General features: G+C 39.9%; 76 protein-coding genes, 1 tRNA gene and 2 pseudogenes. 39 read left to right on the top strand and 40 right to left on the bottom strand.

Annotated features, from left to right (window positions below; translation table 11 throughout):
• The 4 genes from V7K56_RS30700 to V7K56_RS30715 form a co-directional block, all read right to left on the bottom strand.
• Positions 1 to 575 (bottom strand): calcium-binding protein (locus V7K56_RS30700; protein ID WP_442940277.1); only part of this gene is annotated, 575 nt, incomplete at its 3' end.
• Between the two features lie 582 nt (positions 576 to 1,157).
• Positions 1,158 to 3,065 (bottom strand): 1-deoxy-D-xylulose-5-phosphate synthase, encoded by a 1,908-nt coding sequence (gene dxs / locus V7K56_RS30705; RefSeq protein WP_334916857.1) that lies wholly within the window; start codon positions 3,063 to 3,065, stop codon positions 1,158 to 1,160.
• Between the two features lie 756 nt (positions 3,066 to 3,821).
• Positions 3,822 to 4,265, bottom strand: coding sequence for a hypothetical protein (locus V7K56_RS30710; RefSeq protein WP_334916859.1), 444 nt, complete (start codon positions 4,263 to 4,265; stop codon positions 3,822 to 3,824).
• Positions 4,266 to 4,523: 258 nt separating this feature from the next.
• Complete coding sequence (locus V7K56_RS30715) at positions 4,524 to 4,898, bottom strand: hypothetical protein (RefSeq protein ID WP_334916861.1); 375 nt, start codon at positions 4,896 to 4,898, stop codon at positions 4,524 to 4,526.
• A gap of 110 nt (positions 4,899 to 5,008) precedes the next feature.
• On the opposite strand from V7K56_RS30715, the gene V7K56_RS30720 reads away from it, so the two are divergent.
• On the top strand, positions 5,009 to 5,236 hold the full coding sequence (locus V7K56_RS30720; protein ID WP_334916863.1) for a hypothetical protein: 228 nt from the start codon (positions 5,009 to 5,011) through the stop codon (positions 5,234 to 5,236).
• A 7-nt stretch (positions 5,237 to 5,243) separates the two neighbouring features.
• On the opposite strand, the pseudogene V7K56_RS30725 reads toward V7K56_RS30720, so the two are convergent.
• From V7K56_RS30725 to V7K56_RS30750, 6 genes and pseudogenes are all read right to left on the bottom strand, one after another.
• Positions 5,244 to 5,543, bottom strand: a pseudogene (locus tag V7K56_RS30725) (aldo/keto reductase); the annotation flags it as partial.
• A 320-nt stretch (positions 5,544 to 5,863) separates the two neighbouring features.
• A complete protein-coding gene (locus tag V7K56_RS30730) occupies positions 5,864 to 6,169 on the bottom strand; it encodes a small RNA NsiR4-regulated ssr1528 family protein (protein WP_334916865.1) in 306 nt (101 codons plus the stop codon).
• A gap of 345 nt (positions 6,170 to 6,514) precedes the next feature.
• A complete protein-coding gene (locus V7K56_RS30735; protein WP_442940292.1) occupies positions 6,515 to 6,934 on the bottom strand; it encodes an aspartyl protease in 420 nt (139 codons plus the stop codon).
• A gap of 135 nt (positions 6,935 to 7,069) precedes the next feature.
• Positions 7,070 to 7,324, bottom strand: a complete 255-nt coding sequence (locus V7K56_RS30740; RefSeq protein ID WP_334916991.1) for a hypothetical protein — start codon at positions 7,322 to 7,324, stop codon at positions 7,070 to 7,072.
• Between the two features lie 179 nt (positions 7,325 to 7,503).
• Positions 7,504 to 10,590: a phosphoenolpyruvate carboxylase gene (locus tag V7K56_RS30745; protein WP_334916869.1), complete on the bottom strand. Its 3,087-nt coding sequence runs from the start codon at positions 10,588 to 10,590 to the stop codon at positions 7,504 to 7,506.
• Positions 10,591 to 10,674: 84 nt separating this feature from the next.
• Complete coding sequence (locus V7K56_RS30750) at positions 10,675 to 10,929, bottom strand: hypothetical protein (protein ID WP_334916871.1); 255 nt, start codon at positions 10,927 to 10,929, stop codon at positions 10,675 to 10,677.
• A 617-nt stretch (positions 10,930 to 11,546) separates the two neighbouring features.
• Between V7K56_RS30750 and V7K56_RS30755 the strand changes: the two genes are divergently transcribed.
• The 3 genes from V7K56_RS30755 (at position 11,547) to psbA (ending at position 17,616) form a co-directional block, all read left to right on the top strand.
• The gene (locus V7K56_RS30755; RefSeq protein ID WP_334916873.1) at positions 11,547 to 14,564 is read left to right on the top strand and encodes a DUF1574 family protein; all 3,018 of its coding nucleotides are present in this window, start codon (positions 11,547 to 11,549) and stop codon (positions 14,562 to 14,564) included.
• A gap of 128 nt (positions 14,565 to 14,692) precedes the next feature.
• Positions 14,693 to 16,192 carry an MBOAT family O-acyltransferase gene (locus V7K56_RS30760; protein ID WP_334916875.1) on the top strand — a complete coding sequence of 500 codons (1,500 nt, stop codon included), beginning with the start codon at positions 14,693 to 14,695 and terminating at the stop codon, positions 16,190 to 16,192.
• A gap of 341 nt (positions 16,193 to 16,533) precedes the next feature.
• Positions 16,534 to 17,616 (top strand): photosystem II q(b) protein, encoded by a 1,083-nt coding sequence (gene psbA / locus V7K56_RS30765; protein ID WP_334916877.1) that lies wholly within the window; start codon positions 16,534 to 16,536, stop codon positions 17,614 to 17,616.
• Positions 17,617 to 18,012: 396 nt separating this feature from the next.
• Here psbA and V7K56_RS30775 read toward each other — a convergent pair whose 3' ends face one another.
• The 3 genes from V7K56_RS30775 to V7K56_RS37310 form a co-directional block, all read right to left on the bottom strand.
• Complete coding sequence (locus V7K56_RS30775; RefSeq protein ID WP_334916879.1) at positions 18,013 to 18,585, bottom strand: TonB-dependent siderophore receptor; 573 nt, start codon at positions 18,583 to 18,585, stop codon at positions 18,013 to 18,015.
• Positions 18,537 to 19,976 (bottom strand): TonB-dependent receptor plug domain-containing protein, encoded by a 1,440-nt coding sequence (locus V7K56_RS30780; RefSeq protein WP_334916881.1) that lies wholly within the window; start codon positions 19,974 to 19,976, stop codon positions 18,537 to 18,539. The genes V7K56_RS30775 and V7K56_RS30780 overlap by 49 nt, the downstream gene beginning before the upstream one ends.
• Positions 19,977 to 20,132: 156 nt before the next feature.
• Positions 20,133 to 20,330: a helix-turn-helix domain-containing protein gene (locus V7K56_RS37310; protein ID WP_442940280.1), complete on the bottom strand. Its 198-nt coding sequence runs from the start codon at positions 20,328 to 20,330 to the stop codon at positions 20,133 to 20,135.
• 445 nt (positions 20,331 to 20,775) lie between these two features.
• Here V7K56_RS37310 and V7K56_RS30790 point away from each other — a divergent pair, with 445 nt between their 5' ends.
• The 4 genes from V7K56_RS30790 (at position 20,776) to V7K56_RS30805 (ending at position 25,893) form a co-directional block, all read left to right on the top strand.
• Positions 20,776 to 22,167, top strand: a complete 1,392-nt coding sequence (locus tag V7K56_RS30790; protein ID WP_334916883.1) for a malic enzyme-like NAD(P)-binding protein — start codon at positions 20,776 to 20,778, stop codon at positions 22,165 to 22,167.
• 197 nt (positions 22,168 to 22,364) lie between these two features.
• Positions 22,365 to 24,653 carry a PhoD-like phosphatase gene (locus V7K56_RS30795; RefSeq protein WP_334916885.1) on the top strand — a complete coding sequence of 763 codons (2,289 nt, stop codon included), beginning with the start codon at positions 22,365 to 22,367 and terminating at the stop codon, positions 24,651 to 24,653.
• 81 nt (positions 24,654 to 24,734) lie between these two features.
• On the top strand, positions 24,735 to 25,208 hold the full coding sequence (locus V7K56_RS30800; protein ID WP_334916887.1) for a hypothetical protein: 474 nt from the start codon (positions 24,735 to 24,737) through the stop codon (positions 25,206 to 25,208).
• A gap of 304 nt (positions 25,209 to 25,512) precedes the next feature.
• The gene (locus V7K56_RS30805; RefSeq protein WP_334916889.1) at positions 25,513 to 25,893 is read left to right on the top strand and encodes a hypothetical protein; all 381 of its coding nucleotides are present in this window, start codon (positions 25,513 to 25,515) and stop codon (positions 25,891 to 25,893) included.
• Here V7K56_RS30805 and V7K56_RS30810 read toward each other — a convergent pair.
• The 3 genes from V7K56_RS30810 to V7K56_RS30820 form a co-directional block, all read right to left on the bottom strand.
• On the bottom strand, positions 25,794 to 26,480 hold the full coding sequence (locus V7K56_RS30810) for a hypothetical protein (protein ID WP_334916891.1): 687 nt from the start codon (positions 26,478 to 26,480) through the stop codon (positions 25,794 to 25,796). The genes V7K56_RS30805 and V7K56_RS30810 overlap by 100 nt on opposite strands.
• A gap of 276 nt (positions 26,481 to 26,756) precedes the next feature.
• Positions 26,757 to 28,139 carry a DUF2079 domain-containing protein gene (locus V7K56_RS30815; RefSeq protein WP_334916893.1) on the bottom strand — a complete coding sequence of 461 codons (1,383 nt, stop codon included), beginning with the start codon at positions 28,137 to 28,139 and terminating at the stop codon, positions 26,757 to 26,759.
• Between the two features lie 41 nt (positions 28,140 to 28,180).
• Positions 28,181 to 29,389 carry a hypothetical protein gene (locus tag V7K56_RS30820; RefSeq protein ID WP_334916895.1) on the bottom strand — a complete coding sequence of 403 codons (1,209 nt, stop codon included), beginning with the start codon at positions 29,387 to 29,389 and terminating at the stop codon, positions 28,181 to 28,183.
• 183 nt (positions 29,390 to 29,572) lie between these two features.
• On the opposite strand from V7K56_RS30820, the gene V7K56_RS30825 reads away from it, so the two are divergent.
• Entirely contained in the window at positions 29,573 to 31,111 is a 1,539-nt protein-coding gene (locus V7K56_RS30825; RefSeq protein WP_334916995.1) for an ArnT family glycosyltransferase, read from the top strand.
• A 41-nt stretch (positions 31,112 to 31,152) separates the two neighbouring features.
• On the opposite strand, the gene V7K56_RS30830 is transcribed toward V7K56_RS30825, so the two are convergent.
• The 3 genes from V7K56_RS30830 to V7K56_RS30840 all read right to left on the bottom strand — a co-directional run bounded on the left by V7K56_RS30830 (position 31,153) and on the right by V7K56_RS30840 (position 35,904).
• Positions 31,153 to 32,352 carry a hypothetical protein gene (locus tag V7K56_RS30830; protein WP_334916898.1) on the bottom strand — a complete coding sequence of 400 codons (1,200 nt, stop codon included), beginning with the start codon at positions 32,350 to 32,352 and terminating at the stop codon, positions 31,153 to 31,155.
• 189 nt (positions 32,353 to 32,541) lie between these two features.
• Complete coding sequence (locus V7K56_RS30835; protein ID WP_334916900.1) at positions 32,542 to 34,524, bottom strand: DMT family transporter; 1,983 nt, start codon at positions 34,522 to 34,524, stop codon at positions 32,542 to 32,544.
• Positions 34,525 to 34,569: 45 nt separating this feature from the next.
• Positions 34,570 to 35,904, bottom strand: a complete 1,335-nt coding sequence (locus tag V7K56_RS30840; RefSeq protein WP_334916902.1) for a mannosyltransferase family protein — start codon at positions 35,902 to 35,904, stop codon at positions 34,570 to 34,572.
• Positions 35,905 to 36,562: 658 nt separating this feature from the next.
• Here V7K56_RS30840 and dxr point away from each other — a divergent pair.
• Positions 36,563 to 37,759: a 1-deoxy-D-xylulose-5-phosphate reductoisomerase gene (dxr, locus tag V7K56_RS30845; RefSeq protein WP_334916904.1), complete on the top strand. Its 1,197-nt coding sequence runs from the start codon at positions 36,563 to 36,565 to the stop codon at positions 37,757 to 37,759.
• Between the two features lie 121 nt (positions 37,760 to 37,880).
• Here dxr and V7K56_RS30850 read toward each other — a convergent pair whose 3' ends face one another.
• Both V7K56_RS30850 and V7K56_RS30855 read right to left on the bottom strand, forming a co-directional pair.
• Complete coding sequence (locus V7K56_RS30850) at positions 37,881 to 39,206, bottom strand: TIGR03279 family radical SAM protein (RefSeq protein ID WP_334916997.1); 1,326 nt, start codon at positions 39,204 to 39,206, stop codon at positions 37,881 to 37,883.
• 200 nt (positions 39,207 to 39,406) lie between these two features.
• Positions 39,407 to 40,231, bottom strand: coding sequence for an undecaprenyl-diphosphate phosphatase (locus tag V7K56_RS30855; protein ID WP_334916906.1), 825 nt, complete (start codon positions 40,229 to 40,231; stop codon positions 39,407 to 39,409).
• A 447-nt stretch (positions 40,232 to 40,678) separates the two neighbouring features.
• Between V7K56_RS30855 and V7K56_RS30860 the strand changes: the two genes are divergently transcribed.
• The 3 genes from V7K56_RS30860 (at position 40,679) to nadB (ending at position 44,282) form a co-directional block, all read left to right on the top strand.
• The gene (locus V7K56_RS30860; protein ID WP_334916908.1) at positions 40,679 to 41,458 is read left to right on the top strand and encodes a DUF3120 domain-containing protein; all 780 of its coding nucleotides are present in this window, start codon (positions 40,679 to 40,681) and stop codon (positions 41,456 to 41,458) included.
• A 581-nt stretch (positions 41,459 to 42,039) separates the two neighbouring features.
• Positions 42,040 to 42,468, top strand: a complete 429-nt coding sequence (psbU, locus tag V7K56_RS30865; protein WP_334916910.1) for a photosystem II complex extrinsic protein PsbU — start codon at positions 42,040 to 42,042, stop codon at positions 42,466 to 42,468.
• A 137-nt stretch (positions 42,469 to 42,605) separates the two neighbouring features.
• Entirely contained in the window at positions 42,606 to 44,282 is a 1,677-nt protein-coding gene (nadB, locus tag V7K56_RS30870; protein WP_334916912.1) for an L-aspartate oxidase, read from the top strand.
• Positions 44,283 to 45,414: 1,132 nt separating this feature from the next.
• Here nadB and V7K56_RS30875 read toward each other — a convergent pair.
• The 3 genes from V7K56_RS30875 to btpA form a co-directional block, all read right to left on the bottom strand.
• Positions 45,415 to 47,619 (bottom strand): CHASE2 domain-containing protein, encoded by a 2,205-nt coding sequence (locus V7K56_RS30875; protein WP_334916914.1) that lies wholly within the window; start codon positions 47,617 to 47,619, stop codon positions 45,415 to 45,417.
• A 745-nt stretch (positions 47,620 to 48,364) separates the two neighbouring features.
• Positions 48,365 to 49,351 (bottom strand): vitamin K epoxide reductase family protein, encoded by a 987-nt coding sequence (locus tag V7K56_RS30880; protein WP_334916916.1) that lies wholly within the window; start codon positions 49,349 to 49,351, stop codon positions 48,365 to 48,367.
• Positions 49,352 to 49,544: 193 nt separating this feature from the next.
• Entirely contained in the window at positions 49,545 to 50,393 is an 849-nt protein-coding gene (gene btpA / locus V7K56_RS30885; protein ID WP_334916999.1) for a photosystem I biogenesis protein BtpA, read from the bottom strand.
• A gap of 762 nt (positions 50,394 to 51,155) precedes the next feature.
• Between btpA and rimO the strand changes: the two genes are divergently transcribed.
• Together rimO and V7K56_RS30895 are read left to right on the top strand one after the other, a co-directional pair.
• Positions 51,156 to 52,475: a 30S ribosomal protein S12 methylthiotransferase RimO gene (rimO, locus tag V7K56_RS30890; protein WP_334916918.1), complete on the top strand. Its 1,320-nt coding sequence runs from the start codon at positions 51,156 to 51,158 to the stop codon at positions 52,473 to 52,475.
• A gap of 299 nt (positions 52,476 to 52,774) precedes the next feature.
• Entirely contained in the window at positions 52,775 to 54,304 is a 1,530-nt protein-coding gene (locus tag V7K56_RS30895) for a DEAD/DEAH box helicase (protein WP_334916920.1), read from the top strand.
• A gap of 242 nt (positions 54,305 to 54,546) precedes the next feature.
• Here the strand turns inward: V7K56_RS30895 and V7K56_RS30900 are convergent, their stop codons facing one another.
• The 4 genes from V7K56_RS30900 to V7K56_RS30915 all read right to left on the bottom strand — a co-directional run bounded on the left by V7K56_RS30900 (position 54,547) and on the right by V7K56_RS30915 (position 61,834).
• The gene (locus tag V7K56_RS30900) at positions 54,547 to 55,494 is read right to left on the bottom strand and encodes an aldo/keto reductase (protein WP_334916922.1); all 948 of its coding nucleotides are present in this window, start codon (positions 55,492 to 55,494) and stop codon (positions 54,547 to 54,549) included.
• A gap of 229 nt (positions 55,495 to 55,723) precedes the next feature.
• Positions 55,724 to 55,948 carry a hypothetical protein gene (locus V7K56_RS30905; protein WP_334916924.1) on the bottom strand — a complete coding sequence of 75 codons (225 nt, stop codon included), beginning with the start codon at positions 55,946 to 55,948 and terminating at the stop codon, positions 55,724 to 55,726.
• 289 nt (positions 55,949 to 56,237) lie between these two features.
• Entirely contained in the window at positions 56,238 to 58,391 is a 2,154-nt protein-coding gene (locus tag V7K56_RS30910; protein ID WP_334916926.1) for a hypothetical protein, read from the bottom strand.
• Complete coding sequence (locus V7K56_RS30915; RefSeq protein WP_334916928.1) at positions 58,388 to 61,834, bottom strand: hypothetical protein; 3,447 nt, start codon at positions 61,832 to 61,834, stop codon at positions 58,388 to 58,390. The genes V7K56_RS30910 and V7K56_RS30915 overlap by 4 nt, the downstream gene beginning before the upstream one ends.
• A gap of 332 nt (positions 61,835 to 62,166) precedes the next feature.
• Between V7K56_RS30915 and V7K56_RS30920 the strand changes: the two genes are divergently transcribed.
• From V7K56_RS30920 to V7K56_RS30935, 4 genes are all read left to right on the top strand, one after another.
• The gene (locus V7K56_RS30920; RefSeq protein ID WP_334916930.1) at positions 62,167 to 63,600 is read left to right on the top strand and encodes a BCD family MFS transporter; all 1,434 of its coding nucleotides are present in this window, start codon (positions 62,167 to 62,169) and stop codon (positions 63,598 to 63,600) included.
• A 56-nt stretch (positions 63,601 to 63,656) separates the two neighbouring features.
• Positions 63,657 to 64,463, top strand: coding sequence for an inositol monophosphatase family protein (locus V7K56_RS30925; protein WP_334916932.1), 807 nt, complete (start codon positions 63,657 to 63,659; stop codon positions 64,461 to 64,463).
• A gap of 216 nt (positions 64,464 to 64,679) precedes the next feature.
• Positions 64,680 to 65,252 carry a hypothetical protein gene (locus V7K56_RS30930; RefSeq protein WP_334916934.1) on the top strand — a complete coding sequence of 191 codons (573 nt, stop codon included), beginning with the start codon at positions 64,680 to 64,682 and terminating at the stop codon, positions 65,250 to 65,252.
• A 264-nt stretch (positions 65,253 to 65,516) separates the two neighbouring features.
• A complete protein-coding gene (locus V7K56_RS30935) occupies positions 65,517 to 66,470 on the top strand; it encodes an MDR/zinc-dependent alcohol dehydrogenase-like family protein (RefSeq protein WP_334916936.1) in 954 nt (317 codons plus the stop codon).
• A 129-nt stretch (positions 66,471 to 66,599) separates the two neighbouring features.
• On the opposite strand, the gene V7K56_RS30940 is transcribed toward V7K56_RS30935, so the two are convergent.
• The 4 genes from V7K56_RS30940 to petP all read right to left on the bottom strand — a co-directional run bounded on the left by V7K56_RS30940 (position 66,600) and on the right by petP (position 69,634).
• On the bottom strand, positions 66,600 to 66,887 hold the full coding sequence (locus V7K56_RS30940; protein WP_334916938.1) for a hypothetical protein: 288 nt from the start codon (positions 66,885 to 66,887) through the stop codon (positions 66,600 to 66,602).
• A 110-nt stretch (positions 66,888 to 66,997) separates the two neighbouring features.
• Positions 66,998 to 68,044: a chlorophyll synthase ChlG gene (gene chlG / locus V7K56_RS30945; protein WP_334916940.1), complete on the bottom strand. Its 1,047-nt coding sequence runs from the start codon at positions 68,042 to 68,044 to the stop codon at positions 66,998 to 67,000.
• A 177-nt stretch (positions 68,045 to 68,221) separates the two neighbouring features.
• Positions 68,222 to 69,322: a Get3/ArsA fold putative tail anchor-mediating ATPase NosAFP gene (locus tag V7K56_RS30950; protein WP_334916942.1), complete on the bottom strand. Its 1,101-nt coding sequence runs from the start codon at positions 69,320 to 69,322 to the stop codon at positions 68,222 to 68,224.
• Between the two features lie 120 nt (positions 69,323 to 69,442).
• The gene (gene petP, locus V7K56_RS30955; RefSeq protein ID WP_334916944.1) at positions 69,443 to 69,634 is read right to left on the bottom strand and encodes a cytochrome b6f subunit PetP; all 192 of its coding nucleotides are present in this window, start codon (positions 69,632 to 69,634) and stop codon (positions 69,443 to 69,445) included.
• A gap of 292 nt (positions 69,635 to 69,926) precedes the next feature.
• On the opposite strand from petP, the gene V7K56_RS30960 reads away from it, so the two are divergent.
• The 16 genes from V7K56_RS30960 (at position 69,927) to rfbD (ending at position 88,842) form a co-directional block, all read left to right on the top strand.
• Positions 69,927 to 70,064 (top strand): hypothetical protein, encoded by a 138-nt coding sequence (locus tag V7K56_RS30960; protein ID WP_334916946.1) that lies wholly within the window; start codon positions 69,927 to 69,929, stop codon positions 70,062 to 70,064.
• Between the two features lie 277 nt (positions 70,065 to 70,341).
• Positions 70,342 to 71,178, top strand: coding sequence for an ABC transporter permease (locus V7K56_RS30965; protein ID WP_334917001.1), 837 nt, complete (start codon positions 70,342 to 70,344; stop codon positions 71,176 to 71,178).
• Positions 71,179 to 71,444: 266 nt separating this feature from the next.
• Positions 71,445 to 72,902: a PPC domain-containing protein gene (locus V7K56_RS30970; protein WP_334916948.1), complete on the top strand. Its 1,458-nt coding sequence runs from the start codon at positions 71,445 to 71,447 to the stop codon at positions 72,900 to 72,902.
• A 365-nt stretch (positions 72,903 to 73,267) separates the two neighbouring features.
• Positions 73,268 to 74,596 carry an ABC transporter ATP-binding protein gene (locus tag V7K56_RS30975; protein WP_334916950.1) on the top strand — a complete coding sequence of 443 codons (1,329 nt, stop codon included), beginning with the start codon at positions 73,268 to 73,270 and terminating at the stop codon, positions 74,594 to 74,596.
• Positions 74,597 to 74,873: 277 nt separating this feature from the next.
• On the top strand, positions 74,874 to 75,629 hold the full coding sequence (locus tag V7K56_RS30980) for a dTDP-4-amino-4,6-dideoxyglucose formyltransferase (RefSeq protein ID WP_334916952.1): 756 nt from the start codon (positions 74,874 to 74,876) through the stop codon (positions 75,627 to 75,629).
• Positions 75,626 to 76,753: a DegT/DnrJ/EryC1/StrS family aminotransferase gene (locus tag V7K56_RS30985; protein WP_334916954.1), complete on the top strand. Its 1,128-nt coding sequence runs from the start codon at positions 75,626 to 75,628 to the stop codon at positions 76,751 to 76,753. The genes V7K56_RS30980 and V7K56_RS30985 overlap by 4 nt, the downstream gene beginning before the upstream one ends.
• 6 nt (positions 76,754 to 76,759) lie before the next feature.
• A complete protein-coding gene (locus V7K56_RS30990) occupies positions 76,760 to 78,292 on the top strand; it encodes a glycosyltransferase family 2 protein (RefSeq protein ID WP_334916956.1) in 1,533 nt (510 codons plus the stop codon).
• A gap of 471 nt (positions 78,293 to 78,763) precedes the next feature.
• Positions 78,764 to 80,758: a glycosyltransferase gene (locus V7K56_RS30995; RefSeq protein WP_334916958.1), complete on the top strand. Its 1,995-nt coding sequence runs from the start codon at positions 78,764 to 78,766 to the stop codon at positions 80,756 to 80,758.
• Between the two features lie 8 nt (positions 80,759 to 80,766).
• The gene (locus V7K56_RS31000; protein WP_334916960.1) at positions 80,767 to 81,684 is read left to right on the top strand and encodes a glycosyltransferase family 2 protein; all 918 of its coding nucleotides are present in this window, start codon (positions 80,767 to 80,769) and stop codon (positions 81,682 to 81,684) included.
• 190 nt (positions 81,685 to 81,874) lie between these two features.
• Entirely contained in the window at positions 81,875 to 82,846 is a 972-nt protein-coding gene (locus V7K56_RS31005; protein ID WP_334916962.1) for a GDP-mannose 4,6-dehydratase, read from the top strand.
• An 87-nt stretch (positions 82,847 to 82,933) separates the two neighbouring features.
• Positions 82,934 to 83,956 (top strand): glycosyltransferase, encoded by a 1,023-nt coding sequence (locus tag V7K56_RS31010; RefSeq protein ID WP_334916964.1) that lies wholly within the window; start codon positions 82,934 to 82,936, stop codon positions 83,954 to 83,956.
• Positions 83,953 to 84,870 carry a glycosyltransferase family 2 protein gene (locus V7K56_RS31015; protein WP_334916966.1) on the top strand — a complete coding sequence of 306 codons (918 nt, stop codon included), beginning with the start codon at positions 83,953 to 83,955 and terminating at the stop codon, positions 84,868 to 84,870. Before V7K56_RS31010 ends, V7K56_RS31015 begins: the two co-directional genes overlap by 4 nt.
• Before the next feature lie 18 nt (positions 84,871 to 84,888).
• Complete coding sequence (locus V7K56_RS31020; RefSeq protein WP_334916968.1) at positions 84,889 to 85,959, top strand: glycosyltransferase family 4 protein; 1,071 nt, start codon at positions 84,889 to 84,891, stop codon at positions 85,957 to 85,959.
• A 77-nt stretch (positions 85,960 to 86,036) separates the two neighbouring features.
• Entirely contained in the window at positions 86,037 to 87,113 is a 1,077-nt protein-coding gene (locus V7K56_RS31025; RefSeq protein WP_334916970.1) for a glucose-1-phosphate thymidylyltransferase, read from the top strand.
• Positions 87,114 to 87,229: 116 nt separating this feature from the next.
• The gene (gene rfbC, locus V7K56_RS31030; protein WP_334916972.1) at positions 87,230 to 87,775 is read left to right on the top strand and encodes a dTDP-4-dehydrorhamnose 3,5-epimerase; all 546 of its coding nucleotides are present in this window, start codon (positions 87,230 to 87,232) and stop codon (positions 87,773 to 87,775) included.
• A gap of 176 nt (positions 87,776 to 87,951) precedes the next feature.
• On the top strand, positions 87,952 to 88,842 hold the full coding sequence (rfbD, locus tag V7K56_RS31035) for a dTDP-4-dehydrorhamnose reductase (RefSeq protein WP_334916974.1): 891 nt from the start codon (positions 87,952 to 87,954) through the stop codon (positions 88,840 to 88,842).
• 203 nt (positions 88,843 to 89,045) lie between these two features.
• Here rfbD and V7K56_RS31040 read toward each other — a convergent pair whose 3' ends face one another.
• Positions 89,046 to 89,780, bottom strand: a complete 735-nt coding sequence (locus tag V7K56_RS31040) for a 2-phosphosulfolactate phosphatase family protein (protein WP_334916976.1) — start codon at positions 89,778 to 89,780, stop codon at positions 89,046 to 89,048.
• A gap of 473 nt (positions 89,781 to 90,253) precedes the next feature.
• Between V7K56_RS31040 and V7K56_RS31045 the strand changes: the two genes are divergently transcribed.
• Complete coding sequence (locus V7K56_RS31045) at positions 90,254 to 90,673, top strand: BlaI/MecI/CopY family transcriptional regulator (RefSeq protein WP_334916978.1); 420 nt, start codon at positions 90,254 to 90,256, stop codon at positions 90,671 to 90,673.
• On the top strand, positions 90,673 to 91,512 hold the full coding sequence (locus V7K56_RS31050; protein WP_334917003.1) for a M56 family metallopeptidase: 840 nt from the start codon (positions 90,673 to 90,675) through the stop codon (positions 91,510 to 91,512). Before V7K56_RS31045 ends, V7K56_RS31050 begins: the two co-directional genes overlap by 1 nt.
• A 301-nt stretch (positions 91,513 to 91,813) precedes the next feature.
• Here V7K56_RS31050 and V7K56_RS31055 read toward each other — a convergent pair whose 3' ends face one another.
• Positions 91,814 to 92,872, bottom strand: a complete 1,059-nt coding sequence (locus V7K56_RS31055; protein WP_334917005.1) for an ATP-binding protein — start codon at positions 92,870 to 92,872, stop codon at positions 91,814 to 91,816.
• 232 nt (positions 92,873 to 93,104) lie between these two features.
• A complete protein-coding gene (locus V7K56_RS31060; protein ID WP_334916981.1) occupies positions 93,105 to 93,398 on the bottom strand; it encodes a hypothetical protein in 294 nt (97 codons plus the stop codon).
• Positions 93,399 to 93,626: 228 nt separating this feature from the next.
• Here V7K56_RS31060 and V7K56_RS31065 point away from each other — a divergent pair, with 228 nt between their 5' ends.
• A complete protein-coding gene (locus tag V7K56_RS31065) occupies positions 93,627 to 94,415 on the top strand; it encodes a hypothetical protein (protein ID WP_334916983.1) in 789 nt (262 codons plus the stop codon).
• Here the strand turns inward: V7K56_RS31065 and V7K56_RS31070 are convergent.
• The 5 genes from V7K56_RS31070 to V7K56_RS31090 all read right to left on the bottom strand — a co-directional run bounded on the left by V7K56_RS31070 (position 94,412) and on the right by V7K56_RS31090 (position 97,586).
• Positions 94,412 to 95,590, bottom strand: a complete 1,179-nt coding sequence (locus tag V7K56_RS31070; protein WP_442940290.1) for an aminotransferase class V-fold PLP-dependent enzyme — start codon at positions 95,588 to 95,590, stop codon at positions 94,412 to 94,414. The genes V7K56_RS31065 and V7K56_RS31070 overlap by 4 nt on opposite strands.
• Positions 95,591 to 95,614: 24 nt before the next feature.
• A tRNA-Asn gene (locus V7K56_RS31075) sits at positions 95,615 to 95,686 on the bottom strand.
• Between the two features lie 145 nt (positions 95,687 to 95,831).
• Positions 95,832 to 96,380, bottom strand: a complete 549-nt coding sequence (locus V7K56_RS31080) for an NYN domain-containing protein (RefSeq protein WP_334916985.1) — start codon at positions 96,378 to 96,380, stop codon at positions 95,832 to 95,834.
• A 242-nt stretch (positions 96,381 to 96,622) separates the two neighbouring features.
• Positions 96,623 to 97,300, bottom strand: a complete 678-nt coding sequence (locus V7K56_RS31085) for an ABC transporter ATP-binding protein (protein ID WP_334916987.1) — start codon at positions 97,298 to 97,300, stop codon at positions 96,623 to 96,625.
• Positions 97,301 to 97,313: 13 nt separating this feature from the next.
• Complete coding sequence (locus V7K56_RS31090; protein WP_334916989.1) at positions 97,314 to 97,586, bottom strand: hypothetical protein; 273 nt, start codon at positions 97,584 to 97,586, stop codon at positions 97,314 to 97,316.
• Between the two features lie 596 nt (positions 97,587 to 98,182).
• Here V7K56_RS31090 and V7K56_RS31095 point away from each other — a divergent pair.
• A pseudogene (locus V7K56_RS31095) lies at positions 98,183 to 98,346 on the top strand (photosystem II D2 protein (photosystem q(a) protein)); the annotation flags it as partial.

Consider the following 98,346-nt stretch of genomic DNA (forward strand, 5'->3'; position numbering starts at 1 on the left):
TATTTAAAGTTGAAGACATCATTCCCTACACCACCATAGAAGGTATCATTACCCAAACCACCTTCCAAACGGTCATTTCCTTGTTCCCCAAACAGGACATCATTACCACTCAATCCTCTGAGGTTATCATTACCTAAACCGCCAAATAATTGATCTCCATAATAGTCATCACCATCAAGAGTTTGAGCCAAATTAACAGTATTCAAAATAAAATCACTAGCTTGCAGTTGGCTAGGATTGATGCCATTGAGTTTCAGTTGCGACGAATAACCATCAAAATAAGTTTTAATCAAAGCATTGTTTTGCCCATCATTACTAATTAGTTTTTGCAGGGTAGTCCAATCACTAATATTTAGGTTTCTCACATCAACTTTATCTTGTCCTCGGACAAAATCGATCACGACATCGTTTTGTTGATAGTATTTAAAGTTGAAGACATCATTCCCTACACCACCATAGAAGGTATCATTACCCAAACCACCTTCCAAACGGTCATTTCCTTGTTCCCCAAACAGAACATCATTTCCATAAGTGCCAATTAAATTATCATTATTGTTTGTTCCTTGAATAGCCATAGTTTTACCGTCCTTTTTCGGTTTTAAAGCAGAATGTAATATATTACATCATGTTTGTTAGCTCAATATTTGATATCAAATATTAATTATTATATTTAAAAATACTGGATAATTTTTGATACAAGTACCATTAAAGTGACCACTTTTTCAAATGACCGAAACAGAATAAGGATACAGCACAACTAAATTTATTTAACGATCAGCTGCTAATACATTGATACTGTTACTAAACCGATGGTATATAAATTCTGCTCATTAACTAGATTTGGTGGTATACAGACAATCGAGCTACCAAAGTTAATTGGAGTAATCATTTAACACTTGATGATTTTAGATAATTGACTAAAATCACTTGCTTGTAGCGACAGTACGATTGGCTCTTAGCGACAAATTTTAAATAGCTTAAATAGTTAAGATTTTTCTGTTACAGTATCAAATAAAACTTTAATCCAGAAACACTAGAATTGTAGATATGTAGGCGATCGCATAACTTGAATATACTAATACTAGACTTGCCGTTTTCATAAGCGATCGCCCACACCTAAGTCATAAGTGTGGGCGATTCATTCTACAAAGAATTAGCTAAACAACAGTAGATAATTGCCGTTTAAAGAAAGCTTGCAAAACTCTCTCTGCTATTTGATGACTAGTTAAACCTAATTCTGTTTTAGATTCATTTGGTTCAGCATGATCTACTAACACATCTGGTACACCGAATCGCTTGACAGGAACGAGAATATCTGCATCTAGTAAAGCTTCCGCGATCGCACTACCAAAGCCACCCATCACACAGCCTTCTTCTAAGGTGACAACACGTCCGATTTTCTTTGCTAAAGGCAAAATTAACTCGGTATCCAAAGGCTTAACAAAACGCGCATTAATTACAGTTGCTTCAATGCCATGTTCACTGAGAATTTCCGCGGCTTGCATTCCTGGATAGACCATCGTGCCATAAGCGACGATTAACACGTCATCGCCTGTACGCAAAATCTCGCCTTTGCCGATTTCCAAAGGTTCCCAGCCTTCCTCCATCAAGGGAACGCCGTAGCCATTGCCACGAGGATAGCGCATTGCGATCGGCCCACTGGTATGATTAACACCAGTTACTACCATGCGTTGCAGTTCTGCTTCGTCTTTCGGTGCCATTATTGCCATGTTGGGAATGCAACGCAGATAGGCAATATCATACATACCTTGGTGAGTGGGGCCATCAGATCCGACGATTCCCGCCCGATCTAAGCAGAAGAATACTGGCAGGTTTTGGATGCAGACATCATGAATTATCTGGTCGTAGGCGCGTTGCAAGAAGGTGGAATAAATAGCTGCAACCGGGCGCATACCTTCGCTTGCAAGTCCTGCTGCTAAAGTAATTGCGTGTTGTTCCGCAATGCCGACATCAACATATTGATTAGGCAGTTTTGCTTGAAGTTTATCTAAACCTGTCCCCGTTGCCATAGCCGCAGTAATGCCGATAATTTTCGGGTTTTGTTCGGCAAGTTTCACCAGAGTGTGAGAAAAGACTTTGGCGTAAGCCGGAGGTTTGGGTTTATTAGAAGGAATGGATTTACCAGTTGCTACGTTGAAAGGGTTTTGGGCGTGGTAGCCAACTTGATCTAGTTCGGCAATTTCATAACCTTTGCCTTTGACTGTTGCCACATGTACTAAAACTGGGCCTGGTATTTGATGTGCTTGTTGAAAGGTGGCAATCAATTCTTCGAGATTATGTCCATCCACTGGCCCAATGTATGTAAAGCCGAGTTCTTCAAAAACTGCACCTACCTTTGGAACAGCCAAACGCTTCATACCTTCTTTGATGCGTCCGAGTTCGGGTGAGAGGGATTCGCCAACGAAAGGAATTTGCTTCAACTGTTCCTCAAGATTATCTTTAATAAATTGCACCGGTTGGCTGAGGCGCATTTTGTTGAGATAGCGGGGGATCGCACCGACGTTGCGAGATATGGACATATCGTTGTCATTGAGAACAACCAAGAGGTTGGTTTTCGGCATGTGTCCAGCGTGGTTGATCGCTTCTAAAGCCATGCCACCAGTTAGTGCCCCATCCCCAATCACAGCAACGGCTTTAAATTTTTCTCCTTTCAAGTCTCGCGCTAAAGCCATGCCCAATGCTGCTGAAATACTTGTAGAAGCGTGTCCAGCCCCAAAGTGGTCAAACTTGTTTTCACCCCGTTTGAGATAACCCGCTATTCCGTCTTTTTGTCTAAGGGTGTGGAAGCGATCGTAACGTCCTGTAAGCAGTTTGTGGGGATAAGCCTGGTGTCCTACATCCCAAATCACTTTATCCCGATCTAAGTCCAGTGTTTGGTAAAGTCCTAGTGTTAATTCGACAACACCCAACCCTGGCCCCAAATGTCCACCATTAACTGCTACTGTTTGAAGATGCTTATCTCGAATCTGACGGGCAATCTGTTGCAGTTGGCGAACAGATAAACCGTGCAACTGATTAGGATGGGTGATTTCGCTCAGATGCATATTATAAGGTTTTCCTCTCTAACTTCGAGTCTCGGTATTTTGATTTTCCCACGGTCGGGTTGTACACAGAATTAAACTCTTAGATTGTTACTAAGTTGTAGTGGAAAGTATAACTTCTTAATTGATAATGGTGAAAAATCTGTTAACCATTAACAATTCGTCAAAGAAGATTGCAATCAGTTAAAGTTATAACACATTTTTTCGTGGGTAATGCTACTTAAAAAATGCTTATTATGCGTATAGAAAAACAAGTTTTTTAAGAGTAATTTGCGGAATTTCCCTAAGCAGATTACTCAATTTTGCCATCTTAAGTTAGTACAAAAGAAAATCAAATATTTTATTTATAGCTATATATCTAGCATAATTGCTAGTAAATATTTAACTAGAGTTTCTACTATTCTTCGGTGACATCAGCTAACTTTATCAGCGATCGCTAGTTACGATAACTGTGAAAAATATGTATCTAAAGCTACTTGATTACTTTATCTAACTTGATTTAGGAAATTTTTTCTATATCTGGTTAAAAGTCTCCAACTGGAAAAGAGGCTTTAACTACAATTCCCTGTAGGGATGCACAGCTAGCTCTGCATCCCTACCATAATGTTTAACTACCTGTAAATTGCTGTAATAATATTGATTTAACTTAAGACTTTCCAAAATTACTCGTAAACAACAATATTTCCGACTTCTTAAAGAAGTCGGAAATTTAAAGCTTTCGATTTTCACGAATCCAATAGGATTTCTATATCTATATCTCTATTGACCAAAAGCATCCTTAATGTTTTCAACAGTACGTTCAACAACATTCTTTGTGTTGTCTACTGCTTCTTTAGTCCGAGATGCATCTTCATTTGCTCTTCTCTGAATTGTAGCGGAATCATTCTTAGCTTTACGCCCAATAAAACTACCATTGTCTGTTGATTGGTCAACTTTACTGGCATTGCTCCTGGCAGCGTCCTTAACTTTATCTGCCGTATCATCAATGAAATTTTTGGTTCGTCCAGCATCTCTACTAGCTTTGTCTTGAGCACGATCTGCATCATCATATGCAATCAAGGTTCCAGCAGGAGCAGCCATTGCTGAGGTGTTGGAGAAAAATGCACCTTGCCAAACAAAAGCGATCGCTAACATACAAAGCAATGTTGTAGCCATCCAGCGTTTTACTGTGGAAAGTTGTTTTGCAACATAATTGAATTTCATACAATACAATCTCATGTGATTTAGCATACTATTTCTACTTCATTTAGCTTGTTAACTATATCACTCCCTAGATAGAAGTTCTCGCATCAATAGTTATGAAATTAATTCACTATTTTGATAGATTGAATTTTGAGTAAAGATTATTTTTTAGTAATCAAAGGTCGGTTTAAACGAATTACAATTTTTCGACATGGGCAATACCTACGGTGAGCTACGCTAACCCACTGAGAGAAAAGTTAGCGATCGCCTTTCAGTTAATTAACTTGCAATCGCAACTGACTTTTGACGATTAGGACGCTTGCGTTCTGATTTGTTCTTCAGTCCAACGGCTTGAGCTTGATCGCTATCTGAACCATATTGTCCGCGGATTACTTCTTTCATCGCTAATACAGCATTATGAAATTCCCATTCTGCTAATCGCGCAGCATCGGTCGCAGCACGATATAAAGTTAGTTTTTCAGTTTCGGATTGTTGCTGCGCTAACATAGTTTGATAAGATTGCTGTAAATTTGCTACAGAGGCATCAGTACGGGTTGTGTTGTATGTGCTGATGGTTTGCAAACCGTGAAATGAGTTTATATCTTGACTAATTGATTGAGAAGGCAAACAACGGGTTTTATCTTGGGCGGGCATATAAGTATATTGGTATAGTGTATACGTTCAATGTGCCCATTACAACAAAAAATCTAACAGTAAAATGAGATTTTTAGATAGAACAAGGTTAAAAAAGCGTGAGTTAATTTTTGCAGGTCGAAACAATGGCATTGTCAGCCGAAACAATCGCATTGTTTGGCGAAACAATGGCATTGTCAGCCGAAATAATCGCATTGTCAATCAAAACAATGGCATTGTTAGACAAAACAATCGCATTGCAGGGGGTTGCATTAGATAAGGTGGCGATCGCAATTACTAAACTGGAAGATACTTTATTGTTGTATTATCTTGTGAACTTCCCCCACAGACAACACTAAGAGAGCATCACGCTGACATCAATTGCTGAATACGCTGTGGTTCCTCTCCCAGCCAATCTGGATTTTGGGCAGTGCTATCAAAGATTGATGAGGTTTTAAACGGCTCAAACTCGCCGCTTAAAGCTGCTTGTGCCGTTTTTGCTAAGAGCGATGTCTACGACGGGCTTTGCCTACGCACTTGCTCGTCGTTCATTGGCTGTAACGTCCGCACTGCTTCAAAAGCTTGCTCTAGAATTTCCATGCTGTCAATTCCGGTAATCACAACCGATGTTGGCAGATTCAACGCATAGTGTAAACACTCAATTGGCGGAAACTTTCTCCCCTGTGCTACCGATAACTCGATATTGCATTTCTGAATTTGACGTAGTTCCTGACATGTATTCTCCAAGTCTTTCAGCTATTACTCAAGTACATATAACCATCTGCCAATTCAAACACAAGGCAAAGCTGACAATATCTTGCTGAAGATACACTTTTCGACGAGATTAGGAAAGTACTCAAGAAGCCAAAATACCGATGGCAATTTAGGATGTGTGAGGTAAAAAATTGATTTCAATCCCACGTTTTTCAGCGTGGGAACATAGCTGCCTTATGACTTCTGAATTCTGCTGTAACTCCTAACTTTATTTATTTACCACTATAGAAAAAGGCAATTTCTTTCTCTTTTAGCGGTGCGAAACCAGCATCTACGAGTAATTGGTCGAGTTCTGCTTGGGGAATGTGTTTTGCACCAATTCGCACAATGCGCGATCGCATCGTATTAGATACACCACTGCGCTGTCTATTGCTTTCTAGCGCCATAACTTTACCATAAAGTTCTAGCTTGGCAGGCGGAATAGGAGAACCATCAAAATCAATTCCCTGTGCGATCGCTTCATCAATTGCATCAGCCCCTGTAGTAGTTTGATTCCCTGGGTTAGTTTCGGTAGGCATGGTGATTTACTCTTCTTCGCTATGGGTAGATTTTACCAGCCTTGCTGACACCAAAGCTGCTTAGGGACTTTTTTTGTTGCTAGAAAAGCATAGCATTTTGGATTTTGCGAAAAGTTTGAGCGCCGGCTTGCGCTGATCAAAGGTTTTCAAGACGGATTTTAGATTGTCAAAGAGTGATGAGATAACTTTTTGGGTACTTGATCTTAATTAAATGCAATTCTTTGCTTCTTGGCGTCTTGGCGTGAGAAATTTATCCATTAGCTAATTCCGAGTTTCGCGCGTCACTAAACCAAGAGTATTCACCAATTCTGAATCTGAATTGTTGAATTCTGTTTTGTGGGGATTTCAAAGTACCGTCAGATAAGTATCTTTTCCCTCTAATGGTAAAACTCTAAGACGTTGATTTTTTAAATCTGGTTCTAACCCTAAGTCTTCTAGAGTAATTAGTCCTAACAATGGGTCTGAACCTGCTGGTAATTCAATACAATTAAATGTTCCTTCCCGACCTTGAACTAATAGGTTTAACTCTCTAAATATACGAACTTTTTGTATCCCTACAGCAATTTTGACATCAACCTCACCTTGGAATACTAGTCCTAATTCACTGATAATGTTCTCTGGCAAGCATAATCGAGTTGCACCAGTATCAACTAAAACATTATTCAATGTAACCGAACGAATTTGCTCTGAGGAAATAAATCCTCGTTCGGCTAAAATTTGGTCAATACGGTTTGCAACTGTAATTTTAGTTGTGACTTTGCCCATTGTCTGTGTTGGATTTGTTGCCACAATATTATTCTCCTTGAAGTTAGATTATGGCAATTTGATTGATATCTCTTTGATTTCGCATGGAAAGTTCTATGCTGAAGCGATCGCGCAAACGAGAGATAGCTTGAATTGCTAGTAACGAGTTTCCCGCGTCACCAAACCACCAACAAAAGCCCCTAAGATAGTACCTGTCCAAAGTCCTGTTGTGCTACCTTGCCACATTGCTCCTGGTGTAATCCAAGCGTTGCACATCTCCTTTAAACCCCAAGGTTGGTTTTGGCACTTTTGGCTATGGAGCATAATGGTGATTTGCCCACTAGTGTAAGCACCAAAAAAACCTGATAACAGCGCCAATAAAGTGCAAATTAAAATTTTATTTTTTGTCATTGGTTCTCTCTTACAAAGTTGAGGCAGTCCGTTGGCGGGGTTCCCCCGCTTAAAGGAACTGCCGTCTGAGCGGAGGTTTCCTCCGCTCAGACTTTGCGCTTTGTCATTTGTCATTGGTCATTTCTCCCTCATCCCTATACCCCATGCCCAATGCCCTATGCCCTATGCCCCATTCCCGATCAACCTGTATTTCTCATTCCAGCAGCAATACCATTAATAGTTAACAATGCTCCTCGCAGTAACTCGCCTTTGCTATAACGAGAATGAATTACTCCAGAAGTAGCAGTATTTTGGGACTGCCGTAGGCGCTTGAGTAGTGAAACTTGGATAAATCCCAAGGGGACAATTGTGCCATTGCGTAACTGCACAGATCGTTGCAATACAGGATCGCCATCTAACAGTCGATTGTGATCGGTGATTTTTAACACCAAATCCCTTGTCAGATAGAACTCGCTGGCAATTTGGTCAAAAACTTTAGCAAAACGAAGTTGATCTTCTGGTTTTGAGAGTTCTTGGACATAGTGGTGTGCCATTTGTATATCTACTTTTGCCAAAGTCATCTCGGCTTTAGAAATCACCATCTTGAAGAATGGCCACTTAACGTAAAAGTAGCGTAGCAATTTCAAGTGTTCTTCTGGTTCTGCGTTCAGGAATTCTTGTAATGCTGTGCCAACACCATACCAGGAAGGAAGTAAAAAGCGAGTTTGTGTCCAGCTAAATACCCAAGGAATGGCTCGCAGACTACTTAAATCTTTTTTACCAGATGGACGGCGTGCGGGACGGGAACTAATTTGCAGTTGGCTAATTTCTTCAATGGGAGTTACTTCGTGGAAGAAATCAACAAAATCAGGCTGTTCGTAGATTAGGGCGCGATAATGTTGACGCGATCGCGCTGCTAATTCTTCCATAATCTCATTCCAGGGTTCAATATCATCAAACCCTGTCCGCAACAGACTAGCTTGAATCACAGCCGTAGTAATGGTTTCCATGTGATACAAAGCCAAGTCCAACAAGGAATATTTGGAAGCTAAAACTTCTCCTTGTTCGGTAATCTTGATTCGCCCGTTGATACTATGACCTGGTTGAGCCAAAATCGCTTCGTAAGCAGGGCCCCCACCTCGTCCCACAGAACCGCCGCGTCCGTGAAAAATCCGCAAATTCAAATCGTAGTTTTCTGCTATTTCTTGCAGTGATTTTTGAGCTTTATGAATTTCCCAGTTGCTACTTAAAAAACCAGAGTCTTTGTTGCTGTCAGAATACCCCAGCATTACTTCTTGTAAGTTGGGGGTGATGGAGGAGGAGGCAGGGAGGGAAGGGAGCAGGGGAGGAGGAGAGGATGAATTTTCATCTACACCTTCTGCTTTTGTCTGTTCGTAACCACCTGCTAATAAAGCGCGATATAACGGCAGTTCAAACAGTTTTCGCATGACGCTTCTGGAGCGTTGTAAATCTTCTACTGTCTCAAATAGGGGGATAACTTGAATAGTTCCGACGGCAATGGCGGGGTCAAAAAGTCTGGCTTCTTTGGCTAAAAGCAATACTTCCAGCACGTCGCTCACCTCGCGGCACATACTGATAATGTAAGTTTGGCAGATGTTAAGACCAAATTCTTGTTGCAGCGATCGCACGACGCGAAAGGTTTCAATTACATCGTTGGTTTTTTCGGAAAATGGCAATTCTGCCGGAATTAATGGTCTGCGGGTTTGCAGTTCGCCTGTAAGCCAAGCAACTCTTTGCTCCTCGGATAGTTCGTTGTAAGGTTGGGGTAATATTTGCAGGTATTCCAGGATTTCATTGAGTGCATCGGCGTGACGAGATGATTCTTGACGGATATCTAACTGTGTCAAGTTAAAGCCAAAAATTTCTACCTGACAGATCAGATTTTCTAGTTCTCGACAACTTAAACCTGTTTCTGTCAAGTTGCGCTGAATCATTCGCAGTTCTGCTAAAAAATCGGCTCCCGAACGATATAGGGGGCTGTCTTGATTTGTTGGCGTTTCCCGATTGTACAAAGCTAGATTGCGATCGCGAGTATTTTCCAACCGTTTCAGCACGTAAGCCAATTTCAGCCGATAGGGTTCTTGTCGATAACGCAGTGCCAGTGCGTCATACACCTCGCTTAACTGAGACTGATCCAATTCTAGAGATTCCAGTAAGTCTGGTAAAACATCACTCCAGTGCATCGACACACTCAATAATTCAATCAGATTTTTCACTGACTGAATATATCTCCCAATGACCATTTTGCGCTGATAGCAAGCCGTTTTCCAGGTGATTTCGGGTGTGACTGATGGGTTCCCGTCTCTGTCTGCACCTACCCAAGAGCCGAAAGAGCAAAAGTTTTTACTCGGTGGTTCTAGCCAAGGAAAAGTATTGGATAGAGTGTGTTTAAAACGTTTATACAGTTGGGGAATGCCATCAAATAAAACTTCTTGAAAGTAGTGCAGGGCATAATCTACTTCATCTAGCACTGTCGGTTTGAACTGGTGAAGTTCGTCTGTACGCCACCACAGGCGAATCTCTTCGAGCAAATGTTCGCGGACATCTGCTGCTTCCCAAGGATATGCTCCTGGGGTAGTTCCAGAATGGTTTTCTAAAGTATCCAGTTTTTGCAAAAGTTGTACCACTTGTCGCTGCTTATCCCGGATGGTATGACGAACAATTTCCGTCGGGTGCGCTGTAAAAACTAAGCGCACATCCAGATGTGCAATTAGACGTTGAATTTGCTGTGGTGGGACATTCAGTTTGAATAAATAGGGAAACAAGGCAGCAAAAGTACCTTTTGGTTTGACTTGCCCCTTTTCAAGATAATTCTTTCTGAGGAAGGCTGCTGCTATTCCCTTGCTAACAGGCGCATCATCTTCTCTTTGATTGGAGGAATAATTAACATTGGCTGGTGTTTCTGGCTCTGTAGCTTCTGTTTCTGCCTCATACCGACTCAATTGCTGCCGTTGTTCGTATTCCTGCTCGATGATGTTAATCAACTGAAAATACAGAGCGAAAGCACGAGCCGCGCGAATTGCTTCGTTGATATTTAGTTGTTCAATTAGTTTGACGGCCGAGGATGCTTGGTCATTTGTTGCTTGTCCTTCTGGCGAACATAAATCGCGCAATTCACGCAACAGGTCTACCATATTTTGACCGCATTCTTGCCGGAGAACTGACTCCCACAATTCTTCCACTACCTGGAGACGATGACGCAAAAATAATTCCGACACCGGGTATATATCCGCAGTTTGAGACGAAGAGTATAAAAGGGAACCCATATTCTCTATTGTTGTAAAGCTAATTACTGTTTACGGTTCTAGGTTTTGTACTTAGTGCTTACCGGGTTGTTCCTGAGCAAATAATTATTTGGTGTATATCTTCTCATCTTGATTGATTTCGTGTTCATCTGGGAAGTCTAGATTGGGTAGGCGATCGCCTCGAAATAATTCTTCACTAGCTTCTCCTATGGCTTCCAGTGCTCTTACTGTAGTTTTTCCAGTAAGCAACAGCAGTAATATAGACGCTGTACCTATTTGTAAAAATAACGATTGAGAAATGGGAAACAAATCCAGATTGGATGCGGGTTTAGGTGAAGACTGTTGGTTGGTAGGAGGCATTGCTAATTTTTGGTTATAGGAATTTATGAGTAGAGACGCGATTAATCGCGTTTGTTAGGAGAGACACGACGCCAGTCGCTACAACGGGAGGAACCCCCCTTCGGGTTCGGGGGTGACGCTCCTTCGTCGCTAACGCAATCGACGGGAACCGCCAAGACTGCGACCCCCTCACCGCAACGCGCTGGCTTATTAATCGCGTCTTTACAGGAGTTAAAATGACTCCAACAATTGAGGGACGGAGCTTAAATGAGATCAGCTTGTTGTTTGTTTTGCCTATCAGGGGCGTTAGCACATTGGGAAATGAGTCCGGTTTTAAAGGACAAGTTATCAGCCAGTCATATAGAATTATTCTGACTCATGCCTCCTGTACAGACGCGATTAATCTCGTCTCTTTTAACTTCCAACTTCTGATTTTTGACTCCCTATTAGTAAAATAAACGCAAAACTCAACATTAGTCAGACTTGCAACCTATACAAGACTATCTTGTCCGATTTTGTTAGCTACGAAGGTAACAAAATTGTTAAAAAAAAACGTCAGAGTGTGATAAACCTATGGTTCTAGTTTACAAGTGTAGCCACTATCCCCCAACCATCGCTGACTGTAAAGTTAACTGAGCATGAAAACAGTAGTACCAGATCGCCAGCAATCCTTAGTGCAATGGGTAAGCCAAGCAACAGGGATCAACACTTTCGGAGTGAAAGTCCGGTTGCGGGGAAATGACCTTCATATTCTTTGTGAAGGTACAGAATGTCCGCAGCGTTGGCGTACTTTGTCTGATTTGCTGCAAGCACTACAGCAAACAAACTTAGATATCCTCACAAACAGCGAACAAACCTCAATATATCAAGTATTTGTCTATGGCCGCAGAAAAGGGGAACACCGCCCCTCATGGTGCCATCGGGTTCACTTAAATCAAATAGATAAGCATCTCGATCAGGTGCAACAAGCGCTGCTAGCAGACTCAGAAAAATCAAAACAATCGGGTGGGGCGCTAATAGTCTCTAACGAAAGTTTGGCACGCCAAGGTAATCCAGAGGCGATCGCTCGATATCTCAGCGAAACTCTGAGTACGCTAGGCGTATCAATACAGGCAAAGATTAAGCTATATAAGCCAAAGAATTCTCAGCCAGAAGAAAATCGTCTGTGGATATTTTGCCAGTCAAGCTATAGCCCTGATGCATCGTTGCTTGCTGAACCAATAGCACAAAAGTTGCGTTATCTCAAGCTTTCCGGCTACCAAGATGCTGTAATTGTTTCTCAGGTAAGCGGCGAAACTGCCCCTGATTGGCTGCTACGGGTGGATTTGACACCACCAGAAGTGATGCTTAAAGAGTGGGCGCGTTGGGGGGATGTCCAAGCGATCGCTCGATTATTAGCTGAAGTACTATCAGGGTTAAAAGTTGGTGTCCAAGTTTCTCTAAAAGAATCAACGCTACATATATTTTGTATTCCAGCTTTCGATCCTTTAGGAACTGCCCCGATTCCAGACAAGGTAGTGTGTTTAGAGGCGATTTTACCGCAGCTAGAAGCGATCGCTCCTCAAGCCATTTTCGCCGCCACCGTATACGGACAAAAAGCAGGTGACAAGGAACCCACTTGGATTGATTGGCTGACTTTACCCGCAGCCAACCATCCCGCCTTTGCCATATCACCAGTTGATTTGGCAAATACTGGCGATGAACCAGCGATCGTTTTTTTACTAGAGCGCTTACTCAATCCTGATTTGGATTGGCGACTATTAACAGGCGGAATTCGCGTACTTCTACTGAATAGACATGGTTTATTGCACATTATGTGTGATGCACCTATTTGTCCACTGCGGCAACAAGTAGTAAGTAAAATTACGCAGTTTATCCGCCATTTAAAAATTCCCGGTATTATGGGAGTACGTGTCTACGGTCGCCGTGCTGGGAATAAAGAACCTTTTTGGCATTATGGCGTCGATCTTGAACATCGCCAACGTTTAGTTCCAGAAGCAACCCCAGAATTTGCTGCTACTTCTATATACATAGGCGACTTAGTAACACCTGATACTAGTGAGCCAATTTTGCGCCCAGACTTAACGACAAAAGAAGTTCAAAATTTTGTAACAGAAGTAGCGCGAGATTGGATAGCAACGGCAACTTCAACTGCAAGAAAATTCTTGTTGAAAAGCCAGCTATTTACCGAAAGCAACGAGTCAGCCGAACATAACCATAATGTTCAAGGAATTAAAACTGCTCTGGTTTGGGGAACGCTGGGATTATTACTCACCGTCCAAACTGATTGGGTATTGGGTCAAATTATTGCACGTAATACGCCCAGTTCGCCAAAAGTCGCTAGTGCCACCCTCGCATCTTCATCTTCCGAGCAAAAGGCATCTTTGACATCTGGAAAAAATCAGAGTCAGAAAACGACATTTTTTAGCAGCACTTCCAAGACAAAATCTCCTCCAAATCAGAGTTCTGTATTTAATGCTTCGGAATTTACCCAGAGTGATGATACCCCAAAAAATAATTTGCCAGCCGCACCACTGAAGGAAAAAGCAACCGCAACAGCTATTCTTTTAGCAGCGCGATCGCAGATGCCAAGTTTTAATGTCAGGCAGTTAGACGAGCAACTAGCACTGTATAAACAGCGTTTAGCTAGAACTGGTAGTCCGCCAGATATATTGATTATTGGCTCTTCCCGCGCCCTCAGAGGAGTAGATCCCGCAGCACTTTCTAAAGCTCTAGCAACTCAAGGCTATCCAAATCTTGATGTGTTTAACTTTGGGATTAACGGTGCTACGGCACAAGTTGTAGACTTTGTGATTCGTCACGTCTTAGAACCATCAGAACTACCCAAAATAATTATCTGGGCAGATGGTGCACGTGCTTTCAACGGTGGGCGCGAGGATATTACCTTCAAATCGCTTGCTGCATCAGCTGGTTATAAACAAGCATTTGAAAAAACACTAACAACGGCAAGTAGCAATGATTTACCAGAAAATACGGTAAATTCGGGAGAACAAAAAACAAACGAAGAAAAACAGGAGATTAGTACTTATGAAGCTGTAAATCAATCGTTAAATCAGGCTCTAGCATCTATTTCTGCTAGCTATCAAAACCGCGACCAAATTAAAAGCTTACTACAAAAACAATTGCTCATATTTGGTAATAATCAGACAGTTACATCACAAAAACAGTTGACAGACGGTACTTTAGATGAAAGTATTTCCCAGCAAGCGGTTGACTTTGATGGCTTTCTACCCTTATCTATTCGCTTTAATCCTGCAAGATACTATCAAAAACATTCTAGAGTTACCGGAAATTATGACAACGACTATAAATCTTTCCAAGTAGAAGGACAGCAAGATACTGCTTTTCAAGAAGTGCTTCAGTTTACCCAGTCTAAGAAAATCTCTTTAGTGTTTGTGAATATGCCTCTGACAGGAGATTATTTAGATCCAGTGCGTAAACAATATGAGCAACAATTTCAGCAATATATGTTACGTTTGGCTACTAATCCCAACTTTATTTATCGTGATTTGAGCCAACAGTGGACAAAAGTAAATGATTTCTTTTCCGATCCTAGCCACCTCAACCGCTTTGGTGCATACGAAGTCTCGAAAAAGCTAGCTAACGATCCGATGATTCCTTGGCCAGTGAAATAGAGAGTAAGAGTGGGGAATTGGATGAGAGAAAAGGGGAAGAATAATTATTGATTAATAACCAATGCCCCATGCCCCATGCCCAATGCCCCATGCCCAATGCCCCATTCCCAATGACAAATAAGTAAAAAATGAACTTTATATCAATTTTCTATGGGCTGTTCCTGTTGAGTGTGTTAGGAATTTACTGGTCTTTAGCACAACATAAATTGCGATTGTGGACTCTGCTAATTGCTAGTTTGGTTTTCTATGCATCTTTGCACATTCAATACATACCATTACTATTAGCATTAACGTTTATTAATTTTCGTATAGGGCTGGAAATTGGTAACAACACATTACCAGGAAAACATTCTCTTGACTGGCAGATTTCTAATGAAGAGTGGCAATTTGCTCAAGTTGATTGGAATCGTCGCCGTCTAAAGGTTTTGTGGGTGGGTATAATTCTAAATGTTTTACTGTTATTAGCTTTTAAGTATTTTACCCCTTTATTCAAATTTGTTTTTCATGTCCAAACAACCTCACCAGATAGCTCTTTTAAATTAATTGCACCCTTGGGAATTTCATTTTTCACCTTTGAATGTATTGCTTATTTAATAGATGTGTATCGAGGTGCCCCTGCTACTAATAATTTTCTCAAATTTGCTACATACAAATTATTCTTCGCAAAACTGATATCAGGGCCGATTACGCGCTACCACAACTTAGCAAATCAATTTAATACACTAGAATTACCCAGTACCAATAGAGTAGCCCAAGCGCTGTGGTTGATTGCTAGGGGTGCAGTCAAAAAAGGTATTTTTGCAGACCACTTGGGAATTTTCGTCGATTTATGTTTTGGTAATTTGCAACGTGCGGGTAGTACCGATTTGTGGTTAGCTACATTCGCTTATGGCTTGCAGTTATATCTAGATTTCAACGGTTACGTAGACATTGCCCGTGGTAGTGCTATGCTTTTCGGTTTAGTTCTACCTGAAAATTTCGACTTTCCTTATTTCAGTACCAATATTTCGGAATTTTGGCGACGCTGGCATATCACTCTAGGAGACTGGCTACGTAACTATGTCTACTTTCCTTTGGGTGGTTCCCGTCGGGGTTTAGTCCGTACCTGCTGGAATTTATTTATTGTGATGCTAATTGCTGGTATCTGGCATGGTGCCGCTTTGGGTTATGTCGTTTGGGGGATATTCCACGGATTAGCTTTGGTGGTTCATCGACTTACAGATTCTATAAGCGATCGCTTTGAAAATCTAGAACAATTCTGGCAAAATCCTCTGGGTATCTTTGTCGCTTGGTTTTTAACTCAACTGATGGTTTTTACCTCTTGGATTTGGTTCCGTCTACCTAATCTCCAAGACTCTTCTTTGGTAATTCGGCATCTTTGGGGTTATCCGGCTGACGCCCAGTTTGCTGAAAAAGTCTATGTGGAAGCCTTAAATATGAGCCAATCCCAACTCGCTTGGGTACTTCTAGGTTTAGCTGCTCTTATGTCTATAGTCTATGCCTTCAATCGAATGCTGAAGTTAGAGTTTAACTGGCCTCTGAAGCTTGTATTCGTCCCCCTATGTTTCTACGCTGTTTGGTTATTAGCTCCTGAAGGCAGTTTGCCCTACATTTACTTTGATTTTTAACCGAACCATTAGACAACATAGAACTTATTATCTTGTTACAAATCAGCAAGACTTAAAATTTGTCCCATTAGCTAATTGTAAAGAAGTGTAAAGGAAAGTAACTAAGCGATCGCATCATTAAAAAAGTGATAGCTAGTTTATTGTTGAAATGGCTTAAAAGCCTTAATCCATTACTTTTATGACCATTGAAAAACTTTACAGTTCGATGAGCTTGTTAAAGAATTATGTTACAGAATATTAAGTCAAAGGTCGCATCCAAGTAAATTCATGTAGACTGTACTTAACAGGCGAAAATAAAACCGCTTGTTTCATTTTTAACAACCCATAGCACTCATAAAACAATGACCACAACCTTACAACGGCGCTCCGGCGCTAACGTATGGGATCGCTTCTGCGAGTGGATCACCAGCACCGACAACCGCATATACATCGGTTGGTTTGGTGTACTCATGATCCCAACCCTACTAGCTGCTACAACCTGCTTCGTAATTGCTTTCATCGCTGCTCCTCCTGTGGACATTGATGGCATCCGCGAACCAGTTGCAGGTTCTTTGATCTACGGAAACAACATCATCTCTGGTGCAGTTGTTCCTTCTTCAAACGCTATAGGCTTGCACTTCTACCCAATCTGGGAAGCTGCTTCCTTAGATGAGTGGTTGTACAACGGCGGTCCTTACCAATTGGTAATCTTGCACTTCTTGCTAGGTTGCGCTGCCTACCTGGGTCGTCAGTGGGAACTTTCTTTCCGCTTAGGTATGCGTCCTTGGATCTGCGTAGCTTACAGCGCACCTTTGGCTTCTGCTACCGCAGTATTCTTGATCTACCCAATCGGTCAAGGTTCATTCTCTGATGGTATGCCTTTGGGTATCTCTGGAACATTCAACTTCATGATTGTGTTCCAAGCAGAACACAACATCTTGATGCACCCCTTCCACATGTTAGGTGTGGCAGGTGTATTCGGTGGAAGTTTGTTCTCAGCAATGCACGGTTCTCTAGTAACTTCTTCCTTGGTTCGTGAAACCACCGAAACCGAATCCCTTAACTACGGTTACAAATTCGGTCAAGAAGAAGAAACCTACAACATTGTTGCAGCCCACGGCTACTTCGGTCGTTTAATCTTCCAATACGCTTCCTTCAACAACAGCCGTTCACTGCACTTCTTCCTAGCAGCTTGGCCTGTCGTCGGTATCTGGTTCACCGCTTTAGGTATCAGCACGATGGCGTTCAACCTGAACGGTTTCAACTTCAACCAATCAATCATTGACTCCCAAGGTCGCGTCATCAGCACCTGGGCAGATGTAATCAACCGCGCTAACTTGGGTATGGAAGTAATGCACGAGCGTAACGCTCACAACTTCCCTCTAGATTTAGCGGCTGGTGAAGTTGCTCCTGTAGCTCTAACTGCTCCTGCTATCAACGGTTAATACTGAAGATTAGCTAAATAAGAAGCGCCCCCCAGTAATGGGGGGTGCTTTTTAGTTGTAACTACCTTAAATCAGATCGTTTAATAAATTCTGTAGGAGATTTTGCCCGATAACAATGCTTCCACATCAAAAAACTAGTAATAAGTAAATGCCATAGTGCAAATCGTTAAAGGAATTGAGGATGCATAGCCGCTTTGCAGCTTGTCGCTAAATGTGTTCCATTTGATTTTGAAGCCAGCAATCAACTTACGCCAACCAGGCCATAAGATGATGCCTGTAATGCTTAAGATTGTGAACAGTAATCCCACAATGCCCACAAACTTAAGACCAATTTTTAGAATTAAAAGTAGATGTTCCTTTGCATAATGTCACTAGATACGAGATTAGTTTTCTCAATTAAAACCGCACGGTTAGTGACCCGATAATCGTAAAAGGGGCACCTGGAGAATTTGCAGCAGAATAGCGCGAATTTGTATAGTATTCTACATCAAACAAGTTCTCAGCATTAATTGCTACCTCCCAGTTGTTGTGTCGATAGAATAGAGCCGCATCGAATCGTGTGTAGGCAGGTAGCTTTAAGTTGGGCGGATCAAATTGATCGCCGAGGCGATCGCTAACAAAATATGCGCCAAACCCAAAGCCCAAGCCTTGCAAATCGCCGCTTTGAATTTTATAGGTTGTCCACAAAGAAGCAGAATTAGTTGGCGTAATTCTCAGCCGACTGCCCACCTCATAAGTATTATCTTTAGTGATGATCGCATCAATGTAAGAATATCCTGCTGTCAAATTCCAACCTGGCAAGATTTCACCCGTGACGCTCAAGTCAATACCGCGACTGCGCTGTTCTCCTACCTGAATCGAATAGTTAGGATCGACCGGATCGGTTGTCAATACGTTGGATTTTGTGATGTTGTAAGCGGCTAAAAGTGCTGAGAGTTTCCCATCGAGAAAATCGCCCTTGATGCCCACCTCATACTGAGTACCGCGTGTCGGTTAATGTCATTTGCACTAGGATAGCCAAAATAACGATTAATCGGCAGCACAAACGAGCCATTACTCAACGCTGGGACTCCAGCATCAAATCCTGTTTCTTGATTCAGGTATTCAAAATTTAGGGTAAGCTTTGTATCATCGCTAATATCCCAAGCGATGGTAGGTGCAACAAAGAATCGCTTTGTCCCTAAAAAGTCTCGAAAACTATCAGAATCCTGAAGCGCAATGTTCAGGCGATAGCGCAGACTTCGATCTGAATTGAGTGGAGCGGAAAGATCAGCCGTTCCTCGGTAGTAATTATAGCTGCCAGCATTGAAGCCAAACTCGTAGAATGGTTCTGATAGCGGTTGTTTGGTGGTAACGTTAATTATACCTCCGGGTTCGCCCGCTCCGAATAATACAGATGCTGGACCGCGCACCACTTCAACCTGTTCCACGTTAGAAAAATCTCCTGATGAGGCTGTACCTGTAAAACCATTGAGTGTGTTTTGTGCCGAGAAGCCCCGAATTGAATAGTCACCAACGCCAAACCCTTCGCCACCATAGTCTCCACTGTTCAGTGCAACACCACTGACATTATTTAACACATCTCGCAACCGAGTAACATTACGATCTTTGATTACTTGTTGCGGTACAATTTGAATGGTTTGGGGAATATCTCGCAAGGGCGTATCAGTGCGGGTTCCGACACTCGTTCGTGAGGGGTTATAGCCGTCGTCTCGTTCACCCGTCACTACAAGTTCAATCGGTTCATTACTTTCTGGTGATGCTTGACTAGGTTGCTCTTGTTCAGGAGTTGGTTGCGTTTGAGGTTGTTGTGCTCTGGATGCAGTAGTTGCCACAGAGAAGATGATACCTTCATCCGGACTGTCAAACAACTCAACAGTTGGTACATCTGCTTCCCTCGTCACACTCACCCGGATAGTCTGAGCATCAAAATTTGTTACCGTTATTTCACTAACACCTGCAATTGGTTTTTCTGAGCGGAATCTGAATACATCACCGTTGGGTAAACGCAGTTGAGCATTGGGAATATCAGCAACAAAGTTATTACCCGAACTGCGATTCACTACTTGCAATTGTTGCCCTTTTAAGGTCTGTAAAATCACCTCCACGCCATTAGAGGTGGGATTTGCTTTCACTGAAGTCACTTGTACAATTTCAACCTCTTGGCTTTGGGCTTTTGGGTTCTGCTGTTCTATCTGAGCAAACCATTGTTTGACTGTTCTTGCGGAACGGTTAAGTTCCTGTACACTATGAATTTTAGTTACTTCCTTTGCCTGAATTGGTTGTATGACAACAGCAACAAAAAAACAGGAAATAAACAGCAATGTCTTCGACGGGCTACGCCTACGCACCAGTTTCATCACTCCACACACCTAATCGTATTTTTCAAAACAGAACAGAGTCTATTTTTGAGAATAATTTTTATCTAAACCCTATTTATGAGAATAAGGGAAATTGAGTGCTCACATATATACTGAAACCGGATTTTTTGAAGCGGAATCGGGATGTCCTTTTTGCTACAAGCCTTTGTGATGACGATACTCTCTAGGAGTCATGCCAAATTGCCGCTTAAATAGACACCTAAAATGAGTTATGCTTTCGTAACCTACTTGAGAAGCAATTTCCGCAACTGTGAGATTAGTGTCTTTGAGTAGCTGTTGTGCTTGCTCTAGCCGTAAGAATTGCACATATCCCAACACCGTAGTTCCAAACACTTCTCGAAATCCCCGTTTGAGCTTAAAGTCATTAAGTCCGATTTGTTTGGCTAAATTTAGTAGAGAAGGTGGATTTGGCAGCGTTTGATTTAAAATAGCTTTGGCGTGATGTAAACATTCAATGTAAGTTAAAATTCACTGCGCCCTTAAGACAGAGAGCGTTTTTTCATGCATGAAGCTATAGTTATACAAATATTTATACAGATAAAATATAAAAAAATATCTGGTGTATTTGGGTACAATTACTAAATTGTTACTCATTTATATTAGTAAATGCATTGGTATAAATAAAAATAATTATCAAAACTGGGAGCAGTGGATAAACTAACTACTGATGATTATCCTAAGAGTTTACATACATTGTGTTTCCACAGATTACAAATCTCAGATTTTAGTTTTTGTCTCAATTCAATATAAAATCTAAAACTTAAAATCCAAAATCAACATGGCAGACCTAACTCCCAATTCTAGTTTTAGTTTGACACTGCGCTTGCAGATTCCCAATCGTGTCGGGATGTTGGCGTCGGTAACACAGGCGATCGCAACTACTGGTGGTAATCTCGGTCAAATTGATTTGATCGAGCAAACCCGCAAAGAATCCACCCGCGATCTGACTGTGGATGCTGCCAGTACTGAACACGCTGAAACCATTGTGCAAGCAATCAAGGCATTGCCAGATATCAAGTTACTCAGTGTCTACGATCGCACCTTTAATTTGCATCGTGGGGGCAAAATCAGCATTAGCAGTAGAATTCCCTTAAGAAGTGTGTCTGATTTAGCAATGGCTTACACGCCTGGAGTCGGTCGAATTTGTACAGCGATCGCTCAAGACCCAGAAGAAGTTTACAACTTAACCATCAAACAAAACACCGTTGCTATTGTTACTGATGGTAGTGCCGTTTTGGGTTTGGGAAATCTCGGCCCAGCAGCAGCCCTACCTGTCATGGAAGGCAAAGCAATGCTATTTAAGGAATTTGCGGGGCTGGATGCTTTTCCCGTTTGTCTCGCCACCCAAGATACAGAAGAAATTATCCAAGCAGTTAAGAATATCGCTCCGGTATTTGGGGGCGTGAATTTAGAGGATATTGCTGCACCTCGCTGCTTTGAAATTGAAAAGAGACTACGCCAAGAATTAGATATTCCCGTTTTTCATGACGACCAGCACGGTACAGCAATTGTCACCTTGGCAGCATTATTTAATTCTTTGAAACTGGTACATAAATCAATAGCGGAAATCCGCATTGTGATTAACGGTGCTGGGGCTGCGGGAGTGGCGATCGCTCGGTTACTCCGAAAAGCTGGTGCAGAAAAAATCTGGATGTGCGACTCTAAAGGGATTATCTCTATCAGTCGCACCGATTTGACAGAGGAAAAACTTGAATTTGCTGTGAAAGCTCAGGGTACGTTAGCGGGTGCAATGCAAGGAGCAGATGTGTTTATTGGTGTCAGCGCACCAGGAGTTTTGACACCAGAAATGGTGCAATCGATGGCGAAAGACCCAATTGTGTTTGCAATGGCAAATCCGATTCCAGAGATTCAGCCAGAATTAATTAGTAAAGATGTTGCTGTGATTGCGACCGGTCGCAGTGATTACCCAAATCAAATCAATAACGTCCTTGCTTTTCCTGGGGTATTTCGTGGTGCTTTAGATTGTCGGGCCCAGACAATTACCATCAAAATGTACCTGGAAGCTGCAAGTGCGATCGCCTCTTTAGTTAAGCCTTCAGACTTGGATCGGGAACATATTATTCCTTCAGTCTTTGATGAGCGCGTTGTCACTGCTGTTGCTGCTGCTGTGCAACGTGCTGCGCGTGAAGAAGGTATCGCTCGAAATTAATTAACTAATAAGAATCACTTTTATGGGATGGGCATCTCACCTGTCCCTGAGCTTTTAGGCTGCAATCAATTTGCGCTATGAACTGATGTTAAACAGATGAGAATTGATGCATGATTGGTGATTAGATGAGTTGGGGCTACTAAATTTAGGAGCAAAGTAACACATCTAAAACGCCACCACTTTGTCAACTGTTTGCAATGAAGTATCAAGTTGGGGACGAGTTTTTACAAGAACTACCACTGATTTTAGGGGGGCCAATCCTCAAACATACTGAATCAGAGTCTGTGACAGTATGGGTTGCACTGAAACAGTCTTGTCAAATAGAACTTAAGGTTTATGACACAACAAATGATGGTGAAGCATTAGAAAATTGCTTATTGGAGGGAGAACACTCTACCGTTGCTCTGGGTAAGTATCTTCATGTAGTTGCCATCACGGCTCAGTCTACAGTTGGACATCGCCTAACTGGAGGTCGCATCTATGCATACGACCTCCAGTTTACTGTTGCTGACCAAACCACGCAAACTCTGCAACAAGCATTGTGTTCAAACTCCTCTCCTACAGTCAGCATCAGCTACTTCGATCATCAAAAACCAACTTTCACTCTACCGCCAAAGCATCTTCAAGATTTGCAAATTGTCCATGCTTCCTGCCGTAAACCTCATGGGCATGGGTTTGATGCACTGCCAATTCTCGACAGTATGATTCAGGCGTCAGCAAATCAACCCCAACACCGTCCTCACCAGCTATTCCTCACCGGAGATCAAATTTACGGCGACGATGTAGCAAAACCATCTCTGTGGGTTGCCACTACTCTTGGTGATGCCCTCTTGGATTGGGAAGAACAACTGCTGGTGAATGGAGTGTACTGCACTCCCCAAGAACTACCCCCTGGAGAACGAGCTGATGTGGCGACAAATCAAGCTGGCTTGACCGCAGGATTACATAATAAAGCTGAGAAAGTCAACAGTCATATTTTCAGTCTGGGTGAATATTACGCTACTTATTTACTAGCTTGGTCGCCAGTGTGTTGGCCGACTGCATTTCCCAAAGGAGAGCAAGTAACGCGCGATCGCCATGCTATCAAAAAGTGGAACCGAGAAGTCGAGCATTTGCGCCAATTCATCTACACGCTTTGGAAAGTGCGCCGCGCCCTTGCGAATATCCCCATGTACAGCATCTTTGATGACCATGATGTTACTGACGACTGGAATTTAAACCAAGCTTGGTGTTTGCGAGTACTGGGGCATCCCTTAGGGCGAAGAATAGTCCAAAATGCATTGTTAGCTTATACGGTATTTCAGGGTTGGGGCAATACACCAGGGCAATTTACAAAAGGAAAATCAGGTGAAAAGCTCTTGGCGGCTGCACAAGTTTGGTCTGCTTCCCAAGGAACGGATGTAAAGGCTGATGAAGCGATCGCTCGTTATGTAGGAATGCCAGCCAACGATCCCCACACAGGCTTACCTATTTTAGTCCGAGACGGTTCAGTATTCATTCTGGATCGACATCCTGAAGCACTGACCTGGAACTACATAGTCCGCAGCGATTGCCATGAAGTAATTGTGCTGGATACGCGGACTTGGCGAGGTTATCCAGCCGATCAAAAACCAATTGCACCACCAATGCTGTTGTGTCCCAAAGCCTTTAAGCAACAACTACTTTTACCTTTACAACAAGTAACTGAAGAAACTCAGATTCAAACTACATTTGTGATTGCGCCGACGAATGTATTTGGATTACAAGTGATTGATTGGATTCATCATTGGCACTTACAACAGGAAAAAGTTTTTTCAACCGATGTTGGAGATGCCTGGAACATTAATGTTGAAGCCCTGGCGAAATTTCTAACCACCTTGTTTGAGGAACGCCAACAAGTCGTTATTCTTTCTGGAGATATCCATTACAGTTCTGTTGCTCACTTATCTTATGCACGCACCCATTCCAAATTACAGTCCGTCTTGGTACAGTTAACTGCTAGTGCATTGAAAAATGAAGAAATTTTGACGCGGCTAATTCATACACGATTGAAAGATTGGCTGCTACCAGAAAAGCTGCGTCATTGGATAGGCTGGATCGATCCACCCAATATGGTAAAAATTTCCGAGAAACAATTACACCATAATCGCCAGTTGCTGACTAACTCTGAATGGCATTGTGTACTGGAGTGGATACCTCGAAACAGTGTTCAGACTTCTACCTACACAGCAGATATATTATCATTGATAGCTCCCTGGAAACGAACCGAAAATACTAAATGGAAATGGCTGCAACCCCTGATATTTTGGAAATCTCGTTGGTTTCAGGACGGGCGAGAAGTAGTGGGATTGAATAATTTAGCTCTGGTTCACTTTGAATTTGCCGATGAGAGTAGTTCTTGCAAAGTTATGCAAGATTTGTACTGGTTTTCTTCTTGGTATCCAACTCAAATTGTTTACAGCCGTTTTGAGAGCCAGTTAACGCCCAATCAGTCTTTATTACGATGATCGGCTTTGCTCTGTAAATAGAAATTTTTGTTGTATATGTGGGCACTCTAGATTTAAGAAACATACTGGAGAGTGATTTCTATGTCTACGACCCCAATTAGTGCAACACTGGCACAAACAGAGAGAGATGCTGTGTTGCAAGCGATTAGCACGATTAAAGAAAAGTTACCATTTTTAGTTGATTTGAGTTCCGACGATCGCAAGACTTTACCGAAGATGGGGGATAAAAGTCGCGCCTTTGTCAGCAAAGCATTAGAGGTGGCGGCACAGAATCCAGAGTTTTTACCGCGATCCTTCAATTTGGATGAAATGCGAAAGGACGTGCAATTATTTGAAGCATTGTATCCCGTGTTGTTATCCTTGACACAATTGCAAGAACTCGTGGATGATACTTCTTTGGCAGTAGGCAGTGAAGCTTATGCAGCCGCGTTGCAGGTGTATAGCTACGCCAAAGCCAGTGGACAAGGGGCGGGTTTAGATACAGTGGTTGCGGAAATGGGAAAACGATTTACTCGTAGATCTGTAAAGTTGGAGCCCAAAGAACCAATGTTGTAGAAAATAAGTTGGTAGTTGCACGTCAAAAGTAAAACGTTAGAGCTTCAGAACTTGAATGTTGGAGTTAAAAGCACGACATTTCAAGTTCAAAGGCTCAACGTTCCAGCAAAAAGGTGCAACTTCCGAGTTCAAAGGCTCAACGTTCGAGTAAAAAGGTGCAACTTCCGAGTTCAGAGGTTGAAAATTGAGATTTTGAAGGCGATCGCAGAAATATTTATCTGGAAAACTCGTCTCTTAAAAAGGCATCATTAAGGGTTAGTGAGGTTAACATAGTAAAAATGTTTTCAGCCTCTTGTTGGTGAAAATGCCAAGTCCAGATTACAAATGGAAGCGGTTCTGGTGTCCTCGGTCAGGTCACATTAATCTAGCTGATGGCGGTTATCTATGCGACCCAGAAGAAAAGTGGGGCAAAATATACAATCCAGATTTAGTAACCTTCGATGCTATCTCCCACTTCTCATGTTTAGCACTCTTGGGTGAGCCAGGAATTGGTAAAAGTTGTGCTTTAGAAGTAGAGAAAAAACAAATTATCAGTAAAATTCAACAGCAAGGTGGTGAGGTACATTCGTTAGATGATATCCGTTCCTATGGAAGTGAAGACAGATTAGTTCGCAGATTATTTGACAGCCCAGAATTTTCTTCACTATTTCTGGATGTAAAGTCTACATCTTCTTCAGAAGCATAAGTCAGTGTTGGGTCAGTATTAGGTGTGTTTTCTACGGTTGTTAGCTTTAATTTATCTTTCTTTGCCTCCTTTTTTGCTCCTTTTTTTAGGTGTGCGTGTGGTAAATCTAACCATGTAACAGATTGCTTGGTTTGAGTATCAGTACTTTTACCTCCAGAGTCTCCTGGCGATCGTGATATTCGTAAATTTTGCTCTTTCGTCTGCGAAAACTGTGATAATCTGTGTACTGGCTGTGCGCTAGGAGGGTTCCACATCACCTGATTTGCCATCGAATCGGCTTGTTGCTCGTACTGGTGGTTTGGCTCTCCCACTGCCAGCTTTGCTTGGGGATCGCGCAATGATATGCGACTAATGTCATGACCAAAAGACCGTTGTTGAATGGCTTTTGATAACAAGGATTGCTCATCAGCAGCCTGTGCTTCTTGAAGGTTGGTTGATTCTGAAGTTTCTGTTTCGATGTCATTATTTGTTGGTAAACCAAAGCCGCGTACTGGGTTCGCCAGCGTTGAAGTAGTTAGTGAGACAAGTGATGGATTTGAAAAAGTTGATTTACCTGCTTTTTTGTGCCCAAATGTGCGATCGTTCATCTCACCCTTTCTCCATTGGTGGGTAAAGCCCTAATTTCTACTTCAGGCATTTTTTATTAAAAATTTTACAATTTGTAGAAATCCGATTGCTATCGACTTTAGTCTAGTGATGCATATCGTCTATTAAAGCCTTTGCTCCTTGATTTGAAAGGCGGCGATGTCTACGACGGGCTACGCCTACGCAATTTTAGAGGAAGCCCTACACTGTAGGCGTAAGATGAATCAATTTGAAGTTGGAGATTGTTTATTGAGCCAGTTTTAGCAAAAGGAGTATTGTTAACTAATAGTTTTTTCAAAAAGATATACATGATCTTGTTGATATTCCAAGTTAAATTTAGACTGATTTTTCAAGATATTTACTAAGTTAGAAAGAGATTCTGAAGTTGCAGCCCAACCTGGGTGGCGAACATTGAGCAAGACATAATAAAACTGATTCAATTCAGCAATATTTTGAGAAGGATTATATTTAAAACTAATTAACTGTCTGTGGGTTAAATGGGGAGTAATTATATCTGTAGTAAAAACGCTATCTTTAGTCTTCACTAAAGCGATCGCCTCTTTTGTGGCTGCCCAATTATCTATATTGTGAAGATATTTTGAGCTAAAGAAACCATATTTACCGAAAACCAAAAACCAAACTAAAGACCACAAAATAATTGCTCGTCTTTGTTTTAGCCATGCTTTACCTGCTGTTAAGTTGGCAATTACAACTAAAATCAGAAATGGAATTGCTGGTAAAGAGTAATGTAAAACTAGGTTTTTTTGCGAAGGATGATCAGCAAGTAAATTTAGTGCTATACAAGGAATTATACTTATCAAGGGTGTGAGGTATTGTGGTCTAAAACCCCAAATAACAGGTAAGAATAAAAAACATAAATATTCTAAGTTTATAGTTGAGAAAAGGTTGTTAAAAATGATTTTAGGTTGAAACAGGAATATTTGTAGCATTTCGGAAAATGAGTTTCCCAAATAGCTATAGCGATAAAGATGACGGTTCAATAAGGTTGCTTCGCTACCAAAATAAGGGATAATCATCCAGTTAGCAATCAAAAACCATATTGTCCCACCAATAATGGCGATCGCACCGTATAAACGTCGCTTTTCAAATAAGAGTAACCAAATCCCCATAGCCACTACAGTCAGTGACAATACAGCCTTACAACCCAATACCACAAGAATACTGACGCAAAACCAAGCTATTTTTCTCGATCTAGCAGTCAAAACTGCGAACAAAAGTGCAGGGACTGCGATCGTATCAGGGTGAAAATCACAGAGATTGCTATTGTAAACCACCGGATACATTAGATATACAGCCATAATTGCGACTGCTAAACTTTCTTTTAAACCAGCTTGTAGTGCTAGAAAATATGTAGGTAAGGCACCTAACGCTAAAGCAATAGACTGTACTGCAAACAGCCAATAAACACTAGGGTAAATTTTGTACAATAAAGCTAAAGGATATAAAATCCAAGCAGCATGATCGGCTAAAAGATGAAAACCAAGTACAGAAGAAACTGGCAGTTTTCCTTGACTAATTAAATAAATACATTGATCAAAAAATGCTAAATCTCCAGATGAATTAAATAACTCGTGTCGTAAGCTACTGGAGATCAATAAAATTAAGGTACTAATACTGATAAGTAATTTGATATGATTCATTTTTGGCAGTTTTTCTGTTTTTAAGATTTTACTTGCCATCACTAAAATTTTTGATTGAGATTTGAGTTAAGTCGAGTTTGTAATTTTGGATAAATCAGCTCACACTTTCGTACAACAAACCAGAGAGCAAAACCTAAAGGTACTGAAAATAATTTTATCAATATGGGAGTTCCCAAGTAACTAAATAATGATGCCATTTGCACGACTATAGCTACCCAAAAATATCGCGGAAAGTAAAAGGCAAAAATAATTGAAATAATATCCGCAGGATAAAAATATCTTTGATGCATTTTGGGCAGGATATATGGCATAAATAAAACTGAGATAGTGGCTAAGTGTATCAATCTGTCTTGAGTAATTTCTAATCTACTTTTCTCAACAATGTATGCCAATAAAAATATTGCAGATACAGTTAACGTTAAACCTATAAGGACAACAATATTATAAAAATCGTTAGGAATCCATTGATAAATATTAGGCACACCTTTCGCCAATTCTTTATATTTATTAGCTTGGCTAAAGTAGATTAATAGCAATTCTTGTATTGGTCTTCCCATCAACCAAGGTGGCAAAACTAAAATTATATATACCACTGGAATTAATGGTAAATAATACCAATGAATCCTTTTTTTGAACAAAAGAGTTAATAATAGAGGTGCGAGAAACATCGCTTGCAACTTAAAAGAAAGCCCCACACCAAAACTGAGTAAGGCAGGAATTTCTTTTTGAATACACAAAAAGTAAATGCAGGCAATCATCCCTGCTGTGTAGATACTGTCACATTGACCCCAGAGGGCACTATTATATATCACAGTTGGACTCAAAATAACTGCCAAAAAAGCAAAGATTGGTTTACTACCTTCTGGGTATTTCAGTCGGACAATTTTGTAAGTTAAAAAGCCACAAATAAAATCAACAGCCATCGCAAAAAGCTTGATTGCAAAAATTTTCGGCAATCCAGAAAGCAGGGTGGCAGCAATTACAATCCAATAGAGGTAGGAAGGTGTGTAATCAGCAAAACTATATTTAAGAGCGCTCAACCCGCCATGAGATGCGATGAAATCATACCAAGGCGCTAAGAAAGATTTATAATCAGACGATTGATTAGGAACACAAACCAATCGGATCAGCACTGCTAAGATAATTCCAATAATTAAGTATCCAGAAACTGGAGATGGGAAAAAGTTTAAGAACCTATTAAACGGAGATTTCACTAATCTTAATAATGTTTTGTCTGAAGTTGTCGTCATAAATTGTATTTGTTATTCAAAAATAATGAAATCATGTCAAAGTATCTATTCTTTTAGCAAAGTGTTGAACAGCCTTTGCTGTAATATAAGACTGGTTTACGAAGTTGCTATGATGCCATATAAAGCAAGTTTTAGTGGGGATATCCTGGAGGTTTGAGAGAGATGATTATCCCGATTTTAGATATGCGTCTATTCCGAGAAAAGGAATGGTTATTTAGCCTAGTGGTAATATCTCTATTTCTATGGCTGATATTTTTGGGAAACTCCCCTTTAAGAGATTGGGATGAAGGTACTGTGGCACAGGTTGCTCGTGAAATTTGGCGTGCCCCACTTGGTTCAATGCATTGGCTTTACCCCACTTTGGGAGGAGAACCTTATCATAATAAGCCACCCCTGATGCACTTGTTAATTGCTTGGACTTATTCGATCGGCGGCGTGAATGAGTGGACAACGCGTTTACCAGGTGCAGTGTTAACTGCCTTGGGAGTGCCTTTACTTTACTTGGTGGGATGTTTGCTTTTTAACCAAAGTTTACCAGCTCTGTTTGGCGCTTTAGTTTACCTGACGATGTTGCCTGTGGTGCGTCACGGAAGGCTAGCAATGCTAGATGGTACAACTATTACGTTTTTCTTGCTGCTGTTGTTTTGTTTGCTAAAAGCACGTCAGAATCGTCGGTATGCTCTTGGTGTAGGATTTTGTCTAGGGTTAATTACTCTCACGAAAGGGATGATAGTTTTGCCGCTAGGGGCGATCGCTTGTTTATTCCTGATTGCAGATCGACAATTCGCTTTGTTAACAAGCCCCTATTTATTAGTGGGAATGTTTTTAGGAAATGCACCAGCGATCGCTTGGTTTGCTGCTCAATGGCAACATTATGGCGAAACTTTCTTCCAAATGAACTTTCAAACACAAACCTTTGATCGCCTTACACAATCTGTTGAAGGTCATAGTGGCCCACCCTGGTACTATTTAATTGAGTTAATTAAGTATAGTTTTCCGTGGCTATTATTTTTGCCATCAAGTTTTTATCTAGCTTGGAAAAAACGTCATACTACCTGGGGTTGCTTAATTATTATTGGCACAATTTTTTACTTAGTAAGTATCTCTTTAATGAGAACTAAACTCCCGTGGTATGTTATGCCTGTATATCCATTTTTAGCTTTAGCAATTGGTGCTAAACTTAGTGAGATTTGGCATTACGGTCATTTTAAGGTGCGAAGTTGGACAATATTTATGGCTATTATTGCGATTGCTGGTTTAGGAGGTTGTGTTTACTTTATTCTTGCAAAAGAGCCTATTTTAATAGTCATGAGTATTGTTTTGGTAATAAGTATGAGTGCAGTAATCTGGTTAATTAAACAACGCGATCGCAACTTTATACCAGTGTTATTTTCTGGGATATACTTAGTTTTAGCACTGTTGATGAGTTCACAATCATGGATTTGGGAATTAAAGGAAGCTTTTCCAGTTAAACCAGTAGCGGAATTAATTCGGGCAAATGTTTCACCAGGAACAAAAATTTATACTTCTTTTGCTTATGGGCGTCCCAGTTTAGACTTTTACTGTGATTGTAAAGTAACTCCTGCAACTGTATCAACTTTACAACAAATGTTATCTAATAAATCTTATTTGCTGTTAGAAAATGGGGTTTTACAGCAAATTAATATAACTGGTAGTAAAATTATTGGAGCGACTAAAGAATTCACACTTGTTTCACCATAAGTTAAACATGTAGGATATTTTACTTTTTTATCTTAATTAATTTATCCTTTAGGTACATACTCTCTAAAATTTAGCTTTGGATAAATCAGATCGCACTTTCGCACAACAAACCAGAGAGCCAAACCTAAAGGTACTGAAAATAACTTGATAAATATGGGAGTTCCCAAATAGCTGAAAAATGATGCCATTTGCACGACTATAGCTACCCAAAAATATCGCGGAAAGTAAAAGGCAAAGATAATTGAAAGTATATCCGCGGGATAAAAATATCTTTCATGCATTTTGGGCAGGATATATGGCATAAACAAAACTGAGATGGTAGCTAAGTGTATCAGTCTGTCTTGAGTAATTTTTAGCTGACTTTTATAAACAATGTATGCTAATAAAAATATTGCAGATACAGTTAATGTTAAACCGATAGGCACAACAATATTATAAAAATTGTTAGGAATCCATTGATAAAGATTAGGTGCACCTTTTGCCAATTCTTTGTATTTATTAGCTTGGCTAAAGTAGACTAATAGCAATTCTTGTATTGGTCTTCCCATCAACCATGATGGCAAAACTGCAATTATATATACCGCTGGAATTAATGGTAAATAGTACCAATGAATTTTCTTCTTGACTAAAAAAATTAATAATAGAGGTGCTAAAAACATAGCTTGCAACTTAAAAGAAAGTCCTACACCAAAACTGAGGAAGGCAGGAATTTCTTTTTGAATAGATAAAAAGTAAATACAAGCAATCAATCCAGTTGTATAAATACTGTCACATTGACCCCAGAGGGCACTATTATATATCACAGTAGGACTTAAAATAACTGCCAAAAAAGCAAAGATGGGTTTACTACCATCTGGGTATTTTAGTTGAACAATTTTGTAAGTTAAAAAGCCACAAAGAAAATCAACAGTCATTGCAAAAAGCTTGATTGTGAAAATTTTTGGCAATCCAGAAAGCAGGGTGGCAGCAATTACAATCCAATATAGGTAGGGCGGCGTATAGTCAGCAAAACTATATTTAAGAGCGTTCAACCCATCATGAGATGCAATGAAATCATACCAACGCGCTAAAAAAAACTTGTAATCCACCGATTTATTTGGAACACAAAGCAATCGAATCACCACTGCTAAGATAATTCCAATAGCCAAGTATCCAGAAACCGGAAATGGCAGAGAGTTTAAAAACCTATTAAACGGAGATTTCACTAATCTTAATAATGTTTTCTCAGAAGCTTTCGTCATAAATTGTATCAGTCTCGTTGACAGTGTTTAAATACTACAGCAGATTTTAAGTTAGTGACGTACAAAAGTACCCCACCCGCACCCATATAAATTTCATTAAAGTTTTATAGTTTGGGCAATATTCTCACACTACTTATACAAGTTAAATGTGGAACAGCTGATCTTTGATAACTAGCTGTTATACTGCTACTATCCTTCGTTCGTAACTTGAACAATCGATTGACTAGATTGGGCTAAATAGATACCCGCTAAAACAACGGCAAAAGTGGCCCAATCAAACAAACCTACTTGCTCTGAAAAAATGAACCAAGCAAAAATGGAAGCTAGGACTGGTTCTAAAAGAAGCGTGACGGCAACAATACCTGAAGAGATTCTACTGAGACTATAAGCTAAAAGTCCCTGACCCAGTACTTGACAGAAGAGAGCTTGGAAAATGATGAAAAACCAACCTGTCCAGGAATAGGGCAATAGTCTATCTTCGAGGAATGGCAGGACGGGTAGTAGAAACATTGTTGTCACTCCACAGCGCCACAGCATGATAGTTGCAGTGCTAAATCTGGTTCGGAGTTTTTCTATCAGCAGCATACATGTAGCCATGAAAACCGCAGTTAGCAATGCTAATGCATCACCTAATATTTGATCGGTTGCAAATTGCACCTTATTGAGTTCAAAGGCGATCGCCCCTGCCAAAGCGATGACCAGACCAATCACGAATCTGTTGTCGAAACGCCAACCAAATAATAGATACCCAGCCAAAGCAACAAATAAGGAGTTCAAATTAGACAGTAAAGCTACGTTAGCAACACTAGTTTGACTCAGAGACCAAGCCCACAATAGAAGGTAGGTTCCAGCAGAGGTTCCCATTGCCAACAATAGCCACACTTCTTGACTTGTAAAAGGTTTCTGTTCTATAGATTGGTCATCAAGCAAGGCAGAAGTAATATTACTCTCTGCTGACTGCCGACTACCTCCTTCAACAGACTGTTGGTAGCGGAAAGCCTCAAGTCCATTCCAAAAACCAAAGACAACTGTTGCAATCCAACTGCGATGAAATACTACAGCATTTGCGCCAATTTCTTGTTGACACAATTTGGTCAGAGATGGTGCTAAAGATATAGGAATTAGAGCAAACAATAATGAGACAGTTCCTAATAAAGCTGGTGTTTTGGAGAATTGTTGCTTTAGTAATGACAGTTTGAGCGTCATACTTTGAACGAAAGTGTTAATTATATTTTTGACTGATTCTTGGAACGGCAAATTAACAGCCTCTTGGCTAGATACGGCTAAGTATAAACCCATTAAAACTACAGCGAAACCTACCCAATTTGAGAAAGTTAATGTTTCCGAAAAAATTACAAGAGCGAAAATGCCGCTGAATACTGGCTCTAATAGATGCACCAAGGAGACAACCACAGAGGAGAACTTGGCAAGGCTATAGGTTAAAAGCCCATGACCTAAAACTTGGCAAATCAGCGCCAAGAAAATTACCCAAAGCCACCCACTGACAGTAGAAGGAAAAAGCTGATCTTGAGTAAACAAAAGTATAGGGAAGAGTGCTAAAGCTGCGATCGCACAGATCCACAACTGAATTGTAGCTGGAGAAAATTTGGTTCGTAATTTTTCTACGAACAGCAGGTATGCACTCAATAAAATCGCCGAAACGATTGCAGCCAAGCTTCCTTGAACCTCGTCTGTAGCAATTTGCAACTCCTCAAACTCAATAGCGATCGCTCCCCCAAGGGCGATGACCATCCCAATCAGAAATTGGTTCTCAAAACCCTGACGAAATAACAGCCACACCCCTAAGCTAGTAAATATGGGAGCGAGATTATGCAACACACTAGAAATTGCAACGCTAGTTTGAGTCAGCGACCAAGCCAACAAAACTAAAGTGGCAGCCCAAAGAATACCAGCACCTAGCAATAGCAAAAGATCCTGGCTGGTGTAGGGCTGCTGTTCTACAGGTTTGTCATTAGAAAATCGCTGCCATATTGTTTTGTATCCATGCCAGAGCAAGAAGATCACACTAGCAAGCCAAAAGCGATTAAATACAGTGGCACTGGGGCTGAGTTCAATTTCGCTCAATTTCATAAAAATAGAGCCAAAAGATATGGCACCTACACCTAGAAATAATGAAGCGATCGCTATCTTCGTTTGATTGGATACATTCATTAGGAAATTTAAATTCAATTTCTTCGCAATAATGGATTGAACCTTTTAACCAACCCAATGCTCTTGGGCAAATCCTACAGCTATTTTGGCTAGTAGTGTCACAAAAGCTCCCAATATTAAATATCCCTGACGAGGATGGCGAGATAGCAGTACACCAATTGCTATGTTCAAAGGTACAATACCGTAGGCGAGACGGCTTAATGAGATAGTGCCTCCAGAAGCTAGCAGCAAACCAATACCACAAAAGCCATAAATAACTGTAACTGGGGTCAGTTGCGTGTGTAAGCGCCACAACATACAGCCACCACCTAAGACCATGAACAAGTTGAGGAAGTTATCGATCCACTGTTCGCTTGCCAGAATCAACAAAAATAAGACTAAACCATAAAAGCCATAAAATAATTTTACAGAACTAGAACGTTGACGGAAATGCCATAAAAGATAGCCACTAACAACAATCGCGCCAAATAACAAGAGATACCACGGGTCTTGAATCCCGCCAGAGGAGTTTTCAACCCAGCCAAATTGCAAGGAGTTTTCAACCCAGCCAAATTGCCAATTGTTACTGCCAACGGCAATTTGCATGAACATACTTAACCAACCCTGCCAATTAAACCCAAGGGAAGGTCGCCATCCCCGCTGTGCCTCGATAAAAGCTAAAGGGTCGCCAAAATAAATCGCACAATACAAACTGAATAGAAGTATGCCAATAGCAGTAGTGAAACTAGCTATATAGGCAATGGGTGGTCGGCGTTCTTTCCAGGCTGCGATCGCTAATGCTGGTATTAGTGCCATACCTGTAGGACGCGTTGCTGTCGCCATCGCGCCCCAAAAACCAGTCCAGCCATACTGCTTTTGATCGAACGCCCGCAAAGTTGCCGTACTCAAAAACAAATACAGACCCTCTGTATAAATCACTCCCGTAAACATCGAAGCTGGATACAAAGAAAGCACAGCAGTTACCCAGTGTGCTGTTTTGATGCCATAACAATCCTTGACCCAAAAGTACAAACAGTAAAGTGCTGCAAAAAATGCCAAGTTGTTGATTAATGTGCCTGCCAATTCAAACGGTAAGCCCAACTTCATCAAAACCCAGATGCTTAAGGGAAACAGGGGAAAGAAGGCCAGATTATGTTGCTTGCCGTCATTTACAAATTCATAACCAGAAGTTGCGATCGCTCGGTAATGGATACTATCCCAGGCATCAAAAACACCCCAGCCAAAATGAGGCAAAAATTCTTCTGCTGGTAACGGTAGCTTTGGCGCAACCAGCAACATAGCTGTCCAGATGAATATTCGACTGGCAAGCCATATTGCTGTTGGAAATAGGAAATCACTTTTCCATAAAACTTTTTTTATAACTATCTGAACTTTGACCATAGGGTTGAGTGCTTCAAAAAACTCCTTTGTGCATCCTTTTACCTATGGCTGTAACACAGCAATTTCTGAGTAATATTTTGCATATTAAGTCCTCCACCAACACCATTAATAAACTGGACAGATTAGCGATTAATTGAAATTATTTCCTATTTGGTTACTTTTGCCAATTTTTTCGGAATTTATCTTTTAAAATATAGTATTTATAAATACAATTTTTGTCTAGTTACAGCAGTAACCAGATGGGTAAGGTACAGAAATAAAAAATTAACCACGCAGGAGTGCGGTTCCACCTATGTACCTGATTCAAATAAGAATGGCTATATATGTAAAATAAGCAACTTTAATACTTTAAGTAAAAAGGCTTGATTAAATTAAAGCTCGTACTCAGCGGTTTTAGTCCTTGAAAATCTTATATAGAGTGATAAATCGCTCACTACAAACAAAAGTTTTATCTTACGTTTAATTACGTCTACCTAGCATTAGCTAACAGTCTAGCGAGTTGAAATTAACAGATTGGGGCTGGTGCAGGGACGTGCACACGGAGAAACTTCTTTGAGTCCCCGCTTTTTTGCATTAGTGTATCGATTATAGTGATTGCTGTGATTAAAGAGTCCTCAGCAATTTATAGTGGAAGTTGTCTGTAAATCCTTAAGCAATTGTGAAAGCGATTACTCTCGTTGGTTCCACTGGTTCTATTGGTACTCAGACTTTAGATATTGTCACTCAGTATCCAGATCAGTTTCGGATTGTGGGATTGGCAGCTGGTAACAATGTCGAAATGTTGGCTGCCCAAATTCGGCAGTTTCGACCGAAAATAGCAGCAATTTGCTCAGAAGATAAATTACCAGCGCTCAAAGAAGCTATCAAAGACCTCGATCCCCAACCGATTCTACTGGCAGGTGACGCTGGAGTGATAGAAGTCGCTCGTTATGGCGATGCCCAAACTGTTGTTACTGGTATCGTTGGTTGTGCTGGTTTGCTACCCACGATCGCAGCTATTGAAGCTGGTAAAGATATAGCTCTAGCGAACAAAGAAACCCTGATTGCTGGGGGTCCTGTGGTTCTACCCCTAGTCGAAAAGCACGGTGTAAAATTACTCCCAGCCGATTCCGAACATTCTGCAATTTTTCAATGCCTCCAAGGTGTGCCCAAGGGAGGCTTGCGGAAAATTTTGCTCACTGCATCGGGTGGGGCTTTCCGGGACTGGGATGTAGAAAAGTTGGCAGATGTAACCGTTGCTGACGCCATCAAGCATCCTAATTGGTCGATGGGGCGGAAAATCACAGTAGACTCTGCTACTTTGATGAATAAAGGACTCGAAGTAATTGAGGCTCACTTTCTGTTTGGGTTGGATTATGACGATATTGAAATTGTCATTCATCCCCAGAGCATTATTCACTCGCTGATTGAACTGCAAGATACTTCAGTTTTAGCCCAACTCGGTTGGCCAGATATGCGCTTACCCATACTGTATGCTCTATCCTGGCCCGATCGCATCTACACCAACTGGGAACGACTAGATTTAGTCAAAGCTGGAAACTTAACCTTCAGTGAACCAAATCACCAGAAGTATTCTTGTATGCAGTTGGCTTATGCTGTGGGTAAAGCTGGTGGTTCAATGCCAGCGGTGTTGAATGCCGCCAATGAGCAAGCTGTAGCTTTATTTTTAGATGAAAAAATTCGGTTTTTAGATATTCCCCGATGTATCGAATGGGTGTGCGATCGCCATCAAAATGATAACTGTGCTAATCCCTCTTTAGATGACATTTTGGCAGCAGATAAATGGGCAAGACAAGAAGTTTTAACAGCGACTGAAAAGTTAGAAACTCACTCGCGGATAATTTCTCTGCGATAAAAACCTTCAGTTCAGATTGGACTGAGGATTAGAAATTGATGCCTAGTCCCTAATCTCTAATCCTCAGCCTCTAATCTAATTAATATGGAAATCATTGGTTAAATAAGAGAAAATAAACAGCTTAAAGAATACAGGTATTGATTAAATCTTCAACTCCTCCTACTGGTAAAACTTTTGTCTCCAATTTACAAGCTAACTCTTCAATCCTCATATCATCTAAAAATACTAATTCACCATGTTTGAGCATTACATTTGGCAGTAAAATTCCGTCTCCCAAATCTTGCCCTTGTAAGTTCAACAGCAAATCATGACCCGTTAGTAATCCTGTGACAGTGATACTCTGTCCCCAATAATTACTACATAAAGCACGCATATTTACTTTTAATCCTTCAACAGAATTTAACCGTTTCAAGATAGGTTCAAAGGCGTTTTCTACGGCGTTACCTACTACCCAAGTTAATTTTCTCTGAGGATAAACTTTTGGCGGTAGTAATTCTATTGCAGCGGCTGCAAATTGCTTGATAAATAACTGAATTGAACCAACACCATTATCAATTTGAGGATACTCTTCATATTCAGATTCGCTCGGTAATTTCTCACCTGCAATTAAGAACCACTCATCAGCTAACCAAGCGACACTAGAGGAAAATTTTTGCCGAAATTTTTGCGAAAGTGTTCGCACTTGAGAAATCACTTCTTTCGCTTTTTCTCTAGTTACGGGTGTAAGTTCGTCTTCTGGAGGCCGAAACTTTGTTAATCCGACTGGCACAACTGCCACCGATGCTACCGCAGGCACTTCACCAGTATGAAAGGATGCTAAGTCTTTTAGGGTTTGCTCCAGGTGTTCGCCATCATTTATACCAGGACAAACAACTACTTGAGCATGAATTTGGAGCCGTCTTTTTTGAAACCACTTGAGTTGTTGCAAGATTTGTCCCGCACGGGGATTTTTTAACAGTCTAATTCTAACTTCCGGCTCCGTGGCATGAACAGAAACATACAACGGAGACAAGCGCATTTGTTCAATCCGCCGCCATTCTCTTTCTGGCAAATTGGTCAGGGTAAGATAAGAGCCGTACAAAAAGCTTAGGCGGTAATCGTCGTCTTTAAAGTACAAGCTGGTGCGCTTACCTGGTGGCTGTTGGTCGATAAAGCAAAATGGACAGCGGTTATTGCACTGAATTAAGCCATCAAATAGGGCAGTTTCAAATTCTAGCCCCAAGTCTTGGTCATAATCTTTTTCGATTTCTAAGCTATGAGTTTTACCAGCAGCGTCTAAAACTTCTAATTCCAAGACTTCATCAGCACACAAAAACTGATAATCAATTAAATCGCGGGGACGTGTACCATTGATTGCTATGATCGCATCCCCAGCTTCAAAGCCAATCTCTGCGGCTATTGAGTCTGGAAGAACCTTGGTAATTCGGGCAGGATGAATGGTAGTCATGGGGAATGGGACATTGGGCATTGGGCATTATAGCGTTTTTTAGTTGAGTCTAATACAGACTTAACCCCAGCCCCTTTCCTACTAACATTGGGGAGTAAAATTCAAAGCCTCTCTCCTTTTAGGAGAGAGGTTTGGAGTGGGGTTAGATTGTATTGCGTGGTCGCTATAGTCATTTGCTTTGGACAAATGACTAATAACTATTATCCTTTCCAACCTGCTGCGATCGCTAGTAAGATTGCACTACCAAATGCTAATCTATACCATACAAAAATCAAAGTGTTTTTGGTTGCTAAGTATTTGATCAAAAATGCAATTGATAGGTAGGAAAAAATCAAGGTTGAAATAATTCCCACAATTAACAGTGCAACAATGTTATCTGGCAACTGGTGAGCTTGAAACAACTTGAATATTTTCAAGCTTTTATACAGCGTCGCAATAGTAAGAGTTGGAAACCCTAACAAAAATGAGAATTTCGCTGCTGTAGCGCGTTCTAATCCTAAAAATAAAGCAGTTGTCAACGTCGAACCAGAACGAGAAACGCCCGGAATTAAAGCAAGTGTTTGTCCCAATCCAACTAAAATACCATCTTGAATCTGCAATGATTCAAAACCTCGCTTACGAGTGCCAATTTTTTCTGCCAGAGCTAGTAAAAGTGCCATGATAATTGACATGATGCCAATAATTAATGCACTCTCAGGTAAAATGTCTTTCAAAAGGAACCCGACAATTAAAGCAGGCATTGTTCCGACTACAATACCGACAAGAATCTTCCATTCTTCGCGTTGCCAGTCTTTGGCTTTTAATGCTTCAATTCCTCCTTTAGTAATACTATAAATCAGCGACCAAAAATACCCCACAATTGCGATAACGCTACCAAATTGAATTGCATCAACAAAATCTTTAGAACCTAGTTCTTTCCAACCAAATAGCTTGGTAAAAATTATAAGATGTGCAGTACTGCTGATTGGCAAAAACTCTGTAATACCTTGAATAATACCCAAAATAAAAGCTTGAATAAACTCCATCTGCAATTAATACCTTTTTCGTGTTTTAGACATTATTTTTAGGATGATGATGTTGTTTTATATACTCCTATTGCACCCAATCTTGTAAAAAACTCAATTTTACCGATCAATAACATCATCGAAGACGCTGACTATGTTCTTACACCCATCTCAATAAGTCAACGGAATTTTGTCAATTCATCAAACTTTAATATTTAGCGCACTGATGTCAGTTCACTTTTAACTGTTAAATTTTACCTCTCACTTCTCTGTAGTCTCCTATTTACAAGGAACTACAGAGCAGTTATGTACATAGTGCAACTTTAATGGATTCCTTTTGCAGAGAATGTTTTGTTTGGTTTGCGCTAAGGCTCCTGAAAATTTCAGTATAATTAAAATGCCCCAGGGGGGGATTTAAAAATGTGGTATATTAAGTAAAATAAATTTTAGTAACAAATATTAAAAACATTGATTAATAATACACTGTCCTCTTACAGCCTTTCTACCCCTTCTATTGATACCGAGTTGGATTTAGCTGATACTGGGCTAAAGGGTATCAGGCAATTGGAATCTACACTCTCCTTTTCTCCCTCTCTTCCCTTATCTATTTCTGCCCGACAAAGTTGGTTAGTGTTTGCAGCAGCGGTGTTTTTGGTATCAGTGCCAGTATTTGTAGAAGCTCCAATAGTGCGATCGCTACCAAGCTTGAGTTTAGCTCTGACAGGATTTTGGGTATGGCTAAGTTTTGCCTTAATGTCACGTCCTGCAACTTATGTCTGGGGGGATTTGCTTTTAGGGTTTAGCTGGAGTTGGTTAGCAGGAGCGATTTACTGGGGCTGGTTACGTTGGGAACCTTTATGGCATCTGCCAGTGGAGTTTATCGGTTTACCGTTTGCTTGTTGGTGTCTGGCGAAGAATTGGGGCAAGGTAGGTAACTGGTTTTATTTAGGTTCTTTACTCGGTACAGTTTTAACAGATGTATATTTTTATATAGTAGATTTGATGCCCTATTGGCGGCAAATCATGATAGTAGATGCAGATGTAGTACCGCAAATCTTACAAAATGCTCTCATGCAAGTACAAGCACCTTGGGGACAAACTTGGGCGATAATTCTTGCGGTAGTGCTATTAATAGTAGGAATTTCAGCTTTAGGTCGAAATCAAAGACACTGGTATGCCTTTGGTGGCGCAGTTTTAAGCACAATTTTGGTAGACAGCCTATTTTTGTTAGCTGCGATCGCAGCGTGAAGCAGGCAAGAGATAGGAACTTGCAATCAGCGTGTAGACTTCTCTTACCGAAACTTTTCCCAGCCCAATCTACGACACATCAAAAATGATGCTGTAAACAATTAATTAGTTAAGAAATATTACATAAAAAGCCATCAGCATCAAGTCTTTTTTAGTAAGGTTTTCGATTTTAGAAATCGTAAGTTTGGTGTCTGCTTGGGAGGTAGAATCAGCCACCTCGAAAAGATTTCGTCTAGCAGGGAATGGCTACCGGGATCGTGGATGCAACGCTATTGCAGCTATGCAGGCACTCTTTGCACAATGAAAATTTTTGGCAAAAGTACAGTCAAACCCAGTAACCGTAAATATTGTGGATATTAATACGCTGTATATTAGTTTCTGATGACTGCTGTGTTGACTAAGCTATCAGCTTTTGTCTTTTGTCCCTTGTCAGTTGTCAGTTGTCCTTTGTCCCTTGTCAGTTGTCCTTTACAAATGACCAATGACTAATGACTAATGACCAATGACTAATGACTAATGACTAATAACTGCTGTTAGCTTAAAACTTTTATTTCTGTTTGATGGAAAGAGGTAGAAAAATCGTGAAAGGATTGGCGCGTTTATTAACAGTGTTTAGTTTGTTACTTAGTTGCTGGGGATGGTTGGGAACAACTCAGATAGCCCAAGCTGCTAGTTTCAACAGTTTTGCTTTTCCCCAAGTCCCAGTTCTGGCAATTGAGCGGCAGAATCGGGCAGACGCTAAACTAAGAACGGAGTTTGGTAAAAAAATTGATTTGAATAATACCAACGTCCGAGCTTTTCAACAGTTTCCAGGGCTTTATCCCACCCTAGCTAAGAAAATTATCACCAATGCTCCCTACCAAAAGGTAGAGGATATATTGGATCTTCCAGGATTGAGCGATCGCCAAATACAAACCCTGCAAGCCAACCTCGAGAAATTTACCGTGACAGAACTAGAGCCTGCCTTTAATGAAGGAGACGATCGCTTTAACAACGGTATCTACAGATAACTGAATCGCAGTTAATGTAGCAAATAGCAGCCCACTCCTGATTCTAAGGAGTGGGAGTGTTTTATTAGAGATGAGGGGGATAAAGTAAAATCTTCCCCTGCTCCTCTGCCCCCTGCTCCCCTTTCTCCCCCATTACCTTGTCTCAGATAGATATTCCTAGCCAATTTGATGTCTTAGTAGTCGGCGCTGGTGCCGCTGGACTATACACAGCACTGTGTCTGCCAGAATCCTTGCGAGTCGGTTTGATTACCAAAGAAACCGTTGCTTTGTCTGCCAGCGATTGGGCGCAAGGTGGCATTGCCGCAGCGATCGCCCCAGAAGATTCTCCAACACTGCACATTGAAGATACGATCCAAGCGGGTGCAGGTTTATGCGATCGCACTGCTGTCGAATTTCTCGCCCAACACGCCCCTAGCTGTATTCAATCCCTAGTTAACTTGGGAGTCGCTTTTGACCGTCATGGTCAAGCCTTAGCTTTAACTTTGGAAGCTGCCCATTCTCGCCGCCGTGTTCTCCACGCTGCTGACACTACAGGGAGGGAAGTTACTACTACCCTCACCGCTCAAGTATTACGTCGCCAGAATATTCAAGTCATTCAGCAAGCTTTGGCTTTGAGTTTGTGGATTGAACCCGAAACTAGTTGCTGTCAAGGAATTAGCCTGTTTTATCAAAGTAAAATTACCTGGATAAGAGCTGGTGCTGTGGTACTGGCAACAGGCGGCGGTGGTCAGGTATTTGCCCAAACCACTAACCCGGCTGTGAGTACAGGTGATGGGGTAGCGATCGCAGCTCGGGCTGGGGCTATCCTCCGCGATTTAGAATTTGTCCAATTTCACCCCACTGCCCTTACTAAACCTGGTGCCGATCGCTTTTTGATCAGCGAAGCTGTACGTGGCGAGGGGGCACATCTTATCGATAATGAAGGGCGGCGTTTTGCCTTTGACTACCACCCTGCGGGTGAACTTGCACCGAGAGATGTTGTCAGCAGAGCAATTTTTAGCCATTTACAACGTACCGCTCTTGATTTGGCTACTGCCCATGTGTGGTTGGATATGCGCCCCATCCCCGCTGACAAGATTCGTCACCGCTTTCCTAATATCATCAAAGTTTGTCAGCATTGGGGCGTTGATGTCTTCCACGAACCAATTCCTGTAGCGCCAGCGGCCCATTACTGGATGGGTGGAATTGTTGCAGACCTGATGAATCGCACAAATATCCCCGGTTTGTACGCAGTGGGTGAAACCGCTAGTACCGGTGTGCATGGGGCAAATCGCCTTGCCAGTAATTCCCTATTGGAATGTATTGTGTTTGGGGCCCAGATGGCTAATATTAAATTAGAAAATATCGGGCTGCCCTCAGAAACACCAGTGCTGCCGTTACGGAAATTTAGTCCTAATGCTAGTGAGTGGCACATCCAACAAGCACAGCTAGAAGCACTCAGGATGAAGTTACCGCGTCTAGTGTGGGAAAGTGCTGGTATTTGTCGGGAGCAATCAAGGCTGGAAACTGCGATCGCTACTATTGAATCTTGGCAGCAAGATTTCGCTGCTTTGCCTTTAAGTCAATTCTTGCTTGCTTTACGTCCAGTAGAACCCGCTAGTTTTGACCTACCAGATGTTGAACGGCAATTGGGACTTTGGGCAGAAACCCGCAATTTGTTAGATGTAGCTGATTTAATTCTCAAAAGTGCTGCTTTTAGAACCGAAAGCCGAGGCGGACACTTCCGTTTAGATTATCCTCAACCAGACCCAAGTTGGCAAGTCCACACACTTATACAAACAAATCATTGGTGGAAATCTCCACTATTGTCTTGAATAAACTACCTTAAAGAGCCTGACGGTTTTCGCAACCCTAAGCACAACATCTTGCAATCTGCCGCCAAGTAAAAGATGTGGTGTACAACACGGTAGCTAACTTATTGCGCTGCTCTACCACAATCTAAAATCTAAAATTCAAAATTGCCATCAGCGGGTACCGCCACCATTATGACTGTCGGGACCACCATAGTTTGGTGGAATGTATATGTCTTGTAAAGTTTGAGAATTGACCTTATGGGCGATTAAGGTGTTACTGCTACTAGTAGGACCAAAAGAATTAGCACTTGCAGTACTGAATATACCTGTGCAAGCGGCAATTTTTGGGAGCAGTAAATAAGCACCTATGCAGAATATCATAAACTTTGTAATTCGGGAGTTAGTCTTCATCTATTTCAGTAAAATTACTAGTTTTTTATTTCAAAACGTATTTTTTGATTACTACCGTATATTTACTGTACTTTTTCAAAAAAAGTATTTCAACTTTATGAAATTATTGCTGGTACTGTACAAATCATTGTGGTATTCCCTTGTCGATTAACCTTAATTTGCCGATATTAAATAGTTTTCATACTTAAGTGGTATTCTCAACAGGCGATTTTTACATCAGTCTCAGGTTAGATTTGTCAATGATCTACAGCAAGCTTTTTGATTACTTCATTCTTTATTAATAATATCTTAATACTTTTAAGTATAAACACTATGTTTCATAAATCATGAGTTTATAAAGACATGAAATAATACTTATCCAATTGTATAGTTTATAAATTCCGTGAGTAAAGATGTGTAAAGATAAAACAACATATTTATAGTATTAAAAGGATTTTTAAAACTTTACTCTACGTAATAAGCGAATAAGTAAAAGTATAAATTTTAATGTATTTAAAACTACATTAAAACTATTTTTATAATTATTTTTGATGACTAATTATTTTCTGACATAAATTATGAAGTTTAGTGTTTAAGCCAAAAAGCCTTACCAAGTCTACATTTGACTAAAAATTTACCTCGTAAGATATATATGATATTTTTTCAAGACTGTGCCTTAGACGTATCTCTAGTCTAAATTCCAAATTTAAAGGTAAAAATTGTAACTAAGATGGAAAAATCTGGAGACCTGACTCCTGACTAATTAAGCAAACTCGTAGCGATTTTTACCAAGGCGCTTGGCACGGTACATTGCTGTATCAGCTTGTTTCATCAAAGTTTCACTATCTTGACTGTTGTATGGGTAAACACTAATGCCAATACTGGCAGAGACTCGGATTGTATAGCCGTCCAAAACAATTGGCCTGATAATACTGCTTAAAATTTTTTCGGCGACTTGAGCAGCTATTTGGACATCAGGAATTGCCCGTAAAATCACAGTAAATTCATCGCCACCCAAACGAGAAACTGTATCACTAGCGCGTAAAGAGTTGCTGAGTCTTCCAGCAATAGTCATTAGCAAGTGATCGCCCGTCTTGTGTCCCAAAGTATCATTGACTTGCTTAAAACCATCTAGATCGATAAACAGCAGTCCCAGCAACAAGTTATTGTGTTGTGCCCAATGTAAAGACTCGTAAAGTTGTTCGGCAAAAAATTTGCGATTGAATAGACCGGTAAGGGGGTCGTGATACGCTAAATAACGTAAGTGGTCTTCTTTGAGTTTTAATTCATTATTAGAGCGGAATAGTTCAGCAGCATTAAGCTTAAGCTGTTCTTCCATCATCTTGCGCTGAGTAATATCTCGGATGACACCAACTAAAATGAAATTGCCAGCTGAGTCTTTGTGAAGCGATCGCTTAGTAGCAATCTGATGAGTCTGCCCATCAGCATCTGTAAATTCTTCTTCATGTTCTTGGGGTTGCTGAGTCCGAAAAACAAGATCGTCCTGTTGTCGAAACACATCAGCTTCATGTTGTGGGAAAAAGTCATAGTCTGACTTTTCAATTAATAACTTATTTGGATAACCGATAAATCGACAATACGCTTCATTTAAAACAATCCACTGGTGTTGTTCATTTTTTACAAAAATTGGATCGGGAATCGTGTTAATAACGTGATGCAAAAATTCTTTGGAACGTTTCAACTCTTCCTGCATGTGAGCAATATGACTAGTCATCCAAATAGCTGAAATACCAAAGCAAACCAGTGACGGAATGAGAGGTATCCACCAACCAGACAAGAAAGCAAGGTATGTACTCACGGTCAATACAAAGCAAGAAACTAGGATACAGTAGAGACTCCTAGTTGCGTGTCGTATCCGCCATATCGTCACGGCTCCCAGATAAGACCAAACAAAAACCCACAAATATTCCAACAAGTCAGGCCAGACCTTCAGTAATGGTCTTCCATCAACAGCAGCAGAGATTAACTGACTGATAAAATAAGCGTGCAATTGAATAGCAGGTACAGGCTTTGCTATACCCATTACACTGCTGGAGTAGGGAATAAATACAAAATCTTGGAGACTGGGTGCAGTGTAGCCAATGAGTATAATCCGATCTTTGATTAAGTTTGCTTTGACTTTATCTGCCAGTACATCTCTCATCGATACCTGGCGAAAACTACAAAATTCTCCAGATGAACTTTGACATTTGGGTTTAGGGAAATTGGACAAAATTTGGTAGCCTCTATCATCAGCTCCCACATAAGCACCATCATTAGCCTCAAAACGAGTAAATACTGCCTTATCCAATTGCAAATACTCAGGGTTGCTTTTTGCTTTCGTGGGAGTAATTCCCTTTGACTTTAAATACAATAAAGCCAATTTCAAGGCAAAACTTTGGTATTCCTGATTATCAACGTGCCAATATAACAAGCTGCGACGTACTTTACCATCAAGATCGTACAGCACGTTATTAAAGCCCACTTGATCCTGATTTAGTCCCGGTGGAGGTGAAACACTAGCGTTTTTGTTTTTATCATTTGTTAGTAGTTCAATACCAATCAAGTTGGGCATTGACTTATAAGCATTAAGCAGTTCTTGATTACCAGGTTCTACTGGCAAATTTCTGTAGATATCTAAGCCAATAGCACAGGGTTTGTGGGCATTTAATTTTTGCAACAACTGAGCAATCTTTGTATCTGGAATCGGCCACGAACCTACTTTGTCTAAATAGGCCTCATCAATCACTACAATCGTAATCCGGTCTTCTGGTGGTTCATTTGGACGTAAGCGAAAAAATTGATCCAAAACCGCCAACTCCAAAGATTGCAGTAATCCAATGGAGTGCAAAAACAGGACGCAGACTGCAACGCTGGCGGCAGTACTCAATTCTCTGTGTCCTCGACTAAGCGATTGTTTCAGTCTAAAGATTAACTTCACAAAACGCTTGCCTAACTGCTGATTCATTACCATCACCTAATAGGCAGAAATATTCTCTATTTCCTATAGCTATTAACTATCGGACTAACATAGCTCAAGTAGGAGCTAAATAGAGTTTCTAAAAATTTTTCAACTCAGCAAGGTTCATCAAGACATCGTGGTATTTGTGATGTATTACCATATATTGAGACCAATTATCTGACCAAAGGGCAACTGGGACTCTTGTGCCTATCAGCACAGATTAATAAATATTGTTGGAAGTGAGTTCAGTAGATTTAACTCTCAAAGCCTTCTCTAATAAAGCTTACTCAATTAAACTCACATTTGCGATCAATTAGGTATTTTACTGAGAATTATGTTCACTTACAACATACACACCTCCGGTTAGAGCCTGACATGATTACATCCCAAGGTGACCTCAAGTGTTATAAAAATAAATTAAAATATACATTGTTTTCAAGTAAATGTACTTAGTAAATTTCCTTGAGCTTAAGTATTCGCAGGTAAAAGCCGCAGGAAAATTGGTAATTGGGCATTGGATAAGACCTATATAAGTAGGTGGGTAGGAAAATTTATCGTTGAGATAAGGCAGGGGGCAGGAGGCAGGAGGGAAGAGAGTTTTAGCCTAGTTAATTTTTCTTCACAAGTTTGGTTTTATTGTGCCGACTTACTTATCTATTGCCACAAACAAAAAAGCCAACTAGAAACAGATTTTACTGTATTCATCCAGTTGACTATGGGGTGTGAACTACTGAAGGTCAACGTAGGTACTTTACTTAAAATACTTGAAGTTACGAGGCCCTGTGTAACCAGAAACTTTCGCTAGTTCTTCTAAGTTTTGGACTCCGCTATAGCTTTTACCATTAATGATCCAAGTGGGAAAGCCTTCGATTTTTGCGGCTTTACAGAGTTCTGGTTGAGCTTTGAGTCCATCGGGAGCGCACTCTACCTTAACATCATTATTGATTACTTCTTCGGCCTCTTTACCAAAAAGCAGCTTTTGTTCATGACAGTGAGGACACCAATAAGCAGTGTATTCCTTCGCGCCTACCTTCGCCAGATGGCGTGCTAAGGCTATTTCTGCTTCACCAGAAGTAGTGGTAACTTCCCAACCGAACGCTGGGTTAGGGTTTTCCTTGGGAGTAAAGGTAATTTTTGTAGGTTGTCCAGGAGTTCCAGGTGTAACATCTGATTGATTTACACCAGCATAGACGCCTAAAGTACCAATCAGTGTTACCATCCCGACAATCAGGGCGGTAAAGAAGATTTGTCCAATATCCTCCCAAGTCCGACCGATAATCGTTAGTATCAAAAGACTCACAGAGAACAAAGCTGAACCGATACAGTAAGGACAAATAGCTTTGATTTGAGATGTCAGCACATACATTAAGTAGCCGCTAAAGACAGACATAGCGATCGCACCCGCCAGCAGCAGCAACCACGTCCAATTTTCTAGATTCGAGCGCAGCTGATTATTTTGCTCTCGGTTAACTGCTAAGGGAGCCAAAGCCAATATCACCATACTGGTGTATGCCAAAAACCCAAACAAAGCTAATGGCTGACCAAAAACCGTTGCCCAAGGACTGGAAAGCACATCATTACAACCCTTAGCACCAGCCTGCGCCACACAAGCTGCACTGCCTCCTGTTAACTTTTCTATGGTGAGATAACCTGTTGTCAAGGCACCACATCCAGCGATCGCGGCAATCAATGGACGTGACCATCTATGAATCCAAGGAGTAGAACGGCGGCGAATCATAAACTGTTATTGGTAATGGGCATTGGGCATTGGGCATTGGGCATTGGGCAAAACAGTTCCGAGTTTCGAGTTCCTTGGCTTAGAGTAAACAAGTGAGATTCCCCACTCAGCACTCCTGAAGGGCATTGGGCATTGGTCTAATTGAGTATTAATTATTTTCCCCATGCCCCATTCCCCATGCCCTATGCCCTATTCAAGAATGTAACCTCACTTGTTCTGCTGATTTGCTTTCACCTTTAGAGTTCCAATTGCGACGGGCAACTTCCACAAATTGACTGACGCGAATTGGGTCAATTGGTTGCTCTATACGTCCGTGACGTTTCAGGGAACTGGAAACTATTACACCATCTGCTGCTTGCATCAATGTATCAATATTTTCCCAATTGGCCCCACTGCCGATGAACACTGGCGTGCCATTTGCTGCGCCACAAGCTAGTTCCAAATCTTCTAAATTAGGAGGACTACCTGTAGCCCAACCAGATAAAATCACTCCGTCTGCTAAACCCCTTTCAATGGTGTCTTTCACGGCGACTGTGAGATTTGGAGAACTCAAAGGACGGGCGTGTTTCACCAACACATCGGCTAGGATTTTAACATCACAACCTAACTCCCGTCGATAACGCAGTAGTTGATGGGCTTCTCCCTCAATTAATCCCTGGTCGGTTGCCATCACGCCTGTGAGGACGTTGACACGGATAAATTGTGCCTGTACACAACTAGCGATCGCTATTGCGCTTTTAGCATCGTTTCGCAAAACATTTAAGCCTATAGGCAAAGTCACCAAATTCTGTATCCGCTGCACCACAATAGTCATGGCACTCACAACTACTGGATCGACTTGGTTTTTGGTAAACGGCGCGTCGAAAAAATTCTCGACAATCAGACCGTCAACCCCTCCACTTGCCAAGGCTGCGGCTTCTTGTTCAGCACGGTCAATCACCGCTTTTAGGCTACCTCCCCAACGGGGTGAGGTAGGCAGTGGTAGCAGATGAACTACGCCAATAATTGGTGAGCGAGTTTTTAATATTTGATATAAGTCCACGTCTTTAATCCGCCTCGCACAGTCCAGAGTCCAGAATTTTTCGACTATTGAACGCCAGTTCAACACCACTCCCCTAAACCGAGGGAACCTCTTTACAGGAGTGGCTCTTCAACAGGGTAAACCCAGCACTTGACTGGCTCCTCTTGACCCTTGACTCTTGACTTTTTATTAACTAGTCAAATGTGTTTTATGATAGTCGGTTTCTTGCCTCTTTCCTTAGATGGAAATTGGCATCAAACCTCCCATAAGATATGTTAAGATAAAACCTGGCTACAAGAGGAGTTTGCCACTCACTAGACGCAAGGCAGCTTTCCGTGGTTTAGGCGTCTTGTCCGCGCACTGTCGTAGGACTTGCCAATCGCCAGGGTAGCATTACTGCTTTATAGGCGTAGTCGCTTTCGTCGATTTCCCTGAGGGTAGCGACTTCTCACAACAAGCCCTTTGGGCGGCTTCCCGATGGGTAGGTTAACAATGCACACGCTATGGTAATGTAAAATACCAATAGGCGAACTGTTAAAAAACATAACAAGTGTCAAATGTACCCAAAGACACTTCAATTTACCCTGGGGAACAGATTGATAAGAATATCATAACATGACCTCTATTTTTATTATTGATAGAGTCATAACTCTGTAGACAGTTGCTGACAGGGAGAATCTGCAGCTGTACTGTTATTAGAATTAGAAGGATAATAATCGCGAAAAAGCAAAATGAGTGCACAAATGTTTGACTACAAGAAAAAAATGAAGATATTTTCAAAATATGGGTGACAAGCCAACAATTGCCATTTCTCACCTGGGTTGCGAGAAAAATCGAATTGATACAGAACACATGCTGGGAATGCTTGTAAAAGCGGGCTACGGTGTAGATACAAATGAAGAGTTAGCAGATTACGTTATTGTTAATACTTGTAGTTTTATTGAAGCGGCCAGGCAAGAATCTGTCAAAACTTTAGTAGAACTGGCAGAGGCAAATAAAAAGATCGTAATCACTGGCTGTATGGCGCAACACTTCCAAGAACAACTTTTGGAGGAGTTGCCCGAAGCAGTAGCAGTGGTAGGTACAGGCGATTATCACAAAATTGTAAATGTAATTGAGCGTGTAGAACAAGGCGAGCGGGTTAAACAGGTTAGTATTGAACCAACCTACATCGCTGACGAAACTACACCGCGCTATCGCACTACAACGGAGGGCGTTGCTTACCTCCGGATTGCAGAAGGATGTGATTATCGTTGTGCATTTTGTATAATTCCTCATCTTCGAGGGAACCAGCGATCGCGTACTATTGAATCTATCGTCGCTGAAGCGGAGCAGTTAGTTAGTCAAGGGGTGAAGGAAATTATTCTAATTTCCCAAATCACTACTAATTACGGTCTAGATATTTACGGTAAGCCAAAATTAGCCGAATTACTTCGCGCTTTAGGAAAAGTAGATATACCGTGGATCAGAATGCATTACGCTTATCCCACGGGACTGACCCCAGATGTGATAGCGGCTATCCAAGAAACACCCAACGTTTTGCCTTACCTGGATTTGCCATTGCAGCATTCTCATCCAGATGTTCTCCGCGCTATGAACCGTCCTTGGCAAGGACGTGTAAATGATGGGATTATAGATCGCATCAAAACGGCGCTACCAACAGCCGTACTGCGGACAACATTTATTGTTGGTTTCCCAGGAGAAACTGAAGAGCATTTTGAGCATCTACTAGAGTTTGTTCAACGGCATGAATTTGACCATGTTGGTGTCTTCACCTTTTCCTCTGAGGAAGGAACCCCAGCTTACAAGTTGCCAAATCAGTTGCCCCAATTGGTGATGGACGAGCGCCAATACCAAATTATGGAAATCCAGCAACCGATTTCTCAAAAGAAAAATCAACAGGAAGTAGGCAAAATCGTTGATGTCCTGATTGAGCAAGAAAATCCTGAAAGTGGTGAATTAATTGGTCGTTCAGGTAGATTTTCCCCAGAGGTTGATGGTCTGGTGTATGTTAAAGGCCAGGCAAAATTAGGAACCATCGTGCCAATAGCGATTCACCACGCTGATACATACGACCTCTATGGTCAAGTAGTCAATAACTAAATTGTCCTTTGTCTTTTGTCCTTTGTCTTTTGTTAAATGACCCTTACAGATTCACCCTTATCCCAAGATCAACGCTGCATTAATGGCAGTTTTCATGAGGGTTTACCTAAAATTCGGGAACTCACTCGTGGGTATAGCTTCTCCAAGATTTGAGGCTTTGCTATCGCCCTTGGCTGACTAGCCAATAACTAATGACTAATGACTAATGACTAATGACCATTGTACAGACGCGATTAATCGCGTCTCTACTGACTAAATGACTAATCCAAAATTCCTTACATAAAATTTAGGACGAATTAATGACTCTTTCATTTCAAGAATTAGGTATTTCCCAAGAACGTGTCGAACAACTAGAAAAAATTGGTTTTACTGAACCAACTAACATTCAAGTGCAAGCAATTCCCCAATTGCTTGCTGGTCGTGATGTCGTAGGTCAATCTCAAACTGGAACAGGCAAAACGGCAGCATTTTCACTACCAATTTTAGAGCGCCTGGATATTAATCAAAAAGCCGTGCAAGCCATAGTTTTAACACCAACTCGTGAATTAGCGATGCAAGTTCACGATGCGATCGCCCAATTCATCGGTAATGAAGGATTGCGGGTGTTAGCAATCTACGGTGGTCAATCAATTGACCGTCAAATGTTACAACTCAAACGTGGCGTTCACATAGTCGTGGGTACTCCCGGACGGGTGATCGATTTGCTTGATCGCGGCTGTTTAAAGCTCGATCAAGTCAAGTGGTTTGTATTGGATGAAGCTGATGAAATGTTGAGCATGGGCTTTATCGACGATGTGATAAAAATCCTCTCGCAAGCGCCCGTAGAACGCCAAACAGCTTTATTCTCGGCAACAATGCCACCATCAATTCGGATGTTGGTGAACAAGTTCTTGCGATCGCCGGCGACTGTCACCGTTGAGCAACCAAAAGCCGCTCCTAACAAGATTAATCAGGTAGCTTACTTGATCCCTCGCCACTGGACAAAAGCCAAAGCTTTACAGCCGATTCTGGAAATGGAAGATCCAGAAACAGCTTTAATCTTCGTCCGCACCAGACGCACAGCCGCAGAACTCACCAGTCAGTTACAAGCAGCTGGTCACAGTGTTGATGAATACCACGGTGACTTGTCGCAACAAGCGCGGGAACGGTTATTAAGCAGATTCCGTAACCGTCAAGTTCGCTGGGTGGTAGCAACTGATATTGCAGCGCGAGGGTTAGATGTGGATCAACTCTCCCATGTGATCAACTATGATTTACCCGATAGCGTAGAAACTTACGTCCATCGCATTGGTCGTACTGGTCGTGCTGGTAAGGAAGGAACAGCAATTTCTTTAGTACAACCATTTGAGCGGCGCAAGCAGCAAACATTTGAACGTCATAACCGCCAAAGTTGGCAATTGCTGTCGATTCCGACACGCGCCCAGATTGAAGCGCGACACATCCTGAAATTACAAGAACAGGTGCGGGAAGCTTTGATGGGTGAGCGTTTGGCTTCATTCTTGCCAATTGTCAGCGAATTGATTGAAGAATACGATCCTCAAGCGATCGCCGCAGCTGCACTGCAAATTGCTTACGATCAAACTCGTCCTGCTTGGTTGAGTTCAGACGTGGAAATTCCCCAAGAGGAATCCTCTACTCCTAAACCCAGACTCAGTAAGCGTCGTGAATCTTCTAGCGATCGCCCCCGTTCTGTGTGGAAATCAGATAACAGCAATGGTGAAGAAGAAAGACATTCTTCTCCCAAGCCCAAGCTGCGGACAAATCGTGAGTCTTCTGCATCTCCTAGTAAAAAGCTAGGTTCACCTACAGCCAGAGAATCAGCTTCTTAGTCAACAGTTAGAAGTTAATCAATTTTGGATTTTAGACTTTTCTTTTAATCCCTTCTCCCAAGGGGAGACGCTGCGCGAACGGGTTCAGCAGTCGCTCATGGGGGAAACCCCCAAGACCGCGCTGCTTCACCAAAATCCAAATCTAAAATTCGCAAAGTTGAGAGTTGAGAGTTAAAAGTCAAGAGTTAAAATTTTGACTTTAGACTCTTGACTTTTTGGCTTTTTTAGATATTTTAAAAATACTACAGCCATAGACGACTAACTTGTTCTAACTCTCCAATTTCATCCTTGCTCAATTCCCAACCTAAAGCGCCAGCATTTTGCCGCACTTGTTCGGCTGTCTTCACTCCAGCAATAGGAATAACATTCCCCTGAGCAATTAACCAGTTAAGAGCAACTTGAGCAGGAGTGCGATTGTATTTTTCCCCGAGGCTGCGTAGCAAAGATATGACTGGGGCAATCTTTTGCAAACCTTCTTTCTTGAATCGTGGGTCTATTTTCCTGCGACCAGTGGGCGTTTGAGCACTATCAATACTGTACTTGCCTGTAAGTAATCCCTGAGCTAAAGGACTGTAAGCCAAAATAGTCATACCCAACTCACGCGCAGTTGCGATAATACCTTTGCTTTCAATTTGGCGACTGAGTAAAGAATAGCGTACTTGGTTCACAGCCAAAGGTACTTCACGGGCCGCCAATATTTGATGTGCGTCTCGCATTTGCTCTGCTGAGTAATTACTCACACCGACTGCGGCAATCCTGCCCCGCTTCACTTCATTTGCTAAGGCATTCATCAAAGTTTCTTGGCTTAAAAAGAAAGCAAAAGGCCAATGCACTTGATACAGGGCGATTTGCTCAAGTTGTAGCCGTTTGAGGCTGGCTGTTAAAGCCTCAGAGACGGATTGGGCTGTAAATCGCCACGGTAGGGGCCCAAATTTTGTGGCGATTTGTACAGGCTGTTGTGTCTGTTGCAGAAATTGTCCCAAAAATTTCTCACTCTTTCCCATTCCGTAAACTTCAGCAGTATCAAAGAAGGTAACACCAGCTTCTAAGGCTGCGGTAAAGGCTTCTTGTAACTGTTCTGGGCCGTAGCGATCGCCATAATTCCAAAATAGTTTATCACCCCAAGCCCAAGTGCCTATGCACAAGGGTGTAACAACTGGGCCATTTTGCCCCAATGTGATGTTTTCCAAGGTTGCAAAATTTAATTTATTTACATTTCTTTACTTTTATAGTGTATCGTTATAGCCAAAATTGGGCATGGGGGTTGACGCAGTATTTTCAAAGTGCGTAGGCGTAGCCCGTCGTATACATCGCAGCTTGCATAAAGATTTACAACTTACACCTGAGAATCTACTATTCTCAAAATTAAGGGAGGCTAATAACCTCCCTTTTCTAATAATTGAGTGTATTTACTTCTATTTATGAATTCAATGATTTATCCTGCTTGGCTTTTTTGATTAATTCCATGTAAACATTAATCTCACTAATTTCTACGTCATGCTCAACTCTGGTTACTTTCCATTTCTCCTTTTTTAGGTAAACTTCCTCTCCTACTCTGGGAGTAAATTGGAGATCATAGAACTTTTTTATAAAATCTCTTTGGTTTTCTTCCCATAATATGACTTTGACTGATTCTTTACTCATTGCTTATGCCTTTTTAGTTACTAGATGAAGGTAAGTAGTTTGATGACATACATAGGGAAAGTTTATCTTACTAATTCAATGGAATAGCGTAGTTAAAACCACATTTTAATATTGATATTTTTATGTGGTTTGATTGCGTCCGATAAAGTTACAGGGTAATGCGAGAACTTTAGTAAATTTTACTATTGGGTATATTTGAAAATATTTCTCCGTGTGTTGGGGGTTAGAAAAATAAGTAAAATCCGTCAAACTAAGAGTTATTGCCGTTGATCAATACTGATTAATACAGTCATTTAGCAACACCAAAATTTTTATACTCCCTAATATACTTAAATGGAAAAGGAATTACGGTACTTTGCCCTGTGCGGACAAAATCAACATCCATAGTTTCAAGGAGTTGTCTGAATATCAGTTTTGAGTCATCCACTGCTACGATTTTACGAAGATGACAGGCATCTTTGAAAGAGAATTGCACCTTTTCTTTTCGGTCTCCAACAAAGTAATAAGCTTCTTTTTCGGTTTCACCAAAATATTTTATGTTAAGAGAAGCGTCGAATAAATCTTCTTTGGTCTGGTTATCCTGGGGGAACTTCAATCGAATTTGATATTGGTCGAGAAGGTAATCTCTAAAACAAGTAGCCTCACTTGTACTACTGACATCAATATCCTTGTCTCCTACCTTCCTTGTTGTTCCCAAATACTGTGCGATTAAAGACTTAAAATCCCCTTTCGATATAGGTTGGCTACCAATTTTTATAAGTTCCAATGATAATAATTTAAATTTTTCAATATCAAGGTCAGATGGTTCTTGTAAAAATTCTTCAACTATATCAGCTAATTCATTTCCCTTTCGCTTGTTTTCGGGAAGTTCAGTTTCGACCTCCCTAAGAATAGCTTCAATTTTAGAAAGGTCAGGAATAGTAATTTCATCTGTTATAAATATCTGATTTATATCACCAGCATCAGAAATAACAAGACCTTCTAAGGTGTTGATTTTATATCCAGAGCTATCCTCTGTCATGAATTTTCTATATTTCTCAAACTTTTGCCAGTTAAATAATATATCTTGACCATCCATTTCGTAGAATTCAAAATTACCATTTGGTTGAATTTCCATAAAAATTACGTGGTCTGTATCTTCATCCCAAGCAGCAAAAGTCCAAATTCCTTTGAGTTGAAGTTTAGCCCAATCAAACAAGTTCAATGTTCGAGAACTAATATCACGCTTTATCAGCTGTTCCTTTATAATTGTTTTAACAATAGGCTCAGAGACAGTTTTAGTTGATTCAATTGTCAGATGTTGTCGCTGAAATTTATCTGTTGAAGGGAGGTATTCGTCCTTTTGGCCGCTTTTTTCATAAAAATCGACATCATGTATAATTCTAAAATTTAGAGCGCTTTCTTTATCACGTTTACCGAAAGTGATTAGTTTTTCATCAGTGATATAAGGAAGAAGAAATTTTTTCAGCGCAATTACTAAATTAGCAGAATCTTCATCATTAACTTTATCAACTATATATATTGCCTGACCGTCCAGTTTTGAGTGAAGTTGTTTTGGACTTTTAAGCAAAGTGCTTTTGAGTTCAATGCTGCGATCAATTTCAAGAGTAGAAAAATCAACGCTCATGTATTCAGATAGATATTCTTGAATACTGTTGAAGGCTTGATACAAAATTCCTGCTCGGCTCTTCTCAAAGTCCTTTATGCTTCTAAATTCAAGGAAATTAGTATGAAGCTTTTTACCTTGTTTACCACATTGTATGTAAGACTTTGTAGGATCTGTATCTTTACCATCAGATGGAAGCCACCTTCTCAGCATTCCTGTGCCACTATGGAACACATATTCAGGTCTTTTAAGAATTTTTTTTAATTCTCCCGTGCCTTTATATTCTTTTAATATGGAAACCTTTTTTCGATAAGAAGCTACATTAACGTTCAATAAGAATTCATTTTTTTGACTCTCATCACGACTAAGAGTGATTTCAGCAACGCCAATTGCATCATAAAGCTTATTTGTTAATGGAGGGACTTTAAGTAATGCTCCAGTCAGATTTGAGAAATGTAGATGTTTAAATCTAGAGCATGATGAACCTAGAGAGTTCATTAATAAGCGGGCAAGTGTTACTTCACATATACATTCATCATTTCCAGTATAAACAGCCTCGGGTTTTACCTCAATTGCAGATACACTAGCAAATTTAGGATCAGTTCTAAGTTTTTGAAGTAATGCGTAAGTATCATTTGATTTTTTATCAAACATAGCATAGGCATATTGAGCATATCCAACTGACATGGCTTTATAATCTTCGCCTATAATATGATCGAGTTCTTCCGCTCCCCACCATTTGCCATTTTTGTCTCGTTTGAAGCGGATGAAAACAAAATCTCTTTCAATAGTATCAATATGAAAATTTATCTTTAGTCTATTTGTAAGAATGCTCATATTAGAAATTCATTCACAAGAAATTTAAGTGCTAAATTATCGATTTTATCATTTTTACAAAGATAGGGAACTTCTATAATTTTTCCGTCAAATGATGGAATCGGTTGAAAGGGAGTGTTGGAAGAACCAAGAATGTTGATAACAAAAACTCTTTCTGCTCCAACAATCGCCATTTTTTCACAGATTTTATCAATTATTTCATCAGCTTTGACTGCAACCCGATCATTCCATAGCTTGAAGTCTATATAGATATTTTGCTCTGTTTTAAAGTCAAAGAGTTCAAATTCATCTATATTCAGTTCTAGTAAGGGAATATTTAAGAGGTTTTGAAAAATATGTTTTCCACATACTTCACCTAATGCCCCTTTATAAATATTGTTGAACATTGGAGGGGTCAGCATTAATTTAGATTTAGGAAATGTTGTTGCCCAATTAGAATCAGTGAACAATTTATGTAGAGTATCAATTTTCATCAACTCTGAAAGACGAGCAGTTCGTTCGTTCACTTCTTTAATTTCTCTTTTTCCGTAGTCATCAGAAAAGAAAACTTCAATATCATCATAGTCATTTTCATGTGAGAAATAATATGAATCGGCAGGTTTTGGCAAATGCAGGTAAATATTATTCCAGTTAATATTGCATTCTGACTCTTTTACAATACTTGGTTGATAAAGAACTTGTTCTCTTAGTTCTTGCCACTTTTTAACACTCTGTTTTGTCCACGGCGTACTTAGTTGGCGACGTATGTAAACAGCAGTTTGATTGCTTTTATGGGATGCACGGTTTTGTGCTTCTATTAAATCTTCAGATTGGTTAGTCGATTCACCTGCTGATTCAAGGAGAGCAGTATATTCACGAATAGGAATTACATCTTCTGGTAGAGAAAACCCGATTAAATGTTTTCGGATAGAAGCGTCAGCAAGAATATGAATTGTTGGAGCCTTCATATTGGTACGACATATTCGGCCTAGTGCCTGAATAATGATTTTATTTAAGTAACGTGAATAAGCATTTGTCTTGTATGGGCTGATAAAGTCTTCAGCCTTTCGTCTAGGCTTATATCTTCCTATATATCTATGAAAAGCTTCATCTAGCTTGCTCTTAAACTGGTTTAGTGAAAAATCTCCATTCTCACGAATAAATTCCAATTGAAAAATATATTTTATAAACTCATCATCATTTATATTATTCTCAAATATATTAACAATAATATTTGTTGGGTTATCTAAATATATCCCGTTAATATCCATGTTTGAATGTCTGGGAAAGCTATTAATATATATTGGCTCTAAGCCAGAAGGAACCGGAAATTGTAAATTTTGTCCAACTCCAATTGTTTGGTATGCAGAAATAATAAATCGGCGTTTATTATCTTTTAGCTCATTTAGCAGTTTTTCTTTATTTTCTTCAAAGTTATTTCCACTAAGTACAAAAAATGTATCAGCCACAGAACCTTCAATAGTATTTTGATGGCTATCCAATAAAAATCCCGCATATTTATGCAATATATGCAGGTCGAACTTTGGGTCGGAAGGCTTTGGTAATTTACTGAAAATACAAAGGAACGCATGACAATCAGGATTATCCAAAAAATATTTCCATGCTATTAAAGCTCTTACATAACGGCAAAATGAAGATTTAATGCTTTCCTCATCATCATTAGTAATTGTATGGCGAAGAGTATTCCATAAATCCTGTGCTACTTCTCGATCACTAAAAAGTTCTTCAAACTGTTTGATTGCTTCTTTTTGTGTATCTATCCCAATAAATTTAGTTTTTATAGAGACTTGATTATATCCTTGAGTCGCTTCGTTATATGCGTTTTTCAGTTTAACAAGAGCATCATCTTTAATACGTATAAATGAATCTCCCAAACGAGATTTCAGATACTCAAGATCATAATTGCCAATGTTTGTATAAAGCCCAGCAGTAGCTGAAATACCTACTACCAAAGCCTTTGAGCAAACTCCAGCCAAAAATGATTCGGGTGTACGGCTGAAGTTGAACATATATATTTTTGATAATGTATCATGCTCATCACTATCGACGATATCATAGTAACGAAACCCTTTATCATAAAAAGTCTGATTTTGGATTGTTCCTTGATAGGGTTGCAAGCCATAGGGCAAATCATCTTCAAGAATTTTACGGGTTAAAAATTCGACATCTTTAAGGTGAAAATTATTAAGAACTGTCTGAATAGCTAATTTAAGGGGAAAAGTTTCCTGTCCGCCTTTATCTTCCTCTTTTAAATGGCGATAGTTATTGGCTAAATACTTAATTCCTGTCTGAAAATATGATAAATAGCCAGTAATAGTGCTCAGTAATTCCTGTATATCAATACCCGTCTTTTTATCTTTAATATTAAAAGTATTAATCCAATTTGTACGGCTATTTATATCTCCAATCATCTCGACACGTTGATTTCGATCCAATACATTATGAAATTTATAATCATAAAAAAGAAAGTTTCTTTCCTTAGTTGAAAAATTTTCATGAGATTTACAGATATGCTGTAATTGATATTTTTTGAATATATAATTAGCTTTCTCTCGTAATGATTCAATCTGTTCTCGTAGAGATGACCAATTTTTAGCTGAAGGTTGCTGTTTTCGCCATTTTGATTCTTGTAAAAGTACTTCAGGGCATTCGGTTTGCATCAGATGATTATGAATATTTAAAAATAAATCAATAAGATCCACTCGATTTCTTAACCCAGATTGAATAATATTTTTTAGTACAGCTTCTTTGGTAGTATCAAACTCATCAATAAAAATAAGTGATTTATTAATGAACCGCTCAGAGAAGTAATATGATGGTTCGATAAGTGTTGTGTTTTGAGCAACGAACTTATCTATACTAAGAAATAAAATAGTTTTATCATCTGTAAATACTGCGGGATAAAGTTCTCCAATCCATTGGTAATCTTGATTGTTCTTTACGGCTAACAGACGGGCTTTTTTCGTTTTAAAATTTTCTGACAATGTTCTTTTAATAATATCTCGGAATGCTGGCTCAATATTTTTACGAATATCTGTTTTAATGTTTTCCTTAAAATCGCTAGGTAATTGCTCATATTGGAGCATTTCTATATATTTTTTTAGTTGTAAATATATTTTATTTTTAAATTTATCAGGAATTCGTTGGTCAAGGTTTAGTAAGTTGTTGATAACAGGGTCGACATTAGAATCAATAAAAAGAACATACTTTTCAAAATCTTCCTCATTTCCATTGGCGATAAAACGTTTTTTGAGTTCGTCGATGGGTAGGTTTTTCTTGAGGTTAGTAATAAACAGAATTTTTCTCTTTTGCTTGGCAAATTCTTTGTAATTAGAACATATAAACTTTAGAACAATGTATGTTTTACCCGAACCAGTTGCCATACTTAGAAGAAGCAGCCCAAGATTATCTTTTTTACAGTATTGGTTTAATATTTCTTCCATATCCCTCATAACCTCATTAAAATTGAAAAAAGTTGGATGTGAATGCTAAATCTAAATAGCGATCGCCAATTATGACACTAGTATTAGCGATAAAAGACAGGGGTAAGTAAGCAACTATCTCAGTTAGCCTCTATTAATGCTCAATCACGTTTAATCTAGTTATGGTTGCACAACAAGCCCTGAATAACCAAAAAGTTTTATGTACGTTATGCTACGGTGTCTACCGCCAAACCCAAAAATTGATGCCCCGAAATTAGTAGTTTTTTGGAATATTGAACAGTTTATATTTAATTAAAGAGACTATATTCCATAAACCATACGAAAAAGTAGCTATGGCAAGCGGTGAAGTATTTGATACCGAAAGAAAATCCCTATCTGTGCCAAGGGTAAACCTGCTGACCATGTTCCGGCTAGGTTTATTTCAAATGGGGTTGAGCATGATGTCCATTTTGACTCTGGGCGTACTCAACAGAGTCATGATTCAAGAAATAGCAATTCCAGCGACGCTGGTATCAGTAGTTCTAGCACTGCCTTTATTTGTTGCTCCTTCCCGTGTCTGGTTCGGCCAGATTTCCGATGCCAAGCCGTTATGGGGAAACCACCGCACAGCTTATGTTTGGGTGGGCGCGGCAATATTTGCGATCGCAGCATTTTTAGCTGTACAAGTAATGTGGCAGATGAATCTTGCCGCTACTAGTGCAGGTGGTTGGGCATGGACAACCCAAACAATCGGCTGGACAGCGCTTTTGGCTTTAGTTTTCGCTGTATATGGTCTAGGAATTTGTGCTAGCAGTACTGCTTTTGCTGCTTTGTTGGTGGATATATCTGAAGAAGATAACCGTTCTCAAGTAGTCGGTGTGGTTTGGTCGATGCTAATGGTGGGGATTATTGTTGGGGCGATTATCAGTGGCAGCTTGCTAAAACAGTTAACGCCAGAAGCAACGGTAGAAACCTTGCAAGGAGCGGTCAATAGGTTATTTTTTATCGTCCCAGCAATTGTATTCGGTTTAGCGATCGCAGCAACATTTGGCGTAGAAAAAAAATACTCCCAATACTCAAGCCGTTCCACATTGGTGAACCGAGAAGATAATATCACTCTAGGCAATGCTTGGAAAATATTGACAGCTAGCCCACAAACAGGAATATTTTTCACCTTTTTACTGGTGATGACCATCAGTTTATTTATGCAAGACCCGATTTTGGAACCTTATGCGGGTCAAGTGTTTAAAATGCCCCTAGCGGAAAGTACCAAATTAAATATTTTTTATGGAACTGGTCTACTGATTGCTTACGGTGTTACAGGCTTTTATATTGTCCCGCGTTTAGGTAAGCGCAGAACTGCACGTTTTGGCTGTATGTTGGTAGCATTCTGTGCAATCTTGCTAGCTATATCAGGATTTACAGCTAATGCAGCAGTTCTCAAACTAGCTTTGGTCTTATTCGGTTTAGCCACAGGTTTCCTGACAACGGGAGCAATTAGCTTGATGTTGGATCTGACCGCAGCAGAAGCCGCAGGTACGTTTATTGGGGCATGGGGATTAGCGCAGTCCATCTCTAGAGGAATCGCGGTGGTAATCGGAGGTACAGTTTTGGATATTGGACGCAACTTTTTACCAAGCCAAGAACTAGCTTATGGACTGGTATTCATTCTAGAAGCCGTGGGAATGGTGCTATCGATTTGGTTTCTGAATCGGGTGAACATTACAGAATTTCAAACAAGTACAAAGCAAGCGATCGCATCTGTTTTGGAAAGCGATTTAGATTAAACTGTATAGGGCATAGGGCATGGGACAAATGACAAATGACAAATGACTAATAACTAATGAATGATTTTTGGACAACAATTCTTGATTTTGCCCAAACTATCACTACCAGAGTGGGCAAGCAGCTCATGGAAGATTTTGGGCAAGTACAGCCTGACCAAAAGGCTGATGGTAGTTTGGTGACGCAAGCAGATAAATGGGCAGATCAGGAAATTCGGGATGCGATCGCTTCTAGTTTCCTTGGCTACGGCATTTTGAGCGAAGAGAGCGAACGGTCATTTCCCGGTACGGAGTGGTGCTGGGTAATTGACCCTCTAGATGGTACAACCAACTTCACACGCGGTATTCCCATCTGGACAATTTCTCTGGGTTTACTGTATCGAGGCACACCCATTTTTGGTTATGTTTACGCACCAACCTTGAATCAAGCTTTTCATGGTTTCTGGGCAGGTTCATCTGGTTTAACAACACCAACAGGAGCATTTCTCAACAACCACCCTATCCACACTAGTATAGATAGTCCTAGCAACAATCACTTTTTTAACCTCTGTTCCCGTAGCACCGCAGTTATCCAGAACGGCTTTCCCTGCAAAATTCGCATGTTGGGTGTGGCTAGCTATAACTTTTTGACAGTTGCCACTGGGGCTACTCTCGGTGGTATTGAGGCGACACCAAAAGTTTGGGACTTAGCTGCGGCTTGGGTAATTGTCCAGGCTGCTGGTGGGGTTTGGACATCGCTTAAATCAGAACCATTTCCCTTGTCACCGGGAGAAGATTATAGCGATCGCTCTTTTTCTACCCTTGTGGTTAGTCGTCCCGAATTAGTTTCGGTATTTCAACCTTTTCTCGAAGCTGTAAATATTTAATTTGCAGCCCTTACACTTGAAAATAGTTATTTTGTCAATTCGCCAAGCGGAAAATTACATATTCGACATTAAACTTAACAAAACCCTAGTCCAACAAAGAATTAAGTATAAATAAAGCTAGTAATAATCCTGATTTAAGCACAAAACCAGTGTAGTTATTCATTTAAGTAGTGTTGTGGTTTTCATCACACTGGTTAATTTAGTATAAAAAATTTTATGTTGTCTAATCTAGATTTAATTCGAGAGTTTGTGCAAAACTCTATCCAGAAAAAAGACGTTTTGTTGTCAAATCCTGTTTTGACAGCGCAAACAGTATATAAAACCAACCAATTGACAGCAAAATCTGAAGGCGTAATTGCCACTACTCAAATATCTCACACCCTATGTGAATTCTCGATTTCTCCAAAATCAACCCAGTGGGAATTGATAAATCAGGCATTAGCAGAATATAGTTATATCCTCAAAGGAGAAGTAGATAATCGGGGTTTCTATCAGTATCAATACTGCGAAGTTCCCAAAGGTTATCAGATGAATTGTACTAAATGCGTCATTCTATGGCGAGCTTGGTGGAAATATCGCAAGTATACTTCAAGACCAGGGATTTCGTTGGAACTTCTGATTAGAACACGAGATTCATGGTATCCAATTAGAGATTTAGTTATTAGTGATGGACTTCTCTATATCAAAACCTTGGGAAGTGAGATTGCACTTGGCTCAGACGACTTAGTTACTTGGTTAAGCAAAGTTGATGTAACTAGAATCAAAGAAATACCTTCTACAGAGACATGAATCAATTCAAAATTCAAAATGACGCTCGCGGACTCGCTAACGCTGCGCTAACAAAATTCAAAATTAAATACAGCCACGCCACTTGCGGATAGGGTATCTAAGAGCCTTGTAAGACAAGAATTCTTTCGCGCCACTTGCGGGCAAGGTTTTAAACCTATCTTTTTTGATAAATGTGGGTATGGGGGTACAGATGTATGCCTTTATATTTGTAAACATTTTTTAAAGTTTTATGACAACATAATTAGGTAAAGGATGTGAAAAGAAATGAAAGGACTTTGGCTCGAAAATAACCAGTTGCAATTACGTACAGATATTCCCGTTCCTGAACCGCCACCAGGAGAAGCCTTAGTACGCGTCTTGCGTGCAGGTATCTGTAATACTGACGTGGAACTACTAAGAGGATACTATCCCTACACTGGTATTTTGGGGCATGAATTTGTTGGCATTGTTGAACAAGGGCCAGAAAACTTAGTTAACCAACGTGTAGTTGGAGAAATCAACGCTGTGTGTGGGCATTGTCGGTTTTGTTGTAGTGGACAATCAACTCACTGCGAAAATCGTACAGTTCTTGGTATTGTCAACCGCAACGGAGCTTTTAGTGAATATCTCTGTTTGCCGGTGCAGAACCTGCATCGCGTACCTGAGAATGTACCAACAGAAATAGCAACATTTACTGAACCTTTAGCAGCAGCTTTGGAAATTCAGCAGCAAGTGCCATTGCATCCAAATGATCGGGTGCTAGTGGTTGGAGATGGTAAACTAGGGCAGTTGGTAGCCCAGACACTAGCCCTAACTAGCTGTGAACTCTTAGCTGTGGGTCGTCATCGAGATAAACTAGCTAACTTAGAGGCACGGGGAATAAAAACGAGTCTGGTCGATGCTGTTACAGATGGATATTTTGATATCTCAGTAGAATGTACCGGCAACCCAGAAGGATTTGCGATCGCCCGCCGCGCTTTACGTCCTCGTGGTACTCTTGTACTGAAAAGTACTTATGCTGGCAACCTCAGCCTAGATGCTTCTTCTTTAGTAGTGGATGAAATCACCCTCATCGGCTCCCGTTGTGGACCCTTTACTCCGGCTCTCCAGCTACTAGCCACAGGAAAAGTTGACGTGCAACCTCTAATTCATGCCACCTACCCTCTGATTGAAGGGCTTGCAGCTTTTGAACACGCTCAGAGTCGGGGTGTTTTAAAGGTATTATTAGAAATTAGTTAATTGTCATTGGTCATTTGTCATTGGGCATGGGGCATTGGGCATTGGGATTGAATCTTAAATTTTGAATTTTGAATTTTGAATTTTGAATTGATTTCTCCCTCATCTCTACCAGTCCCCAGTCACCAGTCCCTAATACAGATAAGGATTCGTCTTCGGTTGATAGTCAGAACAATGAATCGCTTCTTCTGTATTGGCAATAGATGGGCGTACAGTACATTTAAGACGGTAATTATCGGTAAAAAATTGACAACCAGTACAGGGAATTTGATGCATTTGCTTGGCTGTAGTTACACTATCTCGCGCCGCCGCCCAGAGACTTAAAACAATGAGAATAGTTACAGTCCAAGCACCGATAAAACAAATTGGGGTCAACAAAGGTTGAATTCCATGAATGATGAAAAATATCAGTTGAAACATGTTATGTCCTGATACAAATTAGGAATTAAAAGTATATTATCTCTTAACCGGAGGCGGAGCGTCTCCGGCTTTGCTCTTAATTCCTAATTTTTCCCTTATAAAAGTATAAGTTAAACGCCAGCATGACCCAATGCTAAACCTGTTACCAGCATTCCTAGAACCAGGAAGGGTTGAGCGCTGGCTTGGTACTTAACATCATTCTTCACAGGGTCGCGCAGGAAATACATATCCTGCAAGGTGATTTGCGGGATGATTAACAGTACTAGTATTGCTGCATACAAATTTTCATGGATGCTGACGAGATAAGCTGCAATCAATCCTTGAAATACGTCAATTGTTACTACACAAATCCATGCTGCGGTGGTGATGCCAAACATTACAGGTAGTGAATTTAATCCTAACTGGCGATCGCCTTCTACACTCTTGAAGTCATTGACAATGGCAATACCCAATCCAGCCAAGCTGTAGAACATTGTCAAAATCACAATTGTGGAATTTAGTTCACCAAATAAAGCGTGTCCTGTAGACCAAGGTAGGGTAATGTAGCTTGCACCCAAGGCGTAGCTACCTAGCCAGCCGTTTTGCTTGAGTTTCAAGGGAGGTGCAGAATAAATATAAGCGATGAAAGAACCGATAATCGCGATCGCTGTAATTGTCGGGAATTCATGACCAGACCACATATCTAGTACAAATGCTAAACCAATGCCAGCAATTAGTAATACCCAAATCTGAATAATTACCTGGGGTAGGGGAATTGCTCCAGAGGGAATGGGGCGATAAGGTTCATTGATGGCATCGATTTCGCGATCGTAGTAATCATTGAGAATTTGGGTGTAACCTGTCATCAATGGCCCAGCCAGTAACATACAGGCTGCTACCTTCAACACATTTTCCAGCGTCCAGGTATAGTTACCAGAAGAAGCCGCACCACAGACTACGCCCCAAATGAGGGGAATCCAGGTGATGGGCTTCATGAGCTGTAAACGAATTTTCCAAATCGAAGTTTCCCCAGATGCTGCACCTTTCATCCCCAACACCTGCCTAGTTTTCGCACTGCGATCAGCAGATGCGTTCGCTTGCTCATTGGCATTATTTGCCACTAAGTCTAGTGCTTCAGATGGGTTAGGGTCTGGGAGAATGGGAGTTGATTCTGACATAATTTTTACTGATTAATTGGGCATTGGGCATTGGGGAGCCAGCGCTGTGGGCGGGTTTCCCGACTTGAGGCGACTGGCGTCATTGGGCACTGGGCATTGGGCATTAGGATTAAGTTTCTTCCCTATTCCCTATTCCCTATTCCTCATGCCCCATTCCCTACTCCCTATTCCCATAACTTAAAACGAAATTATCAAATAATTATTCTGAAACTTTGCTCCAGCAACGGGTCTGCCACTCAGAGCCGGGGGTAAGGGAATATTGCGCCGCTGATCTCCTGCTTCTACCGTGACTTCTGGCCCATATTGGGTAAGCTTGACTTGCTTTTTGTCAAATCCTGGCAAGAATAAGCGTACTTGACGATTGTGGATGTCTATTTCAATAGGTTTGGGAGCCTGTAAAGCTTGTGCTTCAAAGTTGGGTAGAGCATCTATCAGTGGTTGCCAATCAGCCGTGGGCGAGTCGGGAACGATACTTACAGGTAGAGGGATAAATTCTTCTGACAGATTGACATTTGTCTCAGTAGACACAAGCAGAACACCACCGACAGTTAAACCGATTTGTTGAGCGCTACCCCATAAATAACGAGCATTTGCTAACTCAATCGGATCTCCCGTAGTCACTAAGAAAGCAGTGAGACGCCTGGGATCGGCAAGAGCGGCTCTCCCCTTTTCTAAGAAATTATTGACTTGATTAGTGGGACCTGCAAAGTTCTCTGCTGTCCAATTGATATTGAAAAAACTGCTAATCAGCGGTTGAATCAAGGGTGATTCAGTAATCGTCTTCCCCAAGTCTGAGTTGACAAATAATTGCCGAAATCGCCGGACATACCAACTCAGAGATTCTGGCAAACCCAACGTTCGCAGCGTTAAAGAGTCGCCCGGGCCATCGTAGACGATCGCATCATATTTGCCACTGGCATCATATTCGCGGATAGCATTCAGTGCCAAGGCGTTGTCCATCCCCGGCAATACTACCAGTTCTTGACCAAAAACGTCTTTGAAGATGGGCGTGCGGAGATATTGCGCCTCAAGCTTCTTCACTTCGTCCCAGTTGCGTTCTAGCAGTACAGATGCTTGAAACTGGACTACTTGCAAATTGGGAGAGATTTCCTGAGGATCGGCAGTAACGGGAGTACCCAACAGGATTTGCAATGTTGGTTCTGCTTGTCCTGCTAAGAGTACGCGCTTGCCTTGACTTGCCAATAATTTGGCGGCGGCGATCGCAATTTTGGTACGAGCGGTACCGCCTTTGCCCAAAAATGTCAAAATTAGAGCCATTAGTTGATTCCTATTTTCACCGCCAAGCTTTTCAACTCCAACTTAGCACTCAACAAAGACTCTCAACCTGTGCTGGAAATTTCAGATACCAAGAAAAACTCGGATCTGAGTTCTTTACAATTACACAGGTTTTAGTTCATCTTCAAAAAACCAAGTGGAAAAATTGTCGTCAAACATTACCACAACACCGATCCCAGCACCATCGGTAACTTTGTATCCTTGGATGATGCCCACTTGTCCGAGTTTTTTCACAATTGGGGGAGAAACGCGATCGCGTAAACGAAAGACTTTAACCTTTTGTCCGATTTCCATGCCTGATTACAATTCAGATAAACCAAGTCTCAGTGTAGCGGAATCTGTGACTCTGCTTTCACAAATTCAGCCAGAAGTGAGGGAGCAAAGGATGAGAATGACCAATAACAAACAGCTTAAAATTTAGACATTGCTGGTAGTTAATCTAGATAGCTTGAGTTAAGCAACAAAGGTAGCAGTCATGTATCAAACGCTATGAAAATCATTTGCGTGCTTTTCAACTTATAGGCACTCACTACGAGGCAATATCTTTACCAGAGAAGCGCTTCTAGTAGAAGAGTTAGAACTAAGATTGAGTCTTTGGCAAGGTTTTTATCAAAAGACAACCGATTTGTGGTTGCGTTGGTATAATTCAAGAGGTTGGGTGCTGACATCCAGAGAAAAAGCTGAACAAGAACGCCAACGGGCTGAGAAATTAACGGAGTATTAGCGATCGCAAGGAATTAATCCAGATAACTTGAGTTAAACAAAAACTTGCATCTTTAGCAAAAAAAGCAGCCAACAGAATTTATATTTATAGCAAAAATAAACTTAGCAATTGCTGATTTATTGTATAATCACCAAGACAATTTAGGTACTATTTTCTAGTAATGATGTATTCTTCAAGTCAGATAAAAGTACTTTTATAGCTATAAATCTTTATAGAGAAAAATTGGGTGTGTAAGTAGTGAGCGAGGAAGCAGCAATTGTTACAAGTATCTCAAAGAATTATACGTAAAGCGGGTAGTATAAGGCGCATACTGCCCATAAGTGAACGGTTTTGGGCAAAATTTGACTTGCTCAGAACTTTGGTACGTAGGGATTTAGAGGCGCGGTATAAAGGTTCTGTTCTAGGCAATTTGTGGCCTTTACTAAATCAGTTATCACAATTACTGATTTACACTTATGTATTCTCAATCGTGCTGAAGGTGAAGTTGAGCATCAAAGCCTTACCAGATAATAATTTCACCTTTGGTTTGTGGCTATTTGCCGGATTATTGCCTTGGATTGCTTTTAGCGGTGGTTTAAGTCAGGCTGCTAGTTCTGTAATTGGACAGCCAAATTTAGTCAAGAAAGTGGTATTTCCTTTAGGATTGTTACCACTAGTGCCAATTTTATCGACTTTTATTGAGAGTTCCTTTGGTTTAATAGCATTGATTTTTTTTGTGGCAATCAGTTCTCATACTCTACACACTACCTTGGCATTATTGCCGTTGGTGTGGATACCACAATTATTGATGACAGCAGGATTGGGTTATTTAATGGCTGGTGTGACAGTCTTTTTAAGAGATATACCCCAGACATTGATAGTAATTTTGAATATTTGGATGTATTTGACACCAATTATTTATCCAGCCTCAGCAATTCCAGAAGAGTGGCGGGGATGGATATTTTGGTTAAATCCGATGACAGCGATCGCAGAAGTTTATCGTGACATAGTTTTAGTGGGAGAGGTGAAGCATTGGGGTGAGTTGGGAGTTGCTTCGCTAATTGCGCTGACGATGTTTTGCGGTGGATTATGGTGTTATCGACGCCTGCGTCCGGCATTTGCAGATGTATTGTGACTTGAGAGGAAAAGTTAAGCACATGGCAAGTTGCAAGTTACTTTATTGGTTGTCAGGATTATCCTTTAATAACAAGAAAAATTTGAATAATAAGAAAAATTTCATACGTAAAATTATGTATTTTTTTGGTATAACTTGCTTGCTAGTTTTAATTGGTTGAGATTATACTGAGTAGCACGCAATGCCTGCTCCTGGTTTTATCTTTGTAAGTTTAAGACAGCAGGAATGGGTGTAGTGCTAACTCATCTCTAACCCGCAAGTAATTTATGGCTGTTAACTTATTTGATGCCGGTTTCTACCGTACTGCTAACGCCGACTTAGCTAGAGCAGGCTTGACGACAGATGCACAGTTGCTTTCACACTTTCAAAACTTTGGTATAGATGAAGGACGGACTTTTAGCGCTTTTACTGACCTTAACTTCTATCGCTCCAGCAACAGCGATTTGGCTTCTTTTAACAACCGCCAAGCTTACGAGCATTTAGGAAAATTTGGTGTAGCAGAAGGACGCCAATTTTCTCAGTTTTTCGATGTCAACTTTTACTTGGCTGTTAACCCCGATGTGAATCAAGCTTTTGGCGGTAATCGAGAACGAGCGTATGAACATGCACGAGGCTTAGGTGTCAACGAGGGACGGGAATTTTCACCATTTATTTATGACTTAAAGGATTATTATTTGGCGGTGAATCCCGATTTGAAACAAGCTTTTGGGGATAATCGCGCCAAAGCACTGGAACATCTAGTAATTTCTGGTGTTAGAGAGGGACGCAGCTTTTCACCGTTTGTTGATATCAACTACTATTTGTCTAACAATAGTGATGTCAATCAAGCCTTTGGAGGCGATCGCTATCGTGCTTTTAGCCATCTAGAAACATTTGGACTCAATGAAGGACGTAGATTTACTCCGGCTTTTGATGTCAATTATTACCGCAATACTTATTCAGATTTAAGAAATGCAGGCTTGACAACTAACCGTCAACTGTATCAGCACTGGGTAGTTTTTGGGGCGTTCAACGATGAACGTTCTGGTACACCAGATCCGGGTAACTCATTAAATGCTGCTCTCAACCTTGGTAATCAGGATGACAACGGCACTATCTTTAATGGATTTATAGGTGGTAGTGACACCAATGATTTTTACCGTTTTACCCTAACTAGTGCTCGCACTATTGGTACAACACTTAATAATTTAGACGCAGACTTAGACTTGTCGTTACTTGATGCTAATGGTAACGCACTCCTGTACTCTGTAAGGGGTAGTGATAGTGCTGAAGGAGTTACTTACTTTGCCTTAAACCCTGGTACATACTACATCCAAGTCTATCAGGGAGTGAATACTGCATCTTCTAATTACAATCTAGCAGTTACTTGCAGTTCGATTGTTGATGCTGGCAACAGCCTCAGTAGTGCTCTTCCTGTCGCGGGATTTAATTCACCTGGCTCATCTGGAGTTTTTCAAGATACTGTAGGTAGTAGCGACACAGATGACTACTACAAGTTTATTGTGGATGAGACTGTTTCTTTTAATGCAACACTTTCTCCATTGTCAGCAGATGCAAATTTGTATTTACTTGATTCCAATGGTAATAATGTCAGCTCATCTACACTAAGTGGCACTAGCGCAGATACCATATCAAGCGTTAGTTTAACTCCTAGTACTTACTATATCCGCGTCAATGGTTTGGCTAGTAATACTAGTTACAAATTAAATGTGTATACTGCTTAGCCTTTTCCACTAAGGTTATTCTGGGTTGTGATATCTATAGTCAAAAGCAATTGCTAATTGGGGCGATCGCTTTTGACTTTTTAGCATTAATGTGATACGAACATAGCGATCGCCCCAAATTTTGGCAACTGACTAAATGTAGTAAAAAAGACAAGAGCAAAGTTAGAGAAAAAAAAGAGTTTTTATGTTTTAGTACCACACTGCTTGATCCTTTAAGCTGGAAGTGGTACTTTTTGCTTGTCAATGTCATACCATTGACTTTTGTGTAGTGAAAGATTTTGGCAAAATGGCAGCTAGTACTGGGACAAGTTTTCCTAAAGTAGTTTGGTCATAGTTTGGGTGTATTGAGGAGAAAGCGCAAAGACATGAGTGAAGAACTTGCAATTTCGTTAAAAAATGTCTCCAAGTGCTTTAAACGTTATGCTCGTCCTGTAGACAGACTAAAAGAAATTTTACTGCCAAGAAAAAGTTACGCTCAAGAGTTTTGGGCGCTGCGGGATGTCTCTTTCGAGGTGAATAAAGCCGAGACTATGGGCATTATCGGGCGCAATGGTGCAGGTAAGTCTACGCTTCTACAGATGATTTGTGGTACCTTGACGCCGACAAGTGGAGAAGTACAAGTTAATGGAAGAGTTGCAGCACTGCTAGAGTTGGGTGCTGGGTTTAATCCAGAATTCACCGGGCGAGAAAATGTGTATATGAATGGCGCAATCATGGGGCTTTCTCGCCAAGATGTGGATGAGCGCTTTGACAAGGTTGCAGCTTTTGCTGATATTGGAGATTTTATCGAACAGCCAGTTAAAAGCTATTCTAGTGGCATGTATGTACGATTGGCTTTTGCTTCAGCAATTCATGTCGATCCAGATATTCTAATTGTGGATGAGGCATTGTCTGTAGGAGATATGTTCTTTCAGGCAAAGTGCATGACGCGGATGAAGCAGATGATGGATGCTGGCGTGACAGTGCTGTTTGTCAGCCATGATGTTGGCGCTGTTAAAAGTCTTTGTCGTCAAGCAATTTTATTGAGTCATGGAGAGCTAATAACCTATGGCTCAGCTAAGCAAGTCGTAGAAAAGTATTTTTCAATGAAGGTTGAAAGCGAGCAGGTTATTCTAAAGTCAGAGCTACTCAAGAATGATTTAATCGATTCAGAATTATTAGTTAAAAGTGATGAAGATTTATCAGATAATAAATCTTCTTTTGTTAGAAATTTAGATTTTCTAAAAAGAGCAGCTTATCAAAGAATCCAAAATGGGAAAGCAAGTTTTATCAACGTGCAGATTCTCAACGAAGAAGATAAAAGAATATCTAGCCTGGATTATGGACAAAATTTGATTTTAAGAATGTATATTGAAATTTATGAAGATATTGAAGAGCTAGTATTTGGTTATCATATTAGAGATAAAAATGGTGCTGACATAGTATATTCTGATAGTGAAATTGAAAATAAAACACTCAAGTCTGTTAAGCAAGGAGAAAGGTATATTATTGATTGGAAGTTTAAAGCTGCCTTGATACAAGGTATTTATAACGTTTCTTGTGTATTATCAATTCCTATTCAATTTGAAATTGCTGTAGTAGATTTTTGCGATTTCGTGCCATTAGCTGTTCAGTTTAGTGTAGCACACAGAAAAGACGCACGTCTCTATGGAAGCGTTCATTGGGATAACTTTCTAAAAATATTGAAATATTAGAATATGAGGGTATAAAATACTGAAAACTATACAATACATAGGATGTAATTAAGTATGAATTAAATATTATTGATATTGTTTGATATCAATCAAATCTGATTTAAAATAACAAGCTTTTTTCAAAAAAACTTTATTTTTTAAGCTAGAATTTATGGCAAAGTTATCTAATAATAAATATTTAAAAATTAAGTTTTTCGATTAATATCAAATTATTCTTAGAGATTTTTAATTATTGTAAAAATATTATAATTTAAAATTAAATAATTTAGGAGATGAAATGAACTTCTTTTATAAAAAGAATTTAATTATTGGAGATAATAGTAATTTACTAAAAAAAATATTCGATATCTTAGAGGAGAAGCAGTTAAATCAATATGCTGAATTTAGTTACGCCTACTCTCCAGAAACATCTATTGAACTACCTTTAATCTCTGATTTTAAATGTACTCAAATAGATGTTCAGAAGTGCGTAAAAACTTTAGTTAATAATTTTGATTTAATTATATCTGCACATTGCAAACAAATTTTTCCAGCAGAATTAGTTACTAAAGTTAAATGTATTAATATACATCCAGGCTTGAATCCATACAATAGAGGCTGGTATCCCCATGTATTTAGTATTATTAATAAATTTCCGACTGGTGCAACTATTCATGAAATGGATGAAAAGATAGACCACGGCTTAATAATTATTCAGCGCCAAGTAGAAATATTTTCTTATGATACTTCAGATACTGTTTACAAGCGGATCTTAGAAACTGAGTTATATCTATTCTCTGAAGTAATAGAGAAAATACTTTACAATGATTATCATACTTACACCCATCAAGAAGAAGGAAATATAAACAAAAAAAAAGATTTTCAAAAAATTAGACAAATAGAACTAGAAAAAGTATATTCTGGCAGAGAAATTATCGATTTACTTCGTGCTTTAACACATGGCAATTATCAAAATGCCTATTTTATAGATGACGACAATAATAAAATTTTTATTAGACTAACACTAGAACCAGAACAAGTTGTAAAAGAATGATATCTCCTTTTCTAGAACCTATATATGTTACTCGTCCCCTACTACCAGATTTAGATAAGTTTAATCAAAAACTTCAGGAAGTTTGGCAAAGTCAATGGCTGACAAATAATGGAAAACAACATCTAGAACTGGAAAAAAAGTTAGAACAATTTCTGAAAATACCTTATCTATCATTATTTAATAATGGTACGATCGCACTTGTAGTTGGGTGTCAAAGCCTACGTCTTTCTGGCGAAGTCATTACTACTCCATTTACTTTCCCTGCGACTCCCCACGTCTTGACTTGGAACAATATTAAGCCGATATTCTGTGATATTGATCCAGAAACGATGAATATTGATGCTAATAAGATTGAGTCAATGATTACCCCCCAAACAACAGGAATTCTAGGGGTTCATGTCTATGGTACTCCCTGCGATATAGTCAAAATTCAGGAAATAGCTGATAAATATGGCTTAAAAGTAGTTTACGATGCCGCACACGCCTTTGGGGTGGAAATTCATGGTGTAGGTATTGGTAATTTTGGCGACTTGTCGATGATGAGCTTTCATGCTACAAAGCTATTTCATACAGCTGAGGGAGGCGCTCTACTTTTTAAGGATTACAACTTGAAAGCGAGAGTCGAATTGTTAAAAAACTTCGGCATTAAAAATGCTGAAGAAGTAATAATGCCGGGAATTAACGGTAAAATGAACGAAATTCAGGCTGCTCTGGGTCTAGTTTTATTGGAGTATATAGAGGAGGAGAGATGTCAGCGCAAGCTACTAGTCGAGACATATCGCAAATGTCTAGAAAATGTTCCAGGTATTAGTCTTTTGACAGAAATTCCTAATGTTACCAGCAGCTACCAGTATTTTGTAATTAGGATTGATTGGGAACTTTTTGGGTGTGATAGAGACTATGTACATAATCAATTTCAGCAATATAATGTCTTCACTCGCAAATACTTTTATCCACTTTGTAGCGACTACTCATGTTATAAGTACCTGCCGTCATCGAGTAGTGTTAACCTGCCAGTTGCCAATCAAGTAGCTAAACAGGTTTTATCATTACCTTTATATGGTAGTTTAGGCGTTGATGATGTTGAAAAAATTTGTAAAATAATGATTGAAATTAGAGGCTAGTAATCTGTGCCAAAAGTATCGGTAATTATTCCATCTTATAATCATGAAAAATATATATCAGAAACTATAAGCAGTGTACTAAATCAAAGCTATCAAGATTTTGAAATAGTGATTACAGATGATTATTCATCTGATAATACTATAAAAATTGTTAAAGAATTTAATGACCCCAGAATTAGACTTTTTTGCTTTCCTAAAAATCGGGGTGCTGCTGTTGCTGCTAACAATTGCATCAAAGAAGCAAGAGGCGAATTAATTGCAATGTTAAGCTCTGATGATATTTTTACTCCCGACAAGTTGGCAAAACAAGTTAGCTATTTGGAAGCAAATCCAGATGTGGGTGCTGTTTTTAGTTATGCTCATATTATTGATGATGATGGAAATGATTTCAATCAAGAAAATCACTTTTATAAACAAATTTTTATCCAACCAAACCGCAATCGTTTTGAATGGTTAAATCATTTTTTCTTTAAAGGGAACTGCTTATGTCATCCTAGTGCATTGGTTCGTCAAAAATGCTACATTGAAGTGGGACAGTATGATGAAAGATTTGCTCAGTTACCTGATTTTGACTTCTGGATCAGGCTTTGCATGAAGTATAATATTTATGTAATCCCAGAGGAATTAATCAAATTTCGTATCCGTAACAATGAGGCTAATGCTAGCGGTAATAGACCAGAAGCAAGAATTCGTCATCAACTAGAATGTAAGCAAATTTTAAATAATTATTGTTCGCCAGAAGTACACAACAACTTTTATAAAATATTTCCTGAGGCTAGATTAGATGTAAACCACAATCAGGATGCTGAAGAATCAATTTACCTGCAAATTGCTCTGTTAGCAATTAAAGTTAGTCTACCTGCATACCAGAGTTTTGGAATAGATAAGCTTTATGAGCTACTTGATAGCAGAAATAACACCTTTGAAAAAATACTAAAAAAATACGCTTTTGATTTTGCTAATTTAATAGCAATTACAGGTCAATATGATGTATACGGTTTTATTAGTAAAGAAAATTTGTATTTGCAGCTTGAACAAGCTCAAGCCGAACTAGAGCGTTCGCAATCGCAATTTCAACAAGCTCAAGCACAATTAAAGCGTTCGCAATCACAATTCCAGCAAACTCAAACAGAACTGGAGCGTTCGCAATCACAATTCCAGCAAACTCAAACAGAACTGGAGCGTTCGTATTCTCAATTTCAGCAAACTCAAACAGAATTAGAGCGTTCGTATTCTCAATTTCAGCAAACTCAAACAGAATTAGAACGATCATATTCTCAATTCCAACGTACTGAGATCGAACTAGAGCGATCGCAATCACAATTTCAACACACTCAAATGAAACTAGAAAAGCTACAATCCCAGTTGCAACAGACAGAGGTAGAGCTAAAATCTTGCCAATCAGAACTATATCATAATCAAATTGAATTGCAGCAGTTGAAAACTAGGATTACGGCAATGAAGAGCAGTAAGTTTTGGAAATTGCGAGAAGTATGGTTTCAAGTAAAATCAGCGTTTGGTTTAAAAGGCAAGGAGTAAAAAAGCCGTTGTAGTTTGATTACAAAAAACTCCTGCAAAACTGCCGCGATCGCAGATTCTGGTAAAATACACCCTATTGTTACAATGAAATTTAATAAGTTTTGCTAGGTAAATATAGGGTGTTTGAAATTTTAAACCCTTATGGACTTATTGACTGGTGTATAAAATTGTGATAAATGATCAGAAAGAGAATTTTGGCGTACATTCTGCACCCTCAACTGATAAATTTATATAAAATGCGATTTTTATATAGTAAATAAGTACTATAAGAATAAAATAAGCAAATTAATAACGCTATCACAATATATAAAATATATTGACTTACATTTGTTATAGTAATTAATTGGGATATTCAATTCAAATATCAATAGTGTTTAAAACAACATTTTTTGTTATTTCAAAAGAAAAATGAACTGCAACAGATAGGGTGAAGAATATGGATTATGTGCATCTACAGAATTGAGGATCGATATGATTTTTAATCATGAAAAATTTTTGAGATTAAGGTCTATAGTCTCATCTGAAGACTGTCTAAATGTAGCTTTTTTTTGTGCAAGACTCAAAAAGGGATACGGTGTAGATTTAGTGGTAGCTACACAAGCTAAGTATTTGGCAGCTTGGGGACACGAAATTAAGATTTACACTTTAGATAATGATGGATTTTTCACCTCTTCGTTTTCTCAGATAGGAAACATAGAGGTAATAACGCTATCTACCTTTAGATTGAATTCTACTGTCTCTAAAATAGTCTGTGATGTAGCTATTGCTCATACCGATCCTTTTTTTGAATTAGTACTTAAGATGAACTCTTACGTTACTAAAATAGCTTGGGATTATGGTGAACCTCCTCCAGAATTGTTTCCCGGACAAATAGAACACAGAAAAGCCCAAAAAGAATTTAGAAAGTTACATCATCATCTCTATCATAAAGCTATAGCTATCAGTAATTTTGTTAAACAAGATATGGAATTAACAAAAGCTGATGTAGTTTATTGTGGTTCAGATCATTTAATTATTGAACATCCTCAATATGAAAAGTTAAGAGATAAGCTGGCAAATTTGGCATCTTCACGAGGTTACTCTCCAAATTGCTTAGACAAACCTTTTTTACTTTGCGTATCTCGGTTAGGAGAAATTTATAGCAGATATAAGGGAACTAATGATTTACAAAAACTTTCGTGTTTGACAAATATGCCAATTGTTCTTATAGGTAAATCAGATACTTACAAAGATGTAAAACACTTTAAAGATCAAGGTCTGATCTGTATTGAAAACCCATCTAATGAACAATTAATTTCTGCTTACTTGGATTGTAGTGCTTGTGTATCTTTGTCTAGATGGGAAGGGTATAACTTACCCCTTGTTGAAGCTATAGCTGTTGGTCGTATGTCATTTGCATTAGACTTAGGAGCACACAAAGAAACTGGTGCAAAAGTAGCGTCAAATATTAATGAATTATCACAATTAATTATACATGAACTACAGCAAGCAGACCAATATACACCTCCTAAAACTTTGTATTCATGGAAAGAAAATGCTCAAAAACTAAACTCTATTATTTATGAAACTCGTCTTAAACATTTAAGCACAATTCTCGGTGATAATTCTAAAAGCTTTGTTTTACCTATCATAAATAAAACGACATTACCTCGAATCAAAAAACTGCAATCAAAAGCTAGTAACTACAGCTTATATTTTAGTAATTTAGAAAAAATAGACTTGTCTATATTAATCCTTTCTAAGGACAAAGTTAATCTGCTAAAACCATGCTTAAAATCTATTAAGCAAACTATACAACATATCAATTATGAAATTCTTATCGGTGATACTGGCTCAGAATTCTCAAATACAGAAATTTATTATAAATCAATACAAGACCCAGTATTTTATTTAGGTAAATATAATTTTAGCACAGGTAATAACTATTTAGCATCTCAGGCTCGTGGCCGCTATATTTTATTATTAAATAATGATACAGAAGCGATATTGCCCTCTATTCAAGAAATAATTAAAATTTTTGAAACTAATAAAAATCATATAGGTGCTATTGGTTGTAAGTTACTGTATCCTAATTTCCGCATACAGCACGCAGGGGTATTTATATGTAGGCATGATCCTTATAAATATATTCCTGAACATATTAATAAAAACTGTAAAAGTGCCGATCATAAAGTTATTCATTCACAACTTGTGCCAGCAGTTACAGGGGCCTGCTTGTTTACAAATAGACAATTATTTTTAGATATGGGTGGCTTAGATTCAGTTTACCAAGAAGAATGTCAGGACATCGACTATTGTTTTAAACTTCGAGATAAATATGGTTTATATTCATACTATTATGCAGATAGTACATGGATTCATAAAGAAGGACGTACAAGGTCTGCAAAGGAGAATCTTCAGGATAGAAATATTTTTATAACCAGATGGCAAAATTTGATAGACAGTAATTCTTTGTATTCTTCATGAGACTTAATATGAGTACCCTACCTCTTGTGACTATTTGTATACCAGTATACAACGGAGAAAGATTTTTGGAAGAAGCATTAGTTAGTGCTTTTAACCAAAGATATTCTCCTATTGAAATAATTATTTCTGATGATAAGTCTGATGATAATTCTCTTTTATTAGTTGAAAAATTAAAAATTTATAATGAGAAAAACTTTGAGGTTAAAATCTATAGCCATGAAAGACTTGGATTGGTTCAAAATTGGAATTTTTGTTTGTCTAAAGCAAGCGGTAAATATATCAAATTTCTATTTCAAGATGATGTATTAAATAGTAACTGTGTAGAGAAAATGGTGGCTCTAGCAGAAACCAAACCAGAAATAGGGATGGTATTTACACCCAGAGAACTGATAGTAAATGATGGAATGCAAGTACCTTTTGGTATAGATATATTACATGAATTTTGGGGAAATTTACAACTGCTCCAAAAAGGAAGTTCATTGCTCAAAAGAACAGTTCTTGTCAAAGATCCAGTAAATAAAATAGGAGAACCAACAAATGTTCTTATTAGAAAAGAAGTATTAGATAAAATAGGTAATTTTGATACTAATTTAGCACAGATTGTAGATTGGGAAATGTGGTTAAGGATTATTTCGAATTATGACATAGGTTTTATTGACGAAAAACTTGCAAAGTTTCGCATTCACGGCAAGCAAGCAACCAATCAAAACTTTATTGTTGGACGTGGATGGGATGATATATATAAAATTTGGCTCAAGGTTCTTAATGACCCTGTATATCACAAAGTTCCTTTATTTAGCCGTTTTTTGATAAAAAGTAATCTGCTATATCGATTAATAGATACTTTAGTAAAAGCTTTACCAGCTAGGAAACCTGATGATTTAAGATTGCTATCAAAATACATAAAAATGGCAATAATATCTTGAAGGTTTATATTACTGAATTTTATGATTCAAAAGCTCAACAAAATCATAAATTTGGTTAATATAAACTATTATTGTTAATAAATGTAATTTTTTTTAGTAGCAAAATGCTAAATTTTTATTCTTAAAATTTTCAATTTATACATCTCATAGTTGTCTATTTAGCATTAAAGACAGGGCAAGGTCAAAATCAGTGAGAAAACGAGCATTAATTACAGGGTTAACTGGGCAAGACGGTTCTTACTTAGCTGAACTTCTCTTTGACCAAGGCTATCAAGTTTTTGGCTTAGTTCGCCGCTCCAGCTCAAGTAATTTGGAGCGCATTAGCCACCTTGGTAGCAATGTTGAGATACTATCCGGGGACTTGTTAGATCAATCATCTTTGATGGATGTAATCACACAAGCCCAACCAGACGAAATTTATAACCTTGCATCCCAAAGCTACGTTCCTTTATCTTGGACACAACCTGCTCTCACTGCTGAATACACCGCACTAGGAGTTTCCCGCCTGTTGGAATCGGTTCGGCGATGTAAGCCTGATGCAAAATTTTACCAAGCCTCTAGTAGCGAAGTGTTCGGTCAACCTGACGAATCACCCCAAAACGAACACACCGCTTTTCGCCCCCGCAATCCCTATGGTGTTGCGAAAGCTTATGCTCACTGGATGACTATTAATTATCGTCAACAATATAAACTTTTTGCTTGCTGCGGACTAACTTACACCCATGAATCTCCTAGACGTGGGATGGAATTTGTATTTAGAAAAATTACACACACCGTTGCTGCAATCAAACTTGGCTTAAGCAATGAATTGAAACTAGGTAACTTGGATGCTCGTCGTGACTGGTGTTATGCCAAAGATGCTGTACACGCTATGTGGTTGATGTTGCAGCAAGAGCAGCCTGATGACTATATAATTGCTAGCGGTCAAACTTATTCTGTGCAAGAGTTAGTAGAGTGTGCTTTCAAATTAGTAGGACTAAATTGGCAAGATTATGTTATTGTCGATTCTGCCTTTTATCGACCAAATGAACCTATGCAGTTAGTTGGCAGTATTGAAAAAATTAGAAAAAATATAGGTTGGTGTCCACAGTACTCCTTTGAGCAATTGGTTGAATTAATGCTTGTTCATGATTTAAAAGAACTAAGTTCAAAGACTATCTAATAAAGTTTGTCTAATGAATATACTTGTTAATAATAATTTTGAAAAAGTTGCACATCTTGTTATATAAAACTTATAAATTCAACTCAAATGCAGGGTAAAGAAAAAATTGGCATTGTTTTAGCAACTTATAATCCTCAACTTGAATATTTCCAAAAACAGATCCAGTCCATTAAAAACCAGACTTTGCAAAACTGGGTTTGTCATATTGTTGATGACTGCTCTCAGGCTAAATATCAAACTGAAATTAAAAAAATTGTTGAAAATGATTCACGATTTATCTGTCATTTTCATAGCGATAATCTTAAGCATTATTATAATTTTGAGCGTGGTTTACAATACTGTGTCCAAGACTCTACAATTACAGCGATCGCCTTTTCAGACCAAGATGATGTTTGGCAAATAGAAAAGCTAGAAATATTGATAGCAAAACTACGCTTAGAACAATTACTTCTAGTCCATTCTGATTTGGAACTTATCAACAGTCAGGACGAAACTATCAATTCTTCCACTTGGAATTTTGAAGGGCGTAATCCTGAAAACGCTACCGTAAAATTATTATTGCTTCGCAATGTGGTTACGGGATGTTCTTTGTTATTTTGTGCTTCTCTACTTCCCTATATTCTTCCATTTCCCCAACAAAATGAAATTGCTTGGCATCACGACTGGTGGGTAGCACTGGTTGCTATTCAAAAAGGGAAAATTGGACATATTCGGCAACCTTTAGTTCGTTATAGGCTCCACAATTGCAATACAGTAGGTGTCACGAAAGACTTTGGTAAGCTTTATGCTGAACTTATGGTATGGATCAGTAAAAAATGCCGGATTGCAGGTAACAGCTATTTAATTCATCGTAACTTAAGTCAAGCATTTTTTGCGCGATTTCAGCATCAATTAGATTTAAGCTGGTCCGATCCCTTTGACGATCAACGATTGGATTTTGGTTTAGGTATTCTCAAGCTTTGCCACCAAAGTTGGCAAAATCGGTATAGTTCTGAAGGAATAGCCCTACGAATTTGGATTCTTAAGATTGTATTCGATATTAAAAAAACTAAAAATCATATATTGAAAACTATCTCAAATTATCAAGATAATAATATCAAAAATAAATGAACCAAGAGGAACCTATCTCTGTATCGATTGTTTTAGTTAACTATAATGGAGCAGATATTCTACCAGATTGCTTAAACTCTATACAAAAATTTATTGATATACCTAATCATGAAATAATTCTTGTAGATAATGCTTCTAGCGATGCTAGTGCTGAATTAGTTGAAGCAAATTACCCTCAAGTTCGCTTAGTTAAACAGCTAGAAAATCGCGGCTTTGGGGCAGGAAATAATATAGGAGCAAAACTTGCTAGTGGAGAATTTTTATTTTTATTAAATACTGATACTATACTTAATAGTAATATTCTACCGCCTCTCATTGAATTGATGCAAGCAGACCCACAAGTAGGAATTATTGGGCCAAAATTGCTGAATCCAGATGGAAGCTTACAAATTTCTGTTTCGCCAGCATTAGGAATTAAAGGTGAATATCAAGCTCGTCAGCTTCATCAAACTTATCAAAATATCTCTCAGCAAAACTTGATTGAGCAGAAATTCCAAGAAATTCGAGAAGTTGATATTGTTGTAGGGGCTGCTTTTTTTATTCGCTCAAGTTTATTTCATGTATTAGGTGGATTTGACGAAAAATTTTTCATGTATTTTGAAGAATCAGATTTATGCCAAAGAGCGCAGTATCAAGGATATAAAATTATCTACACGCCTCATGTATCTTTGATTCATTTGAAAGGATATTCGATACAGAAAGCTGCAAATACAATGGCTATTGAATATAGACGTAGCCAAATTTATTATTATCAAAAGCATCGTCCTTGCTGGGAAAAACTACTATTACGTATATATCTTTTCTATAAATTCTTTGGTGAGTTTGTAACTACAGCTAATCCTAATAGTCTAAAAATTATTATTTTATTATTTACTATAAAAAAAAATGCCGTTAAAGTATCTGTATTTGATTAATCATATAGGGATTTTATTATGCCCATACTAGCAAATCTTTCTTTTGCTCCGGCACAGCCGACAGGTTGTTTAAATTATAGCTTGAACTTATTCAAAGAACTAAAAAATTTAGATATTGACGTATTAAGTCCTGTTGAAATTTTTGGTATTAAATGTTATCAGTCTCCACCAGATATTACAATGGATTTTGGCATAAAAGGGAACTTAAAGCGCCTGTTATGGACACAATTGAAACTGCCAAGTCTTTATAAAGAGATGAAGTCTACATTATTATTTTCTCCGATCCCAGAGGCTCCTTTATTTTCTTCCTGCTCTTATGTTGTTACTGTTCATGATTTAATTCCTTTAAGATTTCCACAATGGTTTTCCATAACACAGCGACTTTATTGTAGTTATTATATTCGTGCTGTAATACAACAATCAAAACATGTTATTTGTGATTCAACGGCAACGGCTCAAGATTTAAGTAGTTTTTTGGGAGTTTCTGAAGAAAAAATAACTGCGATTCCACTAGCGTATGATGTAAAAAATTTTCTTTGCTTGGATTTATCCACACAAAATTATTTCCTTTATTTGGGACGGCATAATCCTTACAAAAATCCCAAACGTTTAATTACCGCCTTTGCCGCACTACCTAATTGTAAAGATTACGAACTGTGGTTAGCAGGGCCGATTGATTCACGTTACACCCCAAGTTTAAGAACGCAAGTTGCAGAACTAGGTATAACTAATCAAGTGAAGTTCTTAAATTATATTCCTTACAGCGAATTGCCAAAAATCATTAATGAAGCGATCGCTTTAGTTTTCCCCACTCTATGGGAAGGTTTTGGTTTACCTGTCCTGGAAGCAATGGCTTGTGGTACCCCCGTGATTACTTCCAACCTCTCTTCCTTACCAGAGGTTGCTGGCGATGCGGCGATTCTGATCGATCCCTACAACACCGGAGAAATTACAAAGGCGATGCAGGCGATCGCAACTGATTCGGCACTGCGATCGCGTCTTTCTAATCAAGGTACCATTCACTCCCAACAATTCAGTTGGGAAAAAACAGCAAAAGCGACCGCCGAAGTGTTATCCCGCTACATGTAGAATAATACCGTTGAGTAAGGCAAGGAGTCAGAAGACGCAAAAACACAAGAATAACTAATGACAAATGACAAATCTTTATGAAAGCACTAATTCTCTCTGGCGGGAAAGGTACACGCCTACGTCCCCTCACTTATAGCGGAGCTAAACAACTCGTACCAGTTGCTAATAAACCCGTTTTATGGTATGGAATTGAAGAAATGGTCGCTGCTGGGATTACTGATATTGGCATCATCATCAGTCCAGAAACCGGGGTAGAAGTCCAAGAGAAAACCGGAAATGGAGAATACTTTGGAGCAAACATCACCTACATAGTCCAAGAGCAGCCACTTGGACTTGCTCACGCAGTCCAAATCGCCCATCCGTTTTTAGGTGATTCTACCTTTGTCATGTATTTGGGCGATAACCTGATTCAACTAGGTGAATTACGTTATTTTCTGGAACAGTTTAACCAACAACAGCCAGATGCTCTGATTCTCTTGCGTTCAGTTGCCAATCCTAGCGCTTTTGGTGTGGCTCAAGTAGATGATACTGGACGGGTATTACAGTTAATTGAAAAACCCAAAGTTCCTCCTTCAAATCTGGCATTGGTAGGGGTTTATTTCTTTTCTCACCTCATCTATGATGCGATCGCAAATATCCAACCTTCCGCCAGAGGCGAACTAGAAATTACTGATGCTATTCAATACCTAATTAATCATAAAAAGCAGATTGTAGCGCACAATCTCCAAGGCTGGTGGCTTGACACGGGTAAAAAAGATGACTTATTAGAAGCTAACCGATTGATTCTCGACATTTATGTTACAGCATCAGTTCTTGGCGAAGTTGATGCCCAAAGTCAGATTATTGGTCGAGTCCAAATCGGTGCAAAATCTCAAGTAATTAACTGCACAATTCGGGGGCCAGTAGTCATTGGTAGCAATTGTCATTTAGAAAACTGCTTTATTGGCCCTTATAGTAGTATTGCTAATAATGTGACACTCATTGATTCTGATTTAGAACACAGTGTGATTTTAGAAGGTGCTAAAATTGCCGGAATTTATCAGCGCATTATTGATAGTGTGATTGGGCAAAGGGCCCAATTGACTCTTGCACCTCGCCGCCCCAAAGCCTTACGATTTCTAATTGGTGATGACTGTCAAATTGAACTAACGTGATTTACTTGTTGAATAGAGGAAAAGCCACGGTCGAAATGTTACCTGCTAGCTGTAAAATACAAGTATTAAATTACTCTCACAATTAACACTGTGGTGGGTTACTCGAAATAATATTGATGAGTATTGTAAATACCAAAATTCCCGAAGTCATACAACTCGAACCCCAAGTATTTGCAGATGATCGCGGATTCTTTTTTGAAGCCTACAACGACCGAAAATTTGTCCAAGAGACTGGTATTGTTACCAACTTCGTCCAGGATAACCACTCTTGCTCTAAACAAGACGTTCTGCGGGGATTGCACTACCAAATTCACCAACCCCAAGGTAAACTTGTCCGGGCTATTGTTGGCACTATCTTTGACGTAGCCGTAGATATTAGAAAAAGTTCGACTACTTTTGGTAAGTGGGTAGGTTATGAACTGAGTGCTGAGAACAAACGCCTACTGTGGATACCACCAGGCTTTGCTCATGGCTTTCTCGTTCTTTCAGAAATAGCTGAAGTTCTCTACAAGACTACAGATTACTACGCGCCCCAAAGCGATCGCACAATTTTATGGAACGATCCAGATTTAGCGATAGATTGGCCCTTGAGTGCGCCACCGATTTTATCAGCTAAAGACCAAGCTGGGAAATCTTTGAAAACTGCTGAAATATTTGATTAAGTAGTCATTGGTCATTGGTCATTGGTACATACTCCGTCTCTTGTGATACCCTAAGCTTACTTTTATAGTGGGCGGAAAACTTTATCTTTCATCGGACTAATTCAAACTACGTTAAAAAGTGGGTGTTGCTTCTCTTGGACAAATAACAAATAACAAATGACAAATGACAAATGACTATGAGTCAATCAATTTTGCTAATTGGTAGCAATGGTCAAGTAGGTAAGGAACTACAACAAATTCTTTCATCCTATGGGGATATTATTTCAGTAGCACGACCAACAATAGACTTTGCCCAACCCGATACTCTGTGCAACGTTATCAGATCCAAACAGCCGCAAATCATCATTAATGCCGCCGCTTATACTGCTGTAGACAAAGCCGAAAGTGAACCCGAACTTGCTACCGCTATTAATGCTACTGCACCCCTAATTCTTGCCCAAGAAAGCCAAAAATTAGGAGCTTTTCTAATTCATATTTCGACCGATTATGTTTTTGATGGTAATAGCTGTAGTCCTTACCAAGAAACCGATGCGACTAATCCCTTGAGTGTCTATGGTAAAACCAAACTTGCTGGAGAAGAAGCTATTCAAGAAACTTGTGCCCATCATCTCATTCTCCGCACTGCTTGGGTTTATGGAACCTTTGGCAAAAGTAACTTTGTCAAAACCATACTGAGACTAGGCGCAGAACGCCAAGAACTCCATGTTGTTGCCGATCAAATTGGTAGCCCAACTTGGGCGCAAGATATAGCGGCAGTTATAGCCCAGATGATTCCCCAGTTAACCCCAGAAATTAGCGGCATTTATCACTATACTAATAGCGGTGTTGCTAGCTGGTATGAGTTTGCCGTTGCTATTTTTGAAGAAGCACAACAACTAGGCTTCCCTTTGAAAGTTGAACGTATTGTCCCCATTACAACTGCCGAATATCCGACACCAGCCCGTCGCCCTGCTTATTCCGTCCTTGCTTGTGAAAAAATTTCCGCAATTTTAGGGACTTATCCTTCCCATTGGCGACAAAGACTCCGGCAAATGCTCACAGATTTGAAAATTGGGCATGGGGCATAGGGCATTGGGCATTACCGCAAGGCGGAAGTCAAAAGTCAAAAGTCAAAAGTCAAAAGTTTTGTATATCAAGGCTTTTGCAGGGCATTGGGCATGGGGCATTGGAAAAGAGAAGGCAGGAAGCAGGAGGCAGAAGTTCTTTAATTTTGAATTTTGAATTTTGAATTTTGAATTTTGAATTGATTGCTCCCTCATCTCCACAGTCCCTATCCCCTTTTTAATACTCCCGTTTCATGTTGCATGGGCAAAACATCTAAAATATCAGTTTGGGAACAATATTTTAAATCTTCTTGACAGTCAAGACGCAACAATCGTTGACCGTGACTAGCTTGGTGAAGTAATTCTAATAAGTTATCTTGCCATTGAGAGTAAAGAGCGATCGCACTAATTACTTCATCGTTACCAGCGAGTTCTTCTGGTGACGAGTTGCTTTGCTGGAAAATACTATGAGCGATTGCACCCGCACAAACTGTATCTTCTAAAGAAAAACTGCCTTCCCAACCTGATCCGACAATCCACACTGTTTCTGGTTGCTTATCTAAGAGAAATTGCACCACCGCTGCCCGGTTAATCAAGGCTGCTGCTAATACATTTGGCGAGTCTTGTACCCGTTGTAAAGCACGAGTGCCATTTGTGGTACTGATAAACAAACGCCGCCCTTGGACTAACTCTGGTGTGCAGTCGAGGGGAGAGTTACCCAACTCAAAACCAGCTACTTTTGCGCCACCGCGTTCTCCAGCCCGCAGACGTTTTTCAGGGGGCCATTTTTCGCTAACTTCAATTAACTGATTTAAATCGCTGAATACTTGTACAGCTTCGCCTCCAGATGCCAAGACAGTCGCTATTGTGCTAGTGGCTCGCAAGACATCGACTGCGATCGCACATTCTGGCGCTTTATCCGTTGGAGTCAATTCAGGAGTGTGGTATACGAATAACTTCACGGGCTGGATACACCTGTTTTATATACTACTGCCGTAAATAACATTCTACCTAGTTGGTGTCACTAACTTTAACAGTTATCAGTTATCAGTTATCAGTAAAGAATGATTTATCCAATGCGAAACACCACACAAAAGTTGGTGGTAAGCGTTGGTGGCGCTTATCTGCCCCTCACTATACGCCGTGATAACTGTTCACTGTTCACTGTTCACTGTTTTAATCACAATTGTTCCCAAAGTATTTTTTAACATCAAAATGCACGCTCTAAACCATTTAAGACAAAAATACTCAAAAAGCCCATTTTTATGCTTTTAGACTTTCAGATTTGCTGCACTATCCTGTAATCTAAAACAAGAACAGATTTTCTCAAGCTGTATTTGGCATTTCAAGTTAGCACCACTACGCATCCTGACTAAAGCCAGATAGAAACTAAAATTTTTACCTCCACTTTGCTTATCTCAAATCGAAAATCGCTATGGCACCTTTACCCGACTATCGCCCTAAACAACTATCTGTAGGCCCGTTGGAAGCGGAAATTTTAAATATCATTTGGGAACTTGGTTCAGTCACAGTCAAGGATGTACACGATCGCATCCTTGCCGACCCCAACCGCGAATTAGCGTATACTTCTGTCACCACTGTTTTACGTCGCCTCACTGATAAAGGTTGGCTAGCCTGCGACAAAAAAGAGCGGGCATTCTATTGGCGGCCATTGCTGAGTAAGCAGCAATCAGAAGTCATCAAAGCTCACGAGCAGTTACAGCGATTTTTGGCGGTGGGGAATCCCGATGTTGTTGCTGCTTTTGCTGATAGTCTGGATGAAGCAGCTAGCGAGCAAATAGCAGCGATCGCTAAACGCATTCAATCTGCACGCCAAGCCAGGGAGGAACAATGATGCATCTAGTGATGATTTTGAATGCTTTGGCAGTTGCTTGGTGGTTAAGATCCTCCTGGAATCAACGCCAAGGTAATTGGAGTCTGCGGTGGCAGCGATCGCTATTTTTGTTCCTCTTCCCGCCTTTGCTAATTTTCATGACTGTGATCGCTGTGCTGTTCATGGGGCCTCAAGGGCAAATGGGCGGGATGTATACAGGCTCAATTAGCTATTTACTAGCGTTAATTTCTTTAGCATTTTTTGCCATTTCATGCATTAAACTTGCTTTCCAAGGTTGGCAGTCTGTAGAATCTGCCCGTAACTGCCCCTTAGTGAATGTTGGCGATAGACAAGCTAGACTGCTGCAAACGGGAGCGTTGTTTGCAGGTCAAATCGGTTTTTGGCAACCAGAACTAGTGGTTAGCCAAGGATTAGTGCAAACTCTCTCACCCGCTCATTTAGAAAGCGTCTTAGCCCATGAGCAAGGGCATCACCATTACAGGGATACGTTCTGGTTTTTCTGGCTGGGTTGGGTGCGTTCTTGCACTGCATGGTTGCCGAATACAGAGCCTTTGTGGGAAGAATTGTTAGCTTTGCGCGAACTCCGTGCTGACGGTTATGCAGCATTGCAGGTAGACCCTCTAGTGTTAGCAGAATCACTTTTATTAGTGGTTAGTAGCAGCCCAGTCTTATCAGAAATTTGCTGTGCTGCATTAGGTTCCTCTGGTACAGATCGCTTAGAACAAAGAGTAGAAGCTTTATTAGCACCACCAGAAGCAACCCCAGAAACTCAATTGCAATCCTGGCATGGCTTTTTGTTGGCGTTCCTGCCTCTACTGACTGTGATATTTCATAGTTAAGTTGAATTTAGCAAGCTATTACAGCACGAAATCGTGATGTTTGTAACGAGAATTATGATGTTTATAACAAAATCGTGGTGTTTGTAACAAAAATCATCTTGTTTGTAACGAAAATCGTAGTGTTGGTAATGAAAACGTAGTGTTTGTAACAAAAATCGTGACGTTGGTAATGAAAACGCAGTGTTTGTAACGAAAATCATTTTATTTGTAACAAATATTGTGGCGTTGGTAATGAAAACGCAGTGTTTGTAACGAAAATTGCGATAAAAACAAATTAACAAGCGGTAATTACAAATTACGCTTATTCTTCTTCAAGCAACTGTTCTATATATTTTTGTACTAAAGGCACTTGAAAGGCATTGCCTTCTTGAGTCAAGATTTCTTTTCGCGTTAGTTTGCGGACAACGCCTTTGTCTTGCTGCGTGGGAGTTTCCCCGTGGATTAAACGCCGCAGGAGAGAGCGATCGCTATCTGCTAAACTCCTCCATAATTCCCGAAAATACTGATCGCTTCGCTCCAGCACAATAGGTATAACTTCTTTAACATCCTGTGCAGTAGCTTTTGCTGTATCTGCCTCTCGCCTGTTTCTTCTAATATCGCGGTTTAGCAACTCCACCAACTCATAACACACCAACTGAACGAGATAAGGTTGACAGCGAGTAATTTGGATAATTGCATCTACAGCAGTTGGTTCATAGATATCGCGGAAGTTCTCTACTGGCTGTTGAATCAAATCGCGGGCTTCTGACTCTTGCAGGTAAGTCATTCGCAAAGCACGGGTATTAATTAGATAGTCGCTCCAGTAATCATCAAGTTCAGATAACTCCTGTGAACCACTAAAAAGTAGAATCCACTTGCGTTGGTGTTGCAGCAGGTTACGGATAAAATTGAGTGGCGCACGGCTGCTTGTTGCTTTCACTACTTCATCCAGGCGTTCATATTCATCCAGACAGAGGAGAAATTGCTTACCACGGTTGCTGCGTTTTATTTCTGTGAACCAAGTTTGCAGCGCCGGAAATGGATCTTCTGCTAGTTTATTGGCATCTGGATAAGGCAAGTTTACTGTGCGAGGTAATCGCCGTGCAGCTTCGATAATTTGTTGAGCTAAATTTTCAGCCAATCCTTTTAAGGTTGTGGCTGATGCTGCACCCTGTAAATCTACCAGCAAAGGTACAATATCTGAGCCAATTCTATAAGGTAGATATTTCAGCGCTGAGGTTTTCCCTGTCCTCCGCCCTCCATAGAGTAACAGCACAGGCGGTTGCTCAGAAAGTGCCAAAGTTTCAATTTCCTGAAATATATCAATTCGCCCTTTGAAACGATTCTTTGCTGTTTTCGGGTCTAGGGAGTTACCAGCAATATAAACTTGCTATCCATCAGCGATCGCAAATTGTCATAAAATCCATTATCGAACTTATCAGGATATTTCAAAAGGCTTTCAAAATCATCCAAACAGAGGATAGGTAGCTTTCCTTGCTGTTTCCATTCCTTAACCGCATCTGAAAATGCTTGACGATTAAGCGGTTTAGTCTTCCAAGGATTTTGCAGATTGCGTTGTTGCCATCCCGGAACGTGACTCAGTAAACCTTCAGCTACAGCTTCATAAAACCCGTTTCAGTTTGGCAATATACATCCCGTAACGGTAAGTAAATAACCACATAACGGTTCGCGTCTAATACTCGCTGCTGCCAAGTCAGAACAAAATAATGCAGCAACGAAGATTTACCAATGTGCTTGTCACCAACTATATTGATACTTGTAGGCTGAACGCCTTTCATCCGAGATGCGATCGCGTATAATTCATCTTTACGACCAACAAACAGCCTGGGATCTTCAATCATCCCTGCAGCCACAAAAGGATTAGAAGGCAGCGCTCCAGAAGCCATGTAAAGCGTTTATCCTAGTTTCAGCAATTATAAGTGCAATCACCTAAAAGAATAGCACTAGCCCGATAATGTCTTCGCGATCTGCTTCTTGGGTATGTGCATTTGCCATATCATGAAAAGTCACAACGATTCATAACACGAGATTGAAAACTAAATCATTTCAATCTGCGATGCAAAAATCTGAATTTCGTGTCTGGACTGCTTTGAGTAAAGACTACAGTTACAACAATGAGACTCAAAATTTTAGAGCAAACTCCAACATTATTAAAACTACGACTCAAGCCAGCAGCTATCCTCTACTGGTTATTTGGCGGATTATTTATTGCAGGAGGCGTTTTACTGATAACGACACTGGCAAAGACAACTATTTTGACTTGTAATCGGGTTAAACCCACTCAAGAAAGTTGCCAATTAATCACCAAAAGTATTTTAAAATCTCAAGTTAAAACTTGGAATTTCAAAGACGTGCTTGGTGCAAAACTAGACACTAGCACGACTGCTGGAAATAGTTATCCCTTGCTACTTCTGACGAGAGATAGTTCAATTCCCATAGATTTAGTAAATGCAGACAGCACTCACAAGGAATCTATGGCTGCACAAATCAACGCCTTTCTTAAAAACTCACAAGAACCAAAATTAACTATTCATGAAGATACTCGTTTATGGACTTATCCTCTAGGTTTATTGTTGATTGCCAGTGGTGCTGTTTGCATTATTTATCTGCTGATGAATAACATAATTATTTGCATTCTTGATAAAACTCTTGACAAAGCAACTATCGAACGTAAAGGTTGGCTAGGACAAGAAGTTATTGAAGCTAAACTCTCACAAATATCAGGGCTGAATATGGATGCAGTTGCAATTGACACAGTAACAGGTACAAGTTCAAGCAGTTATAATATTGTCTTCAACTTGGTATCTGATAAAAATATTTATTTGGCTGCTGGCCCAATGTTTACTGCTAAGAGTGCAGAACAAACCATTGAAGCGATCGCCAGTTTCCTCAAACTAGATTAATCTGAGAGCAACCCCTTTAAAACCTTTGCCAAATACTCATACTGCTCTAAAGTATTGTAAATCTGTGCTGAAATCCTTACCAACAGCCGAGGTTTTTCCTGCCACGGTATTATCGGCACTTGAATATCAAACTTATCAAACAACTCATCATGTATAGACATGAAATCGCGGTTTTCCAAAGTTATAGGCATTGGCACAACCGCCATTGAACCAATCATCTCATCTGGACAAAGCGGCTGCACTTCTAGCGCTTCACAAAGTAGCCGTCTTCCCTGCAACACTAGTTGATGATTTTGCTGCATCAATTCTGTCCACCCACCAGGTAGCAACGAACCCATAAAAGCGATCGCTTCTAGTACACACATATAAGCCGTATAATCGTCTGTACCTGTCCAGTCAAATTCCAACTGAAAGCGGGTTTTATCAGTGCGTGGCGAATTTGTTCCGTGGCTAATTGTCAAAGGACGAATTTCTAACTGTTTATCTCGTTGCACATACAAAAATGCTGCCCCTTTTGGCGCACACAGCCATTTATGACAATTTCCAGTATAATAAGTTGCGCCAATCTCTTGTAAATCAAGGAGAATCATTCCAGGTGCGTGGGCACCATCTACCAATGTATCTACACCCCGTTGTTGCAACTCCTTCACCAAGTCTTGAATCGGGAAAATTAGCCCTGTCTGACTGGTAACATGATCTAAAAGTGCTAATCGTGTTTTTGGTGAAACTCGCTCAATTACTGCTCCCACTACTTGCTGTGGCGAGTCAATGGGGAAAGGAATTTTTGCCACTACCACCCGCGCACCAGTGCGACTGGCAATAAAATCAAGTGCATTGCGGCAAGCATTATATTCGTGGTTGGTTGTAAGTATTTCGTCCTCTGGTGAAAACGTTAGCGACTTTAACACCGAATTAACGCCAGTCGTTGCATTGGGGACAAATACTAAATCCTGGACATCAGCACCTATAAACACTGCCAGCTTACTTCTGGCATTGTCTAGCAGGGGTTCCCACTCCTTAGCAAAAAAGCGTAAAGGTTCTTGTTCGAGTTGCGATCGCAAACGTTGTTGAAACTCCAGCACTTGTTTCGGACAAGCACCAAAAGATCCATGATTCAGAAACGTCACAGTCGAGTCAAGCGACCATAAATCTCTGAAGGATAGTCTATAATCCAAAATATAAAATCCAAAATTGCTAAACTCCCCAGGCTGGATTCGAACCAGCGACCAATCGATTAACAGTCGATCGCTCTACCACTGAGCTACTGAGGATCACTCACAGTTTATCATTCTAAGGCTAAAAATAAGATTTAGCAAGTAGATTCGCCAATATTTTTCTAGATGCTTAATTAATAAATGATTTTTGCAGCCAAAATCTATTCAGGAACTTAAGCAGAGACTGCTAAATACTAAATACCTACAATCCCATTCGTAATTCAGCCAAACGCTGCCGCGCCTTGGCATCTATGCCATTAGCTAAAAACCTACTCTTCGATTGTTTACGTGTATGATACTTTTGTCGAATCCGGCAGACAGTGGCTTCTACTTCCCTACAGAGTTGTTCTGCTGATAACCATTCGGCCCCATAGCCTTGTATCATCAACTGCTGTGCCCGATCTGAAGTAGCAACAATCACACGAGAAATCAAAGATTGAGCTATTTGCTGGCGAAAAGAAGCGCAGGATTTTTCAATATAAGTATCTGCGGTTTGCCCAAAATCAGTGTAATAAACAGATAAAAGCTCAGTAATAACTTCTTTATTACTAGAGGTGTTCTGATATTGGGCATCAAAAACTATCTGAGTTGTGTAACCTTGAAACGCACTATAACCAGTCATCGCTTCCACAAGTTCGCCCCGTGCTGCCTCTAATCCAACGCTATCACGCGTTTTTTTAAGGCAAGGCCAAGCGCCTATGATATTGTAGCCGTCCACTAACAAAACGGCTGGGAGTAAGGAACGGGGCATGGTTTTTAATCACAATTTTCTAGAGTTAACAAAATTCATTCATAAGTTTTATAATAATTGATGCATTCTCTGTAACACTATGTTACACTAAATAAAAAACACGGTAGCCTCACAAAACTCAAACCTCAGATAGACGCACCAACTTAAAAACGCGCCTTTGTTTAAAAGGCGCGTTACAGTTTTTTAGTAGTATTTAGAAGTGCTGAATGCAATGAATTATTACTTATTTACTCAGCACTCAATTAGGAGGCTTCGCTGTGTACCTCCATGAGACGTTGCTTGAGACGTTGGGCTTCACCGCTATCTACCAGAAAGCCTTTTTCTAGCAAGAAAGCGCCGTCACAGTAATTTAACTCATCTAATCGATGTGTCACCCACAGGGCTGTAATACCTCGACTTTTGACAAGGCGACGGACACCAGCAACTAAATCCAACTGGCTATCTGGATCTAGTAAGGCAGTGGGTTCATCTAATAATAAGACTTCACAGCGACGGGCGATCGCACCTGCGATCGCGACTCGTTGTTTTTGTCCCCCAGAGAGTGCATAAATAGGGCGTCGTTGCAGGGTAAGCAAATTCACCGCCCCTAACGCCTCCTCAACCCTGGCTCTAGTAGCAGCAGGTGGCAACTTTTCTTCCACCAATCCAAAAGCCACATCAGCACCAACCGTTGGCATTACCAGTTGATGATCTGGATTTTGGAAGACAAAGCCAACAGGGTGCAAAAGCCGAATTTCGCCAGATTCAGGAGCTAATAACCCTGCCAGCAGTCTCAGTAAAGTAGATTTTCCACTGCCATTTGTACCCAAGAGCATCCAAAATTCACCTTTGGGTACTTCTAAAGAGCAAGATTTGATAACTTTCTCTCCATTAGGCCAACTGAAATTTAAATCCTTGACTTCAATGCCCACTTGAGCCATTTGTTAACCTTGGTTACTCAGCAGCTACAGCAAAAAAGCCAGGTGGTCTGCCGCCACCAGGGGTTGTACCATCTTTCTGAACAATCTGCACCCCAGAAATTTCACTAGCGCGGACAGCAATTTTTTTCTCTGTCTTACCTTCGCACTTGAGTTCTACAATGTCAGGGTTTCCAGAACGGATTGCTGCCAAAATTAGCTGATAGATAGCCTCAGCATCTTCTGCTGACTTACGTTGTACCGAGATAGGGAAAGCAGTGTTTTTGATGCTTAAATCAATGGTAAACATTTAGCAATAATCAAATTTAACTGTGGACTCATTTTAGCGTCAGCTTACTGATTGTAGGGAAATGAGGGTTAGGCATTGGGAAGAGATTTGGGGACAAGGAGAAGGGAAAGACTTGTTGCAGTTCTAACGGGACTTAAACATTTTTGAGGGAAAAACAAGCCTCAAACCCATACAGGACAAGGAAAATACATTAAAGGCTCAAAAATGCTTGAAACTCATATAGATCAACAAACTAGGCAAAGCGATATCAAAGTCTCTGTGTATATGCATTTGAGGTATTTTTATGGCTACTTTTTGTCTAAGTCCCACTAACTTTAGTCACCTTGTCCCCCGTGCTCCACTGCTCCTGTGCCTTTCTGCTCTTCATTCCTTATTCTCTACTCTCCTGATTTATCTACCTCTTTTGAATCAAAAATTAATTTTTATGAGAAAACCCCTAGAAAAATTAGCAATTTACACCTAATATAATTAAAGGTGTGTAAAAAATTGTAAACTAGGTTAACAAGTCGGTTAACTTTCTGCTTATAGAAGGCTTTTTATGGTCGTCTATAATATAGATACCACCTGTACTTATAAACATTTGGAGATTTGTTCTAATGACCATCGCAGTTGGACGCGCGCCCAGTAGAGGGTGGTTTGACGTTCTCGACGACTGGCTCAAGCGTGATCGCTTCGTATTCGTAGGTTGGTCAGGGATACTATTGTTCCCTTGCGCCTTCCTAGCACTAGGCGGTTGGCTGACCGGCACCACGTTTGTCAC

Source organism: Nostoc sp., from assembly GCF_036917535.1.
Classification (GTDB): domain Bacteria; phylum Cyanobacteriota; class Cyanobacteriia; order Cyanobacteriales; family Nostocaceae; genus Nostoc.

What these genes read in the sequence shown, in the direction of transcription:
- dxs (WP_334916857.1), bottom strand. Translation starts at nt 3,065, where the DNA reads ATGCATCTGAGCGAAATCACCCATCCTAATCAGTTGCACGGTTTATCT.
- V7K56_RS30710 (WP_334916859.1), bottom strand. Translation starts at nt 4,265, where the DNA reads ATGAAATTCAATTATGTTGCAAAACAACTTTCCACAGTAAAACGCTGG.
- V7K56_RS30715 (WP_334916861.1), bottom strand. Translation starts at nt 4,898, where the DNA reads ATGCCCGCCCAAGATAAAACCCGTTGTTTGCCTTCTCAATCAATTAGT.
- V7K56_RS30730 (WP_334916865.1), bottom strand. Translation starts at nt 6,169, where the DNA reads ATGCCTACCGAAACTAACCCAGGGAATCAAACTACTACAGGGGCTGAT.
- V7K56_RS30735 (WP_442940292.1), bottom strand. Translation starts at nt 6,934, where the DNA reads ATGGGCAAAGTCACAACTAAAATTACAGTTGCAAACCGTATTGACCAA.
- V7K56_RS30740 (WP_334916991.1), bottom strand. Translation starts at nt 7,324, where the DNA reads ATGACAAAAAATAAAATTTTAATTTGCACTTTATTGGCGCTGTTATCA.
- V7K56_RS30745 (WP_334916869.1), bottom strand. Translation starts at nt 10,590, where the DNA reads ATGGGTTCCCTTTTATACTCTTCGTCTCAAACTGCGGATATATACCCG.
- V7K56_RS30750 (WP_334916871.1), bottom strand. Translation starts at nt 10,929, where the DNA reads ATGCCTCCTACCAACCAACAGTCTTCACCTAAACCCGCATCCAATCTG.
- V7K56_RS30755 (WP_334916873.1), top strand. Translation starts at nt 11,547, where the DNA reads ATGAAAACAGTAGTACCAGATCGCCAGCAATCCTTAGTGCAATGGGTA.
- V7K56_RS30760 (WP_334916875.1), top strand. Translation starts at nt 14,693, where the DNA reads ATGAACTTTATATCAATTTTCTATGGGCTGTTCCTGTTGAGTGTGTTA.
- psbA (WP_334916877.1), top strand. Translation starts at nt 16,534, where the DNA reads ATGACCACAACCTTACAACGGCGCTCCGGCGCTAACGTATGGGATCGC.
- V7K56_RS30780 (WP_334916881.1), bottom strand. Translation starts at nt 19,976, where the DNA reads ATGAAACTGGTGCGTAGGCGTAGCCCGTCGAAGACATTGCTGTTTATT.
- V7K56_RS30790 (WP_334916883.1), top strand. Translation starts at nt 20,776, where the DNA reads ATGGCAGACCTAACTCCCAATTCTAGTTTTAGTTTGACACTGCGCTTG.
- V7K56_RS30795 (WP_334916885.1), top strand. Translation starts at nt 22,365, where the DNA reads ATGAAGTATCAAGTTGGGGACGAGTTTTTACAAGAACTACCACTGATT.
- V7K56_RS30800 (WP_334916887.1), top strand. Translation starts at nt 24,735, where the DNA reads ATGTCTACGACCCCAATTAGTGCAACACTGGCACAAACAGAGAGAGAT.
- V7K56_RS30805 (WP_334916889.1), top strand. Translation starts at nt 25,513, where the DNA reads ATGCCAAGTCCAGATTACAAATGGAAGCGGTTCTGGTGTCCTCGGTCA.
- V7K56_RS30810 (WP_334916891.1), bottom strand. Translation starts at nt 26,480, where the DNA reads ATGAACGATCGCACATTTGGGCACAAAAAAGCAGGTAAATCAACTTTT.
- V7K56_RS30815 (WP_334916893.1), bottom strand. Translation starts at nt 28,139, where the DNA reads ATGAATCATATCAAATTACTTATCAGTATTAGTACCTTAATTTTATTG.
- V7K56_RS30820 (WP_334916895.1), bottom strand. Translation starts at nt 29,389, where the DNA reads ATGACGACAACTTCAGACAAAACATTATTAAGATTAGTGAAATCTCCG.
- V7K56_RS30825 (WP_334916995.1), top strand. Translation starts at nt 29,573, where the DNA reads ATGCGTCTATTCCGAGAAAAGGAATGGTTATTTAGCCTAGTGGTAATA.
- V7K56_RS30830 (WP_334916898.1), bottom strand. Translation starts at nt 32,352, where the DNA reads ATGACGAAAGCTTCTGAGAAAACATTATTAAGATTAGTGAAATCTCCG.
- V7K56_RS30835 (WP_334916900.1), bottom strand. Translation starts at nt 34,524, where the DNA reads ATGAATGTATCCAATCAAACGAAGATAGCGATCGCTTCATTATTTCTA.
- V7K56_RS30840 (WP_334916902.1), bottom strand. Translation starts at nt 35,904, where the DNA reads ATGGTCAAAGTTCAGATAGTTATAAAAAAAGTTTTATGGAAAAGTGAT.
- V7K56_RS30850 (WP_334916997.1), bottom strand. Translation starts at nt 39,206, where the DNA reads ATGACTACCATTCATCCTGCCCGAATTACCAAGGTTCTTCCAGACTCA.
- V7K56_RS30855 (WP_334916906.1), bottom strand. Translation starts at nt 40,231, where the DNA reads ATGGAGTTTATTCAAGCTTTTATTTTGGGTATTATTCAAGGTATTACA.
- V7K56_RS30875 (WP_334916914.1), bottom strand. Translation starts at nt 47,619, where the DNA reads ATGAATCAGCAGTTAGGCAAGCGTTTTGTGAAGTTAATCTTTAGACTG.
- V7K56_RS30880 (WP_334916916.1), bottom strand. Translation starts at nt 49,351, where the DNA reads ATGATTCGCCGCCGTTCTACTCCTTGGATTCATAGATGGTCACGTCCA.
- rimO (WP_334916918.1), top strand. Translation starts at nt 51,156, where the DNA reads ATGGGTGACAAGCCAACAATTGCCATTTCTCACCTGGGTTGCGAGAAA.
- V7K56_RS30895 (WP_334916920.1), top strand. Translation starts at nt 52,775, where the DNA reads ATGACTCTTTCATTTCAAGAATTAGGTATTTCCCAAGAACGTGTCGAA.
- V7K56_RS30905 (WP_334916924.1), bottom strand. Translation starts at nt 55,948, where the DNA reads ATGAGTAAAGAATCAGTCAAAGTCATATTATGGGAAGAAAACCAAAGA.
- V7K56_RS30910 (WP_334916926.1), bottom strand. Translation starts at nt 58,391, where the DNA reads ATGAGCATTCTTACAAATAGACTAAAGATAAATTTTCATATTGATACT.
- V7K56_RS30915 (WP_334916928.1), bottom strand. Translation starts at nt 61,834, where the DNA reads ATGGAAGAAATATTAAACCAATACTGTAAAAAAGATAATCTTGGGCTG.
- V7K56_RS30920 (WP_334916930.1), top strand. Translation starts at nt 62,167, where the DNA reads ATGGCAAGCGGTGAAGTATTTGATACCGAAAGAAAATCCCTATCTGTG.
- V7K56_RS30925 (WP_334916932.1), top strand. Translation starts at nt 63,657, where the DNA reads ATGAATGATTTTTGGACAACAATTCTTGATTTTGCCCAAACTATCACT.
- V7K56_RS30930 (WP_334916934.1), top strand. Translation starts at nt 64,680, where the DNA reads ATGTTGTCTAATCTAGATTTAATTCGAGAGTTTGTGCAAAACTCTATC.
- V7K56_RS30935 (WP_334916936.1), top strand. Translation starts at nt 65,517, where the DNA reads ATGAAAGGACTTTGGCTCGAAAATAACCAGTTGCAATTACGTACAGAT.
- V7K56_RS30940 (WP_334916938.1), bottom strand. Translation starts at nt 66,887, where the DNA reads ATGTTTCAACTGATATTTTTCATCATTCATGGAATTCAACCTTTGTTG.
- chlG (WP_334916940.1), bottom strand. Translation starts at nt 68,044, where the DNA reads ATGTCAGAATCAACTCCCATTCTCCCAGACCCTAACCCATCTGAAGCA.
- V7K56_RS30950 (WP_334916942.1), bottom strand. Translation starts at nt 69,322, where the DNA reads ATGGCTCTAATTTTGACATTTTTGGGCAAAGGCGGTACCGCTCGTACC.
- petP (WP_334916944.1), bottom strand. Translation starts at nt 69,634, where the DNA reads ATGGAAATCGGACAAAAGGTTAAAGTCTTTCGTTTACGCGATCGCGTT.
- V7K56_RS30970 (WP_334916948.1), top strand. Translation starts at nt 71,445, where the DNA reads ATGGCTGTTAACTTATTTGATGCCGGTTTCTACCGTACTGCTAACGCC.
- V7K56_RS30975 (WP_334916950.1), top strand. Translation starts at nt 73,268, where the DNA reads ATGAGTGAAGAACTTGCAATTTCGTTAAAAAATGTCTCCAAGTGCTTT.
- V7K56_RS30980 (WP_334916952.1), top strand. Translation starts at nt 74,874, where the DNA reads ATGAACTTCTTTTATAAAAAGAATTTAATTATTGGAGATAATAGTAAT.
- V7K56_RS30985 (WP_334916954.1), top strand. Translation starts at nt 75,626, where the DNA reads ATGATATCTCCTTTTCTAGAACCTATATATGTTACTCGTCCCCTACTA.
- V7K56_RS30995 (WP_334916958.1), top strand. Translation starts at nt 78,764, where the DNA reads ATGATTTTTAATCATGAAAAATTTTTGAGATTAAGGTCTATAGTCTCA.
- V7K56_RS31000 (WP_334916960.1), top strand. Translation starts at nt 80,767, where the DNA reads ATGAGTACCCTACCTCTTGTGACTATTTGTATACCAGTATACAACGGA.
- V7K56_RS31010 (WP_334916964.1), top strand. Translation starts at nt 82,934, where the DNA reads ATGCAGGGTAAAGAAAAAATTGGCATTGTTTTAGCAACTTATAATCCT.
- V7K56_RS31015 (WP_334916966.1), top strand. Translation starts at nt 83,953, where the DNA reads ATGAACCAAGAGGAACCTATCTCTGTATCGATTGTTTTAGTTAACTAT.
- V7K56_RS31020 (WP_334916968.1), top strand. Translation starts at nt 84,889, where the DNA reads ATGCCCATACTAGCAAATCTTTCTTTTGCTCCGGCACAGCCGACAGGT.
- V7K56_RS31025 (WP_334916970.1), top strand. Translation starts at nt 86,037, where the DNA reads ATGAAAGCACTAATTCTCTCTGGCGGGAAAGGTACACGCCTACGTCCC.
- rfbC (WP_334916972.1), top strand. Translation starts at nt 87,230, where the DNA reads ATGAGTATTGTAAATACCAAAATTCCCGAAGTCATACAACTCGAACCC.
- rfbD (WP_334916974.1), top strand. Translation starts at nt 87,952, where the DNA reads ATGAGTCAATCAATTTTGCTAATTGGTAGCAATGGTCAAGTAGGTAAG.
- V7K56_RS31045 (WP_334916978.1), top strand. Translation starts at nt 90,254, where the DNA reads ATGGCACCTTTACCCGACTATCGCCCTAAACAACTATCTGTAGGCCCG.
- V7K56_RS31050 (WP_334917003.1), top strand. Translation starts at nt 90,673, where the DNA reads ATGCATCTAGTGATGATTTTGAATGCTTTGGCAGTTGCTTGGTGGTTA.
- V7K56_RS31060 (WP_334916981.1), bottom strand. Translation starts at nt 93,398, where the DNA reads ATGGCTTCTGGAGCGCTGCCTTCTAATCCTTTTGTGGCTGCAGGGATG.
- V7K56_RS31065 (WP_334916983.1), top strand. Translation starts at nt 93,627, where the DNA reads ATGAGACTCAAAATTTTAGAGCAAACTCCAACATTATTAAAACTACGA.
- V7K56_RS31080 (WP_334916985.1), bottom strand. Translation starts at nt 96,380, where the DNA reads ATGCCCCGTTCCTTACTCCCAGCCGTTTTGTTAGTGGACGGCTACAAT.
- V7K56_RS31085 (WP_334916987.1), bottom strand. Translation starts at nt 97,300, where the DNA reads ATGGCTCAAGTGGGCATTGAAGTCAAGGATTTAAATTTCAGTTGGCCT.
- V7K56_RS31090 (WP_334916989.1), bottom strand. Translation starts at nt 97,586, where the DNA reads ATGTTTACCATTGATTTAAGCATCAAAAACACTGCTTTCCCTATCTCG.